This window comes from Micromonospora sp. CNZ296 (genome assembly GCF_007827635.1).
In genome coordinates this window covers 56,739-168,980 of the sequence record NZ_VISW01000003.1, presented here as the reverse complement: position 1 = coordinate 168,980, position 112,242 = coordinate 56,739, and the positions used below count along the sequence as shown (strand labels likewise).

111 protein-coding genes and 1 pseudogene (2 of these 112 running past the window's edge) are annotated in these 112,242 nt (G+C 73.4%); 57 read left to right on the top strand and 55 right to left on the bottom strand.

The window, feature by feature from the left end; translation table 11 throughout:
• Both FB455_RS06320 and FB455_RS06315 read left to right on the top strand, forming a co-directional pair.
• Positions 1-580 carry the 3' portion of a hypothetical protein gene (locus tag FB455_RS06320; RefSeq protein WP_013285242.1) on the top strand. Its footprint begins 50 nt before the window's first position, so only the last 580 of its 630 coding nucleotides appear in the window; its start codon lies off the left edge, out of view; the stop codon is at positions 578-580.
• A 112-nt stretch (positions 581-692) separates the two neighbouring features.
• The gene (locus tag FB455_RS06315; RefSeq protein ID WP_030274805.1) at positions 693-1,076 is read left to right on the top strand and encodes a hypothetical protein; all 384 of its coding nucleotides are present in this window, start codon (positions 693-695) and stop codon (positions 1,074-1,076) included.
• A gap of 4 nt (positions 1,077-1,080) precedes the next feature.
• Here the strand turns inward: FB455_RS06315 and FB455_RS06310 are convergent, their stop codons facing one another.
• Positions 1,081-1,290: a hypothetical protein gene (locus FB455_RS06310; RefSeq protein WP_013285240.1), complete on the bottom strand. Its 210-nt coding sequence runs from the start codon at positions 1,288-1,290 to the stop codon at positions 1,081-1,083.
• A gap of 36 nt (positions 1,291-1,326) precedes the next feature.
• Positions 1,327-2,217, bottom strand: coding sequence for a DUF72 domain-containing protein (locus FB455_RS06305; RefSeq protein WP_013285239.1), 891 nt, complete (start codon positions 2,215-2,217; stop codon positions 1,327-1,329).
• Positions 2,218-2,360: 143 nt separating this feature from the next.
• On the opposite strand from FB455_RS06305, the gene FB455_RS06300 reads away from it, so the two are divergent.
• Positions 2,361-3,047: a hypothetical protein gene (locus FB455_RS06300; RefSeq protein ID WP_030274807.1), complete on the top strand. Its 687-nt coding sequence runs from the start codon at positions 2,361-2,363 to the stop codon at positions 3,045-3,047.
• A 24-nt stretch (positions 3,048-3,071) separates the two neighbouring features.
• A complete protein-coding gene (locus FB455_RS06295; RefSeq protein ID WP_030274809.1) occupies positions 3,072-3,809 on the top strand; it encodes a Pr6Pr family membrane protein in 738 nt (245 codons plus the stop codon).
• A 24-nt stretch (positions 3,810-3,833) separates the two neighbouring features.
• On the opposite strand, the gene FB455_RS06290 is transcribed toward FB455_RS06295, so the two are convergent.
• Positions 3,834-5,912: an amylo-alpha-1,6-glucosidase gene (locus FB455_RS06290; protein ID WP_013285236.1), complete on the bottom strand. Its 2,079-nt coding sequence runs from the start codon at positions 5,910-5,912 to the stop codon at positions 3,834-3,836.
• Positions 5,909-6,286, bottom strand: coding sequence for an SCP2 sterol-binding domain-containing protein (locus FB455_RS06285; RefSeq protein ID WP_013285235.1), 378 nt, complete (start codon positions 6,284-6,286; stop codon positions 5,909-5,911). Before FB455_RS06285 ends, FB455_RS06290 begins: the two co-directional genes overlap by 4 nt.
• A gap of 133 nt (positions 6,287-6,419) precedes the next feature.
• Here FB455_RS06285 and FB455_RS06280 point away from each other — a divergent pair, with 133 nt between their 5' ends.
• Positions 6,420-7,397: a glycoside hydrolase family 88 protein gene (locus tag FB455_RS06280; protein ID WP_071095926.1), complete on the top strand. Its 978-nt coding sequence runs from the start codon at positions 6,420-6,422 to the stop codon at positions 7,395-7,397.
• Here the strand turns inward: FB455_RS06280 and FB455_RS06275 are convergent.
• Positions 7,384-7,890 carry a mycothiol transferase gene (locus FB455_RS06275; protein WP_030274816.1) on the bottom strand — a complete coding sequence of 169 codons (507 nt, stop codon included), beginning with the start codon at positions 7,888-7,890 and terminating at the stop codon, positions 7,384-7,386. The genes FB455_RS06280 and FB455_RS06275 overlap by 14 nt on opposite strands.
• Positions 7,891-7,989: 99 nt before the next feature.
• Here FB455_RS06275 and FB455_RS06270 point away from each other — a divergent pair, with 99 nt between their 5' ends.
• The 11 genes from FB455_RS06270 to FB455_RS06220 all read left to right on the top strand — a co-directional run bounded on the left by FB455_RS06270 (position 7,990) and on the right by FB455_RS06220 (position 20,530).
• Positions 7,990-8,505 (top strand): 2'-5' RNA ligase family protein, encoded by a 516-nt coding sequence (locus tag FB455_RS06270; protein ID WP_145752617.1) that lies wholly within the window; start codon positions 7,990-7,992, stop codon positions 8,503-8,505.
• Between the two features lie 543 nt (positions 8,506-9,048).
• A complete protein-coding gene (locus FB455_RS06265; RefSeq protein ID WP_030274821.1) occupies positions 9,049-10,158 on the top strand; it encodes a hypothetical protein in 1,110 nt (369 codons plus the stop codon).
• A gap of 23 nt (positions 10,159-10,181) precedes the next feature.
• Positions 10,182-11,009, top strand: a complete 828-nt coding sequence (locus FB455_RS06260) for an MEDS domain-containing protein (RefSeq protein ID WP_013285229.1) — start codon at positions 10,182-10,184, stop codon at positions 11,007-11,009.
• Positions 11,006-11,968, top strand: a complete 963-nt coding sequence (locus tag FB455_RS06255) for an anti-sigma factor RsbA family regulatory protein (protein ID WP_030274823.1) — start codon at positions 11,006-11,008, stop codon at positions 11,966-11,968. Before FB455_RS06260 ends, FB455_RS06255 begins: the two co-directional genes overlap by 4 nt.
• A 136-nt stretch (positions 11,969-12,104) precedes the next feature.
• Complete coding sequence (locus tag FB455_RS06250; RefSeq protein WP_013285227.1) at positions 12,105-13,574, top strand: coiled-coil domain-containing protein; 1,470 nt, start codon at positions 12,105-12,107, stop codon at positions 13,572-13,574.
• Between the two features lie 124 nt (positions 13,575-13,698).
• A complete protein-coding gene (locus FB455_RS06245) occupies positions 13,699-14,073 on the top strand; it encodes an SH3 domain-containing protein (RefSeq protein ID WP_013285226.1) in 375 nt (124 codons plus the stop codon).
• A 43-nt stretch (positions 14,074-14,116) separates the two neighbouring features.
• Positions 14,117-15,067 carry a prolyl aminopeptidase gene (gene pip, locus FB455_RS06240; RefSeq protein ID WP_013285225.1) on the top strand — a complete coding sequence of 317 codons (951 nt, stop codon included), beginning with the start codon at positions 14,117-14,119 and terminating at the stop codon, positions 15,065-15,067.
• Positions 15,068-15,142: 75 nt separating this feature from the next.
• Positions 15,143-15,967, top strand: coding sequence for a metallophosphoesterase family protein (locus FB455_RS06235; protein WP_013285224.1), 825 nt, complete (start codon positions 15,143-15,145; stop codon positions 15,965-15,967).
• Positions 15,964-16,626 carry a 4'-phosphopantetheinyl transferase family protein gene (locus FB455_RS06230; RefSeq protein WP_013285223.1) on the top strand — a complete coding sequence of 221 codons (663 nt, stop codon included), beginning with the start codon at positions 15,964-15,966 and terminating at the stop codon, positions 16,624-16,626. Before FB455_RS06235 ends, FB455_RS06230 begins: the two co-directional genes overlap by 4 nt.
• Before the next feature lie 92 nt (positions 16,627-16,718).
• Positions 16,719-18,980, top strand: a complete 2,262-nt coding sequence (locus FB455_RS06225) for a catalase (protein WP_013285222.1) — start codon at positions 16,719-16,721, stop codon at positions 18,978-18,980.
• A 176-nt stretch (positions 18,981-19,156) separates the two neighbouring features.
• Positions 19,157-20,530 (top strand): glycosyl hydrolase family 18 protein, encoded by a 1,374-nt coding sequence (locus FB455_RS06220; RefSeq protein WP_030274826.1) that lies wholly within the window; start codon positions 19,157-19,159, stop codon positions 20,528-20,530.
• A gap of 43 nt (positions 20,531-20,573) precedes the next feature.
• On the opposite strand, the gene FB455_RS06215 is transcribed toward FB455_RS06220, so the two are convergent.
• Positions 20,574-21,551, bottom strand: coding sequence for a DUF2804 domain-containing protein (locus FB455_RS06215; RefSeq protein WP_030274828.1), 978 nt, complete (start codon positions 21,549-21,551; stop codon positions 20,574-20,576).
• Between the two features lie 70 nt (positions 21,552-21,621).
• On the bottom strand, positions 21,622-22,380 hold the full coding sequence (locus FB455_RS06210; protein WP_013474698.1) for a peptidylprolyl isomerase: 759 nt from the start codon (positions 22,378-22,380) through the stop codon (positions 21,622-21,624).
• Positions 22,381-22,606: 226 nt separating this feature from the next.
• On the opposite strand from FB455_RS06210, the gene FB455_RS06205 reads away from it, so the two are divergent.
• From FB455_RS06205 to FB455_RS06195, 4 genes are all read left to right on the top strand, one after another.
• Positions 22,607-23,761: an RNA ligase RtcB family protein gene (locus tag FB455_RS06205; RefSeq protein WP_030274831.1), complete on the top strand. Its 1,155-nt coding sequence runs from the start codon at positions 22,607-22,609 to the stop codon at positions 23,759-23,761.
• Positions 23,758-24,363: a peptide chain release factor H gene (gene prfH, locus FB455_RS06200; protein WP_030274834.1), complete on the top strand. Its 606-nt coding sequence runs from the start codon at positions 23,758-23,760 to the stop codon at positions 24,361-24,363. The genes FB455_RS06205 and prfH overlap by 4 nt, the downstream gene beginning before the upstream one ends.
• Positions 24,364-24,547: 184 nt before the next feature.
• On the top strand, positions 24,548-24,715 hold the full coding sequence (locus tag FB455_RS34215; protein WP_013474695.1) for a hypothetical protein: 168 nt from the start codon (positions 24,548-24,550) through the stop codon (positions 24,713-24,715).
• Between the two features lie 29 nt (positions 24,716-24,744).
• A complete protein-coding gene (locus FB455_RS06195; protein WP_198039697.1) occupies positions 24,745-25,572 on the top strand; it encodes a DUF72 domain-containing protein in 828 nt (275 codons plus the stop codon).
• 28 nt (positions 25,573-25,600) lie between these two features.
• On the opposite strand, the gene FB455_RS06190 is transcribed toward FB455_RS06195, so the two are convergent.
• Positions 25,601-26,395: a DUF3152 domain-containing protein gene (locus FB455_RS06190; protein WP_030274838.1), complete on the bottom strand. Its 795-nt coding sequence runs from the start codon at positions 26,393-26,395 to the stop codon at positions 25,601-25,603.
• Between the two features lie 136 nt (positions 26,396-26,531).
• Between FB455_RS06190 and FB455_RS06185 the strand changes: the two genes are divergently transcribed.
• The 3 genes from FB455_RS06185 (at position 26,532) to FB455_RS06175 (ending at position 29,191) form a co-directional block, all read left to right on the top strand.
• The gene (locus FB455_RS06185) at positions 26,532-27,035 is read left to right on the top strand and encodes a SigE family RNA polymerase sigma factor (protein WP_013285212.1); all 504 of its coding nucleotides are present in this window, start codon (positions 26,532-26,534) and stop codon (positions 27,033-27,035) included.
• 5 nt (positions 27,036-27,040) lie between these two features.
• Positions 27,041-27,760, top strand: a complete 720-nt coding sequence (locus tag FB455_RS06180; RefSeq protein WP_357087242.1) for a hypothetical protein — start codon at positions 27,041-27,043, stop codon at positions 27,758-27,760.
• 384 nt (positions 27,761-28,144) lie between these two features.
• Positions 28,145-29,191 (top strand): zinc-dependent alcohol dehydrogenase family protein, encoded by a 1,047-nt coding sequence (locus FB455_RS06175; RefSeq protein ID WP_145752613.1) that lies wholly within the window; start codon positions 28,145-28,147, stop codon positions 29,189-29,191.
• A gap of 63 nt (positions 29,192-29,254) precedes the next feature.
• On the opposite strand, the gene FB455_RS06170 is transcribed toward FB455_RS06175, so the two are convergent.
• Positions 29,255-32,485 (bottom strand): Ig-like domain-containing protein, encoded by a 3,231-nt coding sequence (locus FB455_RS06170; protein ID WP_013285209.1) that lies wholly within the window; start codon positions 32,483-32,485, stop codon positions 29,255-29,257.
• A 255-nt stretch (positions 32,486-32,740) separates the two neighbouring features.
• A complete protein-coding gene (locus FB455_RS06165; protein WP_013285208.1) occupies positions 32,741-33,310 on the bottom strand; it encodes a winged helix-turn-helix domain-containing protein in 570 nt (189 codons plus the stop codon).
• Between the two features lie 259 nt (positions 33,311-33,569).
• On the opposite strand from FB455_RS06165, the gene FB455_RS06160 reads away from it, so the two are divergent.
• Positions 33,570-37,967, top strand: a complete 4,398-nt coding sequence (locus FB455_RS06160) for a S8 family serine peptidase (protein ID WP_145752611.1) — start codon at positions 33,570-33,572, stop codon at positions 37,965-37,967.
• A gap of 160 nt (positions 37,968-38,127) precedes the next feature.
• Here FB455_RS06160 and FB455_RS06155 read toward each other — a convergent pair whose 3' ends face one another.
• The gene (locus FB455_RS06155) at positions 38,128-38,619 is read right to left on the bottom strand and encodes a winged helix-turn-helix domain-containing protein (protein ID WP_013285206.1); all 492 of its coding nucleotides are present in this window, start codon (positions 38,617-38,619) and stop codon (positions 38,128-38,130) included.
• On the opposite strand from FB455_RS06155, the pseudogene FB455_RS34695 reads away from it, so the two are divergent.
• Positions 38,588-39,094 (top strand): annotated as a pseudogene (locus FB455_RS34695) (hypothetical protein); the annotation flags it as partial. The gene FB455_RS06155 and the pseudogene FB455_RS34695 overlap by 32 nt on opposite strands.
• 30 nt (positions 39,095-39,124) lie before the next feature.
• Here the strand turns inward: FB455_RS34695 and FB455_RS06145 are convergent.
• Positions 39,125-40,159 carry a sigma-70 family RNA polymerase sigma factor gene (locus FB455_RS06145; protein ID WP_145752608.1) on the bottom strand — a complete coding sequence of 345 codons (1,035 nt, stop codon included), beginning with the start codon at positions 40,157-40,159 and terminating at the stop codon, positions 39,125-39,127.
• A gap of 96 nt (positions 40,160-40,255) precedes the next feature.
• Between FB455_RS06145 and FB455_RS06140 the strand changes: the two genes are divergently transcribed.
• The gene (locus tag FB455_RS06140; protein WP_013285204.1) at positions 40,256-41,083 is read left to right on the top strand and encodes an alpha/beta fold hydrolase; all 828 of its coding nucleotides are present in this window, start codon (positions 40,256-40,258) and stop codon (positions 41,081-41,083) included.
• 68 nt (positions 41,084-41,151) lie between these two features.
• Positions 41,152-41,379 carry a hypothetical protein gene (locus FB455_RS06135; protein ID WP_013474689.1) on the top strand — a complete coding sequence of 76 codons (228 nt, stop codon included), beginning with the start codon at positions 41,152-41,154 and terminating at the stop codon, positions 41,377-41,379.
• A 48-nt stretch (positions 41,380-41,427) separates the two neighbouring features.
• Here FB455_RS06135 and surE read toward each other — a convergent pair whose 3' ends face one another.
• From surE to FB455_RS06120, 3 genes are read right to left on the bottom strand one after another with little or no spacing between them, the layout of a single operon-like run.
• Positions 41,428-42,258: a 5'/3'-nucleotidase SurE gene (surE, locus tag FB455_RS06130; protein WP_145752606.1), complete on the bottom strand. Its 831-nt coding sequence runs from the start codon at positions 42,256-42,258 to the stop codon at positions 41,428-41,430.
• Positions 42,248-43,189: a 1-phosphofructokinase family hexose kinase gene (locus tag FB455_RS06125; RefSeq protein WP_486481510.1), complete on the bottom strand. Its 942-nt coding sequence runs from the start codon at positions 43,187-43,189 to the stop codon at positions 42,248-42,250. Before FB455_RS06125 ends, surE begins: the two co-directional genes overlap by 11 nt.
• Before the next feature lie 42 nt (positions 43,190-43,231).
• The gene (locus FB455_RS06120; RefSeq protein WP_013285200.1) at positions 43,232-43,444 is read right to left on the bottom strand and encodes a hypothetical protein; all 213 of its coding nucleotides are present in this window, start codon (positions 43,442-43,444) and stop codon (positions 43,232-43,234) included.
• A 165-nt stretch (positions 43,445-43,609) separates the two neighbouring features.
• Here FB455_RS06120 and FB455_RS06115 point away from each other — a divergent pair, with 165 nt between their 5' ends.
• A complete protein-coding gene (locus tag FB455_RS06115; protein ID WP_030270787.1) occupies positions 43,610-44,314 on the top strand; it encodes a hypothetical protein in 705 nt (234 codons plus the stop codon).
• 9 nt (positions 44,315-44,323) lie between these two features.
• Here FB455_RS06115 and FB455_RS06110 read toward each other — a convergent pair whose 3' ends face one another.
• The 4 genes from FB455_RS06110 to FB455_RS06095 form a co-directional block, all read right to left on the bottom strand.
• Complete coding sequence (locus tag FB455_RS06110) at positions 44,324-44,806, bottom strand: hypothetical protein (RefSeq protein WP_030270789.1); 483 nt, start codon at positions 44,804-44,806, stop codon at positions 44,324-44,326.
• A gap of 57 nt (positions 44,807-44,863) precedes the next feature.
• A complete protein-coding gene (locus tag FB455_RS06105; protein WP_030270790.1) occupies positions 44,864-45,817 on the bottom strand; it encodes an FAD-dependent oxidoreductase in 954 nt (317 codons plus the stop codon).
• 70 nt (positions 45,818-45,887) lie between these two features.
• On the bottom strand, positions 45,888-46,802 hold the full coding sequence (locus FB455_RS06100) for a CU044_5270 family protein (RefSeq protein WP_013285196.1): 915 nt from the start codon (positions 46,800-46,802) through the stop codon (positions 45,888-45,890).
• Positions 46,795-47,409, bottom strand: a complete 615-nt coding sequence (locus FB455_RS06095; RefSeq protein WP_145752603.1) for an RNA polymerase sigma factor — start codon at positions 47,407-47,409, stop codon at positions 46,795-46,797. The genes FB455_RS06100 and FB455_RS06095 overlap by 8 nt, the downstream gene beginning before the upstream one ends.
• Before the next feature lie 178 nt (positions 47,410-47,587).
• Between FB455_RS06095 and FB455_RS06090 the strand changes: the two genes are divergently transcribed.
• Genes FB455_RS06090 through FB455_RS06065 form a run of 6 tightly spaced genes read left to right on the top strand, consistent with a single transcriptional unit; the run spans position 47,588 to position 50,420 of the window.
• The gene (locus tag FB455_RS06090; RefSeq protein ID WP_145752601.1) at positions 47,588-48,001 is read left to right on the top strand and encodes a YbaB/EbfC family nucleoid-associated protein; all 414 of its coding nucleotides are present in this window, start codon (positions 47,588-47,590) and stop codon (positions 47,999-48,001) included.
• Positions 47,998-48,327, top strand: a complete 330-nt coding sequence (locus tag FB455_RS06085) for a hypothetical protein (protein ID WP_013474680.1) — start codon at positions 47,998-48,000, stop codon at positions 48,325-48,327. The genes FB455_RS06090 and FB455_RS06085 overlap by 4 nt, the downstream gene beginning before the upstream one ends.
• Before the next feature lie 3 nt (positions 48,328-48,330).
• Positions 48,331-48,825, top strand: a complete 495-nt coding sequence (locus tag FB455_RS06080) for a WXG100-like domain-containing protein (RefSeq protein WP_013285192.1) — start codon at positions 48,331-48,333, stop codon at positions 48,823-48,825.
• Positions 48,818-49,345, top strand: coding sequence for an endonuclease (locus tag FB455_RS06075; protein ID WP_123109573.1), 528 nt, complete (start codon positions 48,818-48,820; stop codon positions 49,343-49,345). The genes FB455_RS06080 and FB455_RS06075 overlap by 8 nt, the downstream gene beginning before the upstream one ends.
• Positions 49,342-49,887, top strand: coding sequence for an SUKH-4 family immunity protein (locus tag FB455_RS06070; RefSeq protein WP_145752599.1), 546 nt, complete (start codon positions 49,342-49,344; stop codon positions 49,885-49,887). Before FB455_RS06075 ends, FB455_RS06070 begins: the two co-directional genes overlap by 4 nt.
• A complete protein-coding gene (locus tag FB455_RS06065) occupies positions 49,884-50,420 on the top strand; it encodes an SUKH-4 family immunity protein (protein WP_013285189.1) in 537 nt (178 codons plus the stop codon). The genes FB455_RS06070 and FB455_RS06065 overlap by 4 nt, the downstream gene beginning before the upstream one ends.
• 2 nt (positions 50,421-50,422) lie before the next feature.
• On the opposite strand, the gene FB455_RS06060 is transcribed toward FB455_RS06065, so the two are convergent.
• Positions 50,423-51,322 carry a hypothetical protein gene (locus FB455_RS06060; RefSeq protein WP_013285188.1) on the bottom strand — a complete coding sequence of 300 codons (900 nt, stop codon included), beginning with the start codon at positions 51,320-51,322 and terminating at the stop codon, positions 50,423-50,425.
• 48 nt (positions 51,323-51,370) lie between these two features.
• A complete protein-coding gene (locus FB455_RS06055) occupies positions 51,371-51,985 on the bottom strand; it encodes a dihydrofolate reductase family protein (protein WP_013285187.1) in 615 nt (204 codons plus the stop codon).
• Positions 51,986-52,144: 159 nt separating this feature from the next.
• On the opposite strand from FB455_RS06055, the gene FB455_RS06050 reads away from it, so the two are divergent.
• Complete coding sequence (locus FB455_RS06050; protein ID WP_013285186.1) at positions 52,145-52,507, top strand: hypothetical protein; 363 nt, start codon at positions 52,145-52,147, stop codon at positions 52,505-52,507.
• Positions 52,508-52,555: 48 nt separating this feature from the next.
• On the opposite strand, the gene FB455_RS06045 is transcribed toward FB455_RS06050, so the two are convergent.
• Positions 52,556-53,293, bottom strand: a complete 738-nt coding sequence (locus FB455_RS06045) for a VOC family protein (RefSeq protein ID WP_030270799.1) — start codon at positions 53,291-53,293, stop codon at positions 52,556-52,558.
• Between the two features lie 144 nt (positions 53,294-53,437).
• Between FB455_RS06045 and FB455_RS06040 the strand changes: the two genes are divergently transcribed.
• Positions 53,438-53,863: an iron chaperone gene (locus FB455_RS06040; RefSeq protein WP_013474672.1), complete on the top strand. Its 426-nt coding sequence runs from the start codon at positions 53,438-53,440 to the stop codon at positions 53,861-53,863.
• Between the two features lie 25 nt (positions 53,864-53,888).
• Here FB455_RS06040 and FB455_RS06035 read toward each other — a convergent pair whose 3' ends face one another.
• Entirely contained in the window at positions 53,889-54,479 is a 591-nt protein-coding gene (locus FB455_RS06035) for an FAD-dependent oxidoreductase (RefSeq protein ID WP_030270801.1), read from the bottom strand.
• A gap of 70 nt (positions 54,480-54,549) precedes the next feature.
• Positions 54,550-55,266 (bottom strand): hypothetical protein, encoded by a 717-nt coding sequence (locus FB455_RS06030; protein ID WP_030270804.1) that lies wholly within the window; start codon positions 55,264-55,266, stop codon positions 54,550-54,552.
• 205 nt (positions 55,267-55,471) lie between these two features.
• On the opposite strand from FB455_RS06030, the gene FB455_RS06025 reads away from it, so the two are divergent.
• From FB455_RS06025 to FB455_RS06015, 3 genes are read left to right on the top strand one after another with little or no spacing between them, the layout of a single operon-like run.
• Positions 55,472-55,804 carry an ArsR/SmtB family transcription factor gene (locus FB455_RS06025; protein WP_013285182.1) on the top strand — a complete coding sequence of 111 codons (333 nt, stop codon included), beginning with the start codon at positions 55,472-55,474 and terminating at the stop codon, positions 55,802-55,804.
• Positions 55,801-56,277 (top strand): SRPBCC family protein, encoded by a 477-nt coding sequence (locus FB455_RS06020; protein WP_030270807.1) that lies wholly within the window; start codon positions 55,801-55,803, stop codon positions 56,275-56,277. The genes FB455_RS06025 and FB455_RS06020 overlap by 4 nt, the downstream gene beginning before the upstream one ends.
• Positions 56,255-56,623: a nuclear transport factor 2 family protein gene (locus tag FB455_RS06015; protein WP_013285180.1), complete on the top strand. Its 369-nt coding sequence runs from the start codon at positions 56,255-56,257 to the stop codon at positions 56,621-56,623. Before FB455_RS06020 ends, FB455_RS06015 begins: the two co-directional genes overlap by 23 nt.
• On the opposite strand, the gene ftrA is transcribed toward FB455_RS06015, so the two are convergent.
• Entirely contained in the window at positions 56,590-57,591 is a 1,002-nt protein-coding gene (gene ftrA, locus FB455_RS06010; protein ID WP_030270809.1) for a transcriptional regulator FtrA, read from the bottom strand. The genes FB455_RS06015 and ftrA overlap by 34 nt on opposite strands.
• Positions 57,592-57,653: 62 nt before the next feature.
• Here ftrA and FB455_RS06005 point away from each other — a divergent pair, with 62 nt between their 5' ends.
• Both FB455_RS06005 and FB455_RS06000 read left to right on the top strand, forming a co-directional pair.
• Positions 57,654-58,118 (top strand): rhodanese-like domain-containing protein, encoded by a 465-nt coding sequence (locus FB455_RS06005; protein WP_013285178.1) that lies wholly within the window; start codon positions 57,654-57,656, stop codon positions 58,116-58,118.
• 54 nt (positions 58,119-58,172) lie between these two features.
• Positions 58,173-58,751 carry a dihydrofolate reductase family protein gene (locus FB455_RS06000; RefSeq protein ID WP_030270811.1) on the top strand — a complete coding sequence of 193 codons (579 nt, stop codon included), beginning with the start codon at positions 58,173-58,175 and terminating at the stop codon, positions 58,749-58,751.
• Here the strand turns inward: FB455_RS06000 and FB455_RS05995 are convergent.
• The 3 genes from FB455_RS05995 to FB455_RS05985 form a co-directional block, all read right to left on the bottom strand.
• Entirely contained in the window at positions 58,733-59,443 is a 711-nt protein-coding gene (locus FB455_RS05995) for a helix-turn-helix domain-containing protein (RefSeq protein WP_013285176.1), read from the bottom strand. The genes FB455_RS06000 and FB455_RS05995 overlap by 19 nt on opposite strands.
• A 72-nt stretch (positions 59,444-59,515) precedes the next feature.
• Entirely contained in the window at positions 59,516-60,028 is a 513-nt protein-coding gene (locus tag FB455_RS05990) for a hypothetical protein (protein ID WP_232236656.1), read from the bottom strand.
• 27 nt (positions 60,029-60,055) lie between these two features.
• A complete protein-coding gene (locus FB455_RS05985) occupies positions 60,056-60,949 on the bottom strand; it encodes a sulfotransferase domain-containing protein (protein ID WP_013285174.1) in 894 nt (297 codons plus the stop codon).
• 243 nt (positions 60,950-61,192) lie between these two features.
• On the opposite strand from FB455_RS05985, the gene FB455_RS05980 reads away from it, so the two are divergent.
• A complete protein-coding gene (locus tag FB455_RS05980) occupies positions 61,193-64,465 on the top strand; it encodes a hypothetical protein (protein WP_145752597.1) in 3,273 nt (1,090 codons plus the stop codon).
• 45 nt (positions 64,466-64,510) lie between these two features.
• A complete protein-coding gene (locus FB455_RS05975) occupies positions 64,511-64,936 on the top strand; it encodes a VOC family protein (RefSeq protein WP_047891832.1) in 426 nt (141 codons plus the stop codon).
• Positions 64,937-64,939: 3 nt separating this feature from the next.
• On the opposite strand, the gene FB455_RS05970 is transcribed toward FB455_RS05975, so the two are convergent.
• From FB455_RS05970 to FB455_RS05960, 4 genes are all read right to left on the bottom strand, one after another.
• Positions 64,940-65,929 carry a BtrH N-terminal domain-containing protein gene (locus tag FB455_RS05970; RefSeq protein ID WP_145752595.1) on the bottom strand — a complete coding sequence of 330 codons (990 nt, stop codon included), beginning with the start codon at positions 65,927-65,929 and terminating at the stop codon, positions 64,940-64,942.
• Positions 65,926-66,366: a hypothetical protein gene (locus FB455_RS34690; protein WP_486481509.1), complete on the bottom strand. Its 441-nt coding sequence runs from the start codon at positions 66,364-66,366 to the stop codon at positions 65,926-65,928. Before FB455_RS34690 ends, FB455_RS05970 begins: the two co-directional genes overlap by 4 nt.
• Before the next feature lies 1 nt (position 66,367).
• Entirely contained in the window at positions 66,368-67,009 is a 642-nt protein-coding gene (locus FB455_RS34685; protein ID WP_486481508.1) for a hypothetical protein, read from the bottom strand.
• Positions 67,010-67,086: 77 nt separating this feature from the next.
• Positions 67,087-67,659 (bottom strand): DUF4240 domain-containing protein, encoded by a 573-nt coding sequence (locus FB455_RS05960; RefSeq protein ID WP_030270822.1) that lies wholly within the window; start codon positions 67,657-67,659, stop codon positions 67,087-67,089.
• A 93-nt stretch (positions 67,660-67,752) separates the two neighbouring features.
• Between FB455_RS05960 and FB455_RS05955 the strand changes: the two genes are divergently transcribed.
• Both FB455_RS05955 and FB455_RS05950 read left to right on the top strand, forming a co-directional pair.
• On the top strand, positions 67,753-68,694 hold the full coding sequence (locus FB455_RS05955) for a daunorubicin resistance protein DrrA family ABC transporter ATP-binding protein (protein ID WP_013285168.1): 942 nt from the start codon (positions 67,753-67,755) through the stop codon (positions 68,692-68,694).
• The gene (locus FB455_RS05950; RefSeq protein WP_013285167.1) at positions 68,691-69,437 is read left to right on the top strand and encodes an ABC transporter permease; all 747 of its coding nucleotides are present in this window, start codon (positions 68,691-68,693) and stop codon (positions 69,435-69,437) included. The genes FB455_RS05955 and FB455_RS05950 overlap by 4 nt, the downstream gene beginning before the upstream one ends.
• Here FB455_RS05950 and FB455_RS05945 read toward each other — a convergent pair.
• The 4 genes from FB455_RS05945 to FB455_RS05930 are packed head-to-tail and all read right to left on the bottom strand — an operon-like array spanning position 69,421 to position 74,450.
• Positions 69,421-72,558 (bottom strand): BTAD domain-containing putative transcriptional regulator, encoded by a 3,138-nt coding sequence (locus FB455_RS05945; RefSeq protein WP_145752593.1) that lies wholly within the window; start codon positions 72,556-72,558, stop codon positions 69,421-69,423. The two genes, FB455_RS05950 and FB455_RS05945, sit on opposite strands and share 17 nt — an antisense overlap.
• Positions 72,559-72,610: 52 nt before the next feature.
• Positions 72,611-73,297 carry an ABC transporter permease gene (locus tag FB455_RS05940; protein ID WP_013285165.1) on the bottom strand — a complete coding sequence of 229 codons (687 nt, stop codon included), beginning with the start codon at positions 73,295-73,297 and terminating at the stop codon, positions 72,611-72,613.
• Positions 73,294-74,115, bottom strand: coding sequence for an ATP-binding cassette domain-containing protein (locus FB455_RS05935; protein WP_013285164.1), 822 nt, complete (start codon positions 74,113-74,115; stop codon positions 73,294-73,296). The genes FB455_RS05940 and FB455_RS05935 overlap by 4 nt, the downstream gene beginning before the upstream one ends.
• Positions 74,112-74,450 (bottom strand): PadR family transcriptional regulator, encoded by a 339-nt coding sequence (locus FB455_RS05930; RefSeq protein WP_013285163.1) that lies wholly within the window; start codon positions 74,448-74,450, stop codon positions 74,112-74,114. The genes FB455_RS05935 and FB455_RS05930 overlap by 4 nt, the downstream gene beginning before the upstream one ends.
• Before the next feature lie 146 nt (positions 74,451-74,596).
• On the opposite strand from FB455_RS05930, the gene FB455_RS05925 reads away from it, so the two are divergent.
• Together FB455_RS05925 and FB455_RS05920 are read left to right on the top strand one after the other, a co-directional pair.
• A complete protein-coding gene (locus FB455_RS05925) occupies positions 74,597-75,574 on the top strand; it encodes a hypothetical protein (protein WP_030270827.1) in 978 nt (325 codons plus the stop codon).
• A 142-nt stretch (positions 75,575-75,716) separates the two neighbouring features.
• Positions 75,717-76,352 carry a helix-turn-helix domain-containing protein gene (locus FB455_RS05920; protein WP_221488115.1) on the top strand — a complete coding sequence of 212 codons (636 nt, stop codon included), beginning with the start codon at positions 75,717-75,719 and terminating at the stop codon, positions 76,350-76,352.
• A 75-nt stretch (positions 76,353-76,427) separates the two neighbouring features.
• Here FB455_RS05920 and FB455_RS05915 read toward each other — a convergent pair whose 3' ends face one another.
• The 19 genes from FB455_RS05915 to FB455_RS05825 all read right to left on the bottom strand — a co-directional run bounded on the left by FB455_RS05915 (position 76,428) and on the right by FB455_RS05825 (position 99,039).
• Positions 76,428-77,519, bottom strand: coding sequence for an alpha/beta hydrolase (locus FB455_RS05915; protein WP_240322323.1), 1,092 nt, complete (start codon positions 77,517-77,519; stop codon positions 76,428-76,430).
• 5 nt (positions 77,520-77,524) lie between these two features.
• Positions 77,525-78,523, bottom strand: a complete 999-nt coding sequence (locus tag FB455_RS05910) for an LLM class flavin-dependent oxidoreductase (protein ID WP_013285159.1) — start codon at positions 78,521-78,523, stop codon at positions 77,525-77,527.
• Positions 78,520-78,849: a TIGR04076 family protein gene (locus FB455_RS05905; RefSeq protein WP_013285158.1), complete on the bottom strand. Its 330-nt coding sequence runs from the start codon at positions 78,847-78,849 to the stop codon at positions 78,520-78,522. The genes FB455_RS05910 and FB455_RS05905 overlap by 4 nt, the downstream gene beginning before the upstream one ends.
• On the bottom strand, positions 78,846-79,850 hold the full coding sequence (locus FB455_RS05900; protein ID WP_145752591.1) for a zinc-binding dehydrogenase: 1,005 nt from the start codon (positions 79,848-79,850) through the stop codon (positions 78,846-78,848). The genes FB455_RS05905 and FB455_RS05900 overlap by 4 nt, the downstream gene beginning before the upstream one ends.
• A complete protein-coding gene (locus FB455_RS05895) occupies positions 79,847-80,260 on the bottom strand; it encodes a nuclear transport factor 2 family protein (RefSeq protein ID WP_030270835.1) in 414 nt (137 codons plus the stop codon). The genes FB455_RS05900 and FB455_RS05895 overlap by 4 nt, the downstream gene beginning before the upstream one ends.
• Positions 80,257-81,522, bottom strand: a complete 1,266-nt coding sequence (locus FB455_RS05890; RefSeq protein WP_145752589.1) for an amidohydrolase family protein — start codon at positions 81,520-81,522, stop codon at positions 80,257-80,259. The genes FB455_RS05895 and FB455_RS05890 overlap by 4 nt, the downstream gene beginning before the upstream one ends.
• Positions 81,519-83,189 carry a hydantoinase B/oxoprolinase family protein gene (locus FB455_RS05885; protein WP_013285154.1) on the bottom strand — a complete coding sequence of 557 codons (1,671 nt, stop codon included), beginning with the start codon at positions 83,187-83,189 and terminating at the stop codon, positions 81,519-81,521. The genes FB455_RS05890 and FB455_RS05885 overlap by 4 nt, the downstream gene beginning before the upstream one ends.
• On the bottom strand, positions 83,182-84,870 hold the full coding sequence (locus FB455_RS05880) for a hydantoinase B/oxoprolinase family protein (protein WP_030270839.1): 1,689 nt from the start codon (positions 84,868-84,870) through the stop codon (positions 83,182-83,184). Before FB455_RS05880 ends, FB455_RS05885 begins: the two co-directional genes overlap by 8 nt.
• Entirely contained in the window at positions 84,867-86,918 is a 2,052-nt protein-coding gene (locus tag FB455_RS05875) for a hydantoinase/oxoprolinase family protein (protein ID WP_013285152.1), read from the bottom strand. Before FB455_RS05875 ends, FB455_RS05880 begins: the two co-directional genes overlap by 4 nt.
• On the bottom strand, positions 86,915-88,948 hold the full coding sequence (locus FB455_RS05870) for an ABC transporter ATP-binding protein (RefSeq protein ID WP_030270841.1): 2,034 nt from the start codon (positions 88,946-88,948) through the stop codon (positions 86,915-86,917). Before FB455_RS05870 ends, FB455_RS05875 begins: the two co-directional genes overlap by 4 nt.
• A 2-nt stretch (positions 88,949-88,950) precedes the next feature.
• On the bottom strand, positions 88,951-89,835 hold the full coding sequence (locus FB455_RS05865; protein WP_030270843.1) for an ABC transporter permease: 885 nt from the start codon (positions 89,833-89,835) through the stop codon (positions 88,951-88,953).
• Entirely contained in the window at positions 89,835-90,845 is a 1,011-nt protein-coding gene (locus tag FB455_RS05860) for an ABC transporter permease (protein WP_013285149.1), read from the bottom strand. Before FB455_RS05860 ends, FB455_RS05865 begins: the two co-directional genes overlap by 1 nt.
• Before the next feature lie 15 nt (positions 90,846-90,860).
• Positions 90,861-92,516 (bottom strand): ABC transporter substrate-binding protein, encoded by a 1,656-nt coding sequence (locus tag FB455_RS05855; protein ID WP_030270845.1) that lies wholly within the window; start codon positions 92,514-92,516, stop codon positions 90,861-90,863.
• A gap of 277 nt (positions 92,517-92,793) precedes the next feature.
• Positions 92,794-93,582: an ATP-binding cassette domain-containing protein gene (locus FB455_RS05850; RefSeq protein WP_145752587.1), complete on the bottom strand. Its 789-nt coding sequence runs from the start codon at positions 93,580-93,582 to the stop codon at positions 92,794-92,796.
• Positions 93,582-94,844, bottom strand: coding sequence for an alanine racemase (locus FB455_RS05845; RefSeq protein ID WP_030270848.1), 1,263 nt, complete (start codon positions 94,842-94,844; stop codon positions 93,582-93,584). The genes FB455_RS05850 and FB455_RS05845 overlap by 1 nt, the downstream gene beginning before the upstream one ends.
• A 19-nt stretch (positions 94,845-94,863) precedes the next feature.
• Positions 94,864-95,844 carry an ABC transporter permease gene (locus tag FB455_RS05840; RefSeq protein WP_013285145.1) on the bottom strand — a complete coding sequence of 327 codons (981 nt, stop codon included), beginning with the start codon at positions 95,842-95,844 and terminating at the stop codon, positions 94,864-94,866.
• On the bottom strand, positions 95,845-96,822 hold the full coding sequence (locus FB455_RS05835) for an ROK family protein (protein WP_071096014.1): 978 nt from the start codon (positions 96,820-96,822) through the stop codon (positions 95,845-95,847).
• Entirely contained in the window at positions 96,822-97,814 is a 993-nt protein-coding gene (locus FB455_RS05830) for a phosphotriesterase family protein (protein WP_013285143.1), read from the bottom strand. Before FB455_RS05830 ends, FB455_RS05835 begins: the two co-directional genes overlap by 1 nt.
• 109 nt (positions 97,815-97,923) lie before the next feature.
• Positions 97,924-99,039 (bottom strand): substrate-binding domain-containing protein, encoded by a 1,116-nt coding sequence (locus tag FB455_RS05825; RefSeq protein ID WP_013285142.1) that lies wholly within the window; start codon positions 99,037-99,039, stop codon positions 97,924-97,926.
• A gap of 369 nt (positions 99,040-99,408) precedes the next feature.
• On the opposite strand from FB455_RS05825, the gene FB455_RS05820 reads away from it, so the two are divergent.
• From FB455_RS05820 to FB455_RS05775, 10 genes are all read left to right on the top strand, one after another.
• Complete coding sequence (locus tag FB455_RS05820; protein ID WP_013474641.1) at positions 99,409-100,596, top strand: ROK family transcriptional regulator; 1,188 nt, start codon at positions 99,409-99,411, stop codon at positions 100,594-100,596.
• Between the two features lie 356 nt (positions 100,597-100,952).
• The gene (locus FB455_RS05815; RefSeq protein ID WP_030270854.1) at positions 100,953-102,260 is read left to right on the top strand and encodes a cellulose binding domain-containing protein; all 1,308 of its coding nucleotides are present in this window, start codon (positions 100,953-100,955) and stop codon (positions 102,258-102,260) included.
• Positions 102,261-102,547: 287 nt separating this feature from the next.
• Entirely contained in the window at positions 102,548-104,977 is a 2,430-nt protein-coding gene (locus FB455_RS05810) for a ricin-type beta-trefoil lectin domain protein (RefSeq protein WP_145752585.1), read from the top strand.
• A 124-nt stretch (positions 104,978-105,101) separates the two neighbouring features.
• The gene (locus FB455_RS05805) at positions 105,102-106,826 is read left to right on the top strand and encodes a family 43 glycosylhydrolase (protein ID WP_123109550.1); all 1,725 of its coding nucleotides are present in this window, start codon (positions 105,102-105,104) and stop codon (positions 106,824-106,826) included.
• Positions 106,827-106,837: 11 nt separating this feature from the next.
• Complete coding sequence (locus tag FB455_RS05800; protein ID WP_013474637.1) at positions 106,838-107,962, top strand: RICIN domain-containing protein; 1,125 nt, start codon at positions 106,838-106,840, stop codon at positions 107,960-107,962.
• Between the two features lie 104 nt (positions 107,963-108,066).
• Positions 108,067-108,483 (top strand): PPOX class F420-dependent oxidoreductase, encoded by a 417-nt coding sequence (locus FB455_RS05795; protein ID WP_013285135.1) that lies wholly within the window; start codon positions 108,067-108,069, stop codon positions 108,481-108,483.
• 43 nt (positions 108,484-108,526) lie between these two features.
• Positions 108,527-109,117 (top strand): DinB family protein, encoded by a 591-nt coding sequence (locus tag FB455_RS05790; RefSeq protein ID WP_030270860.1) that lies wholly within the window; start codon positions 108,527-108,529, stop codon positions 109,115-109,117.
• Positions 109,118-109,205: 88 nt separating this feature from the next.
• Complete coding sequence (locus tag FB455_RS05785; RefSeq protein ID WP_145752583.1) at positions 109,206-111,017, top strand: hypothetical protein; 1,812 nt, start codon at positions 109,206-109,208, stop codon at positions 111,015-111,017.
• 15 nt (positions 111,018-111,032) lie between these two features.
• Complete coding sequence (locus FB455_RS05780) at positions 111,033-112,067, top strand: glycosyltransferase family 2 protein (protein ID WP_013285132.1); 1,035 nt, start codon at positions 111,033-111,035, stop codon at positions 112,065-112,067.
• A 114-nt stretch (positions 112,068-112,181) separates the two neighbouring features.
• Positions 112,182-112,242, top strand: partial view of an SPFH domain-containing protein gene (locus FB455_RS05775; protein WP_013285131.1) — the start only. It continues 1,070 nt past the right edge of the window; the window shows 61 of its 1,131 coding nt (coding positions 1-61); the start codon lies at positions 112,182-112,184; the stop codon falls past the right edge of the window.

Genomic DNA, 112,242 nt, shown 5'->3' with positions numbered 1-112,242 from the left:
GGCCTGGTTCGGCGGTTCCCTGATGGGGGCGCTCGGCGTCAACGGCGCGGCGGCACGGATCAACGACACGACCGAGCGGCTGCCGGTGGCCTCGGCCGGGTGGGCGCGGTGGACACCGGTCAACGCGGCGGCGATCGGCGCGCACCTGGCCGGCGCGGTCGGTGAACTGGTCACCGAGAGCCCGCGGATGGCCCGCCAGGCGGGCGTGGGGAAGATGAGCGCGGTGAAGACCGCGCTGACAGTCGGCGCGCTGGCGGTGACCGGCTACAGCCGGCTGGTCGGCATGCGGCTGGAGAAGGCCGGCGGCCCGCCGGTCGAGGGGACCACCGAACCCAACCACCACACCCCGGCGAACGTCGCGGCCAGCCAGCGGCAGATGAAGCTGCTCCAGTGGGCTGTCCCGGCGCTGACCGGCGCGCTCGTCGTGGTGTCGGCGTACATGGGCGAGCAGCAGAAACCGGGCCAGGTGTTCCGGGGCATGCTCGACCGCGCGGGCGGGCTGATGTCCGCGCCGAAGAACATCGGCAAGGTGGCCGCCGTGGGCGCGGCCGGACGTCATCTGGTCGGGGCGGCCCGTTGACCACCGCGCGGCCGGCGACCCACATCGGGGTGGGTCACCGGCCGCGCGGTGCCCCGGGACCAGACCGTCCGTCGACGGGCGGCACGGACATCAGCAGCCAGGCGAGGTGACCATGACCAGTAGGGACCGGCCGGGTACGGGTGACGGGCGCGGACCGGAGTCGGCCGCGCCGTGGGGCACCACCGACGGCTTCGACGCCGACCCGCCGTGGGGCGCCGGTGACAGAGACCCGATGGACGAGGGCAGCGAGGAGACCGCCGTACCCGAGGGGCGGCTCGGCGAGCGCCGGGCGGCCGGCGCCGGGCCGGGCGGACCGAAGGCGGGCCGGCACGGGTTCGGATCCGTCGAGCCGACCCGGACGCCCGAGGCCGGGCCGGGCGCGCCGCCGGATCCGGCGCCGTCGGGACGGACGTTCCCGGACGACAGGGCGGACGGCGACCTCGGCGACAACGCGCTGGAGGAGGCGACCGGGATGCGCCCGGAGACGCGGCCCTAGGCCGTCAGGAGCCGGTGCCGTCCTCGCCCGGACCACCCGGCGCCGACGGCTCGTTGTCCGGCACCGGTGACTCGGCCACCGGGTGCCCGGTGTCGTCGACCAGGCCCGGCGCCATGCTGCCGCCGTGCGCCTCCTCTGCCTCCCGGGTCGCTCGCGGGTCTCGCTCGTCCTCGCCGCGCCGCTTCTCCACCGATCCCCCTTCGCTGTCGTCCATGCCCCCGGCGGTACCCGGACGACGGCTGAGGAAACGTCAGGCGCGCGCGGCGGCGGGCGCGACGCCGAGCAGGCCGGCCAGGCGGGCGGCGTCGCGCTGGGCCTGGTCACCACAGCAGTTGTTCATCAGCACGTGCAGCTCGGCGCACTGGTCGGCCAGCTCGCGCAGCAGCACCGACCAGTGCCGCAGCTCCCGCTCGCCGTAGGCGTAGCGGAACCGCTCCTGCTTGTCGCCGCTCTCCCAGGCGGTGCTGTGCCCGTGGAACCTGATCACGGCCAGGTCGGTGGTGGCGACCAGGATCGGCGGCACCGAGGAGACGTGCCCCTGCGGCATGTCCACACAGGCGTACCCGAGGTCGTGTTCACGCAGGAACGTGACGGTGTCGGCCATCGCGTCCCCGTCGAACCAGGACGAGTGCCGCAGCTCGACGGTGACCGGCCAGGGGCGGCAGCGCCGCGCGGCGTCCAGGATCCGCCGCCGGGCCGCCTCGCCGCGGGCCAGCCACGGCGGGAACTGCAACAGCACGGCACCGAGCCGGTCGGCCGCCGCGAGCGGCGCCAGCGCCGCGTGGAACCGGTCCCACAACTCGTCGTACGCCCCGGCGGGCAGGTCACGCCAGCGGATCCGGTTCGGGCCGCCGGCCGGACGCAGGTCGCGGGGCAGCGCGTCGACCGGCGTGTGGTGGCCGGTGAACAGCCGGAACGCCTTGACGTCGAAGGTGAACCCGTCCGGGGTGGCGGCCGCCCAGCCCGCCGTCGTCTCCGGCGCCGGCACGGCGTAGTACGACGTGTCCACCTCGACCAGTCCGAACCGCTCGGCGTACCAGCCGAGCCGGCCGGCGGGGGTGTTGACCCCGCGCGGATACCAGCCGGAGCGGACCAGCATCTGGTCGGCCCAGGAGGACGTGCCCACCTTGATGACACCCATGTAATTCAGTTCACCGCGAGTGCGGGACATCGGCAACCGGAGATGCCCCGGGGCCGTGACCGGCGCCGGGTGACCGACCTCACCGGCTCCTCGGCGCGCCGGAGTGTGACGCCCGGCCGGGTGGCGGCGCTGAGGGTGACGAGATGGACGCATCCGGCCTGGACCAGGAAACCGTCGAGCGGCTGCTCGTCGGCCGCTCCGGCGACACGCCGACCGCTCCGCCGGGACTGGCCGCCGTGCTGGACGCGGTCCGCGCCGCGCCCGGCACGGGCGAGCTCGACGGCGAGGCGGCAGCGGTAGCGGCGTTCCGGGCCGCCCGGTGGATGCGCCGTCGCCGCGGTGCCCGGTTCGGCGTACGGGTGGCAGTGGCCGCACTGGCCGCGTCCCTCACCGGCGGCGTCGCGCTCGCCGCGACCGGGAACCTGCCGCGCGCCGCACGTCCGGCAGCGCCGCCGGTCGTCACCGCGCCCCCTGCGCCGTCGGCCCGGCCGAGCCCGCCGGCCGGCTCACCGGCGCCCCGGACACCACACCCGTCCTCGCCGCCCGGCCTGTGCGTCGCGTACCGGGCCGTCGCCGAGCCGGAGCGGGGACGGGCCCTGGCCACACCCGCCTTCAGCGGCCTCGTCGCCGCCGCCGGGGGTCACGACCGCGTGCCGGACTACTGCGCCGGGCTGCTGGGCGACGATCCGCCGGGGAAGGCCGGCGGGCGAGGCGGCGGCAGGTCCGCGCACCCGGTCCACCCGTCCGGCGGGCCGCCGGGCGTGGACGACCTCCCGCCCGGGCACGTCGGCCGGCCGTCCGGCACCCCGCCCGGGCGGCGTCCCGGCTGACGACCGGCTGGTAACTTGCCCCCCGTGACCCCCCGGCGTCGCCTACCGGCGATCCTCCTCCGCCTCGCAGTGGTGCTCGCCGTGCTGGCCGGCATCGTCCTCACCGCGCTCGGCCCGGCCACGGTGACCGGACTGCTGCCGTACTTCACCATCCAGAGCAACGTGGCGGTCGGCGTCCTCGCCGGGTACGCCGCCTGGTGCGCGCTGCGCGACCGGCCGGAGCCACCGAGCGTCCTCAAGGGGGCTGTGACCCTCTACATCACCATCACCGGCACGGTCTACCACCTGGTGCTGGCCAACCCGGCCAGCCCGTTCGCGATGGCCCAGCCGGACCGGCAACCGGGCGAGTGGTGGGGCAACCAGTTCCTGCACACTGTGGTGCCGCTGCTGGCGGTCGCCGACTGGGCGCTGTTCGACAGGCGCGGCCGGCTGCGCCCCCGGTACGCCGCCTGGTGGCTGGTGTTCCCGCTCGGATACCTCGGGTTCGCGCTGGTACGCGGCCTGATCGTGGAGAGGTACCCGTACCCGTTCATCGACGCGGGCGAGCTGGGCTACGACGGGGTGGCGGTCAGCGCGGTCGGGTTCGCCGCGGTGTTCTGGCTGCTGGGCCTGCTGTTCGTGGGCGTGGACCGGCTGCTCGCCCGGGCCGGGCGTGCCGATGCGGCGGAGAAGCCACCCGCGGCCGGGCCGGTGGAGCCGACGACGGCAGCCGAGCCGGGCGCCTCGACGGCAGCCCAGCGGGAGACCACCGGCTCGGCCTGAGCGGCGGCCGGTCAGGCGGCCCGGTCAGGCGGCCCGGTGGGCCGGGCGGCCGGCGCGCATCCGCCGGCCCGAGCCGCGTTCCCGGCCGTACGAGTCGGCTCTTCCCCACCGGCCCGGCACGTCGAGCAGCTCGATCCGCCCGAACCCGCTCGGGACGGCCGGGTTCACCAGCAGGTTCTCCCCGCACGGACGCAACCCCAGCATCGTCGCCAGCAGCATCAGCAGCCCACCGGAGGCCCACGACTGCGGTCGCCCGGCCTCCGGCAACTGGACCGGGTACTTGGTCAGCGCGCGGGGGTAGCCGGCGATCGTCTCCGGGACCGAGCCGCCGAGCGTCTCCGCCATCGCGAACACGCCCGCGGCGATGTCGGCCGCCTCCTCGTCGAAGCCGTACCGCCGCAGGCCCGCCGCGACGATCGCGTTGTCCCAGGGCCAGACCGCGCCGAGGTGCGGGCCGACCGGGTTGTACGGCATCTGCCCCTGCGCGTAGGTGCGCACGCCCCAGCCGGAGAACAGGTCCGGCCCGCGCAGGTGCCCGGCCAGCGCGTCGGCCCGGTCCGGCTCCACGATGCCGCTCCACAGCAGGTGCCCCAGGTGCGAGGTGAGCGCGTCGACCGGCTCGCCGTCCGGGGTGAGCGCCAGCGCGTAGTAGCCCCGCTGCGGCAGCCAGAAGTCATTGTTGAACCGCTCCCGCAGACGCGCCGCGTCGGCCTCCAGGCGCTCGGCGTAGCCCGGGTCGTCCCAGAACTCCCGGGCCAGGCGGGCGCCCCTGATCCGCGCGTCGTACGCGTACCCCTGGAGCTCGCACGTGGCGCGCGGGTACGGCGGCTCCACCCCGTCCCGGTCGACGATCGCCGCAGGTGTGTTCCGCCAGGTCTGGTTGGCCACCCCGTTCACCGTGTTGCGTGGCCGGTAGCGCAGGTAGCCGTCGCCGCACTGGTCGCCGTACCGGGTCAGCCAGTCCAGCGCCATCCGGGCCGGGTGCCGCAACTCGTTGACCAGGTCGGTGTCACCGGTCCAGCGCTCGTACTCGTCGAGCAGGATCACGAACAGCGGCGTGGTGTCGGCCGCCCCGTAGTAGATCGCGGTGGGCTGCTCCTCGAACGCGGCCGCCTCGCCGTATCGCAACTCAGCGACGATCTTGCCGGGCTCCTCCTCGTGGTAGTCGTCGAGCCGGCCGCCCTGCACCATCGCCAGCATGTGCAGCGTGCCCGGGGTCAGCTCGGGCGTGAACGGCAGCGTCTGGAGGCAGGTGATCAGCGCGTCCCGCCCGTACAGCGCCATCGCCCAGGGCATCCCGCCGACCGGCACCCGGTCGGTGTAGGCCAGCGGCATGTACCGCAGGGCGGCCAGGTCGGTCAGGGCCTGCCGGTACACGGCGGTCAGCGCGGACCGGTCGGAGACCAGTTGCGGCGCCCGGTCGAACCACCGTTCGAGGCCGTCCCGCATGTCCTGGCGGACGTGCTGCCTGTGGGACTCGATGTCGGCCCGCAGGTCCCGTCCGCCCGCGCCTCGGATGATCATGGCGACGTGCAGGTCGACGTGCCACTCGCCCTGCGGCTCGACGCGGATCCGGAAGGTCATCCCGCGCGCGTCCACCTCGCCCGGGACGGTGCTGGAGACGCACGTCTCCCGGGTGAACCGCCCGCGCTCGTACCGGATCCGCAGCCGCTGCTGCTCCGGTTCGGGGATGACCGTCGGGTGACGCGGGCCGGGACGCAGGATCTCGGAGGTGTCGGCGAAGTCGCCGGCCATCTCCATCCGCACCGTGTACTCGGCGGGTTCGGCCGAGTGGTTCAGCACCGTGAGGCTCTCGTGGTATGCCTCGTCGATCGAGCGGTGCCGGATCACCGAGACGTCGGCGTCCACGTAGTGGCTGGCCGCGCCCGGCACCAGCACGAAACGGGTCTCGAAGTAGGTCAGGTCGTCGCGGGACAGCGCGTGCAGCCGCTCGCCGTCGATCGTGAGCACCCAGTGGGACAGGAACCGGGTGTCGAACGAGAACAGGCCGATCGGGGCGCACGGGTCGCGTTCCATGTCGCCCTGCGCGTCGCTCAACGCGAACGCGTTGCCCGCGAGGACGTGGACCAGTTCCTCCCTCATCGGGCCGCCGCCCGCTCACCGGCCACGTCGCGGGGATCCCGGGCGTCCGGCGGGCCGGGGAAGATCCGGCGCAGCGTCATCAGCAGCTTCAGCTCGCCGCGCGCGGCGAGGTCGTTGCGCAGCAGCGCGGCGGCCGGGTGCAGGCGCCCCGCCGCGATCCGGTCGAACACCTCCCGGTTCGCGCCGACCACCAGGTCCGCCTCCTCGGCCAGGCGGTCCACCCGGACGTCCTGCCGGTCGATGGTCAGGTACCAGTGCTCGGTGCAGCCCTCGACGCGCAGATCCAGGCGGATGGTGCCGGAGGTGGTCTCGGGCAGCTCCGGGTGCCGGCCGGCGGTCCCCCGGGTCAGATGTTCCACGGCCGAGACGCTCATCGGGCCTCCTCGTCGGTGGTCGCGGGCGCCCGCCTGCCGGCGCCGCTCGTCCCGCAGCGTCCCCGCGTCGCGGGTGAGGCGAACTCACCCGGTCCGGGTGAGGCGCGGCGGAGCGGCGGGTATCCCTGGGCCCATGCCGACAACCGGGGACGCCACCGCCGACCGGGTGCTGCTCGCGCTGCTGACCATGCAGCGTGAGTCCTGGGAGCAGGGGATCCTCGGTCAGGCGCTGCTCGATCTGGGCCTGGACGAGGCCGCGGTGCTGGTCGCCGACGCCGCGGTGACCCGGCAGCGGCCGGACGGGCGGCTCGGGGAGCCGGCCGGCTCAGTGGGCGCGGTGAACGGCGCCGCGTGCGGTGAGGTGGTCCGGCACGCCGCGCGCCGCACCGGCGACCGGCGGTACGGCGTGGCGCTGGACGCCCAGCTCGACTGGCTGACCCGCCGGGCACCGAGGGCCGCCGACGGCACGCTGTTCCACCTGCTCGACGGCCGCCAGGTGTGGGCGGACACGATCTACATGGTGGTGCCGCTGCTGGCGCTCACCGGCCGGACCGAGGCGGCCGCCGCCCAGGTCGCGGGGCACCGGCGACGGCTGTACGACGCGCGCACCGGCCTGTACGCCGCCCGCTGGGACGAGGACCGGGGCGAACCGGACCGGCCCGGCCCCTGGGGCACCGGCAACGGCTGGGTGGTCGCCGGAATCGCCCGCGCGCTGCGGCTCGCGCCGGACTGGCCGGGTGACCTCCGCGCCGGGCTGGCCGGGCACGTCGAGGAGGTGCTGACCGCCTGCCTCGCGTACCGGGGCGCAGACGGCCTCTTCCCCGACGTGCTGGACGAGCCGGACGCGTTCCGCGAGGCCAACACCGCCCAGCTGCTCGGGTACGCGGCCCTCACCGGAGTGGCCGACGGGTGGCTGGCCCGGTCGTGGTTCGAGGCGGGCGCGGACCTGCTCGCGGCCGCCGCCCGGCGGATCGACGCGTACGGCCGGGTGACGGGCGTCAGCGGGGCGCCGGACTTCGAGCGCCCCGGCACCTCACCCGAGGCGCAGGCGTGTCACCTGCTCGGGCACGCCGCGCTGCGCCGGGCCGGTGCGGCGCTCAGCGCAGGATGAGCCCTCGCACGTACGCGGCCTGACCGGCGTGCTGGAAGTCGTCGTCGAGCACGCTCACCAGCCGCACCCCGAGCGTCACAGGCGGATCCCAGTTCTCGTCCACCACCCGGTCCAGGTCGGCCGCGCTCAGCCCGCGCAGGTACGCCAGGCTCCGGTCCACCACCGCCCGGTGGTAGTCCAGCAGCACGCCGCCGTTCTCGGGGCGTACCGCGGCGATCTGCTCCGGGCCGTGCCCGAAGCCGGTGTCGGCGGGGTCCGGCGGCAGGCCGCACCGCCCCGCCCAGTCGCCGGTGGCCCAGAGCTGCGGCTCCCCCATCACGTCGGCGACATGGTCGTCCTGGATCCGCGTCAGGTGCCAGACCAGCCAGCCGACCGGGTTCGCCCCGTCGGCCGGCGCCTGCCGCAGCTGGGCCGCGTCGAGCCCGTCGAGCGCACCGGCGACCAGATCGGGCAACCGCCCGTACGCCTCGGTCAGCACGTCTGTCACGTCCACGCGCGCCTCACTCCCCTGTCCTGTCGTGCGTACCCTCGGGCAGTACCGCCGAGCGTGCCCGGCAAACCTCGGCGCGGGCCCCGCCTCTAGGGTGATCGCGTGGTCGCGGCGCTGGAGCTGTATCTGGACACCGACGCCACCCGGCGGATCCGGGTGCTGTGGGACCTGCTGGAGTCCGACGGGGTGCCGAGCATGCGTTCCCTGCTGGCGCAGCGGCACCGCCCGCACGTCTCGCTGGCTGTCGCGCCCCGCCTGGACCCGCACCGCGTCGCCGAGGCGCTCGCCGGAACCGTGGTGGCCGCGCCGCTGCGGCTGGAGTTCCAGCACGCCGGGCAGTTCGTCGGGCGGGTGCTCTGGCTCGGGCCGGCGCCCACGCCCGAGCTGCTGGCGCACCACGCCGCGGTGCACGAACGGCTGGCGCGGGCCGGCGTCGAGGTGGTCGAGCACTACCGGCCGGGCCGCTGGGTGCCGCACTGCACGCTGTCCATGCGGGTGCCGAACCCGCTGATGGGCGCGGCGGTGCGCCGCTGCCTGGAGGTGCTGCCGCTGACCGCGACGGTGGTCGGCGCGGCGGTGGCCGACCACGCCCGCGACATCTCCCACCCCCTGCCCTGAGGCCCTCCCCGCCCCGCCCCGCCCCGCCAAGATCCACGCCACCTCGGGGAGGTGGCCGCATCAGACCCCCTCCGACAGCCCCACCTCGCCGAACCGGTGTCGATCTTGGGCCCCTCCGCACGGAGGACGACCCCGCTCGCACCACCACCCCCGCCCGCGCCCTCGATCCACACCACCTCCCCGAAGTGGTGCCATCCCGCTCCATGATCAACACCAGGTCGGGGAAGTGGGGGCATCAGACCATCGCCGATGCAGCCACCTCCCCGACCTGGTGTCGATCATGGTCGGGCGGTGAGCCGGGCACGCCAAGGGAAGGCGGGTCACTGCCGAGGGGCGAGGTCGAGGAGGAGGGTCGGGTAGTCCGGCTCCGGACCAGGATGCGGGCGGGACAGCGCGGCGGCGACCGGGTTTCGCGCCATCTGCGGCCACCCTGACGATCGGGGCCGAACCGACGCAAGCTGGTAAAAGCGCAGGTCAGAGCCATTCTGGCCACCCGAAGACGTGCGGCCGGAGCGGCAGCGAAGCACGTCGAAGGAGAGCCCCATGGCCGCACCCGTCGTCCGTTCCGTCACCGCCGACCAGACCGTCCTGCTGCCCGGGCAGTCGACCACCGTCCGGGTCGACGCCTATCACCCCGACTCGCGCCTGCTGACGCTCGCCGGCCGGGTCAGCGACCCCACCGGCGTCACCTGGGACAGCCCGGTCCGGGTGGACCTGAGCGTCCCGCTGACCATCCAGCTCGCCGGCGCCTCGCCGGGGGTGACCGTCACACCGAGCGGCGCCGAACCGGGCCGCTTCACAGTCACCGTGCTGGCCGGCCGGGGCACGGTGACGCTGACCGCGACGGCGCGTGACGGCGCCGGCCGCACCGGCACGGGCACCACCACGCTGACCGTGCCGCTGCTGGTCGGGATGAGCGCCGAGAAGGGCGCCCGGACCCAGCGCGCGGTGGCCGACTATCCGGGCATCCGCTACATGCGCGACTTCGGCACGGACGGCCCGGACGCGGACGCACTGCCGGAACTGCCCCCGCTGAACGCCGGCAAGTTCGCCGACGCGCCCTCGGCCGTCATGCACGTCAGCTGGAAGGACGACGTCGAACAGCTGGCCGGCTGGCTCGACGGCGTGAACCGCCCGATCTACCTGACCTGGTACCACGAGCCGATGGGCGACGTGGCCCCGGCCACGTACCGGGCGACGGCGAGCCGGGTGACGCAGATCCTGGCGGCGCACCGCAACCGGCGGTGGGTGCTCGGGCACGGCCCGATCGTGACCCGCTACTGGCTGGACGAGGGGCGCGGTAACCCGGCCGACTGGGGTTACCCGGGCATGACCCACTACGGCGTGGACTGCTACTCCCGGGACACCGCCGCGTACTGGCCCGCCTCCCGGATGTTCGGCGTGGCCTTCGGCAAGGTGCGCGCCGCGTACCCGGGCATCCGGCTGCTGGTGCCCGAGTACGGGCTGAGCCGTACCGCCGCGGACACCACCGGCGCGGGCCGGGCACGGACGATCCGCGAGCACGTCACGTGGCTGCGGCAGCAGAACGACGTCGACGCGATCGCGTACTGGAACAACTGGGCCGAGTTCGAGCTGGGCGACCCGCCGCCCGAGGCCACGGCCTGGCGCGATCTCCAGGTGGGCGGGGCATAGACTGGGTCCATGAGGCGGAGTCGGTGACCAGCGGGGGCGTGACGTACCCGGGCTACACCCATGGCTGCCTCGCCTACGACGACCCGGCCACGCTGCGCGCGCTGGCGGTCGAGCAGGTAAGCGCCGGTCTCGCCGCCGGTGAGCAGGTATGGGTGGTCTGTCCGGAGGATCGCGCCACAGTCACCGGCTGGCTGGCCTCGGTCCCCGGGGTCGACGCCGCACGCCGGCGGGACGCGCTACGGCTGGTTCCCGTCGGCGAGGCGTACCGGCACGACGAGATCGTCGACCCCGACCGGCAGGTCCGGGCGTACGTGCGGGCCACCACCGAGGCGCTGACCGCCGGGCACACCGGCCTGCGGGTGCTGGCCGAGGCGACGAGCCTGGTCCGCACCCCCGCCCAGCGGGACGCGTTCGCCCGCTACGAGCACCGGATCGACCACTGGATGCGGCACCGGCCGATGTCGGCGGTCTGCGCCTACGACCGCCGGCGGCTGGACGACGCGGCGATCGCCGAGCTGGCCTGCCTGCACTCGGTGACGAACGCGGACGTGCTGTTCCGGCTGCACGCCGGCGACGGCGACTCGGTGGTGGCGCTGGCCGGCGAGCTGGACCCGTCCAACCACCGGGACTTCGCCGCCGCGCTGGAGCGGGCCGACCCTCGGCCGGTGGCGGGCCGGGTCGTGTTCGACGCCGCCGAGCTGCGTTTCGTCGACCACCGCAGCCTGCTGCACCTGCGCGACCACGCCCGCCGGCACGACGCCGTCGCGGTGCTGCGCACCCCGAGCCGCGCCCCGGCCCGGCTCGTCGACCTGCTCGGCCTGTCGGAGGTACGGGTGGAGGTCGTCCGATGAGGAGCGGCGCGGCCTTCGGCCATGTGGGCTACTTCCACGAGGCGTTCGTCTACGACTCCGACGAGGAGCTGCTGGCGGTGGCGCTGCCGTTCCTGCTGGACGGGATCGCGGCCGGCGAGCCGACGGCGGTGAACCTGGACGAGCGCAACGCCGAGCTGGTGCGCCGGGCGCTGCCCACCGGCGCCGAGGTCACGTTCCTGCCGGTCGGTGACGTCTACGCCCGGCCCAGCGTCGCGCTGCGTTCCTACCGGGAGCTGCTCGCGTCGTACGTGGCGGCGGGGGCGGCGCAGATCCGGATGGTCGGCGAGCTGCCGCCGGTGCTGCTCGGCGCGACCTGGGACTGGTGGGCGCGCTACGAGTCGGCGATCAACCACGCCTACGACGACTTCCCGCTCTGGGGCATCTGCGCCTACGACCGGCGGGGCACGCCCGCGCACGTGCTCGCCGACGTGGCGCGTACCCACCCGCTGGTGGCACGGACGGACGGCGGGCACGAGACGGCCGGTCTCTACACCGACCCGACGAGTTACCTGACCGAGTTCCGTCCGGCACCGGCGGACCCGGTGCAGCGGACCGCGCCGCTGGTCGAGCTGGTCGACCCGACGCCGGCCCGCGCCCGCGCGGAGGTGCGCGCCGCCGACCGTGGCCTGCTGCCGCCCGACGGCCTGGACGGCCTGGTGATCGCGGTCAGCGAGGTGGTGAGCAATGCGCTGCGCCACGGTGAGCCGCCGGTGTGCCTGCGGTTGTGGCGCGCGCCGGACCGGATCGTGGTGACCGTCCACGATCGGGGGACCGGCCCGAAGGACCCGTTCGCCGGGCTGCTGCCGGCGGGCGACGGTTCCGACGGTGGTCTGGGCCTGTGGATCAGCCACCAGAGTTGCGACCACGTGACGTACCACAGGGACGCGACCGGCTTCACCATCCGCCTGACGGCGGGGAACCCGCACTTCCCGGTCTGACCGTGCCGCCGGTCGGCGGGCAGGAGGGCGGGGCGGGGCGAGCCTCGCGCGCGGACGCGGTACCGTAGCGCCTCATCGTGCCCTGCGGGGCGGTCATCCGCCGGCCTGGCGCTGGCGAACCGACGGAGGATGGCGAATGTCCAACGGTGCCGAGCCGTTCGCACCCCACGACGACCTGTCCGGGCGGCCCCGGTTCGATCCCGCGTTGCGCGGCTACGACAAACGTCAGGTGGACCGGTACGTCGAGCAGATCGACGCCGAGGTGAGCGCGCTGACCGCCGCGCGGGACCGGGCGTACGCGCAGGTGCGCGACCTGACCGCGCAGGTGCAGCGGGTGCAGGCCGAGGCGGTGGAGCTGCGCGACCGTCCGACGGCTGTGGACCGGGCGTCCTTCCGCGACCTCGGCCCGATGGTCGACCAGATCCTGGACCTGGCCGAGAAGCAGGCCGGCCAGATCACCGACGTGGCCACCCGGCGCGCGGAGGAGGTCCAGGGGCAGGCGGAGAAGCTGCTCGCCGCCGCGCAGGAGCAGGCCGCCCGGGAGCGGCGGGAGCTGGACGAGGAGCTGTCCGCCCGCCGGGCCGAGCAGGAGCGGGTGGACGAGGAGCGGCGGGCCGCCGCGCAGGCGGAGCTGACCGCGGTGCGGGAGCTGGCGGAGAAGCTGCGCGTCGAGGGTCAGGCCGCGCACGACCGGGCCCAGCAGGAGGCGAAGCGGATCACCGAGCAGAGCGTGCAGCAGGTCGAGCAGGCGCGCTCGGCGTCCGAGGCGCTGGTGAAGGCCGCGCGGACGCAGATCCAGCAGGAGGTCCAGGCCAACCGCAGCAAGGCCCAGCAGGAGCTGGCCCAGTGGCAGGCCACGATGGCCAAGGAACTGGACGAGCGGCGGGCCGCCGCCGAGCAGGAGCTGGCCGACCGGGCCGCCGCCGCGGAGAAGGACATCGCCTCGCTGGTCGCCGAGGCGCAGCAGTACGCCACCGAGGTCCGGGAGCGGGCCGACGAGGAGACGGCGGCGCACCAGGAGCAGCTCGCCGGCGTGCAGCGGGAGATCCAGCAGCGGCAGGAGACGCTGACCGGGCTCAAGGCGGAGCTGGAGAGCGTCTCCCGGCAGCTGGAGGACACCCGCCGGGAGATCGCCACCATCGAGCGGACCGGCGCGGAGGTGGAGGAGCGGCTGGTCGGCGTACGCCGGGAGCTGGCCGCGGAGACCAAGCGGCTGGACGAGGCGCGGCGCGCCGCGGACCTGGCCGAGCAGCACGCCAAGGAGACCCGGGCCCGGGTGCAGCGGGAGGCCAAGCGGGTCGCCGACCTGGCCGCGGCGGCGGTCATGGCGGCCGCCGCGGGCGGCGGGGAGACAGCCGAGTACCCGCAGGTGGCGGCGCGCCCGCCGATCACCGTGCCGGCCGAGGTGACGCCCCGGGCCGTGGACGCTCGGATCGAGCCGGACGCGATCGAGCCGGACCGGTCGGAGCCGCCGGTCGTGGAGCCGTTCGTCGAGCGGCTGGACGGGCCGAGCTTCGACGCGTTCGCGGTCCGCACGCCGGCTCCGCGGGGTGTGCCCGAGGCGGAGACCACGGGTACGGACAACGGCGTACCGGCTACCGCCTGAGCGTTCGGCGCCGCCGGTCCGGGCCGGGCCGGCGGCGCCGCATCTTGCCCATCGACCTTGCTATATGCAAATATTTGGATCGATCTGCTGGTGCATCTCGATCTTTATTCGGGGGTTGACGGGTATGCGGAAGATTTCCTCGATCGGTGCCGCCGTCGTCCTGACCGTCGCCTCGGCGGGCGCCGTGGTGGCCGGTACGGCCGGACCGGCGAGCGCCGGGTGCAGCCACTCGCACTCCAACGTGGACGGCAAGTTCGGCCAGCTGTTCAACGCCACGAACGTCAACATCCGCACCGGCCCGCACACCACCTGCGCCTCCCTGGGCTACGGGCAGCTCAGTCACACGGTCGACTTCCACTGCTTCGCCAGCGGTGACCGGGTCACCGCGAACGGCAAGACCACCTACACGTGGACGTACCTGCGGGACGTCACCACAGGTGTCTCCGGCTGGGTCGCCGACGCGCTGCTGGACAACCTCGGCGGCAACGTCGCCTGCTGAGCGGGACCACCCGGCACGCCCACGCCGGGCAGAATGACAGGGCATGACCGGCCTGCACCCGCCCGTCGAGCCGTACGCCACCCACCGGATCCCGGTCGGTGACGGCCACGTCCTGCACGTGGAGGAGGTCGGGCGGCCGGACGGCGTACCCGTGGTGTTCCTGCACGGTGGGCCCGGCGGCGGCCTGGTGCCGGTGGCCCGCCGGTTCTTCGACCCCGACCGTCACCGGGCCGTGCTGTTCGACCAGCGCGGCGCCGGCCGCAGCACCCCGCACGGCGAGGTGCGCGCCAACACCACCTGGCATCTGGTGGCCGACCTGGAGACCATCCGGCAGCGGCTGGGCATCGACTCGTGGCTGGTGTTCGGCGGGTCGTGGGGCACCACGCTCGGCCTGGCGTACGCGCAGGCGCACCCGGATCGGGTGACCGGGCTGGTCCTGCGCGGCGTGCTGCTGCTGCGGCGCAGCGAGCGGGACTGGTTCTACCAGGGCGGGCTGCGCCACCTCCAGCCCGAGGAGTGGGAGCGGTTCGTCGCGCCGATCCCGCCCGGCGAACGCGACGACGTGCTGGCCGCGTACCACAGGCGGTTGCACGGCCCGGACGAGGCGCGGGCCCGGGAGTACGCGCGGGCCTGGGGGCGGTGGGAGGCGGTCAACTCGTCGCTGCGGCCCGACCCGGAGCTGCTCGCCCACTTCACCGCCGACGACCAGGCGCTGCCCGTGGCCCGGATCCTGTCGCACTACGCGGTGCACGGCGGCTTCCTCGCCGAGGGCCAGTTGCTCGACGGCGTGGACCGGATCCGGCACCTGCCCGCCGTGATCGTCAACGGCCGCTACGACCTGTGCTGCCCGCCGGTGTCCGCGTACGACCTGGCCCGCCGGTGGCCGGAGGCGACGCTGCGGATCGTGCCGGACGCCGGGCACTCCGCCGCCGAGCCGGGTGTGACCCGGGAGGTGCTGCGCGCGCTCGACGAGGTGACCGCGAGGGTCGGCTGACCGGGCCGGTCGGACCCCCGACAGCCCGGCGGGCGAGCCTGGTCATCCGGGGGCGCCGCTGGCAAGATCGGCCGGGTGACGGGTGCGCTGTACGCGGTCAGTGACCTCCACGTGTCGTACGCGGAGAACCGCGCCGTGGTGGACGGCCTGCGGCCGGAGACGGCGGACGACTGGCTGATCGTGGCCGGTGACGTCGGCGAGGTCTTCGCCGACGTGGAGCGGACGCTGCGGCTGCTGCGCGACCGGTTCGCGCGGGTGGTGTGGGCGCCCGGCAACCACGAGCTGTGGACCCACCCCAACGACCCGGTGACGCTGCGCGGGGTGGCCCGTTACGACGCGCTGGTCGCGATGTGCCGCGAGCTGGGCGTGCTGACCCCGGAGGACGACTACCCGGTGTGGCGGGGCGAAGGCGGGCCGGTCACCGTGGCGCCGCTGTTCCTGCTCTACGACTACTCGTTCCGCGCGCCCGGCACCACCACCAAGGAGGAGTCGCTGCGCGCGGCGTACGACGCCGGTGTGGTGTGCACCGACGAGATGATGCTGCACCCCGACCCGTACCCGGACCGGGAGTCCTGGTGCGCGGCGCGGCTGGAGGTGACGCGTCGGCGGCTGGAGGCCACCGACCCGGCGCTGCCGACAGTGCTGGTCACCCACTGGCCGCTGGTGCGGCAGCCCACCGAGGTGCTCTGGTTCCCGGAGTTCGCCCAGTGGTGCGGCACCGACCGGACGGCCGACTGGCACGTGCGCCACCGCGCCGCCGTCGCGGTCTACGGCCACCTGCACATCCCCCGCACCACGCACTACGACGGGGTGCGCTTCGAGGAGGTGTCGCTGGGCTACCCGCGCGAGTGGCGGCGCCGCGGCGGCGAGCCGGCGCCCATGAAACGGATCCTCGGATGATCGGAACGCTGCTGCCGGCCGGGGCGCTGGCCGTCGAGGCGTTCGCCGACGTGCCGGACGAGACGCCGTACCCGGGCGAGGAGGACCTGGTGGCGCGCGCGGTGGCCGCGCGCCGCCAGGAGTTCGTCACCGCCCGCCGCTGCGCGCGGGAGGCGCTGGCCCGCCTCGGGTACGCCCCGGCGCCGATCCGTCCCGGCCCCCGCCGGGAGCCGGTCTGGCCGGACGGCGTGGTGGGCAGCATCACGCACTGCACCGGCTACCGGGCGGCGGCGGTGGCCCCGGCCGGGGCGCTGGCCGGGCTCGGCATCGACGCGGAGCCGCACGAGCCGCTGCCCGACGGCGTGGCGGGGATCGTCCTCACCGCGGGTGAGCCGGAGCGGCTGGCCGCGCTGCGTGACGCCGACCCGGCGACGCACTGGGACCGGCTGCTGTTCAGCGCCAAGGAGTCGGTCTACAAGGCGTGGTACCCGCTGACCGGGCGCTGGCTCGGGTTCGAGGAGGCGGAGCTGACGTTCGACCGGGCCGGCCGGTTCACCGCCCGGATCCTGGTCGACGGCACCCGCACCGACGGCGGCCCGCCGCTGGACGTCCTGGACGGCCGCTGGCTGGTCGGCGGCGGGCTGCTGCTCACCGCCGTGGCCGTGCCGCGCCGGTCCTGACCGGCGTTACCGCGATTGTTCCGGTTTGCCCGCCCTGACCTGGGGTACGGCCGAAGGGGCCTGGACATTTCGCTGTAGGAGGACAGGTCCTGATGGAATCCAGCAAGCCCACCCAGATCGTCAAGGGTGTCGTCGAAGCCGCCGTCGAGAAGGTCGGCGACGCGCTGACTCCGGACGTGCCGGGCGCTCCCGGCAGCGCGCCGCCACCGCTGGAGGAGCCGACCACGCCGCACGGGCCGCTGCCGCCCAAGGACGAGCAGGGCGCGCCGGACACCCGGACCCCGACCGGCGCCGAGACCGGCGTGCCGAAGATCGCCAAGGGGCAGCAGGGCGCGTACCTCACCACCGCCAACGGCGCCCGGCTGCGCGACACCGACCACTCGCTGAAGGCCGGTCCGCGCGGCCCGGTCCTGCTCCAGGACCACCACCTGCGGGAGAAGATCACCCACTTCGACCACGAGCGGATCCCGGAGCGGGTGGTGCACGCCCGGGGCGCGGGCGCGCACGGCACGTTCGTCGCGTACGGCACGGCCGAGGAGGTGACCCGGGCCGGGTTCCTGAAGAAGGGTCGCGAGACGCCGGTCTTCGTCCGCTTCTCCACGGTGCTGGGCTCGCGCGGGTCGGCCGACACGGTCCGCGACACCCGCGGTTTCGCCACCAAGTTCTACACCGACGAGGGCACGTTCGACCTGGTCGCCAACAACATCCCGGTGTTCTTCATCCAGGACGCGATCAAGTTCCCGGACGTCATCCACGCCGGCAAGCCGCACCCGGACCGGGAGATCCCGCAGGCGCAGAGCGCACACGACACGTTCTGGGACTTCGTCTCGCTGCACACCGAGGCGCAGCACCACACCATCTGGAACATGTCCGACCGGGGCATCCCGCGGTCCTACCGGACCATGGAGGGCTTCGGCGTGCACACGTTCCGCATGGTCGACGAGGCCGGTGCGACGGTGCTGGTCAAGTTCCACTGGAAGCCGAAGCTGGGCGTGCACTCGCTGACCTGGGAGGAGGCGCAGCTCATCGGTGGTATCGACCCGGACTACCACCGCCGCGACCTGTACGACGCGATCGAGGCCGGCGCGTACCCGGAGTGGGAGCTGGGCATCCAGGTCTTCCCGGACACGCCCGAGGAGACGTTCGCCGGGATCGACCTGCTCGACCCGACGAAGATCGTGCCGGAGGAGCTGGCGCCGGTGCAGCCGATCGGCAAGCTCACCCTGAACAAGACGCCGCGCAACTTCTTCGCCGAGACCGAGCAGGTGGCGTTCCACGTCGGGCACCTGCCGCCCGGCATCGACGTGACGAACGACCCGCTGTTGCAGGGCCGCCTCTTCTCGTACGTGGACACGCAGCTCACCCGCCTCGGCGGGCCGAACTTCACCCAGATCCCGATCAACCGGCCGCACGCCGACGTCAACGACATGCTGCGTGACGGCTTCCACCAGCACGCGGTGCACGCGGGCGTGGCGCCGTACCGGCCGAACTCGCTCGACGGCGGCAACCCGTTCCCGGCCGGCGACCGCGAGCACGCGTTCGTGGACACGCCGGTGACTGTGGCCGAGGCGCCGAAGGTACGGGCCGCGCCGGCCTCCTTCGACGACCACTACAGCCAGGTACGCCTGTTCTGGCAGAGCATGTCGCCGGTGGAGAAGGAGCACATCATCCGGGCGTACACGTTCGAGCTGGGCAAGTGCTACCACCAGGCGATCAAGGAGCGGCAGCTCCAGTGCCTGGCGAACGTCGACCCGGTGCTGTGCGAGCAGGTGGCGATCGGTCTGGGCCTGCCCGTGCCGCAGCCCACGGTGCCGCCGGCGGAGGTGCAGCCCAGCCCGGCGCTGTCCCAGGTGGGCCGGGAGTGGCCGGCCGACGGCCGGATGGTCGGCATCGTGGTCGACGCCCAGGCCGACCTGGGCGACGTGCACGAGGTACGCCGGGAGGTGTTCGCCGCCGGCATGGTGCCGCTGCTGATCGCCGCGCACGGCGGCACCGTCGACGGGCTGCCGGTGCAGCGCACGTTCGCCACCGGCCGCTCGGTCGAGCTCGACGCGGTGCTGCTGGCCGGCGCCCCGGCCCCGGCGCCGGACGCGCTGCCGGCCCGCGACGCCAAGGCCGGCGCGCCGGGCTCCCCGACCGTCGACCCGCGGGTGCTGCTGCTGGTCGAGGAGGCGTGGCGGCACGCCAAGGTGATCGGCGCCTGGGGCGCGGGCGCCGAGGTGCTGCACCAGGCCGGTGTCACAGGCACGCCGGGCGTGGTGACCGGTGGTTCCGGCACCGAGGTGCTCGGCGAGGTGCAGCGGCTGATGGCGGCGCACCGGGTCTGGGAGAGGTTCCCGGCCTCGGTCGCCTGATCCCGAGTCGCGCGTGGGGCGGTCCCGGACGGGGCCGCCCCACGCTGTGCGTACGCCACCGCTCACCGGCCGTCACTCATCGACGGTCGTCGTTGACGCCTTAGTTAATACTCTTTAATATTTGGACCACCTCGAGGAAGACCCCCATCCGCCCCCGTCCCCCGGGAAGGCCCTCGATGCCCAGACCTCACCTCCGGCGGCGCCTCGCCGCCGGTGCGCTCGCGCTGGCCACCACCGCCGCGGCGCTCACCCTCGCCCCGACCGCCGCCGAGGCGGTGGTCCTCCCGAACAACTTCAAGAGCGTCGGCTACATGCCGTCCTGGAGCGGCAACGTCAACACCATCCAGTACGGCAAGCTCACCCACATCAACTACGCGTTCGTGCTCCCCAACGGCGACGGCAGCCTGCGCCCGGTGGAGAACCCGGGCAAGCTGTCCTCACTCGTGTCGCTCGGGCACGCCAGCAACGTCAAGGTCTCCATCGCCGTCGGCGGCTGGAACGACGGCGACGACTCCGCGTTCGAGGCGCTCGCCGCCAACTCCGGCACGCGCACCGCGTTCGTCAACAACCTGATCGCCTTCGTCAACCAGTACAACCTCGACGGCGTCGACATGGACTGGGAGTACCCCGACCCGGGCGCCTCGGCGAACAACTACACGCTGCTCATGCAGCAGCTCGGCAGCGCCCTGCACAGCCGGGGCAAGCTGCTCACCGCCGCCGTGGTCTCCGAGGGCTACTACGTCGACGGGGTGCCCACAGCCGTCTTCGGCTCGGTGGACTGGCTGAACATCATGGCGTACGACGGCGGCAGCCCGCACGCCGGCTACGACTGGTCGATCGCCAGCGTCAACAGGTGGAAGTCGCGCGGCCTGCCCGCCGCCAAGGCGGTGCTCGGCGTGCCCTTCTACAGCCGGCCCGGCTACTACACCTACTCGGCGCTGGTCGGCATGGACCCGGCCAACGCCAACCGGGACTGCACCACAGCCGGCGGCGCCCAGCAGTGCTACAACGGCGTACCGACAGTGAAGCGCAAGACGCAGTGGGCCATGGCGAACGCCGGCGGGATGATGAACTGGGAGCTGTCGCAGGACACCACCGGTTCGACCTCGCTGGTCAGCGCGATCTACGACACCGTCACCGGCGGTGGCACGCCGCCGCCGTCCGGGCGTACCGGGCCGATCACCGGCATCGGCGGCGCCTGCGTGGACGTGGCGGCCGCGAGCACCGCGAACGGCACCGCGATCCAGCTGTACGGCTGCAACGGCACCGCCGCGCAGAGCTGGACCGTCGCCGGTGACGGCACGCTGCGGGCGCTGGGCAAGTGCCTGGACGTGACGAGCGCCGGCACCGCGAACGGCACCAGGATCCAGCTCTGGGACTGCAACGGCACCGGCGCTCAGACCTGGCAGGCCCAGAGCAACGGCACGCTGCGCAACCCGGCGTCGGGCCGGTGCCTGGACGCCACCGGCAACAGCTCCGCCAACGGCACCCGGCTGCAGATCTGGGACTGCTTCGGCGGCGCCAACCAGGTCTGGCGGCTGCCGGCCTGATCGGGCTTCCCCGCCGGGCGGCCCGGCCCGGCGGGGACCGGCCTCACCAGCGGTTACGGGCCTCCTCGGCCCAGCCGACCAGGCCGTCCAGATCCACGCGCCCGCCGTCGTCGGTCGCGGCCCAGCCGGTGAAGTGCCCGAAGCACTGGTGCGTCTCCCCGGCCAGCACGAGCAGGTTGGTCCGCGCCACCCGCTCGTGGAACGGGTGGAACGTGACGTCCACCCGGTCGCCGGTGATCCGCCACGGCCGCAGCCAGTCGGTGCGGTCGTACGCCCAGGTCAGGTCGGCGCCGATCTTGTGCAGCCGCCCGTCGACGAAGACCGCGTTCTCGGTCGAGCCGGTGCCGTCGGTCCACTTGCCGCCGAGCTGGATCGCCCGGCCCGGTCCGCTGCCGGCCGCCCAGTTCCACCGCACCGCGTACCGCCACTTGCCGCGGCCGTGGTCGAGCGCCGCGTACGACCCCTCCCCCACCGGGTACGCCGTGCCGTCCACTGTGATCGTGCCGTGCACCGGCCGGCCGATGTCCTTGACCGTGTACTGGAACCGGCGGGTGCTCCACGGCACCACCACGCCGAGAGACTCGTGGCCGGGCGGCAGCGGCACGGTCAGGTCCACCTCGACACCTGGCGCGCTCGCCCGCACCGTACTACCGTCCGGGCCCTGCTCCACAGCGATGGTCAGCTTTCCGCCCCGGGCGCGGACCGCACCGGTGCCGCTGACCGGCGGCAGCACCGTGCCCCGGGCGAACGGCACCACCGCCTCCGCCGTGGTCTCCCGGCCGGTACGCCGGTCGAGCAGGTAGAGGCTCTGCACCCCGGCGTAGTCGAGCGACGACGCGACCAGGCCGAGGATGTGCGTCGGCGTGACCACGCCCCAGTGCTCCCACCGCTTGGCCCGGCCCCAGCCGCGCAGGTTCGCCCGGTGCAGCGGCCGGCGGCTCCAGCCGACCGCGTCCGGGTTCAGCCGCCCGTCCGGCCGGCACAGGTCGACCGGCTCGGTGATCTCCCGCTCATGCGTCATCGCCGCAGGCTACCGACGGCGGCACGGGCCCGGCGGGCGGCCTGGACGGCCGTCCCGCCGGGCCGTCGCGTCAGCGGCCCTGCTTGGCGCGGCAGATCTCCACCGGCACCGCCGGGGCGCCGTCGACCGGAGCCGGATCCTCAGGGGTGGGCGCGATGCCGCCGGCCGAGATCCGGTCCAGCGTGGCCAGCCCGGCCGCGTCGACCTGGCCGAACACGGTGTAGTTGGGACGCAGCGCCGAGTCGGCCTGCACCAGGAAGAACTGGCTGCCGTTGGTGTCCGGGCCGGCGTTGGCCATGGCGAGCGTGCCGCGCGCGTACAGGCGGCGTACGCCCGTCGGGTCGGTCGGCGCGGGCGGCAGGTCGGTGGGCAGCTCGTCGCGGTAGCGGTAGCCCGGGCCGCCCTCGCCCGTCCCGGACGGGTCGCCGCACTGGAGGACCGTGAGCGTCGGGTACGCGGTGAGCCGGTGGCAGGGCGTCCGGTCGTAGAAGCGCTTCCGGACCAGGTGCAGGAAGCTCTGCACGGTGCACGGCGCCTGCTCGCGGTCCAGCGTCAGCCCGATCGGCCCCTGGTTGGTGCGCAGCGTGACCCGCACGGTGCCCCGGTCCGGCGTACGGCGCGGGTCCGGCGGCAGCGGCACCGGACGGGCGGCCGGCTCGTCCGGCGTGGGCGTGTACGCGCACGGCCCCTTCGTGGGCGCCGGGTCGGCGGCGGGTGCCGCGGTCGCGGCGACACCTGCGGCGGCGACGATCGTCGCGGCGGCCACGCTCACCCCGGCGAGGCGGGCCAGCAGGGGTAATGCGGCGTGCGTTCGGGTTTCGCTCGACACGGTGGTCCTCCCTGGACTCGTGGTACCAGAACGACCGGAGTCTATGGACCGGGTCACCCGATGTCGACGCGGGCGCTCCGGCGGGTCGAAAGTCGGTTGCCGCCCCGGGGCCGCCTCCGCGAGGCTGAGCGGCATGACGTTCTGACGGATCGCATCCCCGCCCGCAGGCCCTCCGCGCCGCCTGCCGTCCGCCGTCCTCCGCGTTCTCCTCCAGAAACGAGCGTCTGTGTCCGCGTACCCCTCCGGGCGGGCCGTCGTGCCCGCCACCGTCTCCGTCTTCTCCTCCCCCGGCAGCTGGATCGAGTCCGCCGCGCTCGACCAGTGCCGTCAGGTCGCCGCCCTGGACGGCATGGCGCACGTCGCTGCCATGCCCGACCTGCACCCCGGCAAGGGCGCGCCGATCGGTGCCGCGATGTCCTCGACCGTGCTCTACCCGTTCCTCGTCGGCTCCGACATCGGGTGCGGCATCGCGGTCTTCCCGATCGCGCTGCGCCGGGTCGTACCCGAGCGGCTCGCGGCCCGGTTCCCCGACCTGGACCGGGCGCTCGACCCGGACCGGGGCGCCGACGACCCGGCCTGGTCGGTGCTCGACGGCGACGTGCCGGCCGGTCACCTCGACGGCCTCGGCACCGTCGGGCGCGGCAACCACTTCGTCGAACTGGCCCGCGTCGGGCCGATCCTCGCGGCGGAGCACGCCGCGCGGCTCGGACTGGACGCCGGTGACCTGGTGCTCGTGGTGCACTCCGGGTCGCGCGGGCTGGGCGAACGGATCCTGCGCGAGCACACCGAGACGCACGGCGCCGGTCCCGCGCCCGACCCGGACGCCTACCTGGCCCGGCACGACGCGGCAGTGCGGTGGGGGTCGCTCAACCGGCGGCTGCTGGCCGCGCGGGTCGCGTACGCGCTGGGCGCCGAACCCACCGAACCGGTCGTCGACCAGTGCCACAACCTGGTCGAGGTCCGCGACGGACGCTACCTGCACCGCAAGGGCGCGGCGCCGGGCGACGGCCGGGACGTGCTGATCGCCGGCACCCGTGGCACGCCCTCCTATCTGGTGGCGGCGCACGCCGGGCCGGACGCCGGCTACTCGGTGGCCCACGGCGCCGGGCGCAAGATGTCCCGCGCCGACGCGCTGCGCCGGGGCCGGGCCAAGCACACCGTCGAGGAACTGCGGCGCACGCCGGTCGGCTCGATCGTGGTGTGCGGCGACCGGCAACTGCTGTTCGAGGAGGCGCCCACCGCGTACAAGCGCATCGAGCAGGTCATCGGCGACCTGGTGGCGCACGACCTCGCCACACCGGTCACCACAACGGTTCCGCTGGTCACCTACAAGACGCCGGACGTGGGCCGCCGCGACGAGCGCCGGAAGGGCCGCCGGTGACCGAGCTGCTGCTGTCCGCCGGACGCGGACCGGCCGAGTGCGCGTGGGCGCTGGCCCGGCTGCTGTCCCGCCTGGAGGGCGAGGCGGTCCGGCGGGGCCTGCGTACCGAACGGGTCGAGACGGTGCCCGGCGACCGGGCCAGCACCTACCGGTCGGTGCTGGTCCGGATCACCGGCGCCGGGGCGGAGGCGTTCGCGGCCGGGTGGACCGGCACGCTCTGCTGGCAGGCGCCCAGCCCGTACCGGACGGGCCACGGCCGGAAGAACTGGTACGTCACCGCGCGGACGTGCCGGACCGACGTGGTGGTCACGCCGTTCCACGAGGCCGACGTCGAGTTCGTGCCGTGCCGCACCGGCGGGCCGGGCGGCCAGCACCGCAACAAGGCGAGCACCGCCGTCCGGGCCACGCACCGCCCGTCCGGCCGGACCGTGGTGGTGGACACCGAACGGCACCTGCACCTCAACCGCCGGATCGCGGTCGAGCTGCTGCGGCAGCGGATCGCCGCCGACGACGAGGCGGCCCGGCGCGCGGGCGTCGACGCCCGCTGGCGGGTCCACGACGAGCTCGTGCGCGGTGACCCGGTACGGGTGGAACGTCCCTGACACGGCCCGGTCCGCCGCGCGTGAGGGCCCCGGCTACCGTGGGCGCGGCGGACGGGCAGCCCGGCTCGCCGGCGTACGGCGCGCGAGGAGGACTGATGCGGCGGAGAAGGAGCGGCCACTACAGCGCGTACTCCGCCGACCCCGGGCAGGTCACCGACGGCGCCCGCGACATGGACCGCGTCCGGTGAACCCGCTCGTGCAGCGCTTCCGCGCCGTGGTCGCGATGTGGATCCTCGTCGGCTCGGGCGGGTTCCTGCTGGCCGGGTTCCTCGGCCTCGCTCTGCTGACCCAGACGGGTCCGTTCGCGGCCGCGGCGCTGCGTGGCGCCTCGACGAGCTGGCCCTGCCGGTGACCGGGATGCGCCTGCACGTGGGCTGTGCCATGTGGACGCACAAGTCCTGGTCCGGCCGCTTCCTGCCGCACCCGCTGCCCGCACACGAGCGGCTGCGCGCGTACGCCGGGTGGTGCGACGCCGTGGAGGGCAACACCACGTTCTACGCCACCCCGGCCCGGGAGACGGTGGCGTCCTGGGCCGACCAGACCGAGCCGGGCTTCCGTTTCCTGCCGAAGCTGCCGAAGGTGGTCACCCACGAGCGCCGGCTCACCGGCGGCGAGGCCGAACTGCGGGCGTTCCTGCACGCGATGGAGCCGCTCGGCCCCCGGGCCGACGCGCTCTGGATCCAGCTGCCCGGCTCGTTCGGCCCCGGCGACGTGCCCGACCTCGACCGGTTCCTGCGCACGCTGCCCACCACCCACAGGTACGCCGTCGAGGTCCGCCACCCCGCCTTCTTCACCGAGCCCGGTGCGGTACGTGCGCTGGAGGCGACGCTGCACCGGGCCGGCGCGGAGTGGATCCCGTTCGACACCACAGCGTTCTTCCGGACGCCGCCGACGAGCGACGCCGAGCGGGAGGCGTGGACGCGCAAGCCGCGCCTGCCGCTGCGTACCCGGGCGCTGACCGACCGGCCGATCGTGCGCTACCTGGGCCGCGACGACCCGGCCCGCACGGTCGAGGGCTGGCAGCCGTGGCTGGACGTGGTGACCGGCTGGCTGCGGGAGGGCCGCTCGCCGACCGTGTTCGTGCACACGCCAGACAACGCCGACGCGCCCGAGCTGGCCCGCCGCTTCCACGACCAGGTCCGCGAGCGGGTGCCCGGGCTCGCGCCGCTGCCCGAGCCGGAGCCGGTCGGCCCGGCCACGCTGTTCTGAGCGCCGGGTGGGATCACCGCCAGCCCGCTCACCCTTCCCGGCCGCCCTCGGGCGGGGGCAGGCGGTCGTCGTACGCGCCGGACCGTCCCGCGTACCGCTCCCCGCGCAGGAACGGCAGCGGGTTCGGGGTGCAGCCGTGCAGGCCGAGCGTCTGCTGCTGCATCACCGGCGCCGGACGTCCCCGCCCCGGGCAGCGCTCGTGCCCGTGACCCAGACGGTGGCCGACCTCGTGGTTGACCACGTACCGGCGGTACGCCGCGAGGTCGCTGCCGTAGGCGGGCGCGCCGCGCACCCAGCGGGCCACGTTGACCACCACCCGGTCCCCGCTACGGCAGGACGTGTACCGGTCCGGCCCGTCCCCGCACAGGTCGTCGCGCGTACCGGGAGTGGCGAGGTAGAGGGTGAAGTCGGCGGGCCCGCGGGCGCCGACGCGGCGCAGGGCGATCCGTCCGTCGGTCGTCCAGCCACCCGGGCCGGTGAGGATGCCGGTGACCTGCGCCGCGAAATCGGCCGGTGGCAGACCGGTGATGTCGCGCTCCACCGCCACCCGGTAGCGCAGCAGCCGGCCCGTACCCCCGTGGGTGGCCGGCTCGGCGGCGGCGAACCGCCACTCGTCGCCGCCGTCGGCGGGATAGCCGATCCGCGCCGGACGGGACCGGACGGGCGCCGCCGCCGACGCGGACGGCACGGCGGCGGACGGCCCGGCCGGTCCGGACGGCGCGACTGCGGGCTGATCGGCCACGGCCGGTGTGCAGCCGGCCAGCGACACCGCCAGCGCGATCACGGCGGCGCCGCCGCGTGTCCGGTCCACGGTCCTGGTCATCTCGTCTCCCCTCGGCACCCGGTCGGGGGCACGGGGATGAGGACGGGTGACCCGTCGCGGAAGTTGGTCCGGCGGGGACTCAACCTTTTCCGCGTCCCGCACGTCCCTACCGGGGTGAGAGGTGCAGAGGACCGGCATGGCCCGGGGTGACGCGGAGTTCGTCGAGTTCGCGCGGGCGTCCTCGGCGCGGCTGACGCATGCCGCGTTCCTCATGACCGGCAACCACCACCACGCCGAGGACGCCGCCCAGACCGCGCTGGTGCGCACGTACGCTTCCTGGTCCCGGATCCGCAACGGCGACCCGTACGGCTACGCCCGGTCGGTGCTGGTGAACCACCTCGTCGACACCTGGCGGCGGCCGATCCGCGAGTACCCGAGCGACGACCTGCCGGAACGGCGCGGCGGCGACATGGCCGAGGAGGTGGCGACCCGGCGGTGGCTGGTCACCGCGCTCGGCACGCTCACCGCCCGTGAACGCGCCGTCGTCGTCCTGCGCCACTACTTCGACCTGCCGGAGGCCCAGGTGGCCCGCGAACTCGACGTGTCGGTCGGCACCGTCAAGAGCACCTCGTCGCGGGCGCTGGAGAAGCTGCGTACCGCCGGTCTGTCCGCGCCGCGACCGCAGGAGACGTGCCGGTGACCGAGATGGACGAGCTGCGCCGGGTGATGCGGGCGACGGAGCGGGCCGACGGCCTGGACATCGCGGACATCATGCGCCGGGGACGCCGGCTGCGCCGCCGCCGGCGGATCGGCGCGGGGGTCGCGGCGGCGGTGGCGACGGTCGCGGTGGCCGTCGGGGTCGGCGCCGTGGCGACGCGGCCCGGCCCGCCGGACCTCCCGGCCGGGGAGCCGGTCGCCACCGCGTCCGCCGACACTCCCCCGCCCACGCCGACCGCCGCGCCGGCCCCGACCGAGGCGCCACCGCGACCGCTCGGGACGGTCGTGGACAGCGGCATCCGGTACGGCGCCGACGAGCGCGTGTTCTTCATGGTCCCGGTCGACGTGCCGCAACTGCCGCGCGTGACGATCGGCCTGGTCGCCGGCCGCCGCGCGCCGGACGGCCGCCTGACGTCGGACTTCCTGGTCAACGACGTGTCCGGCAGCGACCGCCGGCCGGGGTTCCACGAGATCGGGTACGACCAGCAGCGGGTGCCCACCGACGCGTCGATCCCCACGTTCGGCTACTTCGTCGGCCCGGCGGCCCGCATCGTCGGGACCGTCGACGGCCGGCAGGTCGAGGCGAGGCTGGTCCGCTGGAGCGAGGACCCGGAGGTGGTGATCTTCTGGTTCGACCCGACGACCCTCACCCCGGGAACCCCCCTGGACGGCATCACCGCCCGTACCGCCCAGGGCCGCCGCTTGTAGCCCGGCCCCTCTCCCCTTCTCCCGTCTCTCCCCCGGATGATCAAGGAGTTTGCGGCCCGAAACCGCCCCGGCGAGGACACAAACTCCTTGATCACCGGCGTCAGGAGGCCGAGTCACGTGGATCTTGGTACGGAGCCGCCCTCATGAGGGCGCGCTCGTACCAAGATCTACGGCCGCTCAGGGTGTGGGGAGGCCTGACGCGTCGGAGAGGAGCGGGTGGGGCGGGGACCGGTCGTCGCCGGTGATCATGCGCTTTCTGCCCGGTCAGACGGGGCATTTACGACATCGACAGGGCCGCAAGTGCAAGATCACGGGGAGCGGGTGGGGGGCGGGAGGGCGGGGGCGGGGCGGGGGGTGGGGCGGGTGGGTGTGAGGATCGGGGGCATGCGTGCGGTGGTGTTCGAGCAGTTCGGGGGACGGCCGGAGGTCCGGGAGGTGGACGACCCGGTGCCGGCGCCGGACGGGGTGGTCGTCCGGGTCGGCGCGACCGGCCTGTGCCGCAGCGACTGGCACGGCTGGCAGGGCCACGACCCGGACATCCGCCTGCCGCACGTGCCGGGGCACGAGTTCGCCGGTGTCGTCGTGGCCACCGGCGCGGACGTACGCGGCTGGCGGCCCGGCGACCGGGTGACAGCGCCGTTCGTCTGCGCGTGCGGGCGGTGCCCGTCCTGCCTGGCCGGCGACCAGCAGGTCTGCGAGCGGCAGACCCAGCCGGGCTTCACCGGGTGGGGCTCGTTCGCCGACCTGGTCGCGGTACGGCACGCCGACGTCAACCTGGTCCGGCTGCCGGACGAGCTGGACGAGGCGGCCGCTGCCGCGCTCGGCTGCCGGTTCGCCACCGCGTTCCGGGCCGTCGTCGCGCAGGGCCGGGTCGCGGCGGGCGAGTGGATGGCCGTGCACGGCTGCGGCGGCGTCGGCCTGTCCGCGGTCATGGTGGCGACGGCGAGCGGGGCGCGGGTGGTGGCGGTGGACGTGTCGTCCGGCGCGCTGGAGCTGGCCCGCCGCAGCGGCGCCGCGGTCTGCGTGGACGCGAGCGCGCTCGGCGGTCCCGCCGAGGTGGCCGCCGCGATCCGGGAGGCCACCGGCGGGGGCGCCCACCTGTCGCTGGACGCGCTCGGCAGTCACGCCACCTGCGTCGCGTCGATCGAGGGCCTGCGCCGGCGCGGCCGGCACGTGCAGGTCGGGCTGCTGCCCGCCGCGCAGGGCCGGCCCGCGCTGCCGATGGACCTGGTGATCGCGTACGAGCTGGAGCTGCGCGGCAGCCACGGCATGCCGGCGCACGCGTACCCGGAGATGCTGCGGCTGGTCACCGCCGGGGTGCTGCGCCCGGCCGAGCTGGTCACCCGCACCATCGACCTCGACGCCGCGCCTGACGCGCTGGCCACGATGGACCGGCCGGCCACCGCCGGGATGTGCCTGATCCGGCCCTGAGACGGGCACGGGCCGGCCCGGCGCCGGGAGACCCGGCGCGGACCGGCCCGCGAGGCCGTCCGGTCAGTCGGTGACGGTCACCGTGACGGTACGGGGCGGCTGCTGGTACTGCCCCCGGTTGTCCATGCCGCGGATCGTCACCGTGTACGTGCCGGCCGGGATCACCGGCGACGTGTACGCGAAGTTCGACCCCGGCGAGCCCGGGCTGGTGAGGAACGTGCCGATCCACGGCCAGCTGGTCGGCGCGCCCGCCCGGCCGAACGTGCCGGCCGAGTTCATGCCCTGTCCGGCGCTGTTGCCGATCTGCACCTCGACCTTCTGCATCCCGCCGTCGTCCACGGCCCGGCCGGTGATCACGATCCGGCCACCGGTGTACGCCTGACCCTCGACCGGCGTGATGCTCGGCTCCAGCGTCGGGTCGGTGTCACCCGGGTAGACCAGGTAGCGGGCGGTGGCGCCGCTGGTCGAGTTGTCCTGCTGACCGGCGGTGTCCACGGCCCACGCCTCCACGCTGTACGTGCCGCGGGTGGGCAGGTCGATCGAGAGCGTGAACGCGGTGCTGGTCGCGCCGGACGCGGCGAGCGTCGCGTCGACTGTGGCGAACGCGGCGGCCATGGTGCCGTTGGGCTGCACGTACCGGCCGGTGTCCAGGTCACGCAGCGCGATCCGGACCGCCCGCACGCCCTTGTCGTCGGTCGCCGTGCCGGTCAGGTCCAGGTGCAGCTGGTCGACGTCCTGGTTGGTGCCGGTGAAGCTGAGCAGCCCGTTCGGGAAGGCGTCGCCGGGCACCTGGGCGGTGACTGTGAGCCGGCCCATGTTGGTGCTGGACGTGGTCAGGCCGAGCTTGTCGGTCGCCCGTACCCGGAAGTCGTAGACGCCCGGGGTGAGCGGCACCGTGGTGAACGACCAGTCGAACGTCGCGGCGTCGAGGTTGGTCGGGGAGATCCGGTGGTAGCCGGCGACCGAGTCGGCGCCCCACGTACCGTCGCTGGCGAGCGCCTCGCGGGTGGTGTTGTTGCGCAGGTAGATCTCGACCGACTTCAGGGCGTCGTCGTCGCTCGCCGTACCGGCGAACGTGACAGCGCCACCGGGCGCGACGGTGAACGGCGCCGGGTTGCCCGGCGGGGTCATCGCCACCGGCGAGGTGATCGCCACTGTCGGCGGTACGCCGTTGGCCGAGACGGTCCAGTCGCGGGTGTCGCCACGCAGGTCGCTCTGCCCGGTCGTGTCGACGGCGGTGGCGGTCATCTTCCACTGTCCCTCGACCGGCAGCGTGACCTCGTACTGCCAGGTGGTGGACGTCGCGCCGATCACGTCCGGCTCGCCGCGGAAGGTGTTGTAGACGGCGGCGACGGTGCCGTCGTCCTGGAGGTACCGGTTGTCGGGCGTGCGGAACGAGTAGATGAGCGAGTTGACGCCCTTGTCGTCGGTGGCGGTGCCGGAGGCCACGAACGTCTGCGTGGCGAGCAGGCCGGCCGACGGCGAGCTGATCCGGGTCGACGGCGGCAGGTCGTCGAAGCGGAACGTCTCGATCTTCTTGACCGCCTTGGTGGTGTCGCCGGCCCCCTTGCGGTCGAACGTCTTCGCCTGCAACTGGTAGACGCCGGCCGGCAGCGTCACCGGCAGGCTCCACGTGGTGGAGGTGGCGTTCGGCGCGGCGACAGTCGTGTTGATCGCCTTGAACGCGCCCCAGGTGGTCAGGTCGGCCTGGAGGTACTTGCCGCTGTTGCGGTCCTGGATCTCCAGCTGGACCCGCGCCACGCCGGCCGGGGCGAGCGCCTGGCCGCTGATCGTGAACGACTCGCCGGCCGGCTTCACCGCGCCCTCGATCGGCGTCGTGACGGTGGTGTCCAGCGCCGCGGGCGCGGGCTGCTTGGAGAGGTCGAAGAAGGCGACCCGGCCGGTGGTCTTGCCGCCCTTGACGTTGCCGTCGCCGCCGACGAGCAGGCCGCGCGAGGTGGCGAGCATCGCCTTCTCGCCCTCGTACGAGTTGGAGCCGGGGTTCCACTCCAGCGCGGTGCCGGTGAGCGGGTCCAGCGCGCCGAGGTGGTCGCGGCGGACCACCTGGTCGCCGAGGCCGTAGCCGCTGAGCCCCTGGCCGGTGCCGTATCCGACGTTGTCCAGGCCGGGCCACGGCACGTTCGACGTGGGCGACTCCTGCCAGCTGAAGTGGCCGCCGACGTAGACGGCGGTGTCGGTGATCGCGACCGAGTAGATGCTGTCGAAGTGCCGGGAGATCCAGAGCGGCTCGACGTTGTCGTTTCCGGTCAGCGGGTACGCGATGGCGGTGTCGTTGATCGGCGGCCGGTCGCCGCCGGAGCCGCTGGTGACCACGAAGTACGAGTCGTCCGGTGCGATGTCACCGGCGAAGACGCGCTGGATGCCGCCGACGAAGGAGAGGTTGTCCTCCCACAGCCGGGTGCGCCACGGCAGCAGCGCCTTGGTGGCCGTACCGATGAGCGCCACGCCGTAGCGGTCCTGGCCGGCGATCTGGCGGCCGGTGTGCACGACCAGCAGCTTGCTGCGGTCGTGGGTGAGCTTGAGCTGCTGCACGGTGAGCATGCCGCCGACGCCGATGCCGCCGGTGACCGGCAGGTTGAAGCCGGTGTCGACGGCGCCGGTGGTGGGGTTGAGCGCGGCCAGGCCGCTGCGGCTGACGCCGTTGACGGTGGCGAACTGGCCGCCGACGTAGACGGCGTTGGCGCTGACGGCCAGCGCGGTGGCCCGCGCGTTCGCGGTGGCGGTGAACGCGGCGACCGGCGCGCCGGTGGTCGGGTTCAGCCGGGCGATCTTGCGCTTGGTGACGCCGTTGACGGTGTTGAACGCGCCGGCGATGTAGAGCGACTTGCCGTCCGGCGACGCCTCCACCGCGGCGACCGCGCCGTCGATGACCGGCTTGAACCCGGTGTCCACCTTGCCGGTGTCGAGGTTGTACGACGCCAGGGACCGCTGCGTGATCGCGGACCCGCCGACGTTCGCGATCGAGGTGAACGTGCCGGCGATGAAGACGCGGTTGCCGATCACTTCGATGTCGACGATCTCGCCGTTGGTGATCCGCGGCGTGTCGGTGCGGGGGGTGGTCGGCATCAGCCGGGTGTCCCCGGGGGTGACCAGCGCACGGGTCGCCGTGGTGCGCGCGGCGCCGAGTGCGGCGCTGCTTCCCGTCGCCTGTGCGCCGGTGTGGCCGGCCACGCCGGCGTCCCGCACGGTGACGGTGGCGGCGAGCGCCGGCACTCCCGCCACCACGACCGCGCCGGCGACGACGACCGTCACCGCGCGAAGCCAAACTCGCATCGAGACAACTCTCCCTGTCCGCCGGGACGGCCCCCTCGGGTGATTCCCGAGTCCCCTCCGTCCGCGTGCCGGACGCCACCGTAGGAGGCAAAGACTTCTCGCGATACGTGCCGCACCGGTAATCGACCGGTCGCCATCAATTCCGGCCACACCGGCAGGGCGCCTCCACCGATCGGGTCACCGGCTGTCACCGTCCGGCCGTGCGCGCCGTCCGGTCCGCAACGTGCGGCCTTGCACAGCGGACCCAGGGGTGGGTCAGTCGCCCCGTACCCGGGGGTGGCGGTGGTCGGTCAACCGCAGGCCGACGCCGCGTACCGCCGCGATGGTGACGCCGGTGCCCAGTTCGTCGAGCTTACGGCGCAACCGCTTGACCAGGGACTGCACGTCGGCCCGGCCGTGCGTCGGCGCGTCGTGCCAGACCGCGTGGTGCAGCTCGGCGTAGCTCCACACCCGTACCGGCTCGACGGTCAGGCAGGTCAGCAGGTCGCGTTCCAGCCGGGTCAGGGCGGTCTCCCGGTTGCCCCACCGGGCGGTCGACCGGGCCGCGTCGATCACCAGCGCGCCGTCCGGTGCGGGCTTGTCCCGGGGTACGGGCGCAGCCGGCGCGACGGCCGGGGCAGGTGCGTGCGCCGAGGCCGGCGCATCCGTGATCAACTCGCGCAGCTCGTCCAGATCGGCGACCATCAGAAGGGGCGCGACGCCGTCCAGCAGCTCGGTCAGCCGCAGCCGTTCGGCCGGGGACGACGTCACCCCGATGACGAGCGAGAAGGGGCGCTCCGACGGGTCGGTGCCGGAGTTCGCCGCGTTCGTGCCGTCAGTCGTCACCGCGCCCCACCGTGACAAAAACTGTCAACAGGCCGCCCGATCCGGGGGCCTGTTGGTGACATGTTGCTCACGTACGGTCATTGATCGTTCCTTGCTGTCGATCATAGTGTCCACTCAGGCGTCCGGCGCAGACCCGCACGGCGCCTAGGGGGCCTGGGGGGTTCTTTTCACACCGGTGTAGCAGTCGGGAGAGCACGTCTCCTGGCCCTTCTGCCATGGCTCGATCATCAGCGGGTCATCGGAGGAGGAGGCAGCACCGATGCTGAGACGTCCACACAGATGGGGCCCGGCCCGGCGGCTGGTGAGCGCGGGCGCCGCCCTGGTGCTCGCCGCCACCGCGCTGACCGCGACCGGCACTGCGGCACAGGCCGAGACGGGCGCGGGCGCGGCGGCCGGCGACAAGATCCGTCCCGAGCTCACCCGCCAGCTCCAGGGCAAGAGCGAGGGCGACTTCTGGATCCACTTCGGCGCCAAGGCGGACCTGAGCAAGGCCGCCTCGATCAAGGACTGGAACGAGCGCGGCGCCGCCGTCGCGGCGGCGCTGAAGAAGACAGCCGCCGACAGCCAGTCGAAGATCCGCGCCGAGCTGGACCGCTCGGGCACGAAGTACCAGACCTTCTGGGCGACGAACGCCATCAAGGTCACCGACGGCTCGCTGACCATGGCGCAGAACTTCGCCGCCCACTCCGAGGTGGACGGCCTGTACGCGCCGGTGGAGTACAAGCTGCCGGAGACCACCCCCGGCACCGACGAGAAGTCGGCGAACGCCCTGGAGTGGGGCATCGCCAACATCAACGCCGACGACGTCTGGTCCCAGTACGGCGTCAAGGGCGCCGGGATCACGGTGGCGAGCATCGACAGCGGCGTCCAGTTCAACCACCCGGCGCTGGTGAACGCCTACCGGGGCAACAACGGTGACGGCACCTTCGACCACGACTACAACTGGTTCGACGCCGCAGGCGAGTGCGCCACCGCGCCGTGCGACTCCGACGGCCACGGCACGCACACCATGGGCACCATGGCCGGCGCCGACGGGGCCAACCAGATCGGTGTCGCCCCCGAGGTCAAGTGGATCGCCGCGAACGGGTGCTGCCCGTCCGACGCCGCGCTGATCTCCTCCGGCCAGTGGATGCTGGAGCCCACCGACCTCAACGGGCAGAACCCGGACGCCAGCAAGCGGCCGAACATCATCAACAACTCGTGGGGCACCACGGCGCCGTCGAACGAGCCGTTCATGGAGGACGTCACGAACGCGTGGACCGCCTCCGGCATCTTCGGCGTCTGGTCCAACGGCAACAACGGCCCGTCCTGCCAGACCAGCGGCTCACCGGGCAGCCTGGCGAGCAACTACTCGGCCGGCGCGTACGACGTCAACAACAACATCGCCAGCTTCTCGTCCCGGGGTACCGGGCAGAACGGCGAGATCAAGCCGAACATCTCGGCGCCTGGTGTGAACGTGCGCTCCAGCGTGCCGACCAACTCGTACGCCAGCATCAGCGGCACCTCGATGGCGGCGCCGCACCTGGCCGGCGCGATCGCGCTGCTCTGGTCGGCGGCGCCCACGCTGGTCGGCGACATCACGGCGACCCGCGCGCTGCTCAACGACACGGCGATCGACAAGGGCGACTCGCAGTGCGGCGGCACCACCGACGACAACAACGTCTACGGTGAGGGCCGCCTGGACGCGCTCGCGCTGCTCGCCGCCGCCCCCATCGGCGACAACGGCACGCTGGCCGGCAAGGTCACCGACGCCGCCACCGGGGCCGGGATCGCCGGCGCGACTGTCACCCTGTCCGGGGCGGCCGATCGCACGCTGACCACCGGCGCGGACGGGACGTACTCCTCGCTCCTGCCGGCCGGCGACTACCAGGTGGTCGTCTCGGCGTTCGGGTACGCGACCCGCACCCTGTCGGCGACGATCACCGCGAACACGACGACCACGCTCGACGTGGCGCTCACCGCGGTAGCGAGCGTCACGGTCAGCGGGCAGGTCACCGACGGGTCCGGGCACGGCTGGCCGCTGTACGCGAAGGTGAGCGTCGAGGGCACGCCGATCTCCGACTACACGACGCCGACGACCGGCCGCTACAGCCTGTCGCTGCCGTCCGGGGCGACGTACCGGCTCAAGGTCGAGCCGCAGTACGCCGGCTACCTGACCACCACCAAGGAGGTCACCGTCGGCACGGGCAACGTGACCGCCAACATCGCGGTGCAGGCGAACCCGGAGGCGTGCACCACCGCCCCCGGCTACACCGTCAGCTCCGACGGCGAGTACGAGACGTTCGACGGCACCGGTGTCCCGGACGGCTGGACCGTGGTGGACAACGCCGGCACCGGCCAGGTCTGGGAGTTCACCGACGCCGGTGAGCGCGGCAACCTGACCGGCGGCAGCGGCAACTTCGCCATCATCGACAGCGACAACTACGGCAGCGGCGGGCGGCAGGACACGTCGCTGGTCAGCCCGGTGGTCGACCTGACCGGCGTGACCGCGCCGGTGATCCGGTTCAACCAGGACTACAACTGGCTCAACAGCGACCGCGCGGACGTGGACCTGAGCCTGGACGGCGGCACCACGTGGAGCAACGTGCTCCGGCAGGCGGCCGACGTCCGCGGCCCGCGGGTGACCGAGGTGCCGATCCCGCAGGCGGCCGGCCAGTCGCAGGTGCAGGTGCGCTTCCACTACTACGAGGCGAGCTGGGAATGGTGGTGGCAGGTCGACAACGTCCTCATCGGCAGCAAGCTCGTCTGCAAGCCGGTCAAGGGCGGCCTGGTGCTCGGCCACGTCCGCGACAAGAACGACAACAGCTACGTCAACGGTGCCACGGTGACCAGCAAGGACCGCCCGGCGGAGAAGGCCACCACAGTCGCCACGCCGGACGACACCGAGCTGCCCGACGGCTTCTACTGGATGTTCTCGTCGCTGACCGGGACGCACCCGTTCACCGCCAGTGCCGGCAACTACGTGAGCCAGACCAAGCAGGTGGCGGTCGAGGAGGACTGGGCCACAGCGGCCAACTTCCAGCTCGCCGCCGGCCGGCTGTCGGTGAAGCCGACCTCGATCACCGGCACGGTCCGGATGCCCAGCGGGAAGGTCAGCAAGACGTTCACCGTCACGAACACCGGCGGGGCCCCGGTCACCGCCGAGTTCAGTGAGCGCGACGGCGGGTTCGTACTGCAACGGGCCGACGGCTCCCGGCTGTCCGAGCAGGCGCTGCTCGGCTCCACCGGCGCACCGGTCCAGCGGCTGACCGCCGCCACGTCGTTCGCGGCCCGCTCGTCGGGCAAGTCGTCGAACGCGATCGCCGCCGCCGCACCGCAGGCGGACCCCTGGACCACCATCCCGGGCTACCCGGCGAACGTCATGGACAACCGGGTCGTCAACGTCGACGGCACCGTCTACTCCATCGCCGGTGGCGACGGCACCGCGTCGAGCGCCAAGAACTACCGGTACGACCCGATCACCCAGGCGTGGACCGGCATCGCCGACCTGCCCGGCGCACGTAACGCCATGACGGTCGGCGTGCTCGACGGCAAGATCATCGCCACCGGTGGCTGGGGTGCCGCCGGACCGGACGCCGCCACCTTCTCGTACGACCCGACGGCGAACACCTGGACCCGGAAGGCCGACAACCCGGCGCCGCGCGCGGCGGCCGGCCAGGCGGTCGCGGGCGGCAAGCTGTACGCGATCGGCGGCTGCACCACAGCGAGCTGCACGCCGATGGCCAACTCGGTGGTCCGGTACGACCCGGGCGCCGACGCCTGGGAGACGCTGCCGGCGTACCCGAAGTCGGTGGCGTTCCTGTCCTGCGGCGGGATCGACGGCACCGTCTACTGCACCGGCGGTAACGACGGCACCACGTCGCAGAAGGTCGGTTACGCCTTCGACCCGGCCGCAGGCGCCTGGACCGCCATCCCGGACGCGCCGGCCGACAGCTGGGCCTCCTCGTACGCGGTGGCGAACGGCAAGCTGCTGGTCGTCGGCGGGTCGCAGGGCGGCGCCATCACCAACGCCGGCTTCGCGTTCGACCCGGCGACCAACTCGTGGGCCAACCTGCCCAACGCCAACGCCCCCCGCTACCGGGGTGGCGCGGCCTGCGGGTTCTACAAGATCGGTGGTTCGTCGGGCGGCTTCACGGCCACCAAGGACAGCGAGGTCCTGCCCGGCTTCGGCGAGTGCGCCGAGGGCGCGGCCGACGTGAGCTGGCTGACCGTCGACAAGTCGAAGGTCACGCTGGCACCGGGTGAGAAGGTCACCGTCACGGTCGGTATGGCCGCGAACGTCGACCAGCCCGGCACGTACTCGGCCTCCGTGGCGATCAAGGAGAACACCCCGTACACGGTGGAGCCGGTGGCGGTGACGATGATCGCGCAGCCGCCGACCACCTGGGGCAAGCTGTCCGGCACGGTCTCCGGCAAGAGCTGCCAGGGCGCCACCGCGCCGCTGGCGGGCGTGACCGTGCAGGTCGACTCCTGGGCGAACTCGTACACCTTCACCACCGACGCCCAGGGCCGGTACGCCTACTGGATGGACCGGCGCAACAACCCGCTGACGCTGATCGTCGCGAAGGACGGCTGGAAGCCCCAGACGCGCCAGACGAGGATCAACAGCAGCACGCCCACGGTTGAGGACTTCACCCTCTCCCCCACCCGCTGCTGACCCCAGCGGCTGACGAGGACGGCCCGCCCGGCACACCCGCCGGGCGGGCCGCCCCCTTTCCCCGGCGATCTTGCACTCGCGGCCCCGGCAAGGCAGACGAAAGCCCCACCCGAGGGGCCGTAACTGCAAGATCAACGGCGAGGGCGGGAGGGGTCAGGGGTTACGGGGTGAGGCGGAAGCCTACGCCTCGGACGGCGTGGATCATGGCGGGGGCGTCCAGGCGGCCCAGCTTGCGGCGGAGGCGGCGTACCACGGAGTGCATGTCCGAGCCCCGCCCGAGGTGGTCGTTGCCCCAGACGGCGCGGTGCAGCCGTGCGTACGTCCACACCTGGCCGGGCGTACCGGTGAGGCAGACGAGCAGGTCGTGCTCCAGCGGCGTCAACCCGATCTCCCGCTCCCGCCAGCGCAGCACCCGCCGGTCGGAGTCGACGGCCAGTTCCCGCCCGGGTGGCTCGGCCGGCGCCTCGTCACTCGCGGGCGGGTGCGGCGCCGGGGCCAGCGCGGGCCGGCGTACCAGGTCGAGGAAGCGGCGGGCCTGATGGGCGCTGGACACGATCAGGAACGACTCGGTGCCGCCGAGCAGTTGGGCGAGCTGCCGGCGCTCGGCCGACGAGGACGCGATGCCGATGACCAAGGACGGGAGCCCTGTCATCCGTTCCCACCTTTCCGGCAGGCCGAACCACAACGCCGGGCGGCCGCCAGGCACGACGATGCGGAGGCACCTGGCTTGCGGAGTTCGACCCGAGGGGTGCGGGAGCTGCGGTTTCGTGAGGCTTCGGGGTGAACTACCGGGATCATATAGCCGAGCACCGATGATTGGTATAGCAGTTAACGTCGATGTAACTGCCAGCAACAAGGTGTTCGAGGCAAGTTGCGCCGGCGCACGCGTACCGATGAGAGCCGGGGCGTACGGCGGTCCAATGCGTGTGATCACCCACATGCTCTGCCTGGCCGACGGGACGCCGACCCGCGCGGACATCGCGGCCCGCTGCGCCGAACTGGCCGAGGCGCTGCGCGGCCGCGACCGGGGCGTGGTGGTGTGCGACGTGTCCGCGGTGACCGCGCCCGACCTGGTCACGGTCGAGGTGCTGGCACGGATCCGCCTGACCGCGCGGCGGTTCGGCTGGCGGCTGGAGGTACGCGGCGCGGGCGACGACCTACGCGAGCTCGCCGGCCTGCTCGGGCTGGCCGGTGCCCTCCTCGAGCCGGTCCGGCAGCCCGAACAGCGGGAACAGGCGCTCGACGTCGAGGAAGTTGTTGAGCGACGTGATCCGGCCACCGGAGACGCCGATCACGATCAGCGCCCAGGGCACGTGGCCTGAGCCGTCGGGGTCGCGCCGGTAGTGCCCGAACGCCGGCATCCCGTTGGCGGCGGTCGGCAGCAGGCGGGAGCCGCGGCAGCCGCTGCCGGTGCCGGCCATCCACGCCGCGATGTGCTCGGGACCGCGCAGCCACAGCGGCAGCGGCGGCATCGACAGCGTCGCGTCCTCGTGCAGCAGCGCCGTGAGCGCCGCCAGGTCGTACGCCTCGAAGGCCCGCACGTAACGGGCGAGCAGCGCCTGCTGCTCGCTGTCGAGCGGCCGGCGCACCTCGGCCTCGGTGTCGGTTGAGGCGAGCGTGGCGCGCGCCCGTTGCAGCGCGCTGTTGACGCTCGCCACCGACGTGTCGAGCAGGTCGGCGACCTCCTGGGCCGACCAGGCCAGCACCTCGCGCAGGATCAGCACGGCCCGCTGCTTCGGCGGCAGGTGCTGCAACGCCGCGACGAATGCCAGCCGGACCGACTCCCGGCCGGCGACCACCTCGGCCGGATCGGCGACCTCGGGCAGCACCCGGTCGTCGGGCGCCGGGCCGAGCCAGATCTGCTCCGGGCGCGGCTCGCCGGGGTGGGTGGCGGTGCCGACGCCGGCCGGACCGAGGTCCATCGGCCGGATCCGGCGCTGCGCGCTGGTGGACATGGTGAGGCAGACGTTCGTCGCGATCCGGTAGAGCCAGGTCCGCAGCGCGGACCGCCCCTCGAACTTGTCGAAATTACGCCAGGCCCGGACGAACGTGTCCTGCACCGCGTCCTCGGCCTCGAAGGCCGAACCCAGCATCCGGTAGCAGTAGCCGGTCAGCTCCGACCGGTACGCCTCGAGTTGCGCCTCGACGGGGACGCTCGCCACCTCGCTCACCCCGCCGAAACTAGCCCACATGCTGCGTCAATGCGAGCACGTTCGAGCCCGCACCGATGAGTCGGTGCCGCCCGGCCGGTCTGACAGCCGTCAGGTCACCACGTCCGAGGAGCACCGATGACCACAGCGCAGCGCGACGAGACCCACGCCCCGGGGCGGTACGCCGACGTCAACGGCGTCCACCTCTACCACGAGACGCACGGCGAGGGCCGGCCGATGATCCTGCTGCACGGCGGCCTCTGCTCGGGCGAGATGTTCGCCCCGATCCTGCCCGCGCTCACCGCGAGGCACCGGGTGATCCTGGTGGACCTCCAGGGGCACGGCCGCACCGCCGACGTGGACCGGCCGCTCGACATGGCGCTGATGGCCGACGACGTGGCCGCGCTGATCGACCACCTCGGGCTGGACCGGCCGGACGTGGTCGGCTTCTCCCTCGGCGGCGGTGTCGCCCTGCACACCGGTTTCCGGCACCCGGAGAAGGTCGGCCGCCTGGTCGCCGCGTCCGCGCACATCCGCCGCGACGCCGTCTACCCGGAGCTGCTGGCGCAGCAGGGCCAGGTCGGCGCCGCGGCGGCCGAGTACATGAAGGACACCCCGATGTACGAGCTGTACCAGCGGGTCGCGCCCCGTCCGGAGGACTTCCCCCGGCTGCTCGACAAGATCGGTGAGGCGATGCGGAAGGACTTCGACCTCACCGAGCAGGTCCGTGCCCTGCGGGTGCCGACGCTCGTGGTGGCCGCCGACGCCGACATGGCCCCGCCGAGTCACTTCGTCGAGGTGTTCGGGCTGCTCGACGGCGGCCGACGCGACGGCGGCTGGACGGGCGAGGGCCGCCCGGCGGGCGGGCACGCGCTGGCGATCCTGCCCGGCCTGACCCACTACGACATCGACCAGTCGCCGCTGTTCGCCGCGGTCACCCTGGACTTCCTCGACCGGGGCCGCTGACCCGCGCGCGTGTGCCGCGTCCCGTGCCGGGGTACCGCTTGCACAGGAGCACCGGTGAGGAGGACGAGATGACCGACCCCAGGTACGCACCGATCGGGCTGGCCGCCGCCGGACGGCTGGTCCCCGACGACGGACAGACCGACGGCGGTGAGGTCGTCGGCGCCGACGACGCGGCTGCCGACGCCGCCCGGGCCGGCGCCGACGTGGACCTGTCCCGGGCCGACCGGGACAGCGACGGCACCCCGGTGGGCGCCGCCGACGCCGAGGCCGACCGCCGCCGCGCGGCCGGCGAGTGACGCTCTCCGCCCCGCCACCCGTGCGACGGTGGCGGGGCGGAGCCGTCCTCAGCCGTCGACCGGCAGCTCCACGTCGGGCAGGTGTCCGAGCGCCCGGATCGCGGTGACCGCCGCGTACCCGTCGGCCAGCCAGGCGATGTCGGTGCCGGGGACCGCGCGGACCGCGTTCGCCTCCACAGCCGTACGCACGAACCCCTCACCACGCTCGGCGACGGACACCTGCACCTGACCGAACGGCGCGAGTGTCGCCTGGCGCAGCCCGGCCACCTGATCGGCCGGCCGGTCCGGCACGTTGAGGTTGAGCACGGTGCCCGGATCCGCCCCGGCCAGCCACGGCAGCAGCGTCGCGGCCAGCCCGGCGGCTGCCGACCAGTGGCGGGACTCGTCGTCCACGCTGTCCAGCACCGCGATCGCCGCGCCACCGCTGCCGGCGCTCGCCGCCGCCGCGGTGAGCACGTCGAGCGACACGGCGAGCGCGCGGATGCCGTTGTTGCCGGCGGTCAGCGCCGCGCCGACGGTGCCGGAGTGCAGGACCGCGTGGCCCGCGTTGGCGCCCCGGTTGATGCCGGACAGCAGCAGGTCCGGCACCGGCCCGAACACACCCAGGCCGGCCAGCACCGCGATGTACGCCGGGGAGGCCGCCACCGCGTACGCGGGCACACCCGGCAGCCCGTCCAGCTCGGTCTCGCGGAACACCAGCCGCCCGTCGTCGGTCACCGCCGACAGCGCCGCGCTCATCCCGCTCGCCTCGGCCTCCGGCGCCGCGACCACCACGTCCATCCCGCGTTCGTACGCCGACCGGGCCAGCGCGCGGATGCCGGGGGCGTGCACACCGTCGTCGTTGGTCACCAGCACCCGGGGCGGCCGGTCAGCCGTCATCGTCGCCACCGTCCAGCGGGGTCAGCCGCACCCGGCCGGCCAGTTCGCGTACCGCCTCGGCCCGGCCCGTGCCCAGCCCGTGCCGGGTCACGTTCAGCGCGCCCGCGGCGGCGCCGATGTGCAGCGCCTCCCGCATGTCCCCGCCCCGGGCCAGCACCGCGGCGACCCCGGCGGTCATCGAGTCACCGGCGCCCCGGTGGTCGGCCAGCTCCAGCGGCGGGGCGTGCACCAGCAGCGGCTCACCGTCCTCCGGCAGCGCCAGCGCGGGCTCCCCCGCGCGGCTGATCAGCACCGTCCGCGCGCCCCGCTCCTGGCACCGGCGGCCGGCGTCGCGCAGCGCCTCGACGCTGTCGTCCTTGGCCAGGCCGTCGTCGAGTAGCTCCTCGTGGCTGACCTTCAGCACGCTCACGCCGCCGTCGAGCACCGCCTCCAGGTACGGCCCGGACAGGTCGGCCACCACCTTGCCGCCGTTGGCGCCCAGGTCGGCGGCGAGCCGGCGGTAGATGTCCGGGTCCACCACCTGCGGGTCGGCCGGCCCGCTGAGCACGCTCACCGGCGCGCGCAGCCCTTCGGTGAGCGTCACCGTGTACAGCTCGTCGATGTCGTGCCGCACCATCGGCGCCCCCGGGTGCTCGGCGATCTCGGTCCGCTCGCCGTCGCGCCGGTCGTGCACGTACCAGCCGGTGCCGGGCTCCCGCCGCACCGTCCGGACCGTGACGTCCTCGTCGTCGAGCAGCTTGCGGACCGCGTCGCCCACCTCGCCGCCGAGACCCACGCACATGGTCACCGGTACGCCGAGCGCCGCGATCATCCGGGTCTGCCACACCCCCTGCCCGCCGGGGTGCAGGTGCAGCTCGGGTACGTCGCCCTGCTGCTCGATCGTCACCGTCAACAGCGGGGCCGGGGCGAACACCATCACCTTCTGCTCCATCCGCCAGTGTTGCCCGCTGACCGGCCCCGGTAATCCCCCAGGTCAGCGCGTACGCGCGGCGGTGCGCCGACGCCGCAGGTACGGCAGCGCGAACAGGTAGAGGCCGCTGATCAGGAGCAGGGCGAGCGGGAGCAGCGGCACGTAGGAGACCCACACGATCGGGTCCTTCTGGGCCAGCGCCACGAAGGTGATCACGACGGTCACGGTGAAGGCGACGGAGAACCAGCGGTGCAGCTGACGGATGCGCGTGTCCATGGACGGTGACCTCTCGCCGGTGGCCTCCCCGGCGGGGAGGCCCGTGCCGGAAACGCTAGGTCCGGGCGCCCGCCCGAGGCTTCTCGATTCCTGACCGGTCCACGGGACGGTTTGCCCGGCAGCCCTACCCTGCCGACAACAGCAGCCGATGCCACGGGGGCAGGCATGCAGATCATCGAACACAGCGTCCTCGGCACCCGGTCCGCCGTGCTCCGTCTACGCCGTCCCGGCAGCCGGTTGGAGTTCCTGGTGTTCCCGATGCTCCACGTGGCGAGCCCGGCGTTCTACGCGGCGGTCACGAAGCGGCTCCGGGAATGCGACCTGCTCGTCGTCGAGGGCGTCAGCGGCCGGTCCGCGGTCGGCTCGGCGTTGACACTCACCTACCGGGCCATGCCGGCCAACCGGCGCTCCGGCCTGGTGACAGACCCCATCCCGTACGCGTCTCTCGGCGTCGAGGTGCTCAACCCGGACGTGTCGGCGGCGGAGTTCGCCCAGGGCTGGCGGGCGATGCCGCTGCGGTACCGCCTCCAGATGTGGCTGGTGATCCCGTTCGTGATGGTAATGCAGTTCTTCGGCGGCACCCGGCGGCTGCTCTCGCCCGAGATCGAGATGAGCGACCTGCCGTCGGCCACCGACGAGCGGTACGCCGACCACGAGTTCACCGAGCACGCCGAGCGCGCGTTCGGCGGCGAACGCGACGAGCGGCTGCTCGCCGCGTTGTCCGAGCTGGTCCGTGCCCGGTCGGCGGAACGCATCGACGTGGCTGTCGTGTACGGCGCCGGGCACGTGCCGGCGATCGTGCGCGGGCTCTTCGAGCTGCACGGATACCGTCCACGCGCCGCCGAATGGCTGACCGTCCTGGAGCGGTGAACAGAGCGCTCAGGCGGCGTCGGAGCGCCGGATGAACCCGGCAACGGCGAGCGCGCTGATCGTGGTCGCCACGGCCGCGGCGAGCACCAGAAGGGTGGTCTCCACCTGCACCGTACGCATGTATTCGCCGCCCTCGGCGGTGGCCGACGCGTAGCGCACGGCTGCCAGCGGGTTGAGCAGCACCGCGGCGATACCGGCGGTCCACGCCCTCGCCGGAAGCCGCTCGTCGTCGGGGCGGACGGTCCGCCGGACGGCCCACCGGCCGAGAGCCGCGAACGTGACGAGCAGCGTGACCGGCAGCAGCCAGAGCACGGCGGGCAGCAGGTCACGCAGGGGCACCACGGCGTCGAGCAGCTCCACCAGGAAACCGGAGCCGTCGTGGGTCACCAGGCCGATCCGGTGGCTGTAGGCGGCGAGCGCGACAAGCGTGCAGCCGATGTGGACGGCGATCAGGGCGACGAGGGCGAACAGTGCGGCGCGGCGGGCGGACACCGGGCCGAGGTTACCGCCCGCCGAGCCCCGACGGTGGACCGTCGCGCGCCGGGGCGGTCAGACGCCCAGGGCCAGGTCGGCCACCTCGGCGGCGCAGCCCCAGGACAGCGTCACCCCGGCGCCGCCGTGCCCGTACGCGTGCACCAGCCGCACGTCCGCCGCGTCCACCTCCACCCGGGGGCCGCCGTGCCGGGCCGGCCGCAGCCCGATCCGCTCCCCCAGCACCGGCGCGTCCGCGAGCTGCGGCACCAGCGCCACGCACCGGCGCCGGATCGCCGCCGCCTCCTCCGGGTCGGGGCGGGTGTGTCCCACCCCGGCCTCGTAGGTGCCGCCGAGCACCACGTCGTGGCGGCGCGGATGCACGTACGTGACGCCCGCCGGGTCGTCCTCGTCGCGTACCGAGACGGTCAGGCCCGGGTTCGCCACCAGCAGGACGTGCCCGCGCGCCGGGTACACGGCCGGGTCGGCGGCGAGCCGGCCGGCGGCCAGGCCGGTCGCGTTCACCACGACCGGGGCGACCTCGTACGCCTCGGCGAGCGTGCCCAGCGCGCGGCCGACGATCCGGCCGCCGCCCGCCTCCAGGCGCTGCCGGAGCCAGGCGAGGTACGGGGTCATCTCCACCGACGGGGCGGTGAACCGCAGCAGCGCGGTGTACGGCGGCTCCGCCGGCTCGGCCGTCAGGTCGCCGCAGGCGTCGGCCCACCAGGGCGGCCCGGCGTAGCGGTGGCGCAACCACATCCGGGTGGGCCGGTCGACCACTCCCGGCACCCCGTCGGCCGCCTGGCGGCGCAGCTCGGCGTGGGTGTCCCGGGCCCAGCGCAGCACCCGGGGATCCTCCTCGGTGTGGCTCGGGTACCAGACCGCGGCGGCCACCGTCGACACCGTGTCGGCCGGGTCGTGGGCGGTCAGGACGGTGACGTGTGCGCCCCGCCGCTGGAGCGTGAGCGCGGTCGTCATCCCGATCACCCCGCCGCCGACCACCACCACGTCCGCCTTCGTCATGACGCCCATGATGGCGCAGGCCCTGGACGCACGACCGGAGCGGGCGGGCCGCCCAGGGAGGCGACCCGCCCGGCGGGCGTCAGCCCTTCTGGCCGACCCGGTCCACGACGGCGACGGACAGCACCGCGGACGTGCCCGCCTCCCCACCCACGCCGAGGAACGCGTACGTCCGCGGGTCGAACACCAGCACCATCAGAGCTGGACTGCGCCCCGGGGAGGGCCAGCTGACGCCCACACCGGAGCGGCCCGCGCCGTCGGTGGCCTTCTCCACCACCTCCAGGCCCGGCGTCGCGGCGGCGGCCTCGAAGAGCGCGGCCCGCGAGCGCGGCCTCAGGTACGAGTCGCCGAGCAGGGACAGCACGTCCTTGGCGGCGGCGTTGACGTCACCGGGCTCGCCGCTGCGGTGCTTGTCCAGGTAGGCGCGCATCGCTGTGGCGTCGGTGGGCACGGCCGGGTCGTAGGCCGGGCTCGGCACGCACGGTTCGGTGCCCGGCAGGAGCTGCCCGCCCTTGTACATCTTCGCGCGGCCGTCCCGGCAGCCGGGGAGCACGAACTCCTGGCGGCCGCCCGCCGGGTGCTCGACGACCAGGCCGTCCCTCGTCCCGTCCACCGACGCCCAGCTCTCCCGCAGCTGCGGACCGTCCTGCATCCGGGTGTAGACGAACTGGTCGGGCCGGGGCTCGACGTCCGGCAGCCGCAACGCCGCCGCCGCCGCGTCGCGCAGCACCTGCCGGGCGTCGGCCCGGGCGGCGGGCGCGCTGCCGCCGATCCGGTCCGGCGCCAGCACCAGCACCGCGGCCAGCGACGCCGCCACCGACGCCGTCGCGACGCCGGTGAGGACCAGCCGCCAGGCCGGCCGTCGTGCCCGCCGAACCGGCGCGGCCTCCGTCGTGGTCATCGCGCCGACCAGCCGGGTACGCGCGGCGCCGAGTCGTTCGTCCGCCGGCAGCTCGGTCTCGTCGCCGAGCCGCTGGAGCAGTCTCATCTCATCCATTACTCAGTACCTCCTCGATGGTGTCGGCCGGTTCGCCGCCGAGCCGTTCCCGCAGCAGCCGGCGCGCCCGGTTCAGCCGCGACCGCACGGTGCCGACCGGGATGCCCAGCGCGGCGGCGACCTCCTCGTACGTCAGGTCCTCCCAGGCGACGAGCAGCAGCACGTCGCGGTCGCCGTCGGCGAGCCCGGCCAGCGCGTCCAGCAGGTGCCGGCGCAGCGACCGCGCGGTCACCTCGGCGGCTACCCGGTCGGCGGGGGACGCCTCGGACGTCGCCGGGTGGTACGCCTGCCGCAGCCGGTACTCCCGTTCCTCGGTGCGCCGCTGCTGGGCGACGAGGTTGGTGGCGATCCCGTACAGCCAGGGGCGGGCGTTCGGGCAGCCGGTGTCGAACCGGTCCCGGCGCCGGAACGCGGCGAGGAACGTCTCCGCGACCAGGTCGTCGGCTGCCGCGGAGCCGAGGCGACGCGCCAGGTAGCGGTGGATGTGCGGCGCGTGCCGGTCGAAGATCGCGGCGAAGGTCTCCGGTTCCCGTACGGACCGGGCGACGACCTCGGCGTCGGTGAGCGCGCCGACGTCGGCATCCGTCGCCCGTCTCAGTCTTCTCATGCGCGGCCTCTCGGCGAGTGGGGACGTGTCACCTGTTGTCCGCTGCTCGCGTCCGGACGGTTCACGCCCGTGACGGTAGGCCGGTCGGACGGTCCGTCGTGGACCGCGCGGTCGTACGGGGCGGAATCGCTTTGTCCCTCTCGGTTACGCTCGTGGCGTTTGGCCTTGGGGAGGGCTCATGAGTGCGGATCCTTCGATGAGCGGCGACTTCACCCGCATGCTCGACGCGACGATGGCGGCACTTCGGACGGTGGGTCCGCCGCCGGAGGGTGAGGCGGAGACGCCCGCGGTGGGCGAGGCCGCCGACGGGCAGGTACGCGCCGAGATGGGCCGGGACGGCCGGCTCCACTCGCTGCACGTCGAGCCGCGGCTGATGCGGCTCGGCTCCGAGGAGCTGACCGCGCACATCGTCACCGCCGTCAACGCGGCGATCGACGGGCTGCGGACCGGCCCGGCTCCGCAGGTCGCGGACATGTCGCAGTTGCGGGAGCAGTTGCAGGAGGTACGGGACACGGCCGTACCCCGGCTCGGGTCGTTCCTCGACGCGCTCACCGAGGCGCAGGAACGGCTGGCGCGCGGCGGGCAGCGATGAGCGGCGGCGGCTTCGAGGTGCACCCGCCGCTGATCCGGGCCGCCGGGCGCGGCGTCACCGACGTGGCCAAGCGGTTCACCGGCGAGCTGGAGGCGTTCGAGGCGCGGATGCAGGGCTACGGCGAGCCGTGGGGCGCCGACGACATCGGGTCGCTCATCGGCATCGCGTACACCGAGGTGGCGAACTACATCTTCGACTGCCTCGGCATGGCCGCCGACGAGTTCACCTCCGCGGGCGCCGACATCGCGGGGATGGCCGACTCGTACGAGCGGGTCGACGAGGACGGCGCGGGCACCATGCGCTCGCTGGCCGGCGGGCTGGGGTGAACCGTGGGACTGCAACTACCCGGTGAGCTGGTCACCGCGCTCGGCTGGATCGGCTACACCTGGCCGGCCGCCGACGAGGAGAAGCTCTTCGAGATGGGCCAGGCGTGGCTGGAGTTCGGCGGCCGGATCGGGGCGGCGGCCGGCGAGGCGGACGCGGCCGCCGCGCAGGTGTGGACGCAGAACGTCGGCCCGGCGATCGCGGCGTTCCAGAAGTGGTGGGGCGGCGAGCAGAACGGGCCGCTCGTGCTGCACGACAGCATGCCCGCGGCGATGCTGCTGGGCGCCGGGCTGATCATCTGCGCGGCGATCGTGCTGGCGCTGAAGATCGCGGTGATCGTGCAGCTCGCCATCCTCGCGTTCCAGGTCGCCCAGGCGATCGCCACCGCCGTGGTCACGTTCGGCGCCTCGCTGGCCGAGATCCCGATCTTCCAGATCATCACCCGGGAGATCGTCGGCGCGCTCATCGACCAGGTCATCGGGAGACTGCTCGATGCCTAGCCCGAGGCGCGGCCGGGGCGCCGCCGCGAAACCGGCCGCCGGCAAGATCGTCCGCAAGGCGGTCGAGAAGCTGGAGAAGCCGATCGTCCGGGTCACCGGACCGAACCGGAGCCTGCCCACGAGGGTGGTCCGGGTGGAGCGCCGCGACTTCCACGCCACCGCCCAGTTCCGGCGCAAGATGGCCGCGCTGAAGAAGCTCAGCGACGAGGGCAAGCTCTACAAGGCCACCAACCCGGTGCAGCGCGACAAGAGCATCACCGACGGCTACAAGGACCGGATCCGGCAGAAGATCTGGGACAAGTACTGGCCGCACGACAAGGACCTCGCCAACCGGCTCAGTCAACGGCTCAGCGACTACCATCCCGACCACGTGTGGGAACTGCAGCTCGGCGGGCCGGACACCGTCGACAACCTCAAGCTGCTGCATGGTAGAACCAACACGGACATCGGCTCCCAGATCTGGGGGCAGATCCAGAATCTGCCGGACGGAACCCCGATCCGAATAGAGGTAGTGGATTGACTTCCGATCTCGCGCAGCTTCTCGACGAACTCCGCGCCGACCTGGCCGCGGACGAGCCGGCGAGTCTCGCGTACGCGCAGATCGGCGCGCCCGCCGACGCCGGTGACGTGCCGGCGGAGCTGCCGGCCGGCCTGCGTGATCTGCTGCTCGCCGCCGACGGCCTGCGGGCCGGGGCGTTCGAGCTGGCCTCGGCCGGCCGGCTCGCCGGGGTGCAGTACTTCCTCGACTACGCGCCCGACTTCTCCCCCATCCCGCAGGACAAGACCGGCTGGCTGGTCGTCGGCACGCGCAGCGACGAGCCGATCTTCCTGGAGCGGGCGACCGGCGCGGTGTGGTACTTCCCGCCGACCGGCACCGAGTGGTTCATGGGCGACGCGTTCGAGGAGCTGGCGCCCGACCTCGACTCGTTCGTGCACTACTACGTGCTCGGCCCCGGCTACGCCGAGCTGGTCACCGACGACGACGCGTGGTACGCGTTCCTCGACCGGCAGGGCCTGCTCGACGACGCGGACGAGGTCGACGAGGACGAGGCGCAGCCGTGACCGTGACCCGGGAGCAGCTCACCGCGCTGTGGGGTGAGCGGGGCGTCATCTACTTCCCCGACCAGCGCTTCGACGCGATCCTCGGGCCGCTCGGGCCGGAGGTGTTCCCGCCCGACGGTGCGCTGCCGGTCGAGGTGCCGATCCTGTTCACGGTCGACGTCTCGGTCCCCGACGTCGAGCTGTTCTCCACGCTGTCGATCGAGCTGGGCGACCAGGGCCCCCGCCCGTACGTCGTGCTCGGCGCCTCACCGGAGGACCCGGCGCTGCTGTTCTGCCTGGACGCGGGCACCGGCGCGGTGATCCTGCTCGACCTGGAGACGCCGAACCTGGAGACGGTGAACAGCACGTTCGCCGCGTTCGTGGAATTCCTCTACCGGCTCGGGCAGCTCATCGCCACCGACCCGGGCGGGCGGGAACGGGCCGCCCGGGCGGCGGCGATCCGCGACGACCTGCGCCCGGTCGACCCGGTGGCGTTCGCGGAGCCGGAGTCGTGGTGGAACATGGCCTTCGACGAGCTGGAGTCGACCGCCTGACGTCAACCGGCCGCCGGCGCGGGCACCGCCGGTGCGGCGCGGTCCGCGCCGGTCAGCCCGGCGACGAGCAGCAGGTACGCGGCCAGCTCCACCACCGCCGCGAGGGCCGTCATCGGTTGCGGCATCGCGGTCGTGGGTGTGATGGCGTACCAGGCGAACAGGGCGGTGCCGTCGGCCGAGACCGGCAGGCGCACGGCCTCGATGGCCGCGTCGAGCAGCGGCAACGCGAGCACCGCCAGCAGTGCCGCCCCGGTCGCGGCGAGCCGCCGGCCCCGTCCGGCCAGCAGCGCGGCGAGCGCCAGCGCGGCGAGTGCGAGCGCCAGCGGCGGCAGCACCGCGAGGACGAGCGCGGGCACGACGTCGGCTTGGTCGTACCCCGGGCTGTCCACCCGGGTCAGCGTGGTGCGGGTGCGGGTCTCCACGACCCGGGTACCGGCGGCGACGGCGACGCCGATGTCGGTGACCCGGACGGCCGCGTACCCGACGACGGGAGCGGCGGCGACCGCCGCGGCGATCAGGTGCCGCCGCCGGCCACGACCCCGGTACGCGAGCAGCAGCACCGCCACCGCGACAAGCGCCGCCCAGCTCCCGGCGAGCGCCGCGTCGAAGCCGGCCGTCCGGTCGACGGCGCTGTCGTCGCTGCCGTACACCGTCCAGCCGACGTCCCCGGCGCCCGGCTCGGCCGGCATGGTGCGGACCGCGTCCACGATCAGCGGTACGAGCGCCGCCGGCACCGCCCAGCGCGGCGCCGGCAGTCCGGCGGCGACGGCGTACGCGAGTAGCAGCGCCAGGCTCAGCACCTCCGCGCCGCGCCAGAGCGGTGCGGCCGTCAGGACGCCGACGACGTGGGCGACTGCGCACACCGCCGCCGCGAGGATCAGCAGCAGCGGGGCGCGACGCACGCGGCGGATCCTTTCACGACACACCGGCCCGCCGCGGCCCCGTGGTCGTCAGCTGCCGGCCGGCACCTGGTCCTTGACGTCGTCGTAGCCGACAGTGCCCGGCGCCGGGGCCGGGGTGTAGATCACCCGGATCACGCCGGTCGGGTACGCCTCGGTCGCGGCCACCCGCAGGTGGTACGGCGCGTCGCCCTCGTCGAACAGCCGGCGGCCCTTGCGGGCGGCGACCGGGTGCACCAGCAGCCGCAGCTCGTCCACCAGGCCCGCGGCGAGCAGTTGCTGCACCACCGAGATCGAGCCGGGGATGAGGAGGCCCTTGATGCCGGCGTCGGCCTTGAGCGCCCGTACGGCGTCCACCAGGTCGCCCTGGATCAGCTCCGAGTTGCGCCAGGAGAACTCCAGCGGCTGGCGGGACACGACGACCTTGCGCATGTCGCCGAGCTGCTTGGCGAACGGCGCGTCCTCACCGCCGGCGGCCTCGCGGTCCGGCCAGGCGCCGGCGAAGCTGTCGTACGTCTCCCGGCCGATCAGCAGCACGTCGGAGGTGTCGTAGTCCTCGGTGACGGCGCGGCCCATGTTCTCGTCGAAGTACGGGAAGTGCCAGTCGGGGTCGATCTCGGCGACACCGTCGGCCGAGATGAACAGCGTGGAGATGACAGTGGCCATCGCGGTGCTCCCTACCTGTCTGTCTGGGGATGTCGACGGGTGGACCGCCGAGGCTTCGCGAACTCATCGCACCCGCTGTCGATTCTGCGGCCGAAACCCGATGGCCGGTCGCGGCGCGCCGCCGGTACGGTGCCACGACCGTGGCAGAAGGGGTACGTGATGACGGAGACGACGACGCTGTGGCGCCCGACCGGCCCACGGGAGCTCGACCTCGTCCGCGCCTCCGGCTGGCGGGCCTGGCCGCCGCGGCTGCCGGACCAGCCGATCTTCTACCCGGTGCTCAACGAGCAGTACGCCGTCATGATCGCCCGGGACTGGAACGTGCCGGCGTCCGGCGCCGGCTACGTGACGCGCTTCCACGTCGAGCGCGCGTTCGCCGCCCGCTACCCGGTCCGGCAGGTGGGTGGCCGGGACATCCTGGAGCTGTGGGTGCCGGCCGAGGAGCTCGACGAGTTCAACCGGCACCTCGTCGGGCCGATCGAGGTGGTCCACGAGTTCCGGGCGGAGAACCGGCCGGCCTGACCGGCGCCGGGCGGGCGGTCGTACCCGCCCGGCGCCGCGGTCCACGGGTCAGCCCGGGGTGAGCAGGCAGAACTCGTTGCCCTCCGGGTCGACGAGCACCCGCCAGTGGATGTCGGCCCCACCCAGGTCGGCGGCGGTGGCGCCGAGCGCCAGCAGCCGGGCCTCCTCGGCGTCCAGGTCGTCGCCCGGGTAGGGGCGGACGTCGAGGTGGACGCGGTTCCAGCCGGTCTTCGCGTCGGTGCTGCGAGCGAACCGCAGGTACGGCCCGACGCCCTTGGCGGAGCGCAGCACGGCCTGCTGGTCGGTCACCTCGTGCACGGTCCAGTCGGTGGCCCGGCTCCAGAAGCCGGCCATGGCCCGGGGATCGGCGCAGTCGACCACCACCTCGGCGATCGGCCCGGTGTCCGCGTGCCGCGGGTTCGGCTCCCGTACGCAGAACTCGTTGCCCTCCGGGTCGGCCAGGACCGTCCACGGCACGTCGCCCTGACCCACGTCGGCGGGCGTGGCACCGAGCGCGGTCAGGCGCGCGACCATCTCCGCGTGGTGCGCGGCCGAGGTGGTCGCGAGGTCGACGTGGACGCGGTTCTTCGCCGTCTTCGGTTCGGCGGAGACGACGAGGTCGACGTAGAGGAAGCGGGGGTCCGGGTAGGTGAAGCCCTCGGGTTCGAGGTTCGTCACGCCGGGGGCCTCGCTGGAGATCTCCCAGCCGAGCACCTTCGCCCAGAAGCCGCCGAGCGCCACCTCGTCGTGGGCCTTCATGTTGATCTGCACGAGCCGCGTTGCCATGGCCGCGATGCTAGGGCCTGGGCCGTGCCGGCGTGGTCCCGGCAGGTGATCAGGAATCGAGAAGCGCACCGTGACCGCCGCGCCATAGCGTTGTCCTCGGGCGGTCGGCACCACGCGGACCGCGAGTCACGAGGGGGGATCGAGATGTCCGACGGATTCAGCGCCGAGGAACGCGCCGCGATGAAGGAGCGCGCGGCCGAGCTGCGCGCCGAGGGCAAGAAGGGCGCCAAGAAGGCCGACGACCTCCAGGCCGTGCTCGACCGGATCGCGCAGATGGCGCCGGAGGACCGCGAGCTGGCCGAGCGCGTGCACATGACGATCACCTCCGCCGCGCCGGAGCTGGCGCCGAAGACCTGGTACGGCATGCCCGCGTACGCCAACGCGGCCGGCAAGATCGTCGTGTTCTTCCAGGATGCGGGGAAGTTCAAGTACCGCTACTCGACGCTGGGCTTCCAGGAGGCGGCGAACCTCGACGACGGCGACATGTGGCCGGCGTCGTTCGCGCTGGTGAAGTGGAGCCCGGAGGTGGAGAAGAAGATCACCGAGCTGGTGCGGGCCGCCGTGTCCTGACCGTGCCGCCGGACCGGCGGCCCCGTCAGGCGGCGGGCGCCGGGCCGAGGGCGAGCGCCGCGGCGTCGCGGGCGCAGCCCCAGGACAGCATCACGCCGTTGCCCGCGTGGCCGTAGTTGTGCACGACGAGCGCGTCACCACGCCGCTCGGCCTCCACGCGCGGCACCGCCCGGCCGGGACGCAGCCCGACGCGGTGTTCGAGGACCTCGGCGGCGGCCAGGGCGGGTTCGATCGCGACGCACCGGGCGAGGACGTCGGCCTCCTCGGCCGGATCGGGGGTGGTGTCGTCGCTGCGCCGCTGGCCGCCGCCGAGCACCACGTGGTCGCCGTGCGGGAAGATCGACGCCCATGTCGGCGCCATCGGCGCCTCGATGAAGAACCGGTCCAGGCCGGGGTTGCGCACCACGATCCGAGGGCCGCGCACCGGGTGCAGGCCGATGTCGCCGGGCGGGGACAGATTCGGGCCGACCATCGCCCCGGCCAGCGCCGACGTCGTGTGTGCGGGCGGCGCCGCGGTGCGGACGAGCACCCGGGCGCCGCTCTCGACCAGCCGGATGCCGGTGCTGAGCCCGCTCACCCCCGCTCCGAGGACGACGACGTCCGGACGTGCGGCCATGGCGGCTCCATCCACTCGACGGTCGCGGCGGTCCGCCCATTCTGCACCCCCGGGTGGCGCGCCGCCGTCGCTAGCGCTGCCAGGAGTCGAGGCCGCGGACCGCGGACCGGGCGACGTCGTCGGCCAGGCCGGGGTCGTTGCTGGTGCCCTCCCAGCCCTGGTCGTGCACGACCGTGACCGCGTCGGCGACCCGGATCACGAGGATCTGGCTGGTGGTCCGGCCCTCGGCCGGGCTGCCGTCCAGGCTGGTCGCCGGCCGGCTCACCGTCACCAGCAGGGCCTCGTCCCCGGTTCCGGCCATCGGCTCGGACCGGACGGTGACGGTGCCGCCCGAGGCCTGGAACGACCGGCAGTCCGCGACCGCGCCGCGTACCCGGCGCAGGTAGTCGGCCGCGCCGGTGCCCTCGAAGGCGAAGACGGTCTGGTGCAGCGTGCCGTAGGGGACGTTCTCCGGCGGGTCCTTGGGCTGCTTGTAGGCGCTCCTCATGGCGGCGCTCGCGGTGACCGACCGCCCGCCGCTGCGGAACTCCTGGTCGCACAATCCGGGCAGCGCGTCGGTGACCTCCATCGGCTGCGCGTCGGTCTTGCGCAGCTCCGGCGGCAGATCGGCGAAGGCTGACGTCGGAATCGTGACGCGTCCGCCGGACGAGGCCGACGGCGACGGCGTCGCGGTCGTCGAGCCGGCGGCCGGCGGCGAGGTGGTCCCCGCGGCGCCACCGTCGTTCGCGCCGCCGTCGCCACACGCGCCGGCCAGCAGCGCGGTGACGAGCAGGGGTGCGCCAAGCATCCGTCTACGGCGACTCGGTGTCCTCACGTCGACCTCCGTCCCGGGCCCGTCCCGACGAATTCCCGATGCGGCGTCACCCGAAACAGCACCGCCACTCCCCCAACGCCCGGCCCCGCTGCCGGGTTCCGGCCGGTCCACCCACAAGGGTGCGGCGACTCTGCAAACAGGTGCTTGCACAAATGATTGTTTGCGATAGCGTGAGGGCATGCGCTCCGATCCCGACCTCGACCTCGCCTTCGCCGCCCTCGGCGACCCCGTCCGCCGCGCCCTGGTGACCCGCCTCGCCCGTGGTGAGGCCACAGTCGGCGAGCTGGGTGAGCCGTTCGACCTGACGCCGCAGGCCATCTCCCACCACGTCGGCGTCCTGCGCCGGTGCGGCCTGGTCGAGCAGCGACGCGAGGGCACACGGCGACCGTGCCGGCTGCGCGTCGACCGGCTCACCCGGCTGAGCACGTGGATCGACGAGCAGCGCCGCGCCTGGGACGACCGCCTCGACGCGCTGGAGACGCACCTCTCCGCTCCGGAGGCGACCCGGTGAGGGCGGCTACCGAACGAGACGGCGACGAACTGATCGCCCGCCGCCATCTGCCCGCCCTGCCCGACCGGGTGTGGGAGGCCTTCACCTCACCGACCGGGATCGCCGCGTTCTGGGGCGGCTCGCACGCCACCGTGCCGCAGGCGTCGGTGACTGTCGACCTGCGACCCGGCGGGGAGTTCGCGCTCGACACCCGTGCCCCGGACGGCCGGACCGGGCGGCTGCGGTTCGTCTACGTACGCGTCGAACCGCCGAGCGAGCTGGTGTTCGACGAGCCGGTCACCGGCCTGCGCACCACAGTCACGCTGCGGCCCGCCGGACACGGCACCGACCTCACCGTGCACCAGCGCAAGCTTCCGCCCGAGCTGCGCACCGACCAGGCGGCCGACGGGCTCGCCTCGATCCTCGACGCCCTCGCCGCCCACCTCCGACACCACGACGATGGAGACAGCAGTGACCCGAGCAACCCAGCGTGACCTGGTCGCCGAATACTTCGACGGCTTCCGGGCGAGCGACCACGAGCGCATCCTCGCCACGCTCACCGACGACGTCGAGTGGGTCATCCACGGCCACCGCACCACCCGGGGCCGGACGGAGTTCGACGGCGAGATCGAGAATCCGGCCTTCACCGGCAGCCCGCAGCTCGACGTCGAGCGCGTGCACGAGGACGGGCCGGTCGTCGTGGTGACCGGCGAGGGCCGGGGCGTCAGCGTCGAGCACGGGCCGTTCCGCTTCGCCTTCAACGACCTGTTCACGTTCCGGGACGGGCTCATCGCCCGCGTCGACTCCTACGTCGTACCGCTGGGGTCTGCCGGGTCGTGAGCGTGGCGGCCGCCGGGCCGGGTGAAGGCCCGGCGGTACGCCGACGGCGAGGTCCGCATCGCTGCGGTGAAGTGGTGCCGGAACGTCACCGCCGTCTCGAACCCGACCGTCGTGGCGACCTCCTCGATCGGCGCGGTGGTGGTCTCCAGCAGCGGGAGGCTGGCCTGGACGCGCCGCTCGATCAGCCACCGGATCGGGGTGGTGCCGGTGGCCCGCGCGAAGTGCCGCAGGTAGGTACGGGCCGACATGTGCGCCCGCCGCGCCAGCCGGTCGACGGTGATCGGGGCGCTGAGGTTCGCCAGCGCCCAGGACATGCTGGCGGCGAGCCGGTCGTCCTCGGGGTCGCCGGGCACCGGCGCCTCGATGAACTGCGCCTGACCGCCTTCGCGGTGCGGCGGTACGACCAGCCGGCGGGCGACCGCGTTGGCGATCGTCGGACCGTGGTCGCGGCGTACCAAATGGATGCAGAGGTCGAGACCGGCAGCGCTTCCGGCGCTGGTGAGGATGTCCCCGTCGTCGACGTAGAGCACGTCCGGGTCGACGCGTACCGCCGGGTGGCGCCGGGCGAGCAGGTCGGCGTACCGCCAGTGGGTGGTGGCGCGGCGGCCGTCGAGCAGTCCCGCGCCGGCCAGGGCGAACGCGCCCGAGCAGATCGACACGATCCGGGCGCCGCGCCGGTGGGCCGCGCGGAGCGCGTCGGTGAGCGCTGGTGACGGGTCGGCGTGCACGTCGGCGACGCCGGGCACGATCAGCGTGCCGGCGGCGGCGAACGCGTCGAGGCCGTGGCCGGTGTGCAGCGTCGCGCCGCCGACCAGCCGCACCGCGCCGGGTGTCTCCACGCAGACGGTCAGCTCGTACCAGCCGACGTCGAACTCCGGGCGGGGCAGGCCGAAGACCTCCGTGACGATTCCGGTCTCGAACGCCGACATGCCCTCGTACGCCAGCACCGACACGGTGGCACGGTTCATGGCGGGATCTTAGCGAACAGCGTCGCTCGCGCCACTGGAGCGACCGGACGGCGGCCACCACGATGGGTGCCATGTCGAACGTTCTGCGCATCCCCGCTGCCCGTCCCGCCGACGCCCTCGCCCACTTCGCGGCCCGGCTCACCTTCGAGGCCGACGTCAGCGACGTGCACGCCGACCTGGAGGCGGGCGTGACCGGCCTGGTCGTGATCGACTCGCGCTCCCTTCCGGCGTGGCGGCAGGGGCACATCCCCGGCGCCGTGCACCTGCCCACCGCGGAGATCGCCGGCCGGGCGGGCGAGCTGGTACCGGCGGACGCCACTGTGGTCACGTACTGCTGGGGGCCGGGCTGCAACGGCGCCACCCGCGCGGCGCGGGAGTTCGCCCGGCTCGGCCGGCCGGTCAAGGAGATGATCGGCGGGTACGAGTACTGGGTGCGGGAGGGCTTCCCGGTACGCACCGAGGCCGGGCTGGTCCGGCGGCCCGCCGACGACCTCACCGCCCCGGCCGGCGCGACGTGCGGCTGCTGAGGCGTGTCGGTTCCGTACAAGACGGCAGGTGGTGGCCGTTCCTAGCATGGCCGCATGCGTGATCTTGTCTACACCGGATTCATGTCGCTCGACGGCGTGGTGGACTCCCCCGGCGGCGGTCCGGGCGAGGAGCACCGCAGCGGCGGCTGGGTCGTCAAGGACGTCGAGTTCCTGCCGGAGGCGTTCTCGCTCAAGGGTGAGGAGTTGGAACAGACCACGGCGCTGATGTTCGGACGGCGCAGCTACGAGGCGTTCGCGCCGACCTGGCGCGACTCCGAGGACCACGCCGCCTACCGGGATCTGCCGAAGTACGTGGTGTCGTCAAGCCTGCCCGAGGACGCGCTGATCGACGGCTGGGGACCGCTGACCGTCCTGCGGAGCACCGCCGACGTCGCCGCGCTCAGGCAGGGCGACGGCGGCGACATCTTCATCCACGGCAGCGCCGAACTCGCCCGCCGTCTCGCCGAGGCGGACCTGATCGACAGGTACCACCTGCTCGTCTTCCCGGTGCTGCTCGGCGCCGGCAAGGGCCTGTTCAGCCAGGCGGACCGGGACCGGCAGACATTGCGCCTGCGCGACTCCGCCGCCTATCCCAACGGCGTCGTCAAGCTGATCTACGACGTGACCCGCTGAGCCGGGTCCAGCGCTATCGCACCACCGGCGCCCGCGCGCAGCTCACCGGCCGTCCGTCCGACGTACCGGCGCAGCGCGCGGGCCAGGTGCGGTTCGTCCACGTACCCGAAGGTGGTGACCGCGTCGGCGGGCGGGCCGCCGGCGGCCAGCAGCACGGCGGCGCGGCGCGCGCGGTCGATCTGCCGCACCGCGCCCCGGGTCAGCCCGGTCGCCGCCCGGAACCGGCGTTCGAGCGTACGCGGTGACGCCGGTGGACGGCCGCCGCGCAGCGTCTCGGTGACCAGCGGGTCGCGGACCACCGCACCGGCACGGACCAGCCGGTCCACCAGGGCCTCGGCGTCGTCCGGGCCGGGTGTGGGCCACCGGCCGCCGTCGAGCCGGAACGTCCGGCGGCTCACGTCGGGCAGCTCGGCGCCGCTGTCCACCAGCTCGGGCGTGGGTACGAGCCGCAGCGAGGTGCCCACCGCGAACTCGATGCCGACGAATGTGGCGCCCTCGGGCACCGGCGCGGTGCCGGTCGCGGTCTCGGGGCCGGAGACGGCCGCGTGGGAGCGCCCGTCGCGCTGCCAGAACACGAGCCCCCAGCACGGGGTCGCCACCGAGGTCATCTCGTCGACCCGATCGCTGGTGCAGGTCCACACGGTGTCGATCCAGGCCGAGTCGGACGCCCGCGTGGTGAACCGCAGCTCCACGGCAGGAGCATACGGCGGCCACGGGGCACGAGTGGTCGGGCGCCCGGGGAACGGCCGGTCCGGCTCTCCGGCTCAGTCGTGCAAACCCATCGCCCGGCGGATCGGCTCGGCCGTCGTCGGATCTGCCAACCTCATGACGCTGATGAATCCGTTCCAGGTGGTAGCGCCGACGATCACACGCTCGTCCAGCGCCATCATGACGAAGCCAGGTCGCCCCGAAGGGCCTCCCAGCACACCCCGGTCCACGCCTTTGCCGATGACATCCCATTCGTCGCGCAGCCGCACCCGGGCCCAGTGCGGCCTCGCTGACGGCTCTCCGTCGACCGGCCCGACCGAGACGAGAAAGCACCCCTCTTCGTCGAACAACCGGCCCGTGTACGCGAAGTCCCACCACGCCGCGTTGGCGCCCTCGATCAGGCAGGAGTCGTCGAACATGAACTCGACATCCTCCCTGCCGTCCTCCTCCGAGCACGCGGAGAGCATCCAGGCCGCCGAGGCCGGGAGCCCGGCGGAGTCCCAGTGGAAGTCGACCACCTCCACCCCGGCGGTTCCCAGGGAAGCAATGATCATCTCCCGGTCCGGCATTCTTCTCACCCGGCCCTGTGTCCCGCACTACCGTGCGGCGGACTCCTGCCCGTTCCGCTCGTCGTCCCGGGCGGGGTAGCCGAGGATCTCCGCGAGGTCACCGGCCGCCTTCGTGTACGCGGCGTAGATGTCGTCGTCGAAGTGGTTGCGCCAGTCGCCGGACGCACCCTTGCGGTAGTGGGAGATCCGCCCGGGGGTCTCCTTGGACTTCTTCATCTTGGTGAAGCTGTAGCGCGCCAGCAGGGCCTCCAGCTCGGCCGGGGGCAGCGTGATGCCGCAGTGCCGCAGGAGCTGGTCGACCTCTTCGGCCTGCCGCTCGCCGGTGAGGTCCTCGTAGCGGAACAGCCGGAACGTCTCGGCGCTCGGTGCGACCGCCCAGGACCGCATCTGCCCGAACTGCTTCTTGTCGCGCAGGCGGTCGATGACGTAGAGCATGCCCTCCTTCTTCGGCAGTTCCTGGAGGGCCTTGCGTGCCTGCGGGATGTCGCCCATCGGGGCGTGCGAGTTGCGCAGCGAGAAGTAGCTGGAGACGACAACGTCGCGCGGGTCGCGGATCACGAAGAACGCGCGGTAGCTGCCGGCCTTGGGCACTGCCTCGAACCGCTTGTGGGAGAGGAAGATCGCTAGGCCGATACGGCCGGCCGGCACCGGCGCGGTCGCCCCGCCGGAGTAGAAGCGCGGGTCGTAGGGCAGCATCCCGCAGTGGCGGTAGACGGCCGGGTCGCTGAACAGCGCCTTGATCCACTGGCTGCCGGTCTTGCGGACGGTGCAGTGGAAGATGTTGTCGAACTCGCTACGGGCCACCACCGGAACGGTGAGTCGCATGCGGGCGTTGCGCGCTTCCATCTGCGCCCGCCGGGCCTTGACGCGCAGAGAATTCGGCGAATTGTGCTTGGCGAATTCGACGGCCCGATTAATCATTTCCCAACCTCATCCGGACCCCGCGGAGCAGGGGCAGCACGAACACCTTTCCGCACGTCACGCAGGTGAAGTCCGCAGACCTCGCCTGCTCCGCCCCGCGCCCCGACGCGCCGCTAGGAATATCCCCGACGGTCCGATTGATGTCAATCCCGGGCGGCTGGGAGAACGCTGAAAATCTACAATTTCCATAGGAATTGCGGAATAGGCGCGACGGGCACCCGCCGCCACCCGCGCACCGGCACAATGAGCGCCGTGCTCACCGCCACCCGCGACCTGCTGACCGTCCTCGACCCGCTGTCCCACCGCGACCGGACGCGGCGTCTCGTGGCATGGGCACGCACCGCACCCGACCGGGCACAGGTCTGCGCCGACCTGCGCCGGCACGGCCCCTACGAGCGGCGTCTCGCGCTGCTCGCCGCGCTGGCCAGCCGGGACACCGCGGCCGTCCTGGCCGCGACGTACGACCCGGAACCCTCGATCGCCGCCACCGCGCTGACCGCCGCCGTGCGGGCCGGCGTGACGCCCGCCGACCTGACCGACCGGCCGGCGAACGCGCGGCGGCGCGTCTACCGGACGCTGCGCCGCCGGCCGTCGCCCGCCGTCGCCGACGCGCTGATCATCGGGGTACGCGAGCGGTTCGGCGACCACGAGGCCGCCGCGCTGCTGCCGGCCTGCGGCCCCGAGACGGTACGGGCCTGGCTGCCCGACCTGGAACACGCGCTGAACCCGGAACGGCTGATGCGGACGCACAGCGACATCGTTCTGGCGCGCACCGGTGAGCGGCTCGCCGCGGCCCCGCCCGAGTCGCGCGGGCGGATCTGGGCGGAGGCCGCCGGCGCGGTGCTGCGCGGTGAGCCCGCGCGGGCCCTGGACCTGCTCGACGCGTACGCGCCCGAGGAGTCGCTGCCCGGCCCGATCGTCGCGTACGGGCGGCTCGCCGCACACGACGCGCGCCGGGTCGTACGCCTGCTCACGTCGCCCGGCCGCGCGGCCTGGCTGGCCCGGACCGTGCTGCCCCGGGCGCTGCTGCTCCGCCTCACCACGCTGCCCACTGGTGAACTGGTCCCGCTGGCCGCCCGGCTGCGGGAGCACGACCGGGCGCTCGCCGCGTTGCTGCGCGCCGTGCCGCCGAACCGCCGCGCCGAGCTGTACGACGGAGCGCTGGCCGACACCGACACCACGGCGCTGCTACCCGGCGCCGCGGTGATGGAGGTGCTGCCGGCTGCGGTACGGGCACGCGAGGCGGCCCGCGTGCTGACCCTCCCGTCCGTCCGGGAGCGGGAGGAGCAGGTGCGGTTCTGGAGCGCGTACCTGCCGTGGCCGGAGGCGTCCGCGTCGGCGAGCGCGGCGCTGCGCTCCGGCGACGCGGACGAACGGGCGGACGGGTGGCGGCTGCTGGTGGCGGCCGCGCGCCGCTCCCGTGATCCGCGGACGGTGGCCCAGGTGGTGGTCCGGCTGGGCCGGCTGCGCAACGAGCAGGACCCGGTACGCGCCGCCGCGCTCACCGCGCTGGCCACTGTGGCGCCGCTGCTCACCAATACGAGCGCGGGCGGGCTGACCGGGCTCACCACCGACGCGGTCGACGCGCGGGACACCTCGGCGACCACCACCACGGCGTTGAGCCGGCTCGCCGTCGACGTCCTCACGCTTCACGTGGACGTGCCGGAGCTGACCGAGTGGGCACTGCGCACGATCGACGCGGTGAGCAGCGACGCGAACGTGCCGGTGCTGCGCCGGCTCGACATGGTGCTGCGCCACGGCCAGGAGAGGGTGGTGTTCGACCGGCTGCGCGGCCGGATCGAGGCCGGCATGGCGCGCGGCCGGTACGGACTGCTGTTCGCGCTCACCCACGCGCTCGGCCGGCGCGCCTGGCGTCTGCCGGAGCTTCAAGACCTGCTGCGCCGGACGATCGGGCCGGACACCCTGCCCGCTGTGGCCCGTACGGCCGTCGGGCTGTGGCTCGCCGATCCGCGTACCCGCTCGCGGCGCGTCGCCGAGGTGCTCGACGTCGACGCGTCGGCGGTGGCGATCCACGAGGTGTGGGCGATCGTCTGCACGTCCCGCACCGACCTGCTCGACCGCGTGCTGGACCGGCCGCCGCGCGGCCGGTTCGTGGAGAACGGGAAGCGGTGGGTGCCCGGCCCGGCGCCGCGGGCACAGCGGTGGCTTCCGCGCCACCAGGAACGCTTCGTGGCGCTTCAGGCGCGCGTCGTCGCCGACTCCGGTCACCGGGTGTGGCAGCGGGCGGCGGCGATCCGGGCCGCCGCCGGGGCCGGCCCGGCCGGACGCGAGATGGTGCTGCGCCACGCCGACGCGTCCGAGGTGCCGGTCGCCGAGGCGGCGCTGGGCGCGCTGGCCTGGACCGACCGGCCGGACGAGGCGTTCCCGCTGCTGCTCCGGTACGCCGACGGCGACCGGGCCCGCGTCGCGCTGTACGCCGCCGGACGGGCCGCCCGCCACGTCCCGCCGGCCCGCCTGGCCGAGTTGCTGGGCGGGGTGCTCACCGGCGCAGCGAAGGTCACCAGCCGCAAGGAGGCCGCGCGGCTCCTGGCCCGCTACGCGCAGGTGGACGTGATGGTGGTGCTCGGGGAGGCGTACGCCGATCCGGGCACGCACCGCGACGTGCGCGCGGCGATCGTCTCCGCCGCCCGGCAGCGGCTGGGGACCGAGGCGGGCTGGACGGTGCTGCGCGCGGCGGTGCACGCCGGCCGGGAGGAGCGGCGGGCGGTGCTCGGCGCGTACCCGTCGGGGATCTCGGAGCGCCACCGCCGCGCCTACGCCGCGCTGGTGGTGCAGGCGTGCCGGGCGGACGACCGGGAGGTCCGGCGCGCGGCGTTCGACGCGCTCGGCGAGTGGTCGCCGTGGCTGACCGACGTCACCGACCTGGTCGTGGACCGGCTCACCGACCCGGACGAGACGACGCCGGCCATCGGGGTGGCGAACCTGCTGCGGGCCGGTGGCGACACGGCGTTCCGGGCCGCGCTGGCCCGGCTGGTGGAACGGGACGCGGCCGACGACGACCCGGGCGGCCCGGCCGCCGACCGGCCCGCCCGGCGGCGCGTCGAACTGCTCACGGAGGGCGCGGCCCTCTGGTCCGACAGCCGCCCCGCCGGCGCCGACCGGGCCGGGCTGGTCGAGGCGGCGCGGTGGCTCGCCGGCCAGGACGGCTTCCTGGGTACGGCCACCGGGCTGCTCGTCGAACTCGGCCGGCTCGACGAGCTGGACGAGGTCGCCGCACTCTGCGCCGGCCGGCCCGTGGTAGCGGTCCGCACCGCGCAACGCGTCGGCGATCGCCTGCTCACCATGCGGCGGCGGCCCGATCCGGCGGCCCTCGCCGAGACGGTGGATCACCTCGCCGGGCGCGGAGACCTGGCCGCTGGCCTGTTCGCGGTGGCGCTGGTCGCGCACGGGTCGGAGTTCGGCTGGAAGACGCCGTGGCGGGACCTGCTCGTCGGGTTGCGCCGTCATCCGGACGCCGACGTACGGGAGGCCGCGTACACGCTCGACATGAGCTGACCACGCCGGGCGTCGCCCTATGCTCGGGGCGTGACGCTTCAGCGGATGGATCACGTCAGCGTCGTGGTGGACGACCTGCCGGCCGCGATCGCCTTCTTCACCGAACTCGGGATGGAGGTGGAGGGCGAGATGCCGGTCGAGGGGCAGTGGGTGGACCGGGTCAACGGCATCGACGGCGTGCGGGTCGACATCGCGATGATGCGGACGCCGGACGGCCACGGCAAGCTCGAACTGACGCGGTTCCGGGCGCCGGCACTCGTCGCCGCCGAACCGCCGGACGCGCCGCCGAACACGCTGGGCCTGCGGTCGGTCATGTTCGCCGTGGACGACGTCGACGACACGGTGGCCCGGCTGCGGGCCCACGGCGGTGAGCTGATCGGTGAGGTGGCGGAGTACGGGGACGTCTACCGGCTCTGCTACCTGCGCGGCCCGGCGGGCGTCATCGTGGCGCTGGCCGAGCAGCTCGGCTGACGCCTACCCGGCGTCGACGGCGGCCAGCACCGTCATCGCCTCGCGTTCACGGACGGCCAGGTCGGCGAGGACCACAGACGCGCGGGTCAGGTGGGTGGCGTCCCCGGTCCGCCCGGCGGTGGCGATGTGGTCGGCGACGGCGGTCCACAGCGGCGCGATGTCGGCGTACATCAGCTGTGCCCGGCGCAGGTGGGCGTCACCGGTGACGGTGGCGGCCTCGGCGAGGAAGTCCCGGTACATGGTGCGGAACAGCGCGCCGCCGGTGCCGCCGCGTTCCATCAGCGTCGCGGCGAGCGGAAGGTCGCGTGCCGGATCGGCGGCGCGGTCCAGCCAGCGGGTCACCCGGGCGGCGGCGGTGGCGATCCCCCGGTGGCCGAGGTTGGCGATCGGCGGGTCGAGGAACGCCCCGGCGTTGGCGCGTACCGCCGCGCGGACGGCGGCGTCCAGGTCCGGCGGGCCGCCGGGCGCGGTGAGCGTGTACGACAGGTGGCGCGCGGTCATCGGCCCGCGCGCGGCGCGGGCCCGGGCCAGGCTGTCCAGCGTGGTGGTCACCGCGCCGCCCTGCTGGGCGGTGTCGACCAGGTGGGCGTGTGAGTCGTCGTAGCCGTACACGGCGACTGTGTGCCCGCCGAAGTGGACCCGGGTGGTGAAGTAGTCCAGGTGGTACGAGTCCAGTTGCAGGCCGACCGGGTGCCCGGCGTCCAGCGCCTCGGTGACGTTCCGCCACGCCCTGGCCGCCGACGTCGTCTCCCGGACGCGCAGGTCCAACCCGAGGCGGCCGGCGGCGGCGCGGGTCACGCACAGCGGCTTGGTGCGCCCGCCGAGGAACGGCACGTCCATGCCCTTGGCGTCCCAGTAGACGAAGCCGAGCCCCTCGCCGAGACCGAACAGCATCGGCTCGGACAGGTCCAGGCCCGCGTGCCGGGTCAGCACGCCGAGCGTGGTGGTCTCGCAGTGCACCCCGCCGGTCGGCGTCACGTCGTCGAGAATCACGTCGCCTCCTGTTCCGCCGTCACGGCGCTCGGATCGTGCGTCGCGGCGACGGCGCCCGGATCGTGCGCTCCAGCGGCGGTGCCCGGGGCGTCCCCGGAGGGCGGGGCCAGCAGCGGGCGCAGCGGTCCGTCGCCGGGGATGCCGGGCATCCGGCGGGCCACCCCGGCGAGCAGGTCGGCGGCCTGGACGCGCGGGTCGTCGCGCGAATCGGTCATCACCAGCCCGGCCAGCGGTGACGGACCGGCCGGGTCGACCGCGGCCAGTGCCGCCTGGAGGCGGCGCAGCCGGTCCTGGGTGAGCGCGCTCTGCTCGTCGTGGATCACCAGCACCCGCCGCCGGCCGCCGCTCCAGTGCAGGACGGTCTCGGCCAGCGCCGGCAGCAGCGGCTCCAGCGGTGGCGGGATCGTCCGGTCGCCCGCGTACAACCTGGCCTGCATCTCAGCCACCCGGGCCGGATCGAGCGCGTCGAGGACCGCGCCGGCCGCCTCGTCGCCGACGTGACGCCGTAACGCGTCCCGCGCGGCGAAGAACCGTTGCACGCTCCGGTCGTCCGCCCGATCCCGCCGCTTGGTGCGCAGCATCTCGACGACGGCGGCGAGGAAGACCGCCCAGCCGGGTCCGGCCGCCCGCCCGGCCCGGTGCAGCGCCGCCGCGGCCTGACGCCCGGTCACCGGCGAGGCGGGTGCCCGCCGCGTACGACGGCTCGGCCAGCAGCAGGTCGACGACCCGGTTGGCGAGGAAGAACTCCTTGTCGACCAGGTGCACGTGCGCCCGGCCGCGCAGCGCGGACAGGAACCACTCCACCGCCTCGGCGGCCTCGCGGCGGCGCAGGAACTGCCGGGACTTGACCTCGTCGGGCGAGAACCGGAACCCGGACCGCAGCGTACGGATCAACGCAGCGGCCTCGTCACGGCTCAGGTCGACGCTGGCGTGGACGATCACCGGGGTGGCCGGATCGAGCAGGTTGGTCCCGGAGAAACCGGACTCGTCGCAGGCGATCTCCAGCACCGCGCCGGTCAGCGCCTCGCCGGGTGGCAGCCCACCCTGGAGCGGCAGCCTCGCACCCGTCGACCCGGCCATGCCGACCATGCTCGCCCACCCGGCCCGCGGCGGACCAGCGGTTAACCCGGATCGGGCCGGCGGCGGGCCGTGACCCGTCATTCCACCGGCCGGTAGATCGCCGCCAGGCGCGGCAGGCGGGCGCGCATCTGCTCGTCGTCGTCGAAGTCGAAGTCCTCACCGGCCGGGTCGGCCGGCGCCGGGCCGGGGGGAGCAGCGTGGTCGGCGGCGTCGAGCGCCTCCCAGAACGCGTCGGTGCCGGCGCCGGTCGCCTCGGCGTAGGCGTCGCCCGCCGCGCTCAGCACCGCCTCGCACTCGACCGCGTCGTCTTCCGGGTCGACGCCGGCCTCGGCGAGTGAGTCGGAATCGGCGACGGCCCGCTCCCAGACCGCCCGCCCCTGCGCGACCAGCCAGCCGCGGAAGTAGTCGAATCCGTCGTCCGAGCAGCCGCCGCGCATCAGGTAGGCGGCCGCCCACAGGTCCCAGCGCCACGCCTTTAGATTCACGTCGTCGTACGCCTGCTGGAAGCCCACGATCGCTGCCGGGCTCAGCACCGACAGCTCCGCGACGAGGTGCCGGGCCACCGCGTCGGCCCCCTCGGCGGTGACCGTCTCGCGGCCCGCGGCACGGCGCGCCCGCTCCACGATGTCCCAGAACGTCTCCCGATCCACGGCGGGACCGTACGCCGGCCCACCGACAAGCTGTCAGCGGCCGTGTCAGCGCCGTGTCAGGGCGGTGGCGGTACGGCCGCCCATGGTGGTCGCATGACGAGTTCAGCGATAACGGTCTCCGGGCTGCGCAAGGCGTACAAGGACAAGGTGGTGCTCGACGGCATCGATCTGGACGTCCCCGCCGGGACGATCTTCTCCCTGCTCGGCCCGAACGGAGCCGGCAAGACGACAGCGATCAACATCCTGACCACCCTGATCCGCGCCGACGCCGGGTCGGTGCGGGTGGCCGGGCACGACGTCGTCACCGAGGCCAAGGCGGTCCGCGCGGCGATCGGCGTGACCGGGCAGTTCGCGGCGGTGGACGAACTGCTGACCGGGCGGGAGAACCTGCAACTGATGGTCGACCTCGGCCCGCGCAACCGCGTGCCCGGCAAGCGGGTCGTCGCGGAGTTGCTGGAACGGTTCGACCTGGTCGAGGCCGCCGACAAGCCGGTGTCGACGTACTCCGGGGGCATGCGCCGCAAGCTGGACCTGGCGATGACGCTGGTCGGCGAGCCGCGGATCATCTTCCTGGACGAGCCGACGACCGGGCTGGACCCGCGCAGCCGCCGCACCATGTGGTCGATCATCAGGGATCTGGTGGCCGGCGGCGTGACGGTCTTCCTCACCACCCAGTACCTCGACGAGGCCGACCGTCTCGCCGACCGGATCGCGGTGCTCGACCAGGGCCGGCTGGTCGCCCAGGGCACGCCGGAGGAGCTGAAGCGCCGGATCCCCGGCACGCACGTGCGGTTGCGGTTCGGCACCGTCGCCGAACTCGACGCGGCGGCGCTGGTGCTGCCCGAGGCGGTACGCGACGAGGAGGCGCTGGCGCTGCGGGTGCCCGCCGACGGCGGAACCGCGGCGCTGCGCGCCCTGCTCGACCGGCTCGACGCGCACGCGATCAACGCCGACGACCTGTCCGTGCAGACCCCCGACCTCGACGACGTGTTCCTGGCCCTGACGGGCCGTACCCCGGAGGTGGCCGCCAGATGAGCAGAAACCACTCGGTCGTCATGCTGCGCCGCAACCTGACGCACCTGCGCCGCAACCCGACCTCGGTGTTCAACGCGGTGCTGATGCCGATCATCGTCATGCTGATGTTCGTGTACATGCTCGGCGACGCGTTCTCCGTCGGCGTCGACTACGTCGACTACGCGACGCCGGGCCTGATGCTGCTGGCGGTCTGCTACGGCCTCGGCGGCACCGCGACGTCGGTGAACTCCGACATGACCAAGGGCATCATCAACCGTTTCAAGGTCATGCACGTCTCCCGGGGCGCGGTGCTGACCGGCCACGTCGTCGCCACCGTGCTGACGAACGTCCTCGCGGTCGCGGCCCTGGTCGGGGTGGCGTTCCTGCTCGGCTTCCGCCCGGCCGCCGATCCCCTGCACTGGCTCGGCGTGGCCGGCGTGGTGGTGCTGCTCAGCGTCGCCGTCAGCTGGTTCACAGTCGCGCTGGGCCTGTTCGCGAAGTCGCCGGAGTCGGCGGGCATGGCCTCCGTGCCGCTGGTCCTGCTGCCGTTCTTCAGCAGCGCGATCGTGCCCGCGGACAAGATGGGGCCGGGACTGCGGCAGTTCGCCGAGTACCAGCCGTTCACGCCGATCATCGAGACCCTGCGCGGCCTGCTCGACGGCGCGCCGTCGGCCGGCGACGTGATCCCCGCGGTCGTCTGGTGCGCCGGCATCGCGGTGGTCGGCTACCTGTGGGCGCGGTCCACGTTCACGAAGCGAGCGTGATCTCGACCAGCCGCTCCCAGCCGGTCTCCCGGCCCTGTGCGACCGCCTCGGCGAACTCCGCGTCGCCGAGGCGGTCGCGCGCCGCCGCCTCGATCCGCGGCACGTCGGGGTGGGCGCGGTCGGGCAGCCCGCGTACCGCGGTGGCGGCGCCGAGCAGCCGCGCCGCGTGGTCCGGCCGGTCCAGCCGCACCGCCAGGTCCGCGACACCGACGAGCACCTGCGCGGTCAGCGGCGCGTAGCCACCCTCGCGCGCCGCCCGGCACGCCGCCGCCCGATGGGTACGAGCCTGCTCGACGTCCTCGGCCAGGTAACCCAGCAGATCCTGGGTGCCCGCCCGGACACTCGCCAGGTCCGCCTCGTCGCCGAGCAGCGCCGACACCGACCGCAGCTGCGCGTACGCCTCGTCCGCGTCACCGTCGTGGCGGGCCAGGTACGCCCGGACCAGCGCCAGTTCGGCCAGCGCGCCCGGCCAGGCGACCCCCGCGGCGAGCCGGTGCGCCTCGGCCAGCGCGGCGGCGCTCGCCGACTCGTCGCCGCCCAGCCGGTACAGCCAGGCCAGCCGCGCCCGCATCCGGATCACGTCCTCGACGGCGCCGACCTCGGTGACCGCCGCGACTGCCTGCTCGTAGTAGTCGCAGGCGGCGGCGACGTCACCGCGTACGGCGATCAGCTCGGCCAGCTCGCTGAGCGCGAACGAGATCCCGAAGCGTTCACCGACCGCCCGGAACTCGGCGAGCGCCTGCCGCAGGCACGCCTCCGCCTCCGCCGCCTCGACGCCGAGGATGACCCGCAGCTTGCCCAGGTGCAGCCGTGCCAGCGCGCGTACCCACGGGTCCTCGTGGTCGAGCAGCGACTCCCAGGCGGGCAGCAGCGCGTCCGGCTCCCGCAGCATGCGCTCCATCGGCACGACCAGGGCCAGCTCCGGGTGACCACCGTGACCTTCGCCGCTCAACCGGTACGCCTTGTGGATCCACTCGGCCGCGTGCTGCGCGTCGCCCGGCCCGGAGCTGAGGAACAGCACCACGAGTCCGTACACCACGGCTCGGATGTCGTCGGGCACGTCGCCGGGCGCCTCGGTGGCCGCGATGATCAGTTCCATGCCCTCGGTCCGGTGGCCGCCGAGCCACCAGTACCAGCCGGCGCCGGCCGCGAGCCGCATCGCCTCGCGCCCCTCACCCGCGGCGAGCGCCCCCCGCACGGCTGCGGTGATGTTGTCGTGCTCGGCTTCCAGCCGGGCGAGCCAGGTGAGCTGGTCGGCGCGGCGCAGCCGCGGCTCGGCGGTCTCGGCCAGCTCGGTGAAGTACGCCAGGTGCGCGCGACGGGCGAGGTCCGCCTCCCCCGCCTCGGCGAGCCGCTGTGCGGCGTACTCCTTGATCGTGCCGAGCATGCGGTAGCGCGGTGCGACGTCACCGGCGGCGACCAGCAGCGACTTGTCGGTCAGCGCGGTGAGCAGGTCGAGCACGTCGCCCGGCTCGACGGCGCCGCCGGCGCAGACCCGCTCGGCCGCGTCCAGGCTCGCCCCGCCGGAGAACACCGACAGCCGGCGCAGCACCGCGCGTTCGGCGTCGCTGAGCAGCTCCCAGCTCCAGTCGACCATCGCGCGCAGCGTCCGGTGCCGGGGCAGGGCGGTCCGGCTGCCGCCGGTGAGCAGCCGGAACCGGTCGTCGAGCCGGGTGGCGAGCTGGTCGACGGACATGGTGCGCAGCCGCGCCGCGGCCAGCTCGATCGCCAGCGGCATGCCGTCGAGCGCGCGGCAGATCCGCGCCATCGTCGTCGCGGTACGGGCGTCGAAGGCGAGGTCCCGGCGTACCGCCGCGGCCCGGTCCCGCAGCAGGCGCACGGCGGGCGACGACCCGACCTCGGCGATCGGGGCGTCGCCGTCCGGCAGGCCCAGCGGCGCGACCGGCCACAGCGCCTCCCCGGTGATGCCGAGCGGTTCCCGGCTCGTGGCCAGGATCCGCAGCCGCCGGCACTCGCCGAGCAGCCGGTGCGCCAGCGCCGCCGCCTGGTCGACGACGTGTTCGCAGTTGTCCAGGATCAGCAGCATCTCCCGGTCCCGGATCGCCGCGACGAGCCGGTCGGCCGGTTCCGCGCTGCCCGCGTCGCCGAGCAGCGCGTCGCGCAGGCCGAGCCCGGAGATCGTCGCCTGCACCACGTCCCCGCCGGCGCTGACGGCGGCGAACTCCACCAGCCACACGCCGTCCGGCAGGTCGCCCGTCATCCGGCGCCCGGTCTCCGTGGCCAGCCTGGTCTTCCCGGAGCCGCCCGGGCCGGTGAGCGTGGTGAGCCGGTGCTCGGCCACCAGCGTGCCGACCGCGGTGAGGTCGGCGTCCCGGCCGACGAAGCTGGTCAGCTCGGCGCGCAGGTTGGTGCGGCGGGTGTCCTCCCGGCGGACCGTCTCGCCGCGCAGCAGGGCGACGTGCAGCGCCGACAGTTCCGGCGACGGGTCGGCGCCCAGCGCGTCGGCGAGCGCGTCGGCGGTGCGCTGGTAGACCAGCAGCGCCTCGGTGTCGCGGCCGGCCGCGACGAGCGCGCGCATCAGCGCCGTGGCGAGCCGCTCGCGCACGGGATGGGCGGCCACCAGGTCGGTCAGCTCCGGGATCAGGTCGGCCTCCCGGCCGAGCCCGATCTCGGCGTCGTACCGGTCCTCCGTCGCGGTCAGGCGCAGCCGTTCCAGCCGGGTGGCCGCCGCGTCGAGCGCCGGACTGTCGGGCAGGCCGATGTCGCGCAGCGCGTCGCCGCGCCACAGGCCCAGCGCCTCGCGCAGCAGCCGTACCCGCTGCGGCCCGTCGCCGTCGCGGGCCCGGCGGACGAGACGCTCGAACCGTACGGCGTCGACGGCGTCGGGCTCGACGGCGAGCCGGTAGCCGTCGGGCAGCCCGTCGACGGTGCCCGCCGGCAGCGCCTTGCGCAGCCGGGAGACCAGCCGTTGCAGCGCGTTCGCGGCGTCGGCGGGCGGCTGCTCGCCCCAGATCCAGTCGACGAGCGTCGCCTTCGGGACCACGCGACCGGGCTGGAGCGCGAGGGCGGCCAGCAGCCCGCGCAGCCGCGCGCCCGGCACGTCGGCCGGTACGCCACCGTCCGTGGTGACCTGGAACGGCCCGAGCAACCCGATCTGCACCCGCCGATCCTGCCACGCCCGGCGACCGGGTCCGGTCCGCCGCCCCCGCCGGTCAGGTGGCCAGGCGCAGGTGGCGGCGCTGCCGCAGCCGCACCGCGGCGGCCGCCACGACCAGCAGCGTGAGTGCGACAGCGAAGGCCAGCCCGTGGGTCAGGCCGCGGTTGAGGTAGCCGCCGTCGGTGTGGTCGACGGCGTACGTGGCGAGCTCGCGGCTGAACCAGAACGGCAACGCGCGGGTGGCGCTGCCCGCCGGGTCCATCACCATCTGGAGACCGACCACTGTGAGCAGCACCAGCGTGCCCTCCAGCTCGCGCGGCAGCACGGCGCTCAGCAGCAGGCCGAACGGCACCGACACGAACACGGTCAGCGCCATGATCAGGGCGATCGCGCCGTACCGGACGTCGCGCTGGTCGGCCAGGACGAGCAGGAAGTACGGAGTGGAGAGGAGCATGCCGACGGTCCACAGCGCGAGCAGCCGGCCGAGCACCAGGTGCCGGCTGCCGTAGCCGGAGAGCCGCAGGCGGGGTTCGATGCCGCGCGCCGCGCTGCCCGCGAACAGCGCGGCGGTGCTGAGCGCCCAGCCCAGGCCGAGGCAGACGAAGCGGATCGACTGTCCGAGGTGGTCGCCGCGGCGGCTCAGATAGAACGCCAGCGGCATCAGCAGCAGGATGACCAGCACGGTACGGCGGCGCAGCAGCTCGCGCAGGGCGGCCTCGGCCACCACCAGGGTCCGGCTCACGCGTCACGCTCCCCGGCCAGGTCGAGCACGACGTCGACGCGGTCGAGCTGGTTGAGCAGGTGGGTGACGACCACGACGGCCTTGCCGGCGTCGCGCCAGCGCCACACCTCGTGCCAGAAGTCGAGGTAGGTGCCCCTGTCGAACCCCTGGTAGGGCTCGTCGAGGAGCAGCACGTCCGGCTCGCCGAGCCGGGCCAGCACCAGGTTGAGCTTCTGCCGTGTGCCGCCGGAGAGGTGCCGGGCCTGGATGCGTCGCGGCGGTGTCCACTCCAGCCCGGCCGCCTCCGCGCGACCGGCCCGACGGGCCGCCGTCCGGCCCAGCCCCCGGCCGGCGCCGATCAGCACGAAGTGCTCGTCCGGGCTGAGGAACTCGGCGGTGCCGCCGTCCTGCGGGCAGTAGCCGAGCGTGCCGTGCACCTCGACGGTGCCCGCCTCCGGGCTCAGCAGGCCGGCGCAGATCCGCAGGAAGGTGCTCTTGCCGGCGCCGTTGGCACCGACCACCGCCGCGATCTGGCCCGCCCGGACGGTGAGGTCGACCCGGTCCAGGACGGTCCGCCCCCGGTAGCGCTTGGTGATGCCGCGCGCGGCGAGCCGCACCGGTCCGGGCTGGCGGCGCGGCGGTCGCACGTCGGGGCCACCGAGGCTGTCGACCACCGCCCGGGCGTACGTCTCCGGCGCGCCGAAGACCCGCAGCGGCGACTCCCCGCTGTCGAGCAGGTGGGTGGCCGCCTCGGCGACGACGTGACCGGTCAGGTCGGGCCCCACCCCGTGCCGGCGCAGCTCGCCGGTCAGGGCGGCGAGCCAGGGTTCGTGGTTCACCGCTTCGGCTCCTCGCGCAGTATCGTGCCCACGCTCGACGCGAAGGCGCTCCAGTCGATCGCGGCGGCCCGCAACGCCGCGCTGCCGGCCGGGCTGATCCGGTAGTACTTCCTCGCGGGCCCGGTCCCGCCCTCCCGCCAGTGCGCGGTGAGCAGGCCGGAGCGCTGCAACCGCAGCAGCACCGGATAGAGGGTGCCGCCCTGCACGGCGCCCAGCCCGTGGGCCCGCAGCGCCTGGGACAGCTCGTAGCCGTAGGACTCGCCCCGGCTCAGCAGCGCGAGCACGCAGAGGTCGAGCACCCCGCGCAGCCACTGCGCCCGCCGTTCCTGGTTCATCCCGCTCCGCACTGTCCCGATCGGACGACATCCGGCGATGACGGTAGCGCCGCTACCTAGGTAGCGCAACCACCTAGTGGGGCCTCCTCCGGTCCGGCGAGGCTGATAGGTTGCGCCCTCCGCACAGGTTCGACGGGGGAATGCGCATGTCCGACACGGGGGCCGGATCCGAGCAGGGACCGGCGGGGGACGCGGAACAGCGGGGAGAGACCGCCTGGATGCGGCCGGCCGGCGAGCCGCCCGGCGTTCCCGGGCCGCCACCACCGCCCGCCACCGGGCCGGGTCACGGGTCGCCCGTTCCGGGTTACGGGCCGCCCATCGCTGGTCCGCCGTACGGTCCGGCCACGCCGGCTGCGCCGTTCGGGCCGTACCCGCCACCCGGCCCGCCGTCGTCCGGCCGCAGCCGCGGTCTGGTCGTCGCCGTCGCGGTGCTGAGCGTGCTGCTGCTGGTGGCGTGCTCGGGCCTGATCGGCGGCGCGTTCCTGCTGGGTTCCTCGCCCCGCGAGACGGCCGGGCGGGAGCCCGCCGCGCCGCCGGTGGCGCCCTCGCGGTCGTCCGGCGCGACGCCCACGCCGGGTGCGACGGCGAGCGCGGAGCCGTCGGCGCGCGGGCCGCAGCCGAGCGACTTCCCGGCGGCGCAGATCTCCGATCTCAACGACGTGTGCGACGGGGTTCTCTACTTCCCGCAGTCGCCGAAGCGCACCGGAGCGGCGCCGCATCCGGTGGCACTGCTCGTCGGCACCGACCTGGGCACGGGCAACCGCCGCCACGACCAGGTCTACTACTACGACGAGGGCCTGTCGAAGCGGGTGGAGCGGACCTGGGCGTCGGAGGACCCGAAGACCGTGCAGATGGTCGCCTGCCTGGATCGCACGAGCACCGGCGCGACGATCCGCAAGTGCCGGTACGACGACCCGAAGCCGGACACGCTGACGCTGCTGAAGGCCACCTACCGCCTGCGGGTGTACGAGGTGGCGACCGGCCGCCGACTGCTGGACAAGACCATGGGCGGGGACGACCAGCAGTGCCCGTACGTGGTCCTGTACGGCTCGGACAAGAAGATCTACGCCGAGGTCAGCCACCGATCGCTGCTCGGGGCGCTGCGCAACCTGGTGAAGCGGTAGGCGGGCGACGCCGGCCGCGGTCCACCGGGACGATGTGGGGAAACCGGCCGCACGGCCCCTCGCGGACCGGCCGGGATGTTCGATACCATCGAACATCCCGGCGGACGTCCCGCCACCTCGACAGGAGGTCCCCGTGCGGCCCATGAACAGTCAGCCGCCGTCGGAGCAGGCCGGCTCCGGTGGCGCCGCGGACGAGAACACGCCCGCGGGCGTCGTCGGCGGCCGGATCCGGCGCTACCGCAAGGAGCGCGGGCTGACGCTGCGCGGCCTCGCCTCCCGCTCCGGGCTGTCCATCGGCTTCCTGTCCCAGGTCGAGCGGGGCATCTCCTCCATCGGGCTGACCGCCCTCGGCAGCGTCGCCAAGGCGCTCGACCGGTCGGTGGCCGACTTCTTCGACGCCGGCACCGCCGCGCCGGACAGCACCGTCTCCTCGCTTCCCCGGCACTTCACGCTGACCAGGGCGGAGACGGCCGCCACGCAGTACGTGTCCGGGCAGCAGACCTACCGCATGCTCTCCGACCGCGGGCCGGACCTGGTACTCGAACCGATGCTCGTGCACATCGCGCCGGGCGGGCGCCGGGAGAACGCGTACGGTCACCGGGGCGAGGAGTTCGCGTACGTCATCTCCGGCGAACTGCTCTACGAGGTCGAGGGCGTCGAGCACCGGCTGTTCCCGGGCGACAGCGTGCACCTGCGCTCGTCGGTGCCGCACCAGCTCTACAACGACACCGACGCGGTGACGACTGTGGTCTCGGTGGTCACGCCCCGCCTGTTCTGACCCGCGCCCCCGGGCACCACGAATCGCCCTCCGTGTTCACGTAGGTGAACCCGGAGGGCGATTCAGCGTCCGGCGTCAGCGGCCGAGGCGTGCGTCCACGGCGGTCATCGTGTCCTGCCAGACGGCCGAGGCCGGGTCGATGACGGCGAAGTGGTCCCCCGGCTGTTCGAGGTGGCGGATCTCGTCCCCGGCGGCTGCCGCCGCGGCGGCGTAGCGCCGGTTGGCGTCGACGAGGTCGAGGCTGTCCTCCGTTCCCTGCACGAGCAGTGTGGGCACCCCTGTCGGCAGCCGGAGCATCGGGTCGCTCTCGGCGTACCGGCGTGGTGCCGTCACCGGTGAGCCGCCCAGCGCCGCGGCGACCGCGCCGTCGCCGAGGTAGCGCCGCTCGCCCTCGGTGAGGTCGAGCACCCCGGCCAGCGACACCGCGAGCGCGACACGCGGCCCGCTCGTACGCGCGGCGAGGTCCGCCGCGGCGCGCAACGCGAGCTGCCCGCCGGCCGAGTGTCCCAGCACGACGATCCGGTCCAGGTCGACCAACCGGTCGCGGGCCGGTTCCCGCAACGCGAGGAGGCCCGCCTGCACGTCCTGTGTAGTCGCGTCCCAGCCGTGCCGGTCCGGGCGCCGGTACTCCAGGTTCCAGCTCGCGTACCCGCGCCCGGCCAGGTCGACGGCGAGCGCGTCCATCAGGTCCGCGCCCCAGATGGACCGCCAGAACCCGCCGTGCAGCAGCACCGCGACCGGCGCCGGCCCGGCGTCCGGGGTGGACGGCAGCCGCAGGTCGCCCCACTGGTCCGGGTCCGGGCCGTAGGCGATCCGGGTGGCCGGCGCGCGGAGGCGGTGCACGGCGTGCCGGATCGCCCAGGCCAGGCCCCACAGTCCCCGCCCGGCCAGGTGGACCGCCCCGGGCACCGGCGGCTCGACTGTGAGGTCGTACCAGACCGCGCCGGACGGCTGCGCGCCGATCAGGGCACGGGCCGCAGCCGTGGGGCCGGGGAGCACCACCACCGGCTGGTCGGTCGCGGCGAGCAGCACGCGCATCTCGTCGGCCGAGGCAGCGGTGACGACCCCGCCGGAGACGTCGAGTTCGGCGCAGGTGGCGGCGGTCAGCGACGCCAGCAGGGCCGCGTCGGCCACCAGGCCGGGGCCGACCAGGACGGTGAGCCGCACCTGACTCACCTGCGCAGCAACGGCAGGACGGCCGAGCCGAGCAGGTCGACGCCGCGCTCGTCGGTGAGGCCGTGCGGCGTGCCGAACTCGACCCGGCGCACGCCCGCGTCGATGAGCGCCTGGGCCTGCGCGGCGACCTGCTCCGGGGTGCCGGAGAAGGCGAACCGGTCGAGCACGTCGTCCGGGATCAGCCGGCCCGCCGCCTCGTCCTCGCCCGCGTCGACCAGCTCGCCGACGCGCTTGACCAGGTCGTCGGGCATCTCGACGGTCGGGTCCAGCTCGGCCACCACCGCCAGGTACATGGCCACCTCGGTGCGGGCCTTGGCGCGGGCCACCTCGCCGTCGGTGTCGACGACTGTGACAGCGCCGAGCACGATGCCGACGTCCGCGACGTCGCGCCCGGCCTTCTCCGCGCCGGTTCGCAGCCGTTCGCGGATCACCGGGACCATGTCCGGGTTGGCGCTGCCGCCCACCTTGATCTCGTCGGCGATCCGCCCGGCCAGCGCCGCGCCCTGCGGGCCCCACGCGCCGAGCAGCAGCGGCGGGTCGGGCCGCTGCACGTCGTAGCGCAGGGCGGTGCCGGGGGCGAGCGAGAAGACCTTTCCGGTGAAGCCGCTGCGGTCGCCGCGCAGCAGGCGGTAGACGACCTGGACGGCCTCCTCGATCGTGGTCAGCGGCCGCGGCTGCGGCAGGCCGACAGCGCCCAGCCAGGTCCCCCGGGCCAGGCCCAGGTAGGCCCGCCCGTGCGAGGCCAGGTCCAGGGCGGCGATCTGACCGGCGATCTCGTACGGCGCCATCGAGTACGGGTTCAGGCAGGCCGCGCCGAGGCGTACCCGTTCGGTCGCCTGTGCCATCTCCAGCAGCGGGAAGATCGGCGGCTGGTACATCAGGTCGCCGAAGACGGTGAGCACGTCGAAGCCGTGCGCCTCGGCGGCGCGGGCCAGCCGGGCGTAGGCGCCGGCCGGCTTGTCGCTCTGGAGGCCGAGTCCGATCTCGACGGTCATGTCAGGTCCGCCGAGTTCATCGTGCGCCGGCAGGTCCGTTCCACCTTCATGACGAGCCGCTCCTCCGGGTCGGGGCAGATGAAGTGGGAGTCCTGGGCCAGCCAGTCCCCCGGCGCCAGGTCACGCTGCTTGGCGGCGAGGAAGGGCAGCACCGAGGCGAGCGCGTACACGCAGAAGTGCTTTCCCTCGGGCAGCCGCAGGTGCGCGCTGTTTGTCAGTTCGAAGTGGTCGCCCACGGCCATGCCGCACACCGACCGGCCCTCGATCCGGTCGACTGTCACCTTCAGGTCGTAGATCTCCATGTCGCCGTCGGCGCTGTCGCTCACGGCCCCTCCCCCTCGTCGATCCGTACGATGATCTTGCCGGTGGTCCGGCGTTCGGCCAGTTCGGTGAGCGCCGCGGGCGCCTCGTCCAGCGAGACGACGCGGCTGACCGGCGGCCGGACCGCGCCGGAGGCGCACATGTCGAACAGCTCCTGGTAGGCGGCCTCGACGGCACTGGCCCGCCGCCACGGGTACTGCGAGCCCCAGGACAGGCCGACGAGCGTCGCGTTCGCCGCCATCAGCCGCAGCGGGTCGACAGGCGGCGGTGCGCCACCGGCGGCGCCCACCGCCACCAGGCGTCCCTCGAACGCGAGGCACTCCCAGGAGCGGGCGAACACGTCGCCGCCCACCGGGTCCACGACGACGTCCACGCCCCGCCCGCCGGTGGCCGCGAGCACGGCGGGCACGAAGTCGTCCGCCGTGTAGTCGATCGCCACCTGGGCGCCGTGGTCGCGGCAGATCGCGATCTTGGCCGGACCGCCGGCGGTGGCCAGGACCCGCGCGCCACGGGCGACGGCCAGCTGGATCGCGGCGATGCCCACCCCGCCGGCGCCCGCGTGCACCAGCACCGTCTGCCCGGCCGTGAGACCGGATCGTTCCAGCGCGAACCACGCCGTCTGGTAGGTGACCGGCAGCGCCGCCGCGGTGACCGGATCGACGGTGGACGGTCGCGGCACCACCACCGCGGCGTCCACAGTCACCGTGCTGCCGAGCGCGCCGCGCGGCAGCGCCGGGCAGGCGAGCACCTCCTGACCCAGCAGGTGCTCGGCCCCGGCGCCGGCGGCGACGACCCGGCCGGCCGTCTCCACGCCGGGTGTCATCGGCGGGTCCGGCCGCACCGGATACTCGCCCCGGCAGAGCATGACGTCCAGGAAGTTCAGCCCGACCGTACGGACGGCGAGCTGCACCTCACCGGGGCCGGGCGGCGGGTCGTCGGGCAGGTCGGCGACCGACAGCACGTCCGCCGGCTCACCGGTCCGCCCGGCGACCAGCCGCCGGATCACGCCGCGCCCACCGGTTCCCGGACCAGCTCGGCGTGGTGGTGCACGATCACCCAGCGGCCGTCGATCCGGCGCACCACGTCGGTGACCCGGGTGATCTCCGGCTCGTCGTCCGGGCCGAGCTGCGAGACCAGCTCGTACCGGGCCACGCCGAAGTCCTCCCACACGTCGATGCGCTTGTCCCGCGGGGCGAGCACCGCCAGCCGGGGCCGCTGCCCGGCGGCGTCCCGCCGGGCGCGGTACTCGTCCAGTTCGGCCCGGGTCCGCAGCGGCCCGGGCAGGTGCGTCTCCCAGGTGGTCACGTCGGGGTCCAGGTGCGTGTCGAACCGCTGCTGGTCCCCCGCGAGGAACGCGTCGTACATGTCGTCGATGCCGGCGGCGATCTCCGCCGCGCCTGCCTGCGCGAACGTCATCGCGTCTCCTCCTGGTTACGGTCGTCGCGGGCGATCTGCCCGCCCTTCATCACCCACCGCACGTCCCGGAACGCCGAGGTGTCGGCGAGCGGGTCGGCGTCGGTCGCGATCAGGTCGGCGAGCTTGCCGGCCTCGACCGTGCCGAGGTCGGACTCCGCGCCGAGCCACCGGATCGGGCCGAGCGTGCCGGCGTGGATGGCCCGCGCGGCGCCGATCCGCTCGGACATGTACTCCAGCTCCCGGATCGAGGCGGTGGTGCCCTCGAACTCCCAGAACGGGGGGACGTCGCTGCCGAGCAGCACCTCCACGCCCGCGGCGATGGCCATCTCGAAGCTCTCCAGGTGCCGGGGGCCGGCGCCGAGCGACCGGCACTGCATCCACTCCGGCACGCCCAGCTCGTCGAAGAACTCCTTGCAGCGCGTCACCAGCAGCGTCGGCACGAGCGCCGTGCCACGCTCGGCCATCCGCGCCGCGACCTGCGGGGTGAGCTGGTAGCCGTGCTCCACACAGTCCAGTCCCAGCTCGACCGCCGCGCCGATCACCTCGGCCGGTCCGGCGTGCGCTGTCACCTTGCGGCCCCACGCGTGCGCGGTCTCGATCACCGCCGTCATCTCGTCGGCGAACAACTGCGGCGTGTGGATGCTCTCGTGCTCACCGGCGATGCCGCCCGAGATCATCACCTTGATCAGGTCCGCGCCGGCCTTGATCTGGCTGCGCACGCCCTGTCGGAAGCCGACCGGGCCGTCGCACTCGAGCGTGTCGTTGCCCTCGTGGCCGTGCCCGCCGGTGCACACCAGCGCCCGTCCGGCGGTGTAGATGCGCGGACCCGGGACACGCCCGGCGTTGATCGCCCGCCGCAGCGCGAAGTCGGCGTGGTCCTTCTCCGCCACGCAGCGCACCGTGGTCACGCCGGTGTGCAGCGTGCGCCGTGCCCCGTCGGCCATGTAGTGGGCGAGGTCGTACGCGCCCATCCCCTTGACGTCGTCGCCGGCGGAGCCGGGCAGCGACAGCGAGAAGTGGGTGTGCATGTTGACCAGGCCGGGCGTCACGTACGCGCCGTCGAGGTCCACCTCGGTCAGCCGGCCGGCGGCCCGCGCCTGCTCGGCCACCTCGGCGTACGGCCCGACGGCGGCGATCCGGTCACCCCGGACCCACACCCCGGCGCCGGTCACGGGCGCCATGCCGTCCACCACGCGGGCGTCCAGCACTGTGCAGTTGCCGAGCAGCACGCTCGGCTGTTCGGGCGAATAGGCGGCACTCACGCGATCACTCCATAAACGTCTCGGGCGGCCCGCGCGGAGACGTAGCCCTCGGCCACGTCCCGTCGCACCGCCTCCGGATCCCGACTCCTCGGGTCACCGTGCCCGCCGCCACCGGCGGTCAGCAACGTCACCCGATCCCCCACCGCCACCGCGGTACGCCGTGTGCTCACCCGGTGCTCCCGGTCCGTGCCCGGGAAGACGACCACCTGGTTCGGCTCCGGCTGCTCGCCGCCGGCCAGCGCCCACGGCGCGCTCTTCGTCTTCTTGATCACCGACAGGAACTCACCCGGCGTCACGAACCGGATGTCCCGCCGCAGGCCGCAGCCGCCCCGGAACCGGCCGGCGCCACCGGAGTCGGTACGGATCTCCAGGCGCTCGAAGAACATCCCGGTCTTCGACTCCAGCACCTCAACCGGCGTGTTGCGCGCCTGGGTCTGGCACAGGTGGTTCGCCGGTCCGATGCCGTCGTGCCGGGGCGTGCCGCCCCAGCCGACCGGGTCGTTGTTGCTGACCGCGAACATGTCGCCGGTGTCCGGGTGCCGGCCGACCATCATGAACCCGGGCACGTCGCCCCCGGAGGAGGCGGCCAGCCGGTCCGGCATGCCCTGCGCCAGCGCCTTGAGGATCAGCTCCAGCGCGACGGTGCCGGTCCACTGGGTGAACGTGGCGGCCGGATACTGCGCGTGGAACAACGTACCGGGCTCGGCGCGTACCCGCAGGGGCGCGAAGTGCCCGGCGTTGGTCTGCTCGTGCGGCGTGGTGACGCCCTTGAACGCGACCCGGCAGGTGGCGATGGTCGCGCCCAGCGGCAGGTTCACCGGCCCGGGCACCGCCGGGGACGACCCGGCGAAGTCCACTGTGAACTCGCCGTCGGCGACGGTGACGGTGACCCGCATCCGGATCGGGTCGTCGCTGACCCCGTCGTCGTCGAGCCAGTCCTCGGCGGTCCAGCTGCCCTGCGGCAGCGCGGCCACCGCCTCCCCGGCGCGCCGCGCGGCGGCGTCGATCACCCGGTCGACGACCGCGTCGACCACCGCCGGACCGTAGTCGCGGTACAACTCGGTCACCCGCCGCTCACCGGTACGCAGCGCGGCGATCTGCGCGTTGAGGTCGCCGAGGACGAGTTCCGGCATCCGTGAGTTGAACCGGATCAGCTCGTGGATCTCCGGCACCGGCTCGCCCCGGGAGTACACCTTCGTGCCGGGGAAGATGATCCCCTCCTGGTGCATGTCCGTGGAGTCGAGCACGTAACCGGGATCCTTGGCGCCCAGGTCCATCCAGTGCGCCCGGATGCACAGGAAACCGATCAGCTCCTCGCTGTCCGGCAGCACCACCGGCGCGAACATCGTCGCGTCGTACGTGTGCGCCGCGTTCCAGTACGGGTAGTTGAGCAGCACCACGTCGCCGCGGTGCAGGTTCTCCACGCCGACGTACTCGACGCCCTTGCGCAGGGAGTAGTCGTTGGCGCCGAGGAAGCGGGACAATCCCGTCGACTCCGCGACCAGCCGCAGCCGCCGGTCGTAGACGGAGATGCCGAAGTCGTACACCTCGTAGATCACCGGGTTGAACGCGGTGCGCACCAGCGCGGCCCGCATCTCCTCGGCGGCCGAGACGAGATGGCTGCGGACGACCTCGACGGTTGCCCCGTCGACCGTCGGCTCACCCATCGACGTCCACTCCGTAGACGTCCCGGGCCGCCTCCGGGGAGACGTAGCCCTCGGCCACGTCGCGCCGGACCGCCTCGGGGTCGCGGCCGCGCGGGTCGCCGTGCCCGCCGCCACCGGCGGTCAGAAGGGTGACCCGGTCGCCCACAGCGACCGTCGTGCGCTTGGTGCTCACCCGGTGCTCGCGGTCGGTGCCCGGGAACACCACGATCTGGTTCGGCTCCGGCTGCAAGCCGCCGTCGAGCGCCCACGGCGCGCTCTTCGTCTTCTTGATGACGGTGAGGAACTCACCGGGCGTCACGAACCGGATGTCCCGCCGCAGGCCGCAACCACCACGGAACCGGCCGGCGCCACCGGAGTCCTCGCGGATCTCCCAGCGCTCGAAGAACATCCCGGTCTTGGCCTCCATGACCTCGATCGGGGTGCCCCGGCCGGTGCTGCCGGAGACGTGGGTGGCGGCGTCCATCCCGTCGTGCTGCGCGGTGCCGCCCCAGCCCACCAGGTCGTTGTTGCTGACCGCGAACATCTTCCCGGTGTCCGGGTGCAGGCCGACCATCATGAAGCCGGGCACGTCGCCGCCGGAGGAGGCGGGCAGCAGGTCCGGCATGCCCTGGGCCAGCGCCTTGAGGATCAGCTCCACCGCGACGATGCCGGTCCAGAGCGTGAACGTCGGCTGCGGGTAGACGGCGTGGAACAGCGTGCCCGGCTCGGCCCGCACCTCCAGCGGCGCCACGGTGCCGGCGTTCGACGGCTCGTCCCGGGAGGTGAGCGACTTCAGCACGACCTTGCAGATCGCCTCGGTCGCGCCGAACGGCATGTTGATCGGGCCGCGGGTGGCGGGCGCCGAACCGGCGAAGTCGACGACGAAGCGCCCGTCGGCGATGGTGACGGTAACGCGCATCTTCACCGGGTCGTCGCTGATGCCGTCGTCGTCCACCCAGTCCTCGGCGGTCCAGGTGCCCTGCGGCAGCGTGGCCAGCGCCGCGCGGGCGCGGGCCTCACCGTCGGTGATGATCCGGTCGATCGCCTGGTTCACGGTGTCCCGGCCGAACTTCTCGATGATCTCCAGCATCCGCCGCTCGCCGGTGCGCAGCGCGGCGATCTGCGCGTGCAGGTCACCCAGCACCGCGTCCGGCATCCGCGAGTTGAACCGGATCAGCTCGTGGATCTCGCGCACCGGCTCGCCCCGGGACACGACCTTGGTGCCCGGGAAGATGAGCCCCTCCTGATGCATGTCGGTCGAGTCAAGCACGTAGCCGGGGTCCTTGGCGCCCAGGTCCATCCAGTGCGCGCGGACGCAGAGGAAGCCGACCAGGTCGCCGTCCGCGTCGGGGTCCGCCTCGTCCGGCCGGAACACCGGCGCGAACAGCGTCGCGTCGAACGCGTGCGCCGCGTTCCAGTACGGGTAGTTGAGCAGCACCACGTCACCGCGGTGCAGGTTCTCCCGGCCCACGTACTCCACGCCCTTGCGCAGCGAGAAGTCGTTCGCGCCGAGGAAGAACGTCAGCCCGGTGGCCTCGGCGACCAGCCGCAGGTCGGCGTCGTACATCGACAGGCCGAAGTCGTGCACCTCGTAGATGACCGGGTTGAAGGAGGTACGGATGAGGGTGGCCCGCATCTCCTCCGCGGCCGACAGCAGATAGCTGCGGACGACCTCGACCTGGGCTCCGTCCAGCGTGGTCATGCGGCTTCCTCCAGGGTGACGAGCAGGTATCCGTGGTCGTCGACGGTGACCCGCTGGCCGCTGGGCACCACTGTGGTGGAGGTGCCCTCGTCGATCAGCGCCGGTCCGTCGAAGGTGTCGCCCGGCTCCAGGCGGGCCCGGTCGTAGACCGCGAACGGCACCACCGCCTGCTGCCCGAAGTCGTAGGCGTCGCGGTGCGCCAGCAGCGCCTGCGACGGGTCGCCGTCGCCGCGCGGCAGGGTCTCCAGCTCCGGCCGGTCGGTGCGCCCGATGCCGCGTACCCGCAGGTTGAGGATCTGGAGCGGGTTGCCCATGGTGTGGCCGTACCGGGTGCGGTGCGTCTCGTCGAACGCGGCGCGGATCGCGTCACGGTCCAGCTCACGCCCGACGGTGACCATCAGGCTGTGCTCCTGGCCGAGGTAGCGCAGCTCGAACTGCCGCTCCAGTACCGCCTCGCCGGCCGGCACGCCCTGCGCCACCAGCGACGCGACCGCCTCGGCCTCAACGGCCTTGAACAGCTGCTCCAGCTCCGACAGGTCGGCGTCGTCGAGCGTGGCCATCACGGTACGGCTGAAGTCGTTGACGATGTCGGCCGAGAGCATGCCCCAGGCGGAGAAGCCGGACGGCGCGAACGGCACGACCACCTCGCCGATGCCCATCTCCCGGGCCAGCAGCGGTGCCAGCAGCGGGCCGGCGCCACCGAACGCGAGCAGCGCGAACTGCCGGGGGTCGTGCCCCCGCTCGACGGTGATCTGCCGGACCGCGCCCACGGTGCGGGCCAGCAGCACGTCGAACACTCCCGCCGCCGCGTTCTCCACGCTCAGGCCGAGCGGATCGGCGAGCTGCTCCTGGATCGCGGCGCGCGCCTCGGCATCGCGCAGCCCCATGGTGCCGGCGAGGAAGCGGTCCGGGTCCATGTAGCCGAGCACCACCGCCGCGTCGGTGACAGTCGGCTTGGTGCCGCCACGGCCGTAGCAGACCGGGCCGGGGTCGGCGCCGGCGCTCTGCGGGCCGACCTTGAGCAGGCCGTGGTCGAGCCAGGCGATCGAGCCGCCGCCGGCGCCGATGGTACGGATGTCGTACGTCGGGATGAGCAGCGGGAAATGCTCCAGCTGGGCCTCGTACGCGGCGACCGGGTTGCCGCGCTCGATCACGCAGGCGTCCAGGGAGGTGCCGCCGATGTCGAACGTGAGCACGTTGTCGCGGCCCAGCTCGGAGGCGACGTAGGCGGCACCGACGATGCCGCCGGCCGGGCCGGACAGCACTGTGTGCGTGGGGGCGGTCTTGGCGACCGCGCTGGTCATCGAGCCGCCGCCGGAGCGCATGATCAGGAAGCGCCCGGAGAAGCCGCGCTCGGCCAGGCCGGCCTCCAGCTCGTCCACGTACCGCTCGAAGATCGGCCGGATGTACGCCTCCAGCACCGTGGTGCTGGTGCGCTCGTACTCCCGGTACTCGCGCACGATGTCGGTCGACAGCGACAGGCTGACCTCGGGGAACTCCTCGTGGATCAGGCGCGCGGCCTCCCGCTCGTGGCTCGGGTCGAGGAACGAGTGCAGGAAGCAGATGGCGATCGAGGTGACCTGCTGGTCCACCACGAGCGTGCGGGCGGCCTCCCGGACGCTGTCCGGGTCCAGCGGCTCCACCACGCGGCCCCGGTAGTCCAGCCGGCCCCGCACACCGGCGGTGAAGCGGCGCTGCACCAGGCTCTCCGGCCGCTGGTACTGGAAGTCGTACATGTGGTCGGACGGCACGTTGCCGCGGCCGATCAGGAAGACGTCCCGGAAGCCCTCGTTGGTGATGATGCCGGTACGGCCACCACGGCGTTCCAGCACCGCGTTGAGGCCGAGGGTGGTGCCGTGGATGAACAGCTCCACCTCGGACAGGTCGGTGCCGAGCGCGGTGATCGCGTTGAGGACACCGTCCGCAGGCCGGGCCGGGGTCGTGGCCGCCTTGCGGAACCGGACCCGGTTGGTGCGAGTGTCCAGCTCCATGGCGTCCACGAAGGTCCCGCCGATGTCGACGGCGAGCCGGATGGGGCGACGGGTCATGGCGTGACAGCCTGCCTTCCGATGAGGGCGGGAAGCTCGGGAACGCGCCAGCAGGCGGCCCGGCTCTCGCCGTACGACTGAAGCTCCTGCTGCTCCGCTCGGCACCGGTCGGTGACGAACGGGCACCGGGCGGCCAGTGGGCACCCGGTCGCGGCGTCGGCTTCCTCCAGGTCCTTGACCAGCTCGACGGCCTCGCCGTCGGACCCGGTCGTCCCGCCGAGGCGGGGGGCGCTGCCCAGCAGCGCGCGGGTGTACGGGTGCCGGGGCGTGTCGAAGACGACGTCCACCGGCCCCTCCTCGACGACCCGGCCGAGGTAGAGCACCACGACGCGGTCGGCGAACCCGCGCACGGTGGCCAGGTCGTGGGAGATGAACACCGAGGCGCGTTCCGCGTCGGCGGCCACGTCGGCGATCACGTCGAGGATCTGCGCCTGGACGGTGACGTCCAGCGCCGAGGTCGGCTCGTCGAAGACGATCAGGTCCGGCTCGCCGACCAGCGCGCGGGCGATGCCGATGCGTTGCGCCTGACCACCGGACAGCTCGTGCGGGTAGCGCTGGAGGATCGACCGGTCCAGCTCCATCCGGTCCAGCACGGCGGTGACGCGCTCCTCCCGCTGCGCCGGGGACAGGCCCGCGGCGCGCAGCGGCTCGGCGATGGAGTCGCCGACGGGACGGCGCGGGCTGAGCGAGCCGATCGGGTCCTGGAACACGAGCTGGGCCCGGGTCCGTGCCCGGCGCAGTGCCCGGCCCCGCGGACGGGGGCGGCCCGGCTGCTTGACCAGTGCCTGCCCGGCGACCGTGACGGTGCCGGACGTGGGCGCGACCAGGCCCATCACGAGCTTCGCGAGGGTGCTCTTGCCGCAGCCGCTCTCGCCCACCACACCGAGCGTCTCGCCCGGCCCGAGCCGCAGCGTGACGCCGCGCAGCGCGTGGTGCCCGCCGGAACCGAACCGGCTGCGGTAGACGACGTGCGCGTCCTCGATCTCCAGCACGGCGGGCTTCGCGTCCGCGCCGGCCGAGACCGCGCCGGACGCTGCCGGCGTGTGCGACACCTGCGGCACGTCGGCGTCCAGCGGCCGGGTCTGCGGGTGGAAGCAGGCGAGCGACCACTCGCCGCCACCGGGTACCGGCACTGTGGCCGGGCGCCGGGACGAGCAGGTGCCGTCGGCGTGCGCGCACCGGGCGACGAACGGGCAGTTGTGCGGCTCCTGCGTCAGCAGCGGCATGGCGCCGGGAGTGGCGACGACCGGCCGGCCGCCGACGTCCGGCACCGAACGCAGCAGCGCCCGGGTGTACGGGTGCGCGGGATCCCGCAGCACCTGCGCGGCCGGTCCGCTCTCCACCACGGTGCCGGCGTATAGCACCACCACCCGGTCGCAGACCTCCGCGATGGAGGCCAGGTCGTGCGAGATCAGCAGGACGCCCCGGCCGTCGGTGTCGGCGGCGTGCCGGAACTGACGCAGGATCTCCCGGGTCAGGGTCACGTCCAGGCCGGTGGTCGGCTCGTCGGCGATCAGCAGCTCCGGCGCGCAGCCGGTGGCCAGCGAGATCATCACCCGCTGGGCCATGCCGCCGGACAGCTCGTGGGCGTACGCGTCGAGCCGCCGCTGCGGGCTGCGGATGCCGACCGCCTCGAACAGCTCGCGCGCCGCCTCCCGGGCCCGGTCGCCGGACATGTCCTGGTGGGTGGCGAGCCGGTCGACGAGCTGCTTGCCGATGGTGCGGGTGGGGCTGAGCGCGCCGCGCGGGTTCTGGAAGCAGATCGCCACCCCGCGCCCGCGGTGGGCGGCGAGCGCGGTGTCGTCCATCCGCAGCACGTCCGAGTCGCCGAACAGCACCCGGCCGGTGGCGTGCGAGCCGCCGGGCAGCAGCCCGACGACGGCGCGGGCCACCATGCTCTTGCCGCCGCCGCTCTCGCCGACCAGGCCGACGACCTCGCCGGGCCGGACGGCGAAACTGACGCCGCTGAGCGCGGCGACCTGCCGGCCGGGCCGGCGGATCGTCACGGAGAGGTTCTCGATCGACAGCATGGTCACCGCCGCTTCGCGTTCGCGCGGTCCTGCAGGCCTTCGCCGAGCAGGCTGAACCCCAGGACGCAGACGAACAGGGCCAGGCCGGGCGGGACCGAGGTCCACCACCGGCCGCCGACCACGTCCGCGGCACCCAGGCTGATCATGGCGCCCCACTCCGCCTCGGGGATGCTCACGCCCAGGCCGAGGAAGGAGAGCCCGGCCAAAGTGAGCATGGCCCAGCCGCAGTTCAGCGGCGCGATCACCCGGACCGGGGTGAGGCTGTTGGGGAGCAGGTGCCGCCAGAGCACGCCGATCGGTGACGCTCCGGAGGTGATCGCGGCATCCACGAACGGCAGTTCCCGCAGCGACCGCACCTCGGCGCGGACCAGCCGGGCGTACGCCGGCGCGTTCACCGCCGCGATCGTGATGATCAGGTTGATCGTGCCGTTGCCGAGCAGCGCGGCCACCGCGAGCGCCAGGATGAACGTGGGGAACGACTGGAAGATGTCGACCACCCGCATCAGCACGTCGTCGAGCCAGCCGCCGAAGTAGCCGGCGACCAGGCCGAGCAGCGTGCCGACGACCACCGCGAGCGCCACGGCGGCCAGCGCGATGCCCAGGTCGAGCCGGGCGGCGTAGAGCACCCGGCTCCAGATGTCCATGCCGTTGCCGTCGGTGCCGAGCAGGTGGCTGCCGCCCGGCGCGACGAGCGTGTTCGCCGCGTCGATCTCGGTCTCGCCCCACTGGCTCAGCAGCGGCGCGAACACCGCCAGCAGCGCGACCACCGACAGGATGCTCGCCCCGGCGATGATCATGCGGCGGGCGAATCGGCTGTCCCGGTCGCCGCCGGGCACGACCACCGGCGCGGCGGCGGGACCGTCGGGGACGGTTCGCAGCTCGGCCATCAGAGCCTCACTCTCGGGTCGAGGATCGCGTGGACCACGTCGGCGATGAGGAACACCAGCACGTAGCACAGCGCGATGACCAGCACCGACGCCTGCACCACCGGGTAGTCCCGGTAGAGCAGGCCGCGCAGGGCCCACTGGCCGAAGCCCTGCCACGAGTACACGTACTCAACGAGCACGGTGGAGCCGATCGCCGTACCGAAGACCAGCGCGGCCAGCGACGGCAGCCGGACCAGCGTCGCCCGCAGCAGGTAGCCGTAGTGCAGCGTGCGGTCGCGCAGCCCGTGCGCCTTCGCCGCGGCGTACGACTCCGAGTGCAGCACCTCCAGCGCGGAGGCCCGGACGCTGCGCAGCAGCGGGGCGACCACGCCGACCACGAGGGTCAGCACCGGCAGCACCAGGTACGCCGCGGCCGAGGCGATCGCCGGCCCGTTGGCGGTGAGGACGGCGTCGACGAGGTCGGCGCCGGTGAGGGGGGTCAGGCCGGTGTCCGGGTCGACGCGTCCGTTGGGGGCCGGGAACCAGCCGAGGATGCTGTAGCCGACGAGCACCAGCACCAGGCCGAGCCAGAACTCCGGTACGGAGTTGCCGACCAGCGCGAAGATCCGGACGCTGTGGTCGCCGGCCCGGTTGGCCCGCTTGGCCGACCAGATGCCCAGCACCGTCGCCACCACGAGCGCGATGCTCACCGAGATGACGACGAGTTCCAGGGTCGGACCCACCCGCAGCGCCATCTCCGAGCCCACGGAGCTGCCGCTCTGGATCGACGTCCCGAAGTCACCGGTCAGCAGCCCGCCGAGGTAGTCGAGGAACTGCTGCCACAGGGACTGGTCCAGCCCGAAGCGGGCACGGGCCGCGGCGGCGTCCTCCTCTGTGGCGTTCTGCCCGAGGATGCTGCGGACCGGGTCGCCCGGCAGCACTCGGACCAGGAGGAAGGCCAGGACGACCACTCCGAGCAGAACGGGGATCAGCTGGAGTAGTCGCCTGACGACGAACCGGAAGATGCGCATGGGTGGGTGACGTCCCTAGGCCGAAGCGCTCAGGTAGCGCAGGCGGGCGAGGCCGTCCATCGGCTGCACCCAGCCGGCGACGGACTCCCGGACGGGCAGGTTGAAGTTGGGCTGGCAGATGACCACCCACGGCACGTCGGCGGCGAGGATCTCCTGGACCCGCTTCCACAGCGCGTTGCGGGCGGCCGTGTCGACAGTGGTGTGCGACTTCTCGTAGATCTGCTCGATCTCCGGGTTGCTGTAGTTCGAGTAGTTGAGGTTGGCGCCCTTGACGAAGCTCGTCGCCAGCATGTACTCGACGTCGTCCACCCAGAGCTGCCCGGAGGTGATCTGGAGCGGGATGTTCTTCTTCGTCCGCCGCTCGCCCAGGGTGGCCGGGTCCAGCGGGGTCAGCTTGAGCCGGATGCCCGCCTTCGCCGCCTCGCCCTGCACCTGGACGGCGATCTTCTGCTGCTCCTCGTTGTCGGCCTCGAAGACCAGCTCGGAGTCGAGCGACGCCCGGCCGGCGGCGGCCATGGCGGCCTTCGCCTTCTCCAGGTCGTAGGTGAACGGGTAGCCGCTCTCGTCGTAGCCGGGCATGTCCAGCGGGACCGGGCTCTTGGCCGCGCGGGCGTCGCCGCCGTACACGTTGTTGATGATCTGCTCGTAGGGCACCGCGTACGCGAGCGCCTTGCGGATGTTCACGTCGTTGAACGGCGCGGCGGTCACCGACATCTGGATGGCGACCTGGCGGTTGCTGGCCGCCGAGATGACCTTGATGCCGGCCGCCTTCTTGAGGTCCTGGATGTCGCGCTGGCTGATGCCCAGGGCGATGTCGATGTCACCGGCCTGGAGCTGGAGCCGCTGGTTGGAGGCGGCCGGCACCACGGAGATCCGGATGGTCGGCGTCTTGGCCGGGTCCGGGCCCGGGTAGCCGGTGTTCGCGCTGAGCTCGATCTCCTGGCCCTGGGTGGCCTTGGCGACGTTGAAGTAGCCGCCGGTCGGCGGGTTCTTCGCGAACCACTCCTTGGCCCAGGGGTCGCTGCCGCTGGCGTGCTTCTTGGCCTCGACGGAGTCGAAGACGTACAGCGAGATCGCCTGGATCTGCCGGGTCAGCGCGCTCGGGAACGCCTGGTGGAACTCCACCGTGTAGTCGTCGACGACCTTGACCTGGTCCGCGCTGGTCAGGCCGATGGTGCGGTAGACGCCGGCCACGTTGGCCTGGGCGGCGAACGCGCGGTCCTTCGACCACTTCACGTCGGCGGCCTTCATCTCGTTGCCGCTGGCGAACTTGACGCCGCGACGCAGCTTGAGCGTCCACACCTTCTGCTCGGCGTCCGGCTCGAACGACTCGGCGAACGTCGGGGTGATGTTCTGGGTGTCGAGGATCTGGCTGCCGCCGGCGTTGGTGACCCCGTAGTCGATCAGGTACGGGAAGACGTTCTTGTAGAGCATCAGCGCGGTCAGGTCGAAACCGACGAAGTCCTGGTCCCAGCTCGACAGATAGCTGGAGACGGCGATGCGCAGCGTCTTGGCGGAGGCGCCGCTGGACTTGCCGTCCGTGGACTTGCTGCCGCTGTCCGCGGCGCAGGCGCCGGTGGCGAACAGGAGCGCGACGCTGCCACCCAACTGCAGGACGCCGCGGCGGGAGAGCGCGGGCGAGGAGGCGCCCGGACGGGGTGAACGAGCCATGAGAAGCCCTCCTAGAAGCACGAGGCGAATGGCCCGAGCTGCGGACCTACCTGGTGTTCTACCGGATTAGGCACGAGTGAACAATAGGGTGAACGGTGTTCACTGAACACGCCCGCGCTGTGAAATTAGAGCGCTCCCGAAGTGCGGGATGACCCCGGTGTCAGCGTTCACATGAGTTCACCGAAACGTTACGTACGACGGATCGAACGGGGCCGGAAACGCCGATGACCCCGGGAGGGACACCCGGGGTCATCGTGCGCGCGGCGGTCCGCGCGGCTCAGGGGTGGCCGGTCTCCTCGGACGCGCCGGTGATCATCGAGACGATCTCGTTGCGGCTGGTCCCGGTGATGTCGCGGACGCCGACCTGGCGTCCCCGGCGCAGCACCGCCACCCGGTCGGCGATACGGAACACCTGGTCCAGGTTGTGGCTGACGACGAGCACGGCGGCACCACGTTCCCGCAGCTTCAGGATCAGCTGCTCCACCTTGGCGGTCTCGGCCACGCCCAGCGCCGCTGTCGGTTCGTCCATCAGTACCAGGCCGCTGGCCCAGTGGGTGGCGCGGCAGATCGCCACCGCCTGGCGCTGCCCGCCGGACAGGTCCCGGATCGTCGCCTTCGCGCTGGGGATGCGCACGTCCAGCGCGTCCACCAGCTCCTGCGTCTCCCGGGCCATCCGGCGCCGGTCGAGCAGGCGCAGCGGACCGCGGGTCAGCTCCCGGCCCAGGAACATGTTCATGTAGACCGGCTGCGAGTCGGCCAGGGCCAGGTCCTGGTAGACCACCTCGACTCCCTGCCGCCGGGCGTCGGAGGCGTCCCGGAACGTCACCGGGCGCCCGTGCATCTCCAGCTCACCCTCGGTGGGCTGGTAAACCCCCGAAATGATCTTCACAAGGGTGGACTTGCCGGCGCCGTTGTCGCCGACCAGCGCGGTGATCTGCCCGGCGGCCAGTTCCAGGTCGAAGCGCTCGATCGCGACCACGCCGCCGAACTGCTTGCGGATGCCGCTCAGCCGCAGCGGCGGGGCGCCCGCCCGGGTCGCGTCGTCCTTGTGGATGACAGTGCTCATCATGCCCTCCCTGCGCTGCGAGCCGCCTGGTTACCAGTGCCGGGCCCGTCGCCCGCCTCGATGTCGTCCAGCCCGATCGGCGCCGAACCGTCGGCGGCGTACACACCGGCCACGGCCGGGGCGCCCGACCGCACACCGGTGACACCGGCGGTCAGCGCCCGGGTGACGAACGCCTGCGGCCGGAACCCGAACAGGACCGTGTCTCCGGGTGCGACGCCCGGCGCGGCCGTCACGTCGGCCATCGCGTAGTAGTCGATCGCCTCGGGCGCGGGCATCTCGACGTCGACCAGGTACGCGTCGTCGAGACCACCGCCCCGGGGCACGATCAGCGCCCGGGTGCCGCCCAGGCCGAGCACCGGATCGACGTAGAGCCCACCGCCGAAGACGTACGCCCGCCCGTCCCACAGGTGGGACACCTCGCTGACGTAGAGCACGGCGGGCTCCTCGACCAGGTCGGTGACCGCGTGCCAGGGCGTCGTGCCGGTGAGCCCGTGGCCGGGTTCGACCTGCGTCACGCCCGCCTCGGCCAGCATGGCCAGGATCGCCGCCGACGTCGTACCCGGGGCGTTGATCTCGACGTGCGACCACCCGGCGGCGCGCAACGCCACGGCGGCGGCCCGCAGGGTGCCGAGGTTCGGGGTCGGCACGACCCGCCCGGCGGCCGGATCGAACAGCTGGGTCGGGAAGCTGGTGACCCCGGCGAACCGGGCGCCGTCGAGGGCGTCGAGCCGGTGGGCGACAGCGACGATCTCCTCGGCCGGCCAGCCGCCCTCGTGGCCCCGGTAGAACCGGTCGCCCGGCGCCGCGATCCGGGCGAGCAGCGCCTGCTCCCGCCCGGCCGCCGCGCTCGCGGCGGCCGCCTCCGCGGCCTTGGCGTCGTTGAAGACCGTCCAGTACGCGGGCGCGAGCGCGGCGGCGACCGCGGCCTCGTGCCGGGGGATCTGCACCAGATGACCGAGGTGACCGATGCCGAGCCCGCCGTGCCGGTCGGCGAGCGCGCACTGGAGGTCGACGCCGACCGCCTCGGTGATGCCCGCGTCGCGGACCGTCCGGCAGAAGTCGGGGTTGCGCCCGACCTGCTTGGTCATGGCGTAGACCGACAGCCCGTGCCGGCCGGCCTCGGCCCGGATGGCGGCGGCGTTCGCCGCGACCGTGTCGAGGTCCAGCGCGTAGCAGTTGGCGGGCAGGTCACCGCTGTCGTGCAGGTTCGCGGCGGCGGCGAGCAGGCCCGGATTGCGGCGTCGCAGCAGGTCCAGAAACATGCGGTTGCTTCCTTCCGGGTCAGCTTCGCCGCTCGCGCAGCGAGAGGGAGACGGCCACCAGGATGATCGCGCCGCGCGCCATCATCTGCTGGGACACGGACAGGCCGGCCAGGATCAGGCCGTTGTTGAGCATGCCCATCAGCAGGCTGCCCAGCACCGCGCCGATGATCGAGCCCTTGCCGCCGAAGAGGCTGGTGCCACCGACGATGACGGCGGCGATGACGGACATCAGGTCGGCCTCGCCGAGGGTGTACCGGGCGCCCTGGAGGCGGCCGGCGTAGAGCAGCCCGGCGAGCGCCGCGCACATCGCGCTGCCCATCAACACCATGATCTTGACGCGGATCACCTTGATGCCGCTGACCCGGGCCGCCGCCACGTTGTCGCCGATGGCGAGCGTGTGCGCGCCGTACCGGGTCTGCCGCAGCACGAGGTAGCCGACCACCGCGGCCGCCACCGACCAGAGCACCAGGCCGGGGATGCCGAGGATCTCGCCCTGGCCGAAGAAGGACAGGAACGCGTCGTTGCTGACCGGCACCGACTGGAGGCCGGTGACCTCGCGGGCCAGACCGGCCACCGCGCCCATGGTGGCGAGCGTGACCAGGAAGCTGGGCAGCCGGACGAGCGTCACGAAGACGCCGTTGACCAGGCCGACCGCCGCGCCCGCGGCGAGGCCCGCCGCCACACCGAGCAGCATGCTGTCGGTCTCCCGCATCGTCACCGCGCCGACGAGCGCGGAGAGCGCGACGACCGAGCCGATGGAAAGGTCGATCTCACCCGCGGCCAGTACGAAGACCAGCCCGACCGCCATGATCGTGATCGGCGCGGTCTGGATGACGATGTTGGTGAGGTTGCTCGTGGTCAGGAAGCCGTTGCCGCCCTGGGTGATGGCGAAGAACAGGAACACGACCGCGAAGCCGATGTAGACCACGTAGTCGCGCCAGTTGATCCGGCGCCAGGCCGGGACGGCGCTGGTCTTCACCGCCGCATCGGTGTGGGTCATCTATCGTCCCTCCGCTGTCTGGAAAGAGGTGTTCCGGTGGGCCGGTGCGTCGTCGCGGACGCCGGCCTCCCGGCGGGCGACCGCGACGGCGCCGAGCAGGCCGGCCCGGTCGCCGAGCCGGCTGGTCTTGATCAAGGGGGCGTCCGCGCTGAGCGCGGCGACCCAGCGCCGGACCGGTTCGACGAGTTCGGCCCGGGAGCCGATGCCGCCGCCCAGGACGACCGCCTCCGGGTCCAGGACGGCGGTGACCGCGACGACCGCCAGGGCGATCAGGCGGGCCTCCTCGTCGATGGCCGCGAGGGCGCTCGGGTCACCGGCCGCGGCCCGGTCGAAGACGTCGGGCACGCTCGCCTGCTCGCCGGACACCGCGCGGTAGCGGGCGGCGAGGGCCGCGCCCGCGACCGCCTCCTCCAGCGCGCCCTTCACCTGGTTGTCCTTGTCGAACGGGTCGGTGCCCAGGGGCAGGTAGGAGATCTCCCCGGCCGCGCCGCGCGCGCCGCGGACCAGTTCGCCGTCGAGCACGATGCCCATGCCGACGCCGGTGCCGACCGCCACGAACACGAAGTGCCGGTGGGTACGGCCGCTGCCCAGCCACCGCTCCCCGGCGGCGGCCATGTTGACGTCGTTGTCCAGCACGACCGGGTGGCCCAGCCGGCGGGTCAGCTCGGCCCGCACGTCGAGGGCCTCCAGGTCGGAGACGTTGGGCGACAGCTCGATGGCGCCGGTGGCCGGGTCGGGGACGCCGGGCAGGCCGATCGCGCTGGCCCGCACGTCGGACCAGTCGACGCCGGCCCGCACCGCCAGCTCGCGCAGCAGCGCGTCGATCTGCGCGGCGACCGCCGTACCGCCCCGGGGGTCGGTCGGCTGCACCTGCTCGGCCAGGACGAGGCCGTCGAGGTCGGCGAGCGCGGCCCGCAGCTTGGTGCCGCCGAGGTCGACGCCGGCGACGTAGCCGCACGGACGCGGATGCGCGGCCATCAGCCGACCGTCAGGAGCCGGGCCGGGTTGGCCGTCAGCATCTGGTCGATCGCCTCCGGCGGCACACCGAGCCGGGCGAGACCCGGCACGATCTCCCGGCCCAGGTACGAGTACCCGAGGCGGCCGTGCGTGCCCGGGTTCAGGTACGCCTCGGCGCCGGTCAGGTCCATCGAGAGCAGGATCCGGTCGGCGTACCCGTCCCGGACCAGTCCGGCGAGCATGCCCAGCCGGGCCCGGTCGGGCCGGTGGTACGCGCGCTTGGCGAACTCGCCCTCCGGCGGGTCGGCCGGCAGCGGGGCGAGTACGAAGTCCCAGAACTGCTTGCCGAGCGTGTCGAAGGCGATGTTGACGCCGGTGGCCAGTACGGCCCGCAGGTAGTCCGGGTCGGGGTTGATGTCCAGGTGGCCGATGACGACGCGGGAGAGGTCGGCCTTCTCCTCGCGCAGGATCTCGACCTGCTCCAGCGCCATCGTGCCGTGGGTGGTGTGGGTGTTCACCGCCAGGCCGGTGGCGACGTGGGCGCGGGCGGCGGCCCGCAGGCACTTCTCCTCGTGCGGGGTGATCTCGTTCAGGCCGGTGGCCTGCTCGCCGAAGATGCCGACCTTGATCCCGGTGTCCCCGACGCCGATCGTGGCGTCGGCGACGAACCGCTCCCGCATCTCGTCCACGCTCGCGGACAGCGCCCAGCCCGGGGAGTACGGCTCCAGGTAGATCGCCGACCCGGCGACCACGTGCAGGCCGGTACGCAGTGCCACCTCACGCAGCAGCGTCACGTCGTGACCGACCACCTCGTACGGGGACAGGTCCACGACCGTGCCGAAACCCAGCTCCGGCAGGCCGCTCACCGCGCCGGCGGCGAGGTCGGCGCGGTCGTCCCCGGCGCCACCGGACAGCCACGGCCCGGGCACCAGCGCGCCGAGGTGCTCGTGGCTCAGCACCCGGCCGAGCGACTCGGGAGGCACCGGCCCGAGGACTGTCTGGACGTACCCCATGTGCTTCTTCCTCTCGTCTCGCGGTGGTCGCGGTCCCGGCGGTGGGCCGGGCCGCGTCCGGCGAGGTCCGGGGCCCGTTCGGGGAGGCCCCGGACCTCGCGGCCCGGCGTCAGTTGCCGAGCACCTCGGCCGGGGGCTCCTGGCCGTAGTCGTCGCGCCAGGCGTCGGCGATGTTGTCCTTGGTGGCGGCCATCGGCGATCCGACGACCAGCTCCGGGGCCTTCTTGCCGAGCAGGCCGTACGCGGCCACGATGCCCAGGTTCTCGCCGAGGCGGGTCGAGCCGTTGGCGACGACACCGGCGACGTTGCCGCCCTTGACCATGTCGGCGGCGAGGTTCGCCTCCAGGTCGTTCGTGACGATCTTGACGTCGGTACGGCCCTGCTGCCGGGTCGCGGCGAGCACGCCCTCGGCGGCGGTGGCCCAGGCGACGTAGACGCCCTTGAGGTCGGCGTGGCGGGTCAGCATCGCGGTGGCGATGTCCTCGGTACGCGCCGGGTCGGAGAACCCGGCCTCCTCGACGATCTCGATGTCCGGGTAGAGGTAACCCAGCCAGTCCTTGAACGCCTTGTCCCGCTGGTTGGTGAACCAGAAGTCGGCGTCGTGGTAGACGTAGCCGACCTTGCCCTTGCCGCCGAGCGCCTTGCCGAGCATCTCCGCGTTGGCCTTGCCGAACGCGGTCAGGTCGGCGGTGACGATGCCGACGATCTGCTCGCCGGACTTGTAGCCCTTCGGCGGGGTGGTCATCACGACGAGCTTGACGCCGGCGTCCACGGCGGGCTTGAAGGCCGCGGCCGCCGCGGTCGGGTCGACGGCGATGGTGACGATCAGGTCGGGCTTGAGCGCCAGCACGGTCTGCACGTTGTTGGCCTGCCGTGCCGCGTCGAACTCGGCGCTGGTGCTGGCCAGCACCTTGATGCCGAGCTGGTCGAACTCCTTGCGGACGCCGGACTCCACGGCCTTGGTCAGCGCGGAGCCCTCGTGCCAGACGAAGGCGGCGGAGTACTCGCCGTCCTTGACCTTCTGCCGCTCCTCGGGGGTGAGCGAGAGCTGGTCGGCGGCGGTCGGCGTCTCGCCGCCGGGGCCGACGAACGACAGGCTGGGTTCGGTACGCGGGCCGCTCGACGCGCCGCCGCTCCCGGAGGTCTCGTTCGAGCAGGCGCCGACCATGAGCGCCAGGGCGCAGAGCGCGCCGAGGGCGGCACCACGTCTACGGCTGAGAATCATTGCTCTTCCCTTCACAGCAACGGGGTCTGGAACCGGTGATTCCGGACTGACACGGGGGTCCGATGCGACCGGCACGGCGCGTGCGGGGGCACCCGCCGCCGTCCCTGGGGGCCGGCGACCTCTATTTCCGTTCAGGGTGAAAGTATTATCGCGTTCATCACAGGGAGTCAAGAGTGCTGGTCAGAGATTCGACCCACTCCGTCCGGCGCGCCTCCACCGCGCTTCACCTCGGGTTTCGCGCTTGGGCCGGGCGGGAGCCGGAGACGGGCCGCGCCGGGGAAGTCCGCCGGGACGACATGGCCCGGGTGGTTGCTCATCCACCGGCGCAGCTTTAGCATTCGATCGGAAATAAAATCGGCGGAGGTGGGCGTGGAATCTCGGGCACCCCGGGCGGCGAACCGGTCCACGGTGCTGGCCCACGTGCTGACCCATGGTCCGGTGAGCCGTACGGCCATCGGCCAGGAGACCGACCTCTCCCCCGCCACCGTGTCGCGGATCGTGGAACAACTGCTCGACGAAGGGCTGCTGACCGAGACCGACGGCGCCCCGACCACCACCCGGGGCCGGCGGGCGACCCGGGTGGCGATCGCCGCCGGACGCGGCGTGGTCTGCGGGGTCGACGTCGGAGGCTCCAACGTCCGGCTGGTCGTCGCCGACCTCGCCGCCCGGCCGCTGACCGGCCGGACCGTGCCCACGCCCGCCGACTACGACGCGCCCCGGCTGGCCCAGTGGCTGGCCGACCTGATCGTCGCGACAGTCGGCGCCGACCGGGAACGGCTCGACTGCGTCGCGGTGGGCCTGCCCGGCGCCGTCCGGCAGGGCGACCGGGCGGTCTCCAACGCCCCGAACCTGCCCCAGGTGGAGGACCCGCTGTTCCTGCGGCTGCTGGAGAAGCACCTGGGCACCGCGGTCGAGGTGGACAACGACTCCAACTACGCGCTGCTCGGGGAGCTGCGCTTCGGCGCCGCCCGGGACGCGCAGACCGCGGTGATGCTCACCATCGGGGCGGGGCTCGGCGCCGGCGTCGCCATCGACCGCCGGCTGTTCCGGGGCCGCAGCGGCCTGGTCGGCGAGTTCGGCCACCTGCCCGCCGGTCCGCTCGGCGCACCGCTCGAACGGATCATCAGCGGCTCCGGCATCCTCGCCCGGGCCCGCGAGCTCGGCCTGTCGTTCGACAACGCGGCCGACGTGTTCCGCTCGGCCGACCCCCGCCTGGCGCCGGTCCGGCAGTACGTCGAGCAGGCGCTGCTGGTCATCCTCACCGCGGCGGTGGTCGCCTACGAACCGGAGGTGATCGTCCTCGGCGGCGGCATCTCCCACGCGCTCACACCCGACCTGGTCCGGCTGCGCGGCCGGCTGCACGAGATCGTGCCCGCCGCCGAGGCGACAGTGCACGGCGCGGAACTCGGCGACCTCTCCGGCGCGCTGGGCGCCGTGGTCGCGGCGCTGCACACCGCGTACCGGCGACTCGGGCTCGCGGAGGCCGACCTGGCCCGCGTACCCCAGCCGGACGCCCTGGCCGGCTGCGACCTGCCGGCCCTGGCCGACCACGCCTGAGCAGGCGGCGCCGCCCGCGCCGTACGCTCCTGTGAGCGCTCACCCGGCGGCCCACCCGGCACTCCTCCGGGCCCGGCCGGTTGAACATGTTATCGATAACCTGCTATGTTCCGGCACGGGAGCGAAGGGCACGCTCCCCGTCACCCCCGCAATCGGCAAGGCGACCCGAGGCACCTTCCTCGCCGCCCCGCCGGTCGGTGACCGGTCCGGGCCGCTCCGCCGATGCACGCCGACGCAGGCGGCCACGGACGACTTCGGCCCCGGCCGCACGCGCGGCTCCGCGCCCTCTTCGCAGGCGACGTCGGCATCGACGGACGGTCCGGCCTGCACCGCCACCCAGGGCAAGGAGTCAAGCAATGGCGAAACGAACACCGCTTCTCTCATCCATCGCCGCCGCGGCCGTGCTCCTCGCGGCGGTCGCCGGCGGCGCGCTCAACGGCGGCCTCGGCGAGACGGCACAGGCGTCGACGAACGGCACACTCGCCGCGACCGCCGGCTGCGGCAAGGCACCCACGCTGTCCAGCGGGACGCGCACCATCTCCAGCGGCGGACAGAACCGCAGCTACATCCTGCGCATCCCGGACGGGTACGACCGCAACCGCCCGTACCGGCTGATCTTCGGGTTCCACTGGCTCAACGGCTCGGCGAACAACGTCGCCTCGGCCGGCTACTACGGCCTGCTGCCGCTGTCGAACAACAGCACGATCTTCGTCGCGCCGCAGGGCATCGACAACGGCTGGGCCAACACCAACGGCCGCGACCTGACGCTGTTCGACGACATCTCCCGGCAGATCGAGAACGACCTCTGCGTCGACACCAGCCAGCGGTTCGCGCTCGGCTGGAGCTACGGCGGGGCGATGAGCTACGCGGTGGCCTGCGCCCGGCCCACTGTCGTCCGCGCGGTCACCGTCATCTCCGGCGCCAACCTCAGCGGCTGCAACGGCGGCACCCAGCCGGTCGCCTACTTCGGCATCCACGGCATCTACGACAGCGTGCTGAACATCTCCGCGGGCCGGTCGCTGCGGGACACGTTCGTCCGCAACAACGGCTGCACCGCGCAGAGCCCGCGCGAGCCGAGCCGGGGCAGCCTCACCCACATCACCACCACGTACTCCGGCTGCCGCGAGGGCTACCCGGTGCAGTGGGCCGCGTTCGACGGCGACCACACCCCCAGCCCGGTCGACGGGTCGTCCAGCCCGAACGACTCCCGGACCTGGACGTCGGGGGAGATCTGGCGGTTCTTCAGCCAGTTCGCGTCCACCACGCCGCCGCCCACCACCGCGCCGCCGACCACCGCCCCGCCCACCACGCCTCCGCCCACCACGCCTCCGCCGACCACGCCCCCGCCGACCGGTGAGCCGGGCGCCTGCACCGCCACCTACCGGACCGTGAACACCTGGCCCGGCGGCTACCAGGCCGAGGTCACGGTGGCCAACAACGGCGCCGCCACGCTCAACGGCTGGACCGTACGCCTGACCCTGGCCTCCGGCCAGGCGATCAGCAGCCTCTGGAACGGCGTCAACACCGGCACCTCCGGCTCGGTGTCGGTCCGCAACGCGGCGTACAACGGCACGCTGGGCGCGAACGCCTCGACGACGTTCGGGTTCACCGCCACCGGGAACGGCGCCACGGCGCCCAGCGGCGTCAGCTGCACCAGCCCCTGACCGGGCCGGCCCGCCGATCCCCGCACGGGGAGCCGGGCCGTGGGGTGGCACCGCGCGGCCCCCGGCCCGGCACCGGCGAGAGGACCGACGCCCCGCCGGACGCCGGGATGTGCTCTAATTAACTCTGGTCGATGTTTGCGCTAACATTCACGACCCCGCAGGCCACCACCACCGGCACCCCTGGGGCCACCGCACCGCCGCTGTTAGCGTTTACACCGACGGCCATCCACAACTCGCGAGGCACCGTCCCGGACGGTCGGGCGCCCGCGCGTACCCGAGGAGCCGTCATGGTGATCCCCCGTCCCCGGCCCGTCCGATCCGGGCCATCGCGTCTCGCCGCACCCGCCCTCGCTCTCGCCCTGGCCGCCACCGGCGGCGGCCTGACGCTCGCCGCGACCCCCGCGCAGGCGGCCACCTCGATCACCGTCAACGGCGCCTCCGGCGGCCAGACGTTCGACGGGGTCGGCGCGGTCAGCGGCGGCGGCGGCAACAGCCGGCTGCTGATCGACTATCCCGAGCCGCAACGCGGGCAGATCCTGGACTACCTGTTCAAGCCCGGCCACGGCGCCGCGCTGCAGATCCTCAAGGTCGAGATGGGCGGCGACACCAACTCCACCAGCGGCTCCGAGCCGAGCCACGAGCACGTCCGGGGCGATCTCAACTGCAACCGCGGCTACCAGTGGTGGATCATGGAGCAGGCCAAGGCCCGCAACCCCGCCATCAAGCTGGCGGCACTGCCCTGGGGCGCTCCCGGGTGGATCGGCAACGGCAACTTCATGTCCCAGGACATGATCAACTACTTCGTGGACTGGCTGGGCTGCGCGCGGCAGCACAACCTGACCATGGACTACATCACCGCCGCCCAGAACGAGAAGCGGACCGACGCGAACTGGACCATCAGCCTGCGTCAGGCGCTGAACAGCAACGGGTACGGCAACGTGAAGATCATCTACGGCGACGACTACCCGGGCAGCTGGGGTCCGGCGAACGCCGTCGCCGGCAACACCACGCTGCGCAACAGCATCGACGTGCTCAGCGGCCACTACCCGTGCGGCTACCTCAGTGCGCAGACCACCTGCACCGTCTCGTCCACCGCCACCAGCACCGGCAAGACGCTGTGGAACAGCGAGGGCGGCTCGCAGGACTACAACGACGGCGCCAAGCCGCTGGCCCGCGGCATCAACCGCGGCTACATCGACGGCCGGATGGTCGCCTACCTCAACTGGGACCTGATCGCCGCGATCACACCGAACCTGCCCTGGTCCACGGTCGGGCTGATCCTGGCCAACCAGCCCTGGTCCGGCTGGTACTCGGTCGGCAAGAACACCTGGGCGCTGGCGCACACCACCCAGTTCACCGCGCCCGGCTGGCGCTACCTCGACTCGTCCTCGGGCTACCTGGGCGGCAACCGCAACAACGGCAGCTACGTGTCGCTGCGCTCCCCCACCGGCGGCGACTACAGCACCGTCATCGAGACCATGGACGCCACAGCGGCGCAGCAGCTCACCGTGAACGTCACCGGCGGGCTCTCCACCGGCCAGGTGCACGTCTGGTCCACGAACCTGAACTCGACGAACCCGAACGACTTCTTCGTCCGCGGCGCGGACATCACCCCGTCGGGCGGATCGTTCTCGCTCACCGTCCAGCCCGGGCACCTCTACACCGTCACCACGACCACCGGGCAGGGCAAGGGCACCGCCACCAGCCCGGTCCAGGGCTCGCTCGGCCTGCCGTACCGCGACGACTTCGACGGCTACGCGGCCGGGCGGATACCGAAGTACCTCCAGGACATGCAGGGCGCGTTCGAGACCGTCGGCTGCGGCGGCGGCCGGGCCGGCATGTGCCTGCGGCAGATGTCCGCGCAGGCCCCGATCACCTGGAAGACGCTCGCCGACCCGGCCACCTACGGCGGGAACCTGAGCTGGGGCAACTACACCGTCTCCGCCGACGTCCTGCTCGAACAGTCCGGCTACGCCCAGATCCAGGGCCGCGTCGGCACCACGAACCTCGACCCGATCGGCCGGTACAACGGCTACTTCCTGCGGGTCACCGACTCCGGCTCGTGGTCGATCCTGCGCAACAACACCGCCGGGCAGCTCGCCACGCTGCGCAGCGGGAACGTCGCCGCGCTCGGCACCAACCGCTGGCACAGCCTCGCGCTGGGCTTCGCCGGCTCCACCATCACCGCCACCATCGACGGCACGACTGTCGGCACGGTCACCGACTCCACGTTCGGCACCGGCCAGGTCGGCTTCGGCACCAGCCAGGGCGAGACCGCCCAGTTCGACAACCTGTCGGTGGTCGCCGGCCCGGGCGGCAACCCCGGAGGTACGAGCGGCGCCCTGCTCAACCCCAACTCCAGCCGCTGCCTGGACGTGCCGAACCAGTCCCAGACCAACGGCACCCAGGTGACGTTGTGGGAGTGCAACGGCGGCGCGAACCAGCAGTGGACGGCGACCTCCGGCCGGCAGCTCCAGGTGTACGGCAGCAAGTGCCTCGACGCCGAGGGCCAGGGCACCTCGTCCGGCACCCGGGTCATCATCTGGGACTGCAACGGCGGCGCCAACCAGCAGTGGAACGTCAACACCGACGGCACGATCACCGGCGTCCAGTCCGGACTGTGCCTGAGCCCGAACGGCGGCGGTACCGGCAACGGCACCCCGATCGTCCTGTCCGCCTGCACCGGCGGCAGCAGCCAGAAGTGGAGCCGGGCGTGACGGCCCGACCTTCGCCGACCGTACCCATCCGCCGCGGCGCGGCCTACCGGGGAGACGACCTGTGACCTCAACGCTATGGAGACCCGACCGCCGGACCAGACGATGGCTCGCGCTGGCCGTGACGATGCTCGCCCTGCTGGGGCTGGCCCCGGTCATCGCCGGAGGGCTGACCCCGACCGTCGCCCGGGCGGACAACCCGATCGTGCAGACGATCTACACGGCCGACCCGGCCCCGCTGGTCCACGACGGCCGCGTCTACCTCTACACCGGCCACGACGAGGACAACTCGACCTGGTTCACCATGAAGGAGTGGCGGGTCTTCTCGTCCGACGACATGGTGAACTGGACCGACCACGGGTCGCCGCTCAGCCTCGCCACGTTCAGCTGGGCCAAGCAGGACGCGTGGGCCGGCCAGGCGGTCCAGCGCAACGGCAAGTTCTACTGGTACGTGCCGATGGTCGTCCGGGCGACCGGCCAGATGGGCATCGGGGTGGCGGTGGCGGACAGCCCCACCGGGCCGTTCCGTGACGCCATCGGGCGTCCGCTGGTGAGCAACGGCGAGATCGACCCGACGGTGTTCATCGACGACGACGGCCAGGCGTACCTGTACTGGGGCAACCCGCGACTGTGGTACGTGAAGCTGAACGCGGACATGACCTCGTACTCCGGCAGCCCCACCCAGATCCCGCTGACCACCGCGGGCTTCGGGGCGCGGACCGGTGACGCGAACCGGCCGACCCTCTACGAGGAGGGGCCGTGGGTGTACAAGCGCAGCGGCCTCTACTACATGGCGTTCGCGGCCAGGTGCTGCTCGGAGTTCGTCGCCTACTCGACCGCTCCCGGGCCGCTGGGCCCGTGGACGTACCGCGGGACGATCATGCCGACCCAGGGCAGCAGCTTCACCAACCACCCCGGGATCATCGACTTCAAGGGCAACTCGTACTTCTTCTACCACAACGGCGCGTTGCCCGGCGGCGGCGGTTTCACCAGGTCGGTGGCGGTGGAGAAGTTCTCCTACGGCGCTGACGGCTCGATCCCCACGATCAACATGACCACCACCGGCGCCCCGCAGGTCGGCACCGTGAACCCGTACTCCCGGCAGGAGGCCGAGACGATGGCCTGGGGGCAGGGGGTCGAGACCGAGGCGTCCTCCCTGGGCGGGAGGAACGTCGGCTACATCGACAACGGGGACTACATCAAGGTCAAGGGCGTGGCCTTCGGCGCCGGCGCGACCAAGTTCACCGCCATGGTGGCCTCGGCCGGCAGCGGGGGGTCCATCGAGCTGCGCCTGGACAGCGTGACCGGCCCGCTGGTGGGCACCTGCCAGGTGACCCCCACCGGCGACTGGCAGACCTGGACCAACCCGAGCTGCCCGGTCAGCGGCGCCACCGGCACCCACGACCTCTACCTGCGGTTCACCGGCGGCAGCGGCTCGCTGTTCAACATCGACCACTGGTGGTTCACCTCCGGCCTCAGCGGCACCCCGCCGCCGGTCCCCCCGTCGACCCCGCCACCCTCCTCTCCCCCGCCGCCCAGCACGCCGCCGCCGACCGGCGACGCCTGCACCGCGACCTACCGCACCACCAACTCCTGGTCCGGCGGTTTCCAGGCCGAGGTGACGGTCACCGCGGGCGCCGCGGCGCTCAACGGCTGGTCGGTGCGGTGGAACCTCGCCGGTGGTCAGAGCATCAGCCAGGTCTGGAGCGGCACGCTGAGCACCAGCGGATCCACGGCGACCGTCCGCAACGCGGCGTACAACGGCTCCGTGCCCGCGTCCGGCTCGACCACGTTCGGCTTCATCGCCGACGGCTCACCGTCCACCCCGTCCCTGACCTGCACCAGCCCGTGAGAGGAGCGTTCATGCGTACCGGAGCGAGGAGATGGCTCACCGCGGGCGCCGCGCTGGCGCTGCTGGCCGCCGGCGTGCTGACGCCCGCCGGCCCGGCGGGCGCGGAGTCCAACGGCGGCACCCGGGTGATGCCGCTCGGTGACTCCATCACCGAGGGCACCCAGGTGCCGGGCGGTTACCGGATCGGCCTGTGGCAGCGGCTGGCCGGCGGCGGCTACCGGGTCGACCTGGTCGGCTCGCAGTTCAACGGGCCGGGCAACCTCGGCGACCACGACCACGAGGGCCACCCCGGCTGGCGCATCGACCAGATCGACGCCAACATCACCGGCTGGCTGAACGCCTACCAGCCGCGCACCGTGCTGCTGCACATCGGCACCAACGACATCCTGCAGAACTACAACGTCTCGACCGCGCCGAACCGGCTCTCCTCGCTCATCGACCGCATCACCACCACGGCGCCGAACGCGGACGTGTTCGTCGCGCAGATCATCCCGCTCGCCAACTCCGGCCAGGCGGCGGCGGTGCGCACGTTCAACGCCGCGCTGCCCGGCATCGTGCAGTCGAAGGTGAACGCCGGCAAGCGGGTCCACCTGGTCGACCAGCACTCGGCGCTGACCACCGCCGACCTGATCGACGGCATCCACCCGACCGCCACCGGCTACGACAAGATGGCAGCGGTCTGGTACCGCGCGTTGCAGTCGGTGTCAGGCAGCATCGGCACCCCCGGCAGCGGCGGCGGCACGTACCAGAACGTGCAGCTCGTCGGCGCCGGCTCGGGCCGGTGCCTGGACGTGCCGAACGGCAGCACCACGAACGGCACCGCGGTGCAGCTGTACGACTGCTGGGGCGGCACCATGCAGCGCTGGACCTACACCTCGGCCAAGCAGTTGCAGGTGCTTGGCAACAAGTGCCTCGACGCGAGTGGGCGGGGCACCGCGAACGGCACCAGCGTGATCATCTGGGACTGCAACGGCCAGCCCAACCAGCAGTGGAACCTCAACGCCAACGGCACGATCAGCGGCGTCCAGTCCGGGCGCTGCCTGGACGCGGCCGGCTACGGCACCGCCAACGGGACCAGGATCAACCTCTGGGACTGCCACGGCGGCACCAACCAGCAGTGGAGCGCACGCGCCTGACCGGCGTGCGACGGGCTCCCCGGCGGGCGCCGCCGGGGAGCCCGTCCGGGCGGCGCCGTCCGCATGACCAGCGGCGGACCCGGCGGGTACGTAGAGTGAGAGCCATGTCGAAGCCGCCGCTGCCCGAGCCCGCCGTCGCCATGCTGCGCAAGCCGAACCCGGCCGTCATCGCCACGCTGCGCGACGGCCAGCCGGTGTCCGCGGCCACCTGGTACCTGTGGGAGGACGGCCGCGTCCTGGTGAACATGGACGAGGGCCGCCGCCGGCTGGCGCACCTGCGCAGCGATCCCCGGGTCTCCCTGACCGTGCTGGACGAGGAGAACTGGTACACCCACGTCAGCCTCATCGGGCGCGTCGCCGAGTTGCGCGACGACGACGGCCTGGCGGACATCGACCGGATCTCGCAGCACTACACCGGGCGCCCCTACCCCCGGCGGGACCGCGCCCGGGTCAGCGCCTGGATCGAGATCGAGCGCTGGCACGGGTGGGGCGCGCACAAGGACAGCAGCCAGACCGGCTGACGCCGCCCCCACGATGTCCGACCCATGCGGAAGAGTGTCGGGCATGAGTGAGCCGTACGACCCGAAGGCAACGCTGCACCACTACCTGCGCGCGATCCGGGAGAATCTGATCTGGAAGCTCGACGGGCTGAGCGAACGTGAGGCCCGGCTTCCCCGCACCGCGACCGGCAACAACTTCCTGGGCCTGCTCAAGCACTGCCTGAACGTCGAGGCCGGCTACTTCGGGACCACGTTCGGCCGCCAGTTCCCCACCCCCGGGGAACTGGTTCCGGACGACGCGTTCGACGGCGACCCGCAGGCGGACTGGTACGCCCGGGCCGACGAGACAAAGGACGGGCTGATCGACCTGTACCGCCGCGTCGGGGCGTTCGCGGACGAGACGATCGAGACGCTGCCGCTGGACGCGCCGGGGCGGGTGCCGTGGTGGCAGCCGGGCCGGCAGGACGTGACACTGCACCATGTCATCGTGCACGTCTGCGTCGACCTGGCCCGGCACGCCGGGCACGCCGACGTCATGCGCGAGCAGCACGACGCGGCGATCGGGCTCGGGCGGGACAACCGGAACGTTCCCGAGGGCTACGACTGGCCGGCGTACGTCAGTAAGCTGTCGGCGCTCGCCGACCGGTTCGAGTAGCCGGCCTTCCGGTATGCCGGCCGGAAGTTTCAACCACATTTCGGACAGCGGATCGACAGGACCAGCAGCATCGTGAAGCATCTATCCCATGAAAATCCGGCCCGCCGTCGCCCCGCCGGCCGCTGAGGACACCGGTCCCGCGCGGCCTCCCGCCGAGCCGCCCTCGGACGACCGCCCCTCCGACGGGCGTTCCCCGGACGGCAGACGCCGGTGGCGGCCGAACCCGGAGTGGACGCTGGCGATCCTGGGCAGCCTGCTGCTGGCGGTGGTGCTGACCTGGCCGACGATGCGGCACCCGGCGACCACGATCCCCGGCGACCTCGGCGACCCGACGTTGCAGGCGTGGCAGGTCGCCTGGTCGGGGCACGCCCTGCTCAGCGACCCGGCCAACCTCTGGAACTCGAACACGTTCTACCCGGAGCGCTACACCTACGCCTACAGCGACACGCTGCTCGGGTACGCCCCGTTCGGGATGCTCGGCTCCGGCTTCGAGGCCGCTGTGATCCGCTACAACGTGCTCTACGTGCTGCTGCACGCGCTGGCGTTCCTCGGGGCGTACGCGCTGGCCCGGCAGCTCGGCGCCAACCGCTGGGGCGGTGCGGTCGCCGGGATCGCGTGGGCGTACGCGCCCTGGCGGCTGGCGCACTCCGGCCACCTGAACATCCTGTCCAGCGGCGGGATCGCGCTGGCGCTGGCGATGCAGGCGCGCGGCCACGGCTGGTCGCTGCGTCACGGATACCGGCCGGAGCGCCGCCGGCCCGGCTGGGCGGTGGCCGGGTGGCTCGTCGCGGCCTGGCAGGTGACGCTCGGCTTCGGCATCGGGCTGCCGCTCGTCTACTTCCTGCTGGCCGCCGTGCTGGTGGCGGCCGGCTGCTACGGCTGGTCCTGGTGGCGCAAGCGGGAGCGCCCCCCGTTCGGCCGGCGGCTGCTCGTCGCGGACCTGGCCGGCGGCGCCGTGTTCGGCACCGTGACGCTGCTGCTCGGTCTGGTCTACCTGCGCGTGGTCGACCTCAACCCGCAGGCCGTCCGCTCGCTGGACTGGACCAAGATGTTCTCCCCGCCGCTGATCGGGTTCGTCACCGCGCCGGGCGACTCGTGGCTGTGGGGGGAAAGGCACGCCGCCGCCCGCGAGCAGCTGTCCTGGCCGCCGGAGATGGCGCTGCTACCCGGCATGACGCTGATCGGGCTGGCCGCGGCGGGGCTGTTCGTCTCGGCGTTCCCGGTGCGGCACCGGATCGCGCTGGGGCTCGGCGTGGCCGGCACCGTGCTGCTGGGCCTGGGCGCCACGCTCGGCGGGGACGGCGACCCCGGCTACCTGACGTTGTCCAACCTCCTGCCGGGCTGGGACGCGTTGCGTACCCCGGGCCGGATGATGCACTGGACCAGCCTGCTGCTCGCCGTGCTGGCGGCCGGGCTGGTGACGGCGCTGGCCGAGTCGTGGCGCCGGCCCGCGGCCGCACGCGTGTCCCGGGCCGCGGCGGCGCTGGTCCTGCTGGTGCCGCTCGCCCTGGTCACGCTGGAGGGCGTCAACCGCACGCCGCACCCGACCGTGCCGACGCCACCGGCCGCGATGCGGACCGCGCCGGAACCGATGCTGGTGCTGCCCGCCGGCGGGGTGGGCGATCTGAACTACATGCTGTGGTCCACCGACGGGTTCCCCCGGATCACCAACGGGCTCGGCGGCTTCGAGCCGGTCACCCAGGCCCAGACGCGGGTCGCCGTGGCGACGTTCCCCGACGCGGGCAGCGTGGCCTACCTGCGCGGGATCGGCGTGCGGTCGGTCGTCGCGGTGCCGAGCCGCGCGGCGGGGACGCCGTGGGAGGGCATCGAGAACCGGCCGGTCGACGGGCTGGGCATCACCCGGGAGGATGTCGATGGCACGCTTGTCTACCGCCTCTGACGGCGTGGGCGCCGGATGCGTGTGTCCGGGCCGGGCGGGGTGAGCACCGTGCGGTTGTCGGTGGTGGTGCCCTGCTTCAACGAGGAAGCGTCGGTGGAGCGGCTGCACGAGATGCTCAGCGCCGCGCTCGCCGAGCTGACCGACGTGGACGTCGAGGTGGTGTACGTCGACGACGGCAGCGAGGACGGCACGCTGGCGGCGCTGCGCCGGCTCGCCGCGGCCGACCCGGCCGTCTGCTACACGTCGCTGAGCCGCAACTTCGGCAAGGAGGCGGCCATGCTCGCCGGCCTGCGCCGGGCCACCGGTGACGCGGTCGTCATCATGGACGCCGACCTGCAGCACCCGCCGCGGCTGCTGCCCGAGATGGTGATGCTCTACCGCCAGGGGTTCGACCAGGTGATCGCCCGCCGGGACCGCCGCGGTGACCGGTTCATCCGGATGGTCGCCTCGCGCTCCTTCTACCGCCTGGTCAACTGGTGGATAGACGTCCGCCTGCTCGACGGCGCCGGTGACTTCCGGCTGCTGTCCCGGCTCGCGGTGAACGCGATCCTGGCGATGCCGGAGTACAACCGCTTCTCCAAGGGCCTGTTCTCCTGGATCGGCTTCCGCACCGCGGTGGTGGCGCACCGCAACGAGACCCGGCAGGCCGGGCAGAGCCGCTGGACGTTCGGCAAGCTGTTCAACTACGCGTTCGACGGCCTGCTGTCGTTCAACAACCGGCCGCTGCGCCTGGCCATCTACGGCGGACTTTTCCTCACGCTCATCGCGGTGGGCTACATGGCCTGGGTGGTCGCCGACGCCGTGGAGAAGGGCATCGACGTGCCCGGCTACACCACCATCATCGTCAGCGTGATCGGGCTCGGCGGCATCCAGATGATGATTCTCGGGGTGATCGGCGAGTACATCGGCCGGATCTACTACGAGACGAAGCGCCGTCCGCACTATCTGGTGCAGGAGACCGAACGCGTCGTCGACACCCCCGGCCGGGCGTCCCGGATTCCGGAGCAGCGTACGGCCACCGGCGAATCGATGGCCGGCGAAACCGGCTGAGCGACCCCGATCGGTGGGCGCCGATAGGCGCAGAATCGTTCTCTTTTCGCAGGTGGCGGGCGGTTGCTATGGTCGCCCGCGACGCCGGAGACCGGCGCCGAGGAAAGGGTTGCGATGGGGCTGATGGACAAGCTCCGGGGCGAACTCATCGACATCATCGAGTGGCTGGACGACA

Bases quoted from the DNA above. Each gene is read 5' to 3' on its own strand.
- FB455_RS06195 (WP_198039697.1), top strand. From the start codon at position 24,745: ATGTGGACGCACAAGTCCTGGTCCGGCCGCTTCCTGCCGCACCCGCTG.
- FB455_RS06245 (WP_013285226.1), top strand. From the start codon at position 13,699: ATGCGGAAGATTTCCTCGATCGGTGCCGCCGTCGTCCTGACCGTCGCC.
- FB455_RS06170 (WP_013285209.1), bottom strand. From the start codon at position 32,485: ATGCGAGTTTGGCTTCGCGCGGTGACGGTCGTCGTCGCCGGCGCGGTC.
- FB455_RS06095 (WP_145752603.1), bottom strand. From the start codon at position 47,409: ATGAGAAGACTGAGACGGGCGACGGATGCCGACGTCGGCGCGCTCACC.
- FB455_RS05840 (WP_013285145.1), bottom strand. From the start codon at position 95,844: ATGACCCACACCGATGCGGCGGTGAAGACCAGCGCCGTCCCGGCCTGG.
- FB455_RS06115 (WP_030270787.1), top strand. From the start codon at position 43,610: ATGCAGATCATCGAACACAGCGTCCTCGGCACCCGGTCCGCCGTGCTC.
- FB455_RS05815 (WP_030270854.1), top strand. From the start codon at position 100,953: ATGGCGAAACGAACACCGCTTCTCTCATCCATCGCCGCCGCGGCCGTG.
- FB455_RS06225 (WP_013285222.1), top strand. From the start codon at position 16,719: ATGGAATCCAGCAAGCCCACCCAGATCGTCAAGGGTGTCGTCGAAGCC.
- FB455_RS05980 (WP_145752597.1), top strand. From the start codon at position 61,193: ATGAGCGCCGTGCTCACCGCCACCCGCGACCTGCTGACCGTCCTCGAC.
- FB455_RS06075 (WP_123109573.1), top strand. From the start codon at position 48,818: ATGCCTAGCCCGAGGCGCGGCCGGGGCGCCGCCGCGAAACCGGCCGCC.
- FB455_RS05825 (WP_013285142.1), bottom strand. From the start codon at position 99,039: ATGATTCTCAGCCGTAGACGTGGTGCCGCCCTCGGCGCGCTCTGCGCC.
- FB455_RS05930 (WP_013285163.1), bottom strand. From the start codon at position 74,450: ATGAACCAGGAACGGCGGGCGCAGTGGCTGCGCGGGGTGCTCGACCTC.
- FB455_RS06285 (WP_013285235.1), bottom strand. From the start codon at position 6,286: ATGAGCGTCTCGGCCGTGGAACATCTGACCCGGGGGACCGCCGGCCGG.
- FB455_RS05835 (WP_071096014.1), bottom strand. From the start codon at position 96,822: ATGGCCGCGCATCCGCGTCCGTGCGGCTACGTCGCCGGCGTCGACCTC.
- FB455_RS06045 (WP_030270799.1), bottom strand. From the start codon at position 53,293: ATGGCAACGCGGCTCGTGCAGATCAACATGAAGGCCCACGACGAGGTG.
- FB455_RS06090 (WP_145752601.1), top strand. From the start codon at position 47,588: ATGAGTGCGGATCCTTCGATGAGCGGCGACTTCACCCGCATGCTCGAC.
- FB455_RS05895 (WP_030270835.1), bottom strand. From the start codon at position 80,260: ATGACGTTCGCGCAGGCAGGCGCGGCGGAGATCGCCGCCGGCATCGAC.
- FB455_RS06190 (WP_030274838.1), bottom strand. From the start codon at position 26,395: ATGACCAGGACCGTGGACCGGACACGCGGCGGCGCCGCCGTGATCGCG.
- FB455_RS05990 (WP_232236656.1), bottom strand. From the start codon at position 60,028: ATGCCGGACCGGGAGATGATCATTGCTTCCCTGGGAACCGCCGGGGTG.
- FB455_RS06155 (WP_013285206.1), bottom strand. From the start codon at position 38,619: ATGACAGGGCTCCCGTCCTTGGTCATCGGCATCGCGTCCTCGTCGGCC.
- FB455_RS06230 (WP_013285223.1), top strand. From the start codon at position 15,964: ATGATCGGAACGCTGCTGCCGGCCGGGGCGCTGGCCGTCGAGGCGTTC.
- FB455_RS06125 (WP_486481510.1), bottom strand. From the start codon at position 43,189: ATGGAGCAGAAGGTGATGGTGTTCGCCCCGGCCCCGCTGTTGACGGTG.
- FB455_RS06030 (WP_030270804.1), bottom strand. From the start codon at position 55,266: ATGCTTGGCGCACCCCTGCTCGTCACCGCGCTGCTGGCCGGCGCGTGT.
- FB455_RS06250 (WP_013285227.1), top strand. From the start codon at position 12,105: ATGTCCAACGGTGCCGAGCCGTTCGCACCCCACGACGACCTGTCCGGG.
- FB455_RS05850 (WP_145752587.1), bottom strand. From the start codon at position 93,582: ATGAGCACTGTCATCCACAAGGACGACGCGACCCGGGCGGGCGCCCCG.
- FB455_RS06280 (WP_071095926.1), top strand. From the start codon at position 6,420: ATGCCGACAACCGGGGACGCCACCGCCGACCGGGTGCTGCTCGCGCTG.
- FB455_RS06255 (WP_030274823.1), top strand. From the start codon at position 11,006: ATGAGGAGCGGCGCGGCCTTCGGCCATGTGGGCTACTTCCACGAGGCG.
- FB455_RS06100 (WP_013285196.1), bottom strand. From the start codon at position 46,802: ATGGATGAGATGAGACTGCTCCAGCGGCTCGGCGACGAGACCGAGCTG.
- FB455_RS05855 (WP_030270845.1), bottom strand. From the start codon at position 92,516: ATGGCTCGTTCACCCCGTCCGGGCGCCTCCTCGCCCGCGCTCTCCCGC.
- surE (WP_145752606.1), bottom strand. From the start codon at position 42,258: ATGACGGCTGACCGGCCGCCCCGGGTGCTGGTGACCAACGACGACGGT.
- FB455_RS06000 (WP_030270811.1), top strand. From the start codon at position 58,173: ATGCGTGATCTTGTCTACACCGGATTCATGTCGCTCGACGGCGTGGTG.
- FB455_RS06085 (WP_013474680.1), top strand. From the start codon at position 47,998: ATGAGCGGCGGCGGCTTCGAGGTGCACCCGCCGCTGATCCGGGCCGCC.
- FB455_RS06305 (WP_013285239.1), bottom strand. From the start codon at position 2,217: ATGGGTGTCATCAAGGTGGGCACGTCCTCCTGGGCCGACCAGATGCTG.
- FB455_RS05780 (WP_013285132.1), top strand. From the start codon at position 111,033: ATGCGTGTGTCCGGGCCGGGCGGGGTGAGCACCGTGCGGTTGTCGGTG.
- FB455_RS05910 (WP_013285159.1), bottom strand. From the start codon at position 78,523: ATGACCGTCGAGATCGGACTCGGCCTCCAGAGCGACAAGCCGGCCGGC.
- FB455_RS05860 (WP_013285149.1), bottom strand. From the start codon at position 90,845: ATGCGCATCTTCCGGTTCGTCGTCAGGCGACTACTCCAGCTGATCCCC.
- FB455_RS06040 (WP_013474672.1), top strand. From the start codon at position 53,438: ATGTCCGACGGATTCAGCGCCGAGGAACGCGCCGCGATGAAGGAGCGC.
- FB455_RS06310 (WP_013285240.1), bottom strand. From the start codon at position 1,290: ATGGACGACAGCGAAGGGGGATCGGTGGAGAAGCGGCGCGGCGAGGAC.
- FB455_RS06005 (WP_013285178.1), top strand. From the start codon at position 57,654: ATGGGTGCCATGTCGAACGTTCTGCGCATCCCCGCTGCCCGTCCCGCC.
- FB455_RS05950 (WP_013285167.1), top strand. From the start codon at position 68,691: ATGAGCAGAAACCACTCGGTCGTCATGCTGCGCCGCAACCTGACGCAC.
- FB455_RS06215 (WP_030274828.1), bottom strand. From the start codon at position 21,551: ATGACGCATGAGCGGGAGATCACCGAGCCGGTCGACCTGTGCCGGCCG.
- FB455_RS05925 (WP_030270827.1), top strand. From the start codon at position 74,597: ATGTCCGACACGGGGGCCGGATCCGAGCAGGGACCGGCGGGGGACGCG.
- FB455_RS05955 (WP_013285168.1), top strand. From the start codon at position 67,753: ATGACGAGTTCAGCGATAACGGTCTCCGGGCTGCGCAAGGCGTACAAG.
- FB455_RS06300 (WP_030274807.1), top strand. From the start codon at position 2,361: ATGGACGCATCCGGCCTGGACCAGGAAACCGTCGAGCGGCTGCTCGTC.
- FB455_RS06145 (WP_145752608.1), bottom strand. From the start codon at position 40,159: ATGTGGGCTAGTTTCGGCGGGGTGAGCGAGGTGGCGAGCGTCCCCGTC.
- FB455_RS06220 (WP_030274826.1), top strand. From the start codon at position 19,157: ATGCCCAGACCTCACCTCCGGCGGCGCCTCGCCGCCGGTGCGCTCGCG.
- FB455_RS05810 (WP_145752585.1), top strand. From the start codon at position 102,548: ATGGTGATCCCCCGTCCCCGGCCCGTCCGATCCGGGCCATCGCGTCTC.
- FB455_RS05865 (WP_030270843.1), bottom strand. From the start codon at position 89,835: ATGGCCGAGCTGCGAACCGTCCCCGACGGTCCCGCCGCCGCGCCGGTG.
- FB455_RS06160 (WP_145752611.1), top strand. From the start codon at position 33,570: ATGCTGAGACGTCCACACAGATGGGGCCCGGCCCGGCGGCTGGTGAGC.
- FB455_RS05830 (WP_013285143.1), bottom strand. From the start codon at position 97,814: ATGGGGTACGTCCAGACAGTCCTCGGGCCGGTGCCTCCCGAGTCGCTC.
- FB455_RS06105 (WP_030270790.1), bottom strand. From the start codon at position 45,817: ATGGGCGTCATGACGAAGGCGGACGTGGTGGTGGTCGGCGGCGGGGTG.
- FB455_RS34685 (WP_486481508.1), bottom strand. From the start codon at position 67,009: ATGGCCGGGTCGACGGGTGCGAGGCTGCCGCTCCAGGGTGGGCTGCCA.
- FB455_RS06055 (WP_013285187.1), bottom strand. From the start codon at position 51,985: ATGGCCACTGTCATCTCCACGCTGTTCATCTCGGCCGACGGTGTCGCC.
- pip (WP_013285225.1), top strand. From the start codon at position 14,117: ATGACCGGCCTGCACCCGCCCGTCGAGCCGTACGCCACCCACCGGATC.
- FB455_RS06140 (WP_013285204.1), top strand. From the start codon at position 40,256: ATGACCACAGCGCAGCGCGACGAGACCCACGCCCCGGGGCGGTACGCC.
- FB455_RS05880 (WP_030270839.1), bottom strand. From the start codon at position 84,870: ATGACCACGCTGGACGGAGCCCAGGTCGAGGTCGTCCGCAGCTATCTG.
- FB455_RS05885 (WP_013285154.1), bottom strand. From the start codon at position 83,189: ATGGGTGAGCCGACGGTCGACGGGGCAACCGTCGAGGTCGTCCGCAGC.
- FB455_RS05985 (WP_013285174.1), bottom strand. From the start codon at position 60,949: ATGATTAATCGGGCCGTCGAATTCGCCAAGCACAATTCGCCGAATTCT.
- FB455_RS05975 (WP_047891832.1), top strand. From the start codon at position 64,511: ATGGATCACGTCAGCGTCGTGGTGGACGACCTGCCGGCCGCGATCGCC.
- ftrA (WP_030270809.1), bottom strand. From the start codon at position 57,591: ATGAACCGTGCCACCGTGTCGGTGCTGGCGTACGAGGGCATGTCGGCG.
- FB455_RS05785 (WP_145752583.1), top strand. From the start codon at position 109,206: ATGAAAATCCGGCCCGCCGTCGCCCCGCCGGCCGCTGAGGACACCGGT.
- FB455_RS05805 (WP_123109550.1), top strand. From the start codon at position 105,102: ATGCTCGCCCTGCTGGGGCTGGCCCCGGTCATCGCCGGAGGGCTGACC.
- FB455_RS05795 (WP_013285135.1), top strand. From the start codon at position 108,067: ATGTCGAAGCCGCCGCTGCCCGAGCCCGCCGTCGCCATGCTGCGCAAG.
- FB455_RS05845 (WP_030270848.1), bottom strand. From the start codon at position 94,844: ATGTTTCTGGACCTGCTGCGACGCCGCAATCCGGGCCTGCTCGCCGCC.
- FB455_RS06180 (WP_357087242.1), top strand. From the start codon at position 27,041: ATGGACGAGCTGCGCCGGGTGATGCGGGCGACGGAGCGGGCCGACGGC.
- FB455_RS05800 (WP_013474637.1), top strand. From the start codon at position 106,838: ATGCGTACCGGAGCGAGGAGATGGCTCACCGCGGGCGCCGCGCTGGCG.
- FB455_RS06265 (WP_030274821.1), top strand. From the start codon at position 9,049: ATGGCCGCACCCGTCGTCCGTTCCGTCACCGCCGACCAGACCGTCCTG.
- FB455_RS05920 (WP_221488115.1), top strand. From the start codon at position 75,717: ATGAACAGTCAGCCGCCGTCGGAGCAGGCCGGCTCCGGTGGCGCCGCG.
- FB455_RS34690 (WP_486481509.1), bottom strand. From the start codon at position 66,366: ATGCAGGCCAGGTTGTACGCGGGCGACCGGACGATCCCGCCACCGCTG.
- FB455_RS06035 (WP_030270801.1), bottom strand. From the start codon at position 54,479: ATGGCCGCACGTCCGGACGTCGTCGTCCTCGGAGCGGGGGTGAGCGGG.
- FB455_RS06025 (WP_013285182.1), top strand. From the start codon at position 55,472: ATGCGCTCCGATCCCGACCTCGACCTCGCCTTCGCCGCCCTCGGCGAC.
- FB455_RS05870 (WP_030270841.1), bottom strand. From the start codon at position 88,948: ATGCTGTCGATCGAGAACCTCTCCGTGACGATCCGCCGGCCCGGCCGG.
- FB455_RS06175 (WP_145752613.1), top strand. From the start codon at position 28,145: ATGCGTGCGGTGGTGTTCGAGCAGTTCGGGGGACGGCCGGAGGTCCGG.
- FB455_RS06135 (WP_013474689.1), top strand. From the start codon at position 41,152: ATGACCGACCCCAGGTACGCACCGATCGGGCTGGCCGCCGCCGGACGG.
- FB455_RS06185 (WP_013285212.1), top strand. From the start codon at position 26,532: ATGGCCCGGGGTGACGCGGAGTTCGTCGAGTTCGCGCGGGCGTCCTCG.
- FB455_RS05875 (WP_013285152.1), bottom strand. From the start codon at position 86,918: ATGACCCGTCGCCCCATCCGGCTCGCCGTCGACATCGGCGGGACCTTC.
- FB455_RS06315 (WP_030274805.1), top strand. From the start codon at position 693: ATGACCAGTAGGGACCGGCCGGGTACGGGTGACGGGCGCGGACCGGAG.
- FB455_RS05790 (WP_030270860.1), top strand. From the start codon at position 108,527: ATGAGTGAGCCGTACGACCCGAAGGCAACGCTGCACCACTACCTGCGC.
- FB455_RS06290 (WP_013285236.1), bottom strand. From the start codon at position 5,912: ATGAGGGAGGAACTGGTCCACGTCCTCGCGGGCAACGCGTTCGCGTTG.
- FB455_RS06120 (WP_013285200.1), bottom strand. From the start codon at position 43,444: ATGGACACGCGCATCCGTCAGCTGCACCGCTGGTTCTCCGTCGCCTTC.
- FB455_RS06050 (WP_013285186.1), top strand. From the start codon at position 52,145: ATGACGGAGACGACGACGCTGTGGCGCCCGACCGGCCCACGGGAGCTC.